The 95072-nt window shown below is 43.3% G+C and carries 92 protein-coding genes, 1 riboswitch and 1 other annotated feature (1 of these 94 running past the window's edge); of the genes, 66 read left to right on the forward strand and 26 right to left on the reverse strand.

Features of this window, described 5'->3' with window-relative positions; all coding sequences use genetic code 11:
• Positions 1–1024, reverse strand: partial view of a flavocytochrome c gene (locus tag A5867_RS06530; protein WP_010747793.1) — the 5' portion only. It extends 491 nt beyond the left edge of the window; 1024 of the gene's 1515 nt are visible here — the first part of the coding sequence; its start codon is at positions 1022–1024; its stop codon lies beyond the left edge, outside the window.
• A gap of 573 nt (positions 1025–1597) precedes the next feature.
• Between A5867_RS06530 and A5867_RS06540 the strand changes: the two genes are divergently transcribed.
• Together A5867_RS06540 and A5867_RS18285 are read left to right on the forward strand one after the other, a co-directional pair.
• Positions 1598–2320 (forward strand): metal ABC transporter ATP-binding protein, encoded by a 723-nt coding sequence (locus tag A5867_RS06540; RefSeq protein WP_081116599.1) that lies wholly within the window; start codon positions 1598–1600, stop codon positions 2318–2320.
• A gap of 1 nt (position 2321) precedes the next feature.
• A complete protein-coding gene (locus tag A5867_RS18285; protein ID WP_087627167.1) occupies positions 2322–4079 on the forward strand; it encodes a metal ABC transporter permease subunit in 1758 nt (585 codons plus the stop codon).
• A 29-nt stretch (positions 4080–4108) separates the two neighbouring features.
• On the opposite strand, the gene A5867_RS17920 is transcribed toward A5867_RS18285, so the two are convergent.
• The 3 genes from A5867_RS17920 to A5867_RS06555 form a co-directional block, all read right to left on the reverse strand.
• Positions 4109–4282: a hypothetical protein gene (locus tag A5867_RS17920; protein ID WP_170927507.1), complete on the reverse strand. Its 174-nt coding sequence runs from the start codon at positions 4280–4282 to the stop codon at positions 4109–4111.
• 134 nt (positions 4283–4416) lie between these two features.
• Positions 4417–5277 carry a metallophosphoesterase gene (locus tag A5867_RS06550; RefSeq protein ID WP_015509322.1) on the reverse strand — a complete coding sequence of 287 codons (861 nt, stop codon included), beginning with the start codon at positions 5275–5277 and terminating at the stop codon, positions 4417–4419.
• Positions 5278–5451: 174 nt separating this feature from the next.
• On the reverse strand, positions 5452–6168 hold the full coding sequence (locus A5867_RS06555; protein WP_087627168.1) for a hypothetical protein: 717 nt from the start codon (positions 6166–6168) through the stop codon (positions 5452–5454).
• Between the two features lie 185 nt (positions 6169–6353).
• On the opposite strand from A5867_RS06555, the gene A5867_RS06560 reads away from it, so the two are divergent.
• The 15 genes from A5867_RS06560 (at position 6354) to A5867_RS06630 (ending at position 20593) form a co-directional block, all read left to right on the forward strand.
• Entirely contained in the window at positions 6354–7124 is a 771-nt protein-coding gene (locus tag A5867_RS06560; RefSeq protein ID WP_005225534.1) for a TatD family hydrolase, read from the forward strand.
• Positions 7117–7689: a ribonuclease M5 gene (gene rnmV, locus A5867_RS06565; protein ID WP_016608225.1), complete on the forward strand. Its 573-nt coding sequence runs from the start codon at positions 7117–7119 to the stop codon at positions 7687–7689. The genes A5867_RS06560 and rnmV overlap by 8 nt, the downstream gene beginning before the upstream one ends.
• On the forward strand, positions 7686–8573 hold the full coding sequence (rsmA, locus tag A5867_RS06570) for a 16S rRNA (adenine(1518)-N(6)/adenine(1519)-N(6))-dimethyltransferase RsmA (protein ID WP_005225536.1): 888 nt from the start codon (positions 7686–7688) through the stop codon (positions 8571–8573). The genes rnmV and rsmA overlap by 4 nt, the downstream gene beginning before the upstream one ends.
• Positions 8574–8690: 117 nt before the next feature.
• Positions 8691–9302, forward strand: a complete 612-nt coding sequence (locus A5867_RS06575; protein ID WP_005225537.1) for a hypothetical protein — start codon at positions 8691–8693, stop codon at positions 9300–9302.
• Positions 9303–9440: 138 nt separating this feature from the next.
• A complete protein-coding gene (locus A5867_RS06580) occupies positions 9441–10211 on the forward strand; it encodes a C39 family peptidase (RefSeq protein ID WP_087627169.1) in 771 nt (256 codons plus the stop codon).
• A gap of 399 nt (positions 10212–10610) precedes the next feature.
• Positions 10611–11579, forward strand: coding sequence for a homoserine O-succinyltransferase (metA, locus tag A5867_RS06585; RefSeq protein ID WP_087627170.1), 969 nt, complete (start codon positions 10611–10613; stop codon positions 11577–11579).
• Positions 11569–12768 (forward strand): PatB family C-S lyase, encoded by a 1200-nt coding sequence (locus A5867_RS06590; protein ID WP_087627171.1) that lies wholly within the window; start codon positions 11569–11571, stop codon positions 12766–12768. The genes metA and A5867_RS06590 overlap by 11 nt, the downstream gene beginning before the upstream one ends.
• Complete coding sequence (locus A5867_RS06595) at positions 12758–13852, forward strand: aminotransferase class I/II-fold pyridoxal phosphate-dependent enzyme (RefSeq protein ID WP_087627172.1); 1095 nt, start codon at positions 12758–12760, stop codon at positions 13850–13852. Before A5867_RS06590 ends, A5867_RS06595 begins: the two co-directional genes overlap by 11 nt.
• Before the next feature lie 256 nt (positions 13853–14108).
• Complete coding sequence (locus A5867_RS06600) at positions 14109–14939, forward strand: MetQ/NlpA family ABC transporter substrate-binding protein (RefSeq protein WP_087627173.1); 831 nt, start codon at positions 14109–14111, stop codon at positions 14937–14939.
• 50 nt (positions 14940–14989) lie between these two features.
• Positions 14990–16570, forward strand: coding sequence for an ABC transporter substrate-binding protein (locus tag A5867_RS06605; RefSeq protein WP_016613557.1), 1581 nt, complete (start codon positions 14990–14992; stop codon positions 16568–16570).
• Positions 16571–16642: 72 nt separating this feature from the next.
• Entirely contained in the window at positions 16643–17602 is a 960-nt protein-coding gene (locus A5867_RS06610; RefSeq protein ID WP_002307597.1) for an ABC transporter permease, read from the forward strand.
• Positions 17602–18432 carry an ABC transporter permease gene (locus A5867_RS06615; protein ID WP_087627174.1) on the forward strand — a complete coding sequence of 277 codons (831 nt, stop codon included), beginning with the start codon at positions 17602–17604 and terminating at the stop codon, positions 18430–18432. Before A5867_RS06610 ends, A5867_RS06615 begins: the two co-directional genes overlap by 1 nt.
• Positions 18433–18435: 3 nt before the next feature.
• On the forward strand, positions 18436–19314 hold the full coding sequence (locus tag A5867_RS06620; RefSeq protein ID WP_087627175.1) for an ABC transporter ATP-binding protein: 879 nt from the start codon (positions 18436–18438) through the stop codon (positions 19312–19314).
• Positions 19314–20204 (forward strand): ATP-binding cassette domain-containing protein, encoded by an 891-nt coding sequence (locus A5867_RS06625; RefSeq protein ID WP_087627176.1) that lies wholly within the window; start codon positions 19314–19316, stop codon positions 20202–20204. The genes A5867_RS06620 and A5867_RS06625 overlap by 1 nt, the downstream gene beginning before the upstream one ends.
• Positions 20201–20593, forward strand: coding sequence for an OsmC family protein (locus A5867_RS06630; protein WP_010747810.1), 393 nt, complete (start codon positions 20201–20203; stop codon positions 20591–20593). Before A5867_RS06625 ends, A5867_RS06630 begins: the two co-directional genes overlap by 4 nt.
• Positions 20594–20647: 54 nt before the next feature.
• Here A5867_RS06630 and A5867_RS06635 read toward each other — a convergent pair whose 3' ends face one another.
• Entirely contained in the window at positions 20648–21304 is a 657-nt protein-coding gene (locus tag A5867_RS06635) for a Crp/Fnr family transcriptional regulator (protein ID WP_015509334.1), read from the reverse strand.
• A 222-nt stretch (positions 21305–21526) separates the two neighbouring features.
• On the opposite strand from A5867_RS06635, the gene A5867_RS06640 reads away from it, so the two are divergent.
• The 4 genes from A5867_RS06640 (at position 21527) to A5867_RS06655 (ending at position 25253) form a co-directional block, all read left to right on the forward strand.
• The gene (locus A5867_RS06640) at positions 21527–22792 is read left to right on the forward strand and encodes an MFS transporter (protein ID WP_087627177.1); all 1266 of its coding nucleotides are present in this window, start codon (positions 21527–21529) and stop codon (positions 22790–22792) included.
• 31 nt (positions 22793–22823) lie between these two features.
• Positions 22824–23006 carry a hypothetical protein gene (locus A5867_RS06645; RefSeq protein ID WP_005225550.1) on the forward strand — a complete coding sequence of 61 codons (183 nt, stop codon included), beginning with the start codon at positions 22824–22826 and terminating at the stop codon, positions 23004–23006.
• Between the two features lie 231 nt (positions 23007–23237).
• Positions 23238–23339: riboswitch (THF riboswitch) on the forward strand.
• Between the two features lie 26 nt (positions 23340–23365).
• Positions 23366–23896 (forward strand): folate family ECF transporter S component, encoded by a 531-nt coding sequence (locus A5867_RS06650; RefSeq protein WP_005225551.1) that lies wholly within the window; start codon positions 23366–23368, stop codon positions 23894–23896.
• 130 nt (positions 23897–24026) lie between these two features.
• Positions 24027–25253: a glycoside hydrolase family 3 N-terminal domain-containing protein gene (locus A5867_RS06655; protein WP_087627178.1), complete on the forward strand. Its 1227-nt coding sequence runs from the start codon at positions 24027–24029 to the stop codon at positions 25251–25253.
• A 72-nt stretch (positions 25254–25325) separates the two neighbouring features.
• Here A5867_RS06655 and A5867_RS06660 read toward each other — a convergent pair whose 3' ends face one another.
• From A5867_RS06660 to A5867_RS06700, 9 genes are all read right to left on the reverse strand, one after another.
• Positions 25326–26177, reverse strand: coding sequence for an Rgg/GadR/MutR family transcriptional regulator (locus A5867_RS06660; protein ID WP_087627179.1), 852 nt, complete (start codon positions 26175–26177; stop codon positions 25326–25328).
• A 404-nt stretch (positions 26178–26581) separates the two neighbouring features.
• On the reverse strand, positions 26582–26770 hold the full coding sequence (locus A5867_RS06665; protein WP_087627180.1) for a hypothetical protein: 189 nt from the start codon (positions 26768–26770) through the stop codon (positions 26582–26584).
• A gap of 124 nt (positions 26771–26894) precedes the next feature.
• Positions 26895–27053, reverse strand: a complete 159-nt coding sequence (locus A5867_RS17925; protein WP_167823014.1) for a hypothetical protein — start codon at positions 27051–27053, stop codon at positions 26895–26897.
• Positions 27054–27266: 213 nt separating this feature from the next.
• A complete protein-coding gene (locus A5867_RS06670; protein ID WP_087627181.1) occupies positions 27267–27689 on the reverse strand; it encodes a glyoxalase in 423 nt (140 codons plus the stop codon).
• Positions 27690–27792: 103 nt separating this feature from the next.
• The gene (locus A5867_RS06675) at positions 27793–28377 is read right to left on the reverse strand and encodes an AAA family ATPase (protein WP_087627182.1); all 585 of its coding nucleotides are present in this window, start codon (positions 28375–28377) and stop codon (positions 27793–27795) included.
• A gap of 117 nt (positions 28378–28494) precedes the next feature.
• Entirely contained in the window at positions 28495–28866 is a 372-nt protein-coding gene (locus A5867_RS06680; RefSeq protein WP_087627183.1) for a hypothetical protein, read from the reverse strand.
• Positions 28867–29092: 226 nt separating this feature from the next.
• Positions 29093–29578: a tetratricopeptide repeat protein gene (locus tag A5867_RS06690; RefSeq protein ID WP_087627184.1), complete on the reverse strand. Its 486-nt coding sequence runs from the start codon at positions 29576–29578 to the stop codon at positions 29093–29095.
• A gap of 57 nt (positions 29579–29635) precedes the next feature.
• Positions 29636–30163: a GNAT family N-acetyltransferase gene (locus A5867_RS06695; RefSeq protein ID WP_087627185.1), complete on the reverse strand. Its 528-nt coding sequence runs from the start codon at positions 30161–30163 to the stop codon at positions 29636–29638.
• Positions 30164–30187: 24 nt separating this feature from the next.
• Positions 30188–30400, reverse strand: a complete 213-nt coding sequence (locus A5867_RS06700) for a hypothetical protein (RefSeq protein WP_086338467.1) — start codon at positions 30398–30400, stop codon at positions 30188–30190.
• A gap of 673 nt (positions 30401–31073) precedes the next feature.
• Positions 31074–31127 (forward strand) — a sequence feature (sodium ion sensor (DUF1646 type); this cis-regulatory element may regulate processes involved in with the transportation of sodium ions).
• A gap of 110 nt (positions 31128–31237) precedes the next feature.
• Between A5867_RS06700 and A5867_RS06705 the strand changes: the two genes are divergently transcribed.
• The 10 genes from A5867_RS06705 to A5867_RS06750 all read left to right on the forward strand — a co-directional run bounded on the left by A5867_RS06705 (position 31238) and on the right by A5867_RS06750 (position 41111).
• Positions 31238–31570, forward strand: coding sequence for a hypothetical protein (locus A5867_RS06705; protein WP_015509344.1), 333 nt, complete (start codon positions 31238–31240; stop codon positions 31568–31570).
• Positions 31548–33509, forward strand: a complete 1962-nt coding sequence (locus tag A5867_RS06710; protein ID WP_087627186.1) for a V-type ATP synthase subunit I — start codon at positions 31548–31550, stop codon at positions 33507–33509. Before A5867_RS06705 ends, A5867_RS06710 begins: the two co-directional genes overlap by 23 nt.
• Entirely contained in the window at positions 33506–33976 is a 471-nt protein-coding gene (locus A5867_RS06715; protein WP_005225567.1) for a V-type ATP synthase subunit K, read from the forward strand. Before A5867_RS06710 ends, A5867_RS06715 begins: the two co-directional genes overlap by 4 nt.
• A 13-nt stretch (positions 33977–33989) precedes the next feature.
• A complete protein-coding gene (locus tag A5867_RS06720; RefSeq protein ID WP_087627187.1) occupies positions 33990–34574 on the forward strand; it encodes a hypothetical protein in 585 nt (194 codons plus the stop codon).
• A gap of 3 nt (positions 34575–34577) precedes the next feature.
• Positions 34578–35564, forward strand: a complete 987-nt coding sequence (locus tag A5867_RS06725; protein WP_087627188.1) for a V-type ATPase subunit — start codon at positions 34578–34580, stop codon at positions 35562–35564.
• On the forward strand, positions 35554–35862 hold the full coding sequence (locus A5867_RS06730) for a V-type ATP synthase subunit F (RefSeq protein ID WP_005225570.1): 309 nt from the start codon (positions 35554–35556) through the stop codon (positions 35860–35862). Before A5867_RS06725 ends, A5867_RS06730 begins: the two co-directional genes overlap by 11 nt.
• Positions 35863–35877: 15 nt before the next feature.
• The gene (locus tag A5867_RS06735; protein WP_087627189.1) at positions 35878–37665 is read left to right on the forward strand and encodes a V-type ATP synthase subunit A; all 1788 of its coding nucleotides are present in this window, start codon (positions 35878–35880) and stop codon (positions 37663–37665) included.
• Positions 37649–39046, forward strand: a complete 1398-nt coding sequence (locus A5867_RS06740) for a V-type ATP synthase subunit B (RefSeq protein WP_087627190.1) — start codon at positions 37649–37651, stop codon at positions 39044–39046. The genes A5867_RS06735 and A5867_RS06740 overlap by 17 nt, the downstream gene beginning before the upstream one ends.
• The gene (locus tag A5867_RS06745; RefSeq protein WP_010747829.1) at positions 39027–39656 is read left to right on the forward strand and encodes a V-type ATP synthase subunit D; all 630 of its coding nucleotides are present in this window, start codon (positions 39027–39029) and stop codon (positions 39654–39656) included. The genes A5867_RS06740 and A5867_RS06745 overlap by 20 nt, the downstream gene beginning before the upstream one ends.
• Before the next feature lie 78 nt (positions 39657–39734).
• Positions 39735–41111, forward strand: coding sequence for a TrkH family potassium uptake protein (locus tag A5867_RS06750; protein WP_034869953.1), 1377 nt, complete (start codon positions 39735–39737; stop codon positions 41109–41111).
• 43 nt (positions 41112–41154) lie between these two features.
• Here A5867_RS06750 and A5867_RS06755 read toward each other — a convergent pair whose 3' ends face one another.
• Entirely contained in the window at positions 41155–41814 is a 660-nt protein-coding gene (locus tag A5867_RS06755; RefSeq protein ID WP_087627191.1) for a hypothetical protein, read from the reverse strand.
• 308 nt (positions 41815–42122) lie between these two features.
• Between A5867_RS06755 and A5867_RS06760 the strand changes: the two genes are divergently transcribed.
• The 6 genes from A5867_RS06760 to A5867_RS06785 all read left to right on the forward strand — a co-directional run bounded on the left by A5867_RS06760 (position 42123) and on the right by A5867_RS06785 (position 49669).
• Positions 42123–42494: a MarR family transcriptional regulator gene (locus A5867_RS06760; protein ID WP_010747832.1), complete on the forward strand. Its 372-nt coding sequence runs from the start codon at positions 42123–42125 to the stop codon at positions 42492–42494.
• A 172-nt stretch (positions 42495–42666) separates the two neighbouring features.
• Positions 42667–43776: an NADH-dependent flavin oxidoreductase gene (locus A5867_RS06765; RefSeq protein ID WP_087627192.1), complete on the forward strand. Its 1110-nt coding sequence runs from the start codon at positions 42667–42669 to the stop codon at positions 43774–43776.
• A 350-nt stretch (positions 43777–44126) separates the two neighbouring features.
• Complete coding sequence (locus A5867_RS06770; RefSeq protein WP_170927508.1) at positions 44127–45173, forward strand: hypothetical protein; 1047 nt, start codon at positions 44127–44129, stop codon at positions 45171–45173.
• A 227-nt stretch (positions 45174–45400) separates the two neighbouring features.
• Positions 45401–46237 (forward strand): BglG family transcription antiterminator LicT, encoded by an 837-nt coding sequence (locus A5867_RS06775; RefSeq protein WP_005234912.1) that lies wholly within the window; start codon positions 45401–45403, stop codon positions 46235–46237.
• A 116-nt stretch (positions 46238–46353) separates the two neighbouring features.
• The gene (locus A5867_RS06780; RefSeq protein ID WP_087627194.1) at positions 46354–48225 is read left to right on the forward strand and encodes a beta-glucoside-specific PTS transporter subunit IIABC; all 1872 of its coding nucleotides are present in this window, start codon (positions 46354–46356) and stop codon (positions 48223–48225) included.
• A 16-nt stretch (positions 48226–48241) separates the two neighbouring features.
• Positions 48242–49669: a 6-phospho-beta-glucosidase gene (locus tag A5867_RS06785; RefSeq protein ID WP_087627195.1), complete on the forward strand. Its 1428-nt coding sequence runs from the start codon at positions 48242–48244 to the stop codon at positions 49667–49669.
• An 80-nt stretch (positions 49670–49749) separates the two neighbouring features.
• Here A5867_RS06785 and A5867_RS06790 read toward each other — a convergent pair whose 3' ends face one another.
• Positions 49750–50697, reverse strand: a complete 948-nt coding sequence (locus A5867_RS06790; RefSeq protein WP_087627196.1) for an AraC family transcriptional regulator — start codon at positions 50695–50697, stop codon at positions 49750–49752.
• Between the two features lie 117 nt (positions 50698–50814).
• On the opposite strand from A5867_RS06790, the gene A5867_RS06795 reads away from it, so the two are divergent.
• From A5867_RS06795 to yicI, 4 genes are all read left to right on the forward strand, one after another.
• Positions 50815–52089, forward strand: a complete 1275-nt coding sequence (locus A5867_RS06795; protein WP_087627197.1) for an ABC transporter substrate-binding protein — start codon at positions 50815–50817, stop codon at positions 52087–52089.
• A 71-nt stretch (positions 52090–52160) separates the two neighbouring features.
• A complete protein-coding gene (locus tag A5867_RS06800) occupies positions 52161–53027 on the forward strand; it encodes a sugar ABC transporter permease (protein ID WP_008378847.1) in 867 nt (288 codons plus the stop codon).
• Positions 53024–53899 carry a carbohydrate ABC transporter permease gene (locus tag A5867_RS06805; RefSeq protein ID WP_087627198.1) on the forward strand — a complete coding sequence of 292 codons (876 nt, stop codon included), beginning with the start codon at positions 53024–53026 and terminating at the stop codon, positions 53897–53899. The genes A5867_RS06800 and A5867_RS06805 overlap by 4 nt, the downstream gene beginning before the upstream one ends.
• 12 nt (positions 53900–53911) lie before the next feature.
• Positions 53912–56194 (forward strand): alpha-xylosidase, encoded by a 2283-nt coding sequence (gene yicI / locus A5867_RS06810; RefSeq protein WP_087627199.1) that lies wholly within the window; start codon positions 53912–53914, stop codon positions 56192–56194.
• Positions 56195–56303: 109 nt separating this feature from the next.
• On the opposite strand, the gene A5867_RS06815 is transcribed toward yicI, so the two are convergent.
• Together A5867_RS06815 and A5867_RS06820 are read right to left on the reverse strand one after the other, a co-directional pair.
• A complete protein-coding gene (locus A5867_RS06815; RefSeq protein ID WP_087627200.1) occupies positions 56304–58007 on the reverse strand; it encodes a histidine kinase in 1704 nt (567 codons plus the stop codon).
• Positions 58004–59527: a response regulator gene (locus A5867_RS06820; RefSeq protein WP_087627201.1), complete on the reverse strand. Its 1524-nt coding sequence runs from the start codon at positions 59525–59527 to the stop codon at positions 58004–58006. Before A5867_RS06820 ends, A5867_RS06815 begins: the two co-directional genes overlap by 4 nt.
• 168 nt (positions 59528–59695) lie before the next feature.
• On the opposite strand from A5867_RS06820, the gene A5867_RS06825 reads away from it, so the two are divergent.
• The 6 genes from A5867_RS06825 to A5867_RS06850 all read left to right on the forward strand — a co-directional run bounded on the left by A5867_RS06825 (position 59696) and on the right by A5867_RS06850 (position 65702).
• Positions 59696–60985 (forward strand): extracellular solute-binding protein, encoded by a 1290-nt coding sequence (locus A5867_RS06825; protein WP_016608159.1) that lies wholly within the window; start codon positions 59696–59698, stop codon positions 60983–60985.
• 61 nt (positions 60986–61046) lie between these two features.
• Positions 61047–61922 carry a sugar ABC transporter permease gene (locus A5867_RS06830; protein WP_010747841.1) on the forward strand — a complete coding sequence of 292 codons (876 nt, stop codon included), beginning with the start codon at positions 61047–61049 and terminating at the stop codon, positions 61920–61922.
• Positions 61919–62740 carry a carbohydrate ABC transporter permease gene (locus A5867_RS06835; RefSeq protein WP_010747842.1) on the forward strand — a complete coding sequence of 274 codons (822 nt, stop codon included), beginning with the start codon at positions 61919–61921 and terminating at the stop codon, positions 62738–62740. The genes A5867_RS06830 and A5867_RS06835 overlap by 4 nt, the downstream gene beginning before the upstream one ends.
• Before the next feature lie 40 nt (positions 62741–62780).
• Positions 62781–64973 carry an alpha-galactosidase gene (locus A5867_RS06840; protein WP_087627202.1) on the forward strand — a complete coding sequence of 731 codons (2193 nt, stop codon included), beginning with the start codon at positions 62781–62783 and terminating at the stop codon, positions 64971–64973.
• A 190-nt stretch (positions 64974–65163) separates the two neighbouring features.
• Positions 65164–65442 (forward strand): (4Fe-4S)-binding protein, encoded by a 279-nt coding sequence (locus A5867_RS06845; protein ID WP_167823029.1) that lies wholly within the window; start codon positions 65164–65166, stop codon positions 65440–65442.
• Positions 65430–65702 (forward strand): GNAT family N-acetyltransferase, encoded by a 273-nt coding sequence (locus A5867_RS06850; RefSeq protein WP_010747845.1) that lies wholly within the window; start codon positions 65430–65432, stop codon positions 65700–65702. Before A5867_RS06845 ends, A5867_RS06850 begins: the two co-directional genes overlap by 13 nt.
• Positions 65703–65768: 66 nt before the next feature.
• Here the strand turns inward: A5867_RS06850 and A5867_RS06855 are convergent, their stop codons facing one another.
• The 5 genes from A5867_RS06855 to A5867_RS06875 form a co-directional block, all read right to left on the reverse strand.
• Positions 65769–67523 carry an ABC transporter ATP-binding protein gene (locus tag A5867_RS06855; RefSeq protein WP_087627204.1) on the reverse strand — a complete coding sequence of 585 codons (1755 nt, stop codon included), beginning with the start codon at positions 67521–67523 and terminating at the stop codon, positions 65769–65771.
• Positions 67520–69250 (reverse strand): ABC transporter ATP-binding protein, encoded by a 1731-nt coding sequence (locus tag A5867_RS06860; RefSeq protein WP_010747847.1) that lies wholly within the window; start codon positions 69248–69250, stop codon positions 67520–67522. Before A5867_RS06860 ends, A5867_RS06855 begins: the two co-directional genes overlap by 4 nt.
• A gap of 15 nt (positions 69251–69265) precedes the next feature.
• Entirely contained in the window at positions 69266–69805 is a 540-nt protein-coding gene (locus A5867_RS06865) for a GNAT family protein (RefSeq protein WP_087627205.1), read from the reverse strand.
• A gap of 150 nt (positions 69806–69955) precedes the next feature.
• Positions 69956–70315 (reverse strand): hypothetical protein, encoded by a 360-nt coding sequence (locus tag A5867_RS06870; protein ID WP_087627206.1) that lies wholly within the window; start codon positions 70313–70315, stop codon positions 69956–69958.
• A 74-nt stretch (positions 70316–70389) separates the two neighbouring features.
• Positions 70390–71322, reverse strand: a complete 933-nt coding sequence (locus tag A5867_RS06875) for a WYL domain-containing protein (protein WP_087627207.1) — start codon at positions 71320–71322, stop codon at positions 70390–70392.
• Positions 71323–71399: 77 nt separating this feature from the next.
• On the opposite strand from A5867_RS06875, the gene A5867_RS06880 reads away from it, so the two are divergent.
• The 13 genes from A5867_RS06880 (at position 71400) to A5867_RS06940 (ending at position 84012) form a co-directional block, all read left to right on the forward strand.
• Positions 71400–71864, forward strand: a complete 465-nt coding sequence (locus tag A5867_RS06880; RefSeq protein ID WP_074535065.1) for a VOC family protein — start codon at positions 71400–71402, stop codon at positions 71862–71864.
• Between the two features lie 193 nt (positions 71865–72057).
• A complete protein-coding gene (locus A5867_RS06885; RefSeq protein ID WP_086292080.1) occupies positions 72058–73197 on the forward strand; it encodes an LCP family protein in 1140 nt (379 codons plus the stop codon).
• 177 nt (positions 73198–73374) lie between these two features.
• Positions 73375–74289, forward strand: a complete 915-nt coding sequence (locus A5867_RS06890; RefSeq protein ID WP_087627208.1) for a cation diffusion facilitator family transporter — start codon at positions 73375–73377, stop codon at positions 74287–74289.
• A 380-nt stretch (positions 74290–74669) separates the two neighbouring features.
• Positions 74670–75611, forward strand: a complete 942-nt coding sequence (locus A5867_RS06895) for an ABC transporter ATP-binding protein (protein WP_249270024.1) — start codon at positions 74670–74672, stop codon at positions 75609–75611.
• Position 75612: 1 nt separating this feature from the next.
• On the forward strand, positions 75613–76365 hold the full coding sequence (locus tag A5867_RS06900) for an ABC transporter permease (protein WP_249270025.1): 753 nt from the start codon (positions 75613–75615) through the stop codon (positions 76363–76365).
• Positions 76365–77051, forward strand: coding sequence for an ABC transporter permease (locus tag A5867_RS06905; RefSeq protein WP_087627210.1), 687 nt, complete (start codon positions 76365–76367; stop codon positions 77049–77051). The genes A5867_RS06900 and A5867_RS06905 overlap by 1 nt, the downstream gene beginning before the upstream one ends.
• A 158-nt stretch (positions 77052–77209) precedes the next feature.
• A complete protein-coding gene (locus tag A5867_RS06910) occupies positions 77210–78166 on the forward strand; it encodes a histidine kinase (RefSeq protein ID WP_249270026.1) in 957 nt (318 codons plus the stop codon).
• Positions 78147–78764, forward strand: coding sequence for a response regulator transcription factor (locus tag A5867_RS06915; RefSeq protein ID WP_016608142.1), 618 nt, complete (start codon positions 78147–78149; stop codon positions 78762–78764). Before A5867_RS06910 ends, A5867_RS06915 begins: the two co-directional genes overlap by 20 nt.
• A 650-nt stretch (positions 78765–79414) precedes the next feature.
• A complete protein-coding gene (locus A5867_RS06920) occupies positions 79415–82081 on the forward strand; it encodes an HAD-IC family P-type ATPase (protein ID WP_086292082.1) in 2667 nt (888 codons plus the stop codon).
• A gap of 209 nt (positions 82082–82290) precedes the next feature.
• Entirely contained in the window at positions 82291–82698 is a 408-nt protein-coding gene (locus A5867_RS06925; RefSeq protein ID WP_087627211.1) for a MarR family winged helix-turn-helix transcriptional regulator, read from the forward strand.
• 14 nt (positions 82699–82712) lie between these two features.
• Positions 82713–83348 carry a nitroreductase family protein gene (locus tag A5867_RS06930; RefSeq protein ID WP_008378805.1) on the forward strand — a complete coding sequence of 212 codons (636 nt, stop codon included), beginning with the start codon at positions 82713–82715 and terminating at the stop codon, positions 83346–83348.
• Between the two features lie 14 nt (positions 83349–83362).
• Entirely contained in the window at positions 83363–83650 is a 288-nt protein-coding gene (locus A5867_RS06935; protein ID WP_016608137.1) for a putative quinol monooxygenase, read from the forward strand.
• 2 nt (positions 83651–83652) lie between these two features.
• Complete coding sequence (locus A5867_RS06940; protein WP_087627212.1) at positions 83653–84012, forward strand: DUF1304 domain-containing protein; 360 nt, start codon at positions 83653–83655, stop codon at positions 84010–84012.
• Positions 84013–84144: 132 nt separating this feature from the next.
• On the opposite strand, the gene A5867_RS06945 is transcribed toward A5867_RS06940, so the two are convergent.
• Positions 84145–84747, reverse strand: a complete 603-nt coding sequence (locus A5867_RS06945) for an ECF transporter S component (protein WP_016613515.1) — start codon at positions 84745–84747, stop codon at positions 84145–84147.
• Between the two features lie 110 nt (positions 84748–84857).
• Between A5867_RS06945 and A5867_RS06950 the strand changes: the two genes are divergently transcribed.
• From A5867_RS06950 to A5867_RS06960, 3 genes are all read left to right on the forward strand, one after another.
• Positions 84858–85478, forward strand: coding sequence for a TetR/AcrR family transcriptional regulator (locus tag A5867_RS06950; RefSeq protein WP_015509375.1), 621 nt, complete (start codon positions 84858–84860; stop codon positions 85476–85478).
• Positions 85479–85846: 368 nt separating this feature from the next.
• Positions 85847–87337: an NlpC/P60 family protein gene (locus A5867_RS06955; protein WP_087627213.1), complete on the forward strand. Its 1491-nt coding sequence runs from the start codon at positions 85847–85849 to the stop codon at positions 87335–87337.
• 33 nt (positions 87338–87370) lie between these two features.
• On the forward strand, positions 87371–89227 hold the full coding sequence (locus A5867_RS06960) for a glucosaminidase domain-containing protein (protein ID WP_087627214.1): 1857 nt from the start codon (positions 87371–87373) through the stop codon (positions 89225–89227).
• 62 nt (positions 89228–89289) lie between these two features.
• Here the strand turns inward: A5867_RS06960 and A5867_RS06965 are convergent, their stop codons facing one another.
• Entirely contained in the window at positions 89290–89913 is a 624-nt protein-coding gene (locus A5867_RS06965; RefSeq protein ID WP_087627215.1) for a hypothetical protein, read from the reverse strand.
• A 488-nt stretch (positions 89914–90401) separates the two neighbouring features.
• Between A5867_RS06965 and A5867_RS06975 the strand changes: the two genes are divergently transcribed.
• From A5867_RS06975 to A5867_RS06985, 3 genes are all read left to right on the forward strand, one after another.
• Positions 90402–90779 (forward strand): hypothetical protein, encoded by a 378-nt coding sequence (locus A5867_RS06975; protein ID WP_005234961.1) that lies wholly within the window; start codon positions 90402–90404, stop codon positions 90777–90779.
• A 138-nt stretch (positions 90780–90917) separates the two neighbouring features.
• Entirely contained in the window at positions 90918–91685 is a 768-nt protein-coding gene (locus A5867_RS06980) for a putative ABC transporter permease (RefSeq protein WP_005234965.1), read from the forward strand.
• A gap of 205 nt (positions 91686–91890) precedes the next feature.
• Complete coding sequence (locus A5867_RS06985; RefSeq protein WP_087627216.1) at positions 91891–93090, forward strand: 3D domain-containing protein; 1200 nt, start codon at positions 91891–91893, stop codon at positions 93088–93090.
• Between the two features lie 223 nt (positions 93091–93313).
• Here the strand turns inward: A5867_RS06985 and A5867_RS06990 are convergent, their stop codons facing one another.
• On the reverse strand, positions 93314–94783 hold the full coding sequence (locus A5867_RS06990; RefSeq protein WP_087627217.1) for a helix-turn-helix domain-containing protein: 1470 nt from the start codon (positions 94781–94783) through the stop codon (positions 93314–93316).
• Positions 94784–95072 lie beyond the last annotated feature (289 nt).

A 95072-nucleotide genomic window follows, 5' to 3' on the forward strand; every position in this document is an offset into this window, starting at 1 on the left:
TGATCGCTTCAGAGACTTTGTCTCGTGTTTCCATTTCATTGAAGAACCGTTCGCCTTCTTGATTGACCAAGATCGCGCCTTCTCCACGGACAGCTTCAGTGATTAACAGTGATTTAGACTGATCCACTGTTGGGTGGATTTGGATTTGCTCTAAATCAACCGTTTGTCCACCTAATGCTTCGATCATTTTGATCCCATCACCAGTCGAACCCTCTTGGTTCGTTGTCACGTAGTCTGCCAATTCTGGTTTGTATTCGGTGATCATGTCGAAATTGGCACCGAAACCGCCTGTTGTAACGACAACTGCTTTGGCATCAATGGTTTGTTCGGTTCCTTCTACTTCAACGGTCACCCCGTTGACTTGACCATCTTCTTCATTGATTTCTTTGACATCGGCATTCACAAAAATTGGGATTTCCAATTCATGGATGTTGCGCATCAAGCCATCAACTAAGTATTCCCCAACAGCAGAACCATCCGATGGACGGTGCGTTCTTTTTTCACTCATCCCGCCAGTCGTTGTTAAGTTGTCTAAAGTGATACCCATGGAATCTAACCAATCGATCGCTTCTGCTGAATGATCCACAAAGTAGCGCAACAATTCTTCATCATTGGTGTTGTGACCGCCAGCTAATGTTTCTTCATAAAATAGATCGTTTGAATCTTCGATGCCTTCTGCTTCTTGGAATTTGGTTTCTGAAGCGTTCATTCCTGCTGAAGATTTCAATGTATTCCCACCAGAAATTGGCATTTTTTCTAAAATAACTGGGTTTGCGCCAGCTTCTTTTGCTTGGATCGCAGCGGCCATTCCAGCGCCACCTGCACCGACGATCACGACATCGTAGCTGTCTGCAAGTTCGCTAGGGTCTGTGTATTCTTGACCAGATGCAGCGGAAGTTGCATCTGTTTCTTCATTAGCAGATGAACCAGTACTTGAGCTGCTGCTTGTTTGTGAATCAGCGCCACAAGCACTCAAAGTTGCTAACGAGGTTAGGACTAATAGTGTTTGGAAAATTTTCTTCATTGTTTTTATTCCTCCTAAAACTTTTTCCAAATCAAAGACTAACATAGTTGTCATGTTATTTTTAGCTTTTGTTCGAAAAATCACATAATAATTAGAAAAGTTTAATTTATAAAGCGTTTTAGTCGAGGTGAAAGGGTTTCTTGGTCATCATAAAAAAGAGTGAATTCGTGAATTTATGGAAATAGAAGAATTATTGATTCTTTGATTTGTTTGGTATTAATCATGAAGGGAGAAAGCAAAGAGGCTTTGATTCGCCTCTCTTCTGTTATTGAAAAAACGTACGTCACTGAGGTGCCGAGGAATGATCTCTTTTATTAAGAATAAATCAAATGCTTTGCGATCAAAAGATAGAAAGAAATTGATGGTATCCGTGTTTGTGGGCACCAATTTTTACTCAATAAATAAAGATAGAACCTTAGTTTTCAAGAGTCATTGCCAAGAAACTGTGGTGTTTCTTAAAAAAATCAAGAGAACTGTCTTGCAAAACAAATCCTTTCTAGTATAATAAAAATAAGTTAGGTCTACCTAAAAAATAAATAAACTATCCTTAACTATGGAAATGGAGTGAAAATAATGATTACTTTTTCAGAAATATCCGCAGCCTATGATGGCGATCATCAAGTGATCTCGGATTTGTCGTTTCAAGTAGAAAAACCGTCGATCGTAGGGATCATTGGTCCAAATGGGGCAGGGAAGTCGACGCTGATCAAAGCGGCGTTGAAATTGATCCCTTCCAGTGGGAACATGAGTGTCGACAAAAAAGCGTTAAAAGACTTTCAAAAGGAAATTGCCTATGTCGAACAAAAGACCGCGGTTGATTACACGTTTCCAATCACAGTCAAAGAAGTCGTATCTTTAGGCTTGTATCCTAAGATGCGCATGTTCCAAAGGATGTCGGCAAACGATTGGCAGAAAGTGACAGCCGCTCTGGCAGCGGTAGAAATGGAATCCTTTGCGGAACGTCAGATTGGGGAATTGTCCGGCGGGCAGTTTCAGCGGGTCTTGATTGCTCGAACGTTGGTGCAAGATGCCAACTATATTTTCCTCGATGAGCCCTTTGTAGGGATCGATGCCACCAGTGAAGCGATCATCGTCGGCCTGTTGCGTAACTTGCGAGATGCTGGCAAGACGATTTTTATCGTTCACCATGATCTGGGGAAAATCACCGAATACTTTGATTTCTTGGTTCTGCTCAATCAAACCCTGATCGCTGCGGGACCAGTCAGTGAAGTCTTTACCGAGAGCAATTTGAAGCAAACATTTGGCGATGCGATCATCGTGAAAGGAGGCGTTTAACATGTTGACAAGCTTTTTTACGAGTTTAAGTAACTATCATTTCTTGCAAAATGCCTTGATCACGGCAGTCGCGATCGGGATCGTGGCAGGGGTGATCGGTTGTTTTATTATCTTACGAGGGATGTCCTTGATGGGGGATGCAATCTCTCATGCGGTCTTACCAGGGGTAGCCTTGTCTTATATCTTCGGCGTTCATTTTTTTGTCGGGGCGATCTTCTTTGGGATCTTGGCTTCCATGATCATTACCTATATCGCCAATAACAGCCTGATCAAAAGCGATACGGCGATCGGTATCACCTTTAGTTCGTTTCTAGCTTTAGGGGTTATCTTGATTGGAGTAGCAAATAGTTCGACTGATTTGTTTCACATTTTGTTTGGGAATGTGCTAGCGGTGCAAGACAGCGACAAATGGCTGACGATCGCTATCGCTATCCTTGTGCTGGCAGTGATCATCCTCTTCTTCCGTCCACTGTTGATCACGTCTTTTGATCCGATGATGGCAAAGGCCTTTGGGATGAAAGTGCAAGCCTATCACTATTTATTGATGTTCTTGTTGACTTTGGTTTCAGTGACAGCGATGCAAAGCGTCGGAACGATCTTGATCGTGGCTCTGTTAGTCACTCCAGCAGCAACGGCTTATCTTTATACAAAACAATTGAAGCATATGATGGTCATCGCAGGGGTTTTAGGTGGTTTCGCCTCATTTATCGGCTTGTTTATCGGGTACAGCTTTAATATTGCCGCAGGATCAAGTATCGTTTTGACCGCAGGAGCCTTTTTCGTGATCGGTTTCTTGTTCTCACCAAAACAAAAGACCAGTCCAGTCAAACGCTGGTCAGCGACGGCGGTTTTAGCAACGGCAGCTGTAGCTGGTGGCTTCTTTTTGGCACAGCAAAACGGACAGATGGCCCAAACAGAAGGGAAACTTTCAGTAGTAGCGACCAATTCGATCATTGCTGATATTACGGAAAACATTGCCGGTGATCGAATCGATCTTCACAGTATCGTACCAGTGGGGCGTGATCCCCATGAATATGAACCTTTAGTGGAAGATGTTCGAAAAGCGACCGATGCCGATCTTATCCTTTACAACGGCTTGAATCTAGAAACTGGCGGCAATGGCTGGTTTACCAAATTGATGAACAATGCCAATAAGGTAGAAAATGAAGATTACTTTGCCGTCAGTGATGGCGTGGATGTGCTTTATCTTTCTGATGATGAAGACCACAGCAAAGCCGATCCTCATGCCTGGTTAAATCTAGAAAACGGTATGATCTATGCCCGTAACATCGCTCAACGCCTGAGCGAAAAGGACCCTGACAATCGCTCTTTCTATGAAGAAAACCTTGAACGCTACTTGGCTTCATTAGAAGAACTGGATCAGCAAGCGAAGGAAAACTTCCAATCGATTCCTAGAGAGAAGAAATTGATCGTCACCAGTGAGGGAGCCTTCAAATACTTCTCCAAAGCCTATGGTGTACCGTCTGCCTATATTTGGGAAATCAATACCGAAGAAGAAGGTACCCCTGCGCAAATCAAAAACTTAGTGGATCAGCTGCAAAACTCAGCCGTCGCTTCCTTGTTTGTTGAAAGCAGCGTCAATACTCGTCCAATGCAAAGTGTTTCTCGTGATGCGGGCATTCCGATTTTCGGAACCGTCTTTACCGATTCGATTGCAGAACCGGGAGAAGAAGGCGACAGCTACTATAACATGATGAAGTGGAATCTCGAGACGATTTATCAAGGCTTGAATCAATAAAGCAAAAAAGCATCCTTAGCTCGTTCTGGCTAAGGATGTTTTTTCGTCGTATTTTTGTGCTGGAGAAAAGCAAAGAGATAAAATCCGCAGCCCATCAAGGCAGCAAGAAATGCGATGACAGGAAAGTACAACCCCTGACCGTAAACATAGGCTGTATAAGCAAAGAAGGCGTTTAAAAACCAGAGTGTTCCTGAGATGACCATTTTTTGGTTCCTCCTAATTGTTTAAAAGTATTTATTTGGTATATTTTAACACGATAGGGGCAAAAAGAAAATCAGCGAATCGAACGTTTGCTGAAACGATTTGCTGATTTTTTCCCAATTACAACGATGAACAGTTAAGAAACGTTCAATTGCTGTTGCGGTTCTAAATGGTAATAAAGGATCTCTGGCGGGACGCCGAGTCGGGCGGGAATCTTGGTCATACCGACCCCACTGGAAACACTCAATAAGGTCTCATTTCCTAAAAGGTAGAGCCCATCGGTATATTTCAACGCGCCCTTTGTTTTCGCATAATAAAAAGGCAAGCGAATCTGCCCGCCATGGCTATGGCCAGAAAGAATCAAGTCGTAGTTTGGCAGATTGGTGATCCGAGAAACATAATCGGGTTCATGGAGCAAAAGCAGCTGCCATTCTGCTAAGGTTGCTTCATAGGTAAAACTGACTTTCGGACTTTCTATATCGATACCGACAATATTCATCGACGTCTTGTCATCAGAACCAAAAACCGACTCATTATCAAGTAAGGTAAACCCTGCATGCTGGTATATTTCCTTAACAAAGTAATGCCCGTCATTCAAATGGTCATGGTTCCCCATAACTGCGATCTTACCCAGAGGCGCTTGCAATTTTTTCAGCTTTTCGATCAGTCGCTTGGTTGAACGATGCGGCCATTTTTTATAATTATCGATCAGATCCCCCGTGATGATGATCAGATCCGGCTTGTTTTGGATCGTTGATCGAATGATGCGATTCATTCGCCGTGGTTTGTACCAACGAGAAAAATGAAGGTCGCTGATATGGGCGATCACGAGATTGCTTTCTGCTTGATAAAGATCGTAAGCCTTTGAAATATCTAAGACGGTGCGCTTGTCTTTTTTTATGAGGTAGTGCCGTTGTTTGAGAAGATGCGGTTCAATAATAAAGGAGTAAACTAGCAAGCCCGTAAGGAGGAATGCAATAAGAATGAGGGTGTACATGGCGTGGCTCCTTTTTTGATTTGCTAGTTTCTAGCATAGTAGATTCTTACAAAAAAAGCAATCATGCGAAAGCAAAAATAACAAAAAATATCCATCGTATTTCGTTTGTTTCTTCCATGAAAAAAAGATACAAAAGGGGCGGCAATAGCCGATCTTTTGTATCCTAGATCGCAATTATTTGATTTTCACCAAACGTTTAAAGCGTGCTTTGTGTTTGACGGGGATCAAAGCCATGACACAATCATAAGGGACGGAGATGATCGCCCATGCGAGACTTTTACTTGAAGCAAAGGCATAGTTTTGCTTTAAGACAAAATGGCCACTGATCAAGGCAAAACCGATACTGCCGACCCACAGCCATTGCGGGTTCCAATTCGTAAAGTGTTGGAGGGCTGTGATGACAAAGGGATAGCCGTAAAAGTACAATGCAGTCAAAACGAAAGTGACATTTTTGGTTAATTGACGCAGGGTCAGTAAGAAAAATAAGCCAGAAAGAACGATACCCAATGGCGGGAACAGACTAACTATGAAGGAATACACGATGCCCCATACGATCATGCCAGGTCCTTTGACGAGAGCGGCTAAGACAAAGATAAAAAGTAGGAATAAGAGCTGTTGCGTAAAGTTTGCTGCTGTCAAAAGTCCGAAGAAACCAACCAATAACCAGTGAGAAAAAGTCGTTGTTTGATTCTTTTGTGGTGTCTGTTGCTGCAATTTTAGCCAGGTAGCAAAATTCGGGAAATCATGCTGGAAATTTCGCTGAAAATCGCTGTTGAATGCTTGATGGGCATTTTGCTGCCGATAGTAATGATATTGATGTTTTAACGTACCTTTCGTTGCTGCTTTTTGGCCAGAAAAAAAGCGGCCGGGATCAATTTTTGATCGTTCCATATTTCCACCTCCATACAATTTCGTTACCCTCAGTATAGAGAAAATCAGCTTCGGCGTCCTCCAACTTTGGGCGGATTTTTTTTGCTTGCTGAAAGTTTTCTTAAACTGATGAAAAAAGCGAAGAGGATTCGTTTCTTAAACCGTCAAAATATGCTAGAGTATAGAAGGAATAAGGAGGAGATTTCATGATTTTTGATTCTCATACACATTTGAATGCAGAACAGTTTAACGAAGACATTCCCGAAACGGTCGCCCGTGCGCAAGAACTAGGAGTAACGGAGATGGCGGTCGTCGGTTTCGATCAGCCAACGATTGAAAAATCGTTAGCATTAAGCAAAGAATATCCTGGCATTTACAGTATTATCGGTTGGCATCCAACCGAAGCTGGTTCTTATACCCCACAAGTGGAAACCTATTTGCAAGAGCGCTTGGAACAACCAAAAGTCGTTGCCCTAGGTGAAATCGGTTTAGACTATCACTGGATGGAAGATCCGAAGGAAGTTCAAGAAAAGGTCTTTCGTCGGCAAATGGCGATCGCCCGTGAACATCAGCTGCCTATCAGTATTCATACCCGTGAAGCCTTAGAAGATACCTATGCGATTTTAAAGGATGAAAAAGTCCAAACGATCGGCGGCATCATGCACAGCTTTAGTGGGGACGGCGAATGGGCGAAAAAGTTCTTGGACCTAGGAATGTATATTTCCTTTAGTGGTGTCGTGACCTTCAAAAAGGCGACGGAGGTACAAGAAGCTGCGCAAGTCGTGCCACAAGATCGGCTACTCGTTGAGACTGACGCGCCTTATTTAGCCCCTGTTCCTTATCGTGGCAAGCGCAATGAACCGGGCTATACTCATTATGTAGTGGATAAAATCGCGGAGCTGCGGCAAGAAGCGGTGGCTGATGTTGCGGCCTACACGACAAAAAATGCCCATCGCTTGTTTAGGATCAATGACTAATAAACCGAAAATCGAAGAAATCATTGTTGTCGAAGGCAAAGACGACACCCGCCGATTGCAAGAAGTGTTCGATGTAGATACCATCGAGACGATCGGTTCGGCGATCGATGACACGATCCTTGATCAAATCGAGCACGCCCAAGAGACACGAGGGGTTATCGTGTTTACCGATCCCGATTTTTCGGGAGAAAAGATTCGCAAAATCATTATGGAAGTCGTTCCTGATGCCAAGCATGCCTTTTTACCGCGCAGTCAGGCAGCACCGAAAAGCAAGGGCAGTTTAGGCGTGGAACACGCCAGCCATGAAGCGTTGAAAGAAGCCTTGCGAAAAGTCGTAACCCCGATTGCTTCAAATGAAGTCAGTGAGGGGACCATTGATCGGCAACAGTTGTTAGCGTATGGCTTGATCGCAGGGGCTGGAGCGAAAGAGAAACGAGAGCGGTTGGGGGATCTTTTACGCATCGGCTATACGAACGGCAAACAATTAGAGAAGCGGCTGACAATGTTTCGTATCACCGATGCAGAGTTGGCAGAAGCAATGAAAATAGTGGAGGAAGAATTGTGAAGGAAGAACGGGATATAGCAACCCCCTCAAGAACCAAAGAGATTTTAGCGAAACATGGCTTTACCTTTAAAAAAAGTTTAGGGCAAAACTTCTTAACAGAACCGAATATTTTACGGAAAATCGTAGAAACTGCAGGCATCGACGAGACGACAAACGTCATTGAGGTTGGTCCTGGAATCGGTGCGCTGACCGAACAGTTGGCAAAACATGCCAAGCAAGTGTTGGCGTTTGAAATTGATGATCGGTTGATCCCAGTGTTAGCCGACACAATGCAGCCATATCAAAATGTGAAAATCATTCATCAAGATGTCTTGCAAGCAGATCTGGCAACGACCATTCAGTCAGCATTCAGCGATACGGCTGCTTCATTAAAAGTTGTCGCAAATTTGCCTTACTACATCACTACGCCAATTATGATGCACTTTTTAGAGTCTCAGGTAAAAGTAGATGAAATGGTCGTGATGATGCAAAAAGAAGTGGCAGATCGAATCTCAGCAGTTCCCGGGACTAAAGCCTATGGCTCGTTGTCGATCGCTGTGCAATACTACATGGAAGCAAAACTGGCATTCATCGTCCCGAAAACCGTTTTTGTGCCCCAACCGAATGTTGATTCGGCTATTTTGAAATTGACGCGTCGATCACAACCAGCAGTCGCAGTCACCGATGAAAAAGAGTTTTTCAAATTAACGAAAGCAGCCTTTCAGCTGCGTCGTAAAACCCTTTGGAACAATTTGCAAAATAGCTATGGAAAAGATGAAACAACCAAACAGTGGTTGGCAGACAGCTTAGAAGCAAGTGGGATCGATCCGAAACGACGTGGAGAAACGCTGTCGTTAGCGGAATTTGCCAAATTAAGCAATGAAATGCAAGCGCGTAAAGGATAACTTCAATATAAACGGATGTTGAATAAACATTCGTTTTTTGTGTCTTGACACCTCGTGGAAATACCAGTAGAATAAGCAAGACAGAACTGTCATGACACATTGAAGGAGAGAGTATAAATGAAAAATCATTCCATCCGCCATTTAACGATCGCTGCATTGTTGATCGGCATGGGGATCGTCATTCCCATGGTAATGCCCAAAATCGTCATCGGACCAGCATCTTTTACCTTAGCTAGCCATGTGCCCGTCTTTGTGGCGATGTTCTTTTCACCTGCGATGGCGATCGCGGTAGCTTTAGGAACGACCTTTGGCTTTTTCTTAACACTGCCACCAATCATTGCTTTACGGGCATTGTCCCATGTTGTTTTTGCCGTCATCGGTGCCTTTTATTTACAGAAGCACCCAGATATTTTACTGAAGAATGGCAAACCCTCTTTATTGAATATCAAATTTCAGAGCTTTAACTTGATTATCGGACTGATCCATTCTGCCGTAGAAATGGCAGTCGTTGCCGCCTTTTACTTCACAGGAAATGTACCAGGGACCGCATTCGATGGTAATTTCTACTATTTCTTGTTCGTTTTGATGGGGATCGGCGGTTTGATCCATAGCTTGATCGATTTCAATTTGGCTTATTTTGTTGCAGGTGCCTTAAGCAAACAATTTGATATTCGTTCGTTTTCGAAAGCAAAAGGACGCTTTATTCAGAAACAGAAGAAAGCAGCATAAGCGCCAGTTTGAATAGACCCGCTGCCTAAACGGGTCTATTTTTTTGTGTTTAGATTAAGAAAATACTCCTTCCTAAAAAGTTTATTATAGTGAAATAATAAACAGAAATAAGTTATAATATACAAGAGGAGGAAGTAGATGAAGAAGAAAAAGTTAAAACGGTTACTTTTAGGTATGTTCGTCTTGATGCTCTTCTTTCTGCTGATTTTTTATGACAGTAAGAACGGGCAGTCCCCCTTTGAAAAGATAGAGGATGAATTGACACTAGCACTTTCGGATGAAGAACAAACACCAGAGCCTGAATACAGTGAGGTTATTCAATTGGATGTTCCGTTAGAAAATCAATTCGATGAAGTGGCGTTAGGGAACGGCTGTGAGGTAACGGCTTTATCGATGCTCTTGAATTTTTACGGATTTGATACCAATAAAAATCAATTGGCGGAAGAATTAGCGTATGTCCCGCTTTATGAGGATTATTATCACCATGGAGATCCACGAGAAGGCTTTGTTGGAAACATCTATGGCGGCGATAGCGCGATGGGGGTTGACGTAGAACCGATCACCGATGTCGCCGAAAGGATTGTAAAAGAGCAATACGAAGTCATTAGTGGACGAGACAAAAGCTTTGATGAGATCGTCAAAGTACTACAATCTGGGAAACCAGTTTGGATGATTGCGACGTTAGAATTACAAGTACCGACCGATGCTGATTTCTTTCAATGGAATACCCAAAATGGTGAAATTCTTGTGACGGCATTGATCCATTCGGTGGTGATCACAGGCATCGATGGTGAGACGATGTATGTCAACGACCCTTATGGGCATAAGGATCGTGAAGTCAGCAAAGAAGACTTAGCAACGATCTATGAAAAAATGGGTCAGCAATACTTATATTTAGAAGAAATCTAAGAAAAACCCCTAACTTTCCGTTGACAGTAAATGAAAAAACAATTATAATTTTTTAAAATTAAACAAAGAAATCGATAACGTTGAAGAGAAGAGTAGCAGATCAACAAAGGTACAGAGACTCCGGTTGGTGAAAAAGGAGACATGCGGTGATCAGTGAAGATGAACTCTGAGTTTTTTTGTTGGTTCACGCCAGCAAAACGGCATGCGCCCGTTACAGCGCCAAGTATCATAGTGTACTGTTGAGGTGTTATTTGTGAGAATAGCACGAATTAGGGTGGTAACGCGCATCAAGTCGTCCCTTTTATCCGTAAGGATAAAAGGGCGGCTTTTTTTGTTTTTCACAGCGGAAACTATTCGCCTTCTCTTCAACAAGAAATTTAACTGTAAGGAGTTGAAGCAATGCCGATCATTATTCCCAAAGAACTACCCGCTGCAGCGGTCCTGCAAAAAGAAAATGTCTTTGCCTTACTGCAGCATAAAGCGGCGAAACAAGAGATTCGTCCCTTGAAGATCGCAATCGTCAATTTAATGCCGAAAAAGATCGCCACAGAAAATCAATTGCTGCGCCTGCTTTCCCAAAGTCCGCTGCAAATTGAAGTAACTTTACTGAAAATGAAGTACCACGAAAGTAAAAACACGTCTGTCGATCACATGGAAAAGTTCTATCAAGAATTCTCAGTGATCCAGTCCCAACGATTCGACGGCTTGATCATCACTGGTGCCCCTGTTGAAAAAATGGCCTTTGAAGCCATTGATTATTGGCAAGAACTGCAAGAGATCATGGATTGGAGCCAGACGAATTGCACTTCAGTCCTGCATATTTGTTGGGGGGCACAAGCTGGTCTTTATTACCATTATGGTATCGACAAAGTGTTGTACCCAAGCAAATTGTTCGGTGTCTTCGAACAAGCAGTCACGCATTTTCATCCGCTCGTTCGCGGTTTTGACGACGTCTTTTATACGCCCCATTCGCGCTATACTGGCATCGATGAAGGCCAGCTCGCCCAGGCGCCTTTAGAAATCTTGGCAGCGGGTGTTGAAACAGGGCCTTCCATCTTCGTATCAGAAGATCATAAAAATGCCTTCTTGCTAGGGCATTTTGAATACCACACAACGACCTTGAATGAAGAGTACTTGCGAGACATGGAACGGGGCTTAGCTACCGCATTGCCCAAAAATTACTTTGCCTATGACCGTTTAGGCGGTAAAATTACCAACCATTGGCGGGGACATGCCTCTTTGTTTTTCAGCAATTGGATCAATGAAACCTATTTGCGAACGCCGTATGACCTGTCCGTCACGCCGACGAAAGAAGGTTACCGAATTGGCAGTGAGCCAGAAGGTCGGGTGAGTATCAATGACGATTGAGCATTTTCTCTCCCACTATGCTAGACAGCGAAAAGGCACTGATTCTTTAAAATGGGATCTTGTGGATCAACGGTTCCAAGGAGAAAAGCTTTTGCCTTTATGGGTAGCTGATATGGATTTTGCTGCGCCAAAGGCAGTGGAAGAAGCCTTGCAGCAACTGGTTGCTCAAGGAACCTTTGGCTATGCGATTCCCCCCTCAGGCTATTTTTTAGCCTATCAAGCTTGGCAAGATCGCCACTGGGGGACGAAATTCGAAGAAAAATGGCTCTCGTTTTCCACAGGGGTCGTCCAATCTTTGGTTGATTTGCTTCATTGTTTCACAGAACCAGACGATGGCATCTTGATCCAGCCGCCCGTCTATTATCCCTTTTTTGACAGCATCAAAGAGACGAAAAGGCGCTTGATAGAAGCACCCTTGCAAAAGGTGGGGAATTCTTATCAAATCGATTTTGCTGCTTTTGAAGCCAAAATCATTGAAGAAAAAGTGAAACTATTTATTCTCTGCTCCCCTCACAATCCAGTAGGGCGGGTCTGGCAAGAGAAAGAACTGCATCAGTTATTGGCCATTTGCCAAAAACATGAGGTTGTCGTGATCGCCGACGAGATCCATCGTGAGCTGATACTCGGTGAGCAGCAATTTGTTTCAGCCGTGACAGTGGCACAGGGGGTCGGCTTTGAGAAGCTGATCGTTCTGGATTCGCCCTCAAAAACCTTCAACTTAGCAGGATTATTGCTCTCTCATGTTTGGATTCCTGTTTTAGAGATGCGTAGAGCCTATGAGGAGTGGTGCCGACAATACAAGCAGACGGAAGTCAATCGTTTGGGATTGGTGGCTGCGAAAGCCGCGTATGAATCGGGGGATCAATGGCTAGCGGACCTGCTTTTGGTGATTGCTGCCAATGAACAAATGGTCCGCCAGCAACTGCAAGCAGCATTTCCCAAAATTGAGCTCCTGCCATTAGAAGGAACCTATCTTCTCTGGGTGGATCTGCGGCAAGTCATTGCCAAAGAACGAACCAAGCACGTGATCCAAGATACTGCCGGTCTGGCAGTCGACTATGGGGAATGGTTTTCACAAGGCGGTCAGGGCTTGATTCGTCTGAATCTTGCGACAACACCGACGATCATTCAAGAAGCCCTTGATCGCATGATCGAGGCAATCAAAAAGGAGGAACGACATGACGATTGATACAGCAACTTTTCTGGCACAATTAGGCAATCATTCGGATCAGCAAACTGGGGCGATCAGCCCACCGATCTATCTTTCCACGACCTTTGCTCATCCTGAGTTAGGGCAAAGTACAGGCTATGATTATACCCGTACCAAAAACCCGACCCGTGATATCTTAGAAGCAGGTCTTGCTGAATTAGAAAAAGGAGCTCGGGCAGTAGTGACCAGCTCTGGCATGAGTGCGATCGCTTTGATTTTTGACTTATTTACCAGCGGGAGTCGCTTTTTGGTTTCTCGTGATTTGTATGGCGGCAGCTTTCGCTATTTTGCGGAATTGGAAAAAAGCCAACGGGCATTCTTTGATACCTTCAGCACTGTAACAGAATTAAGTGAAAAACTAACTGACGAGGTAACGGCTGTCTTTTTAGAGACCCCAACGAATCCTTTGATGACCGTGACGGATATTGCTGAAACCGCCAAGCTTGCTCACGACCATGGGTCGCTACTGATCGTAGATAATACCTTTTTGACGCCGTTACGGCAGTTGCCCTTAGAAGAAGGCGCGGATCTGGTGATCCATTCAGGCACCAAGTTCTTATCAGGTCACAATGATATTTTGGCTGGCGTCGTCATCGCCAAAGATGCGCAAGTAGGGGAGCGCTTGAATTATTTAGCTAATACTTCAGGCCCGACCTTGAGCAGCTTTGATACGTGGTTATTTATCCGAAGTTTAAAGACGCTGCCGTTGCGCTTTGAACGGCAAGAAGCCAACGCCAAGGAAGTTGGCCGCTTTTTACGAGCCCATCCGGCGATCAAAGAGGTGTTGTACCCAAATGCAGGGGCGATGATCAGTATTCGGGTGCTTGATGAAACCAAAATCAGCGGCTTTTTAGCGGCATTAAAGGTCTTTACCTTTGCGGAAAGCCTGGGTGGTGTGGAAAGTCTCATCACGTATCCAACGACACAGACCCACGCAGATATTCCTCAAGAGGTACGAGAATCTTATGGATTGACGCCGGATCTTTTACGGATCTCCATTGGGATCGAAAGTAGTAAAGATTTGATCGATGACTTAGAAAATGCACTGAAGATATTCAAATAACCCAACCACAGATCAGCTAGTGAAAAACTTACTTTTGTAGAGTAATTTTATTGACAGTTTTAGTTGTATAGGATAAAGTTACACTACATATGAATAGTGAGTCCGATGTTTTCGGTTGACGGCAACAGGGATTAACCATTTCTCCTTTGAAAAAGTAGGTTGTTTTGAGAAACAGAGGGGAAATTGGTCTAGTTGGGCCATTCGACAAGGAAATAGGACGATTGATCTGAGGAGGGAACAAAAGGGGAAAAAAGGGATGAAAAGAAATGTAGTAAATGTGTTGACGACAGGAGTGATTGGGCTGCTTGCCTTGTTTAGCTTGGCTGCCTGTGGCACCAACCAAGCGGATGAAGAAACGACCGTCGTCAAATTAGGTGTCGTTGGCGAACAAAATGAAGCCTGGGAACATGTGCAGGAAGAATTGAAGGAAAACGAAAATATCGACTTGCAACTGGTGAAGTTCACCGATTATCGCCAACCAATCGTCGCACTAGAGGATGGGTCAATCGATCTTCACGCAGCATTGACGGAAATTTTTATGGATAATGTCAACGAAGAAAGTGGTTATTCCAACACGACGATTGCGTATACGACATTAAACCCACTTGGTATTTATTCCGATAAAATCACTGATGTCAGCGAATTGGCAGATGGTGCTACGGTGGCTTTACCCAATGATGTGTCAAATGAAAGCCGCGCACTATTACTCTTACAAACGGCTGGTTTGATCACTTTGGATGAATCAAAAGGGTTACTGCCAACAACCAGTGATGTCACTGAGAATCCCAAAGCCTTGAAATTTGAGCTGCTTGATTCCAATCAAACGGCTCGGGCAATGACCGATGTCGACATCTCTTTGATCAACAACGGCATGGCAGTCGATGCTGGCTTGGTTCCTACAGAAGATGCGATTTTCTTAGAACCTGTGGCTGATTCCTCCAAGCCTTATTATAATGTGATCGCTGCGCGAGCAGACGAAGCAGACAATGACGTTTACCAAACGGTCGTTCGATATTATCAGACCGATGAAGTAAAAGCAATCATCGAGGAAGTAACAAAGAAATCTAGTATACCTGTATGGGAATAGAAAGTTAAAAACGACTATTACTATATAGGAACAGGAAGTAGGATGGAAAAATGATCAATTGGAAAAAAGGTTTAGCAAGTGTTGCCGTCGTTGGACTAGGATTTGTTCTAGCAGCCTGCGGTGGATCAAATACAGAAGAAACGTCAACCAGTAGTGCAGCTGGAGCTGGGGATGATTCAACATTCACTTATGCGATCAGCGGGGACCCATCGTCCACTAACCCGATCAACACCAGTGATCGTTGGGGATTGACAGTGACAAACATGATCTATTCTCCACTAGTTACAGTGGAAGCAGACGGAACAACACAAAATGCGTTGGCAGAATCAGTGGAACCAGCTGAAGACGGCCTTTCATTGACAGTACATTTGAAACAAGATGTGAAATGGTCAGATGGCGAAGACTTTACCGCCGATGACGTTGTTTTCACATATGAACAAAAAGTCAAAAAAGAAAATGGCAATGCCGATTCCCTTTGGGTCGACGACCAACCAATCGCGATCGAAAAAGTGGATGAATACACCGTCAAATTCGTGTTGCCGACACCGAGTGCGGCAGCGATCAGCAATATTGCAACCGAAACATACATCATTCCCGAGCATATCTTTAAAGATGTTACCGACTTCTCTGTCAGTGAACTGCCTGAAAAACCAGTCGGCACTGGTCCGTATCAACTGAAAGAATACAAACGTGGTGAGTACTTTACTTTTGAAGCCAATGAAAACTATTATGGCGGCAAGCCTTCGATTCAAAATGTGACGTTGCGCATCATCGAAAGTACCGATACTGCGAAAGTCGCTTTGCAAAAAGGGGAAGTGGATGCAGCCGTTGTCTTGCCTTCAGATATTGAAGATTTAGATGATGAGCAGATCTCTGTTTATCCTTATACTGAAAACCGTGTCGGTTATCTAGGCTTGAACACTCACTCAGATGCTTTGCAAGATGTGAAAGTTCGACAAGCAGTTCTCTATGCGTTGAACAAAGATGAATTAAATCAAGCGGCGTATTTAGATGAAGAGTATTACGCAACACCATATTCATTCTTGCCACCAAACAATCCATACGTTACTGATGATGTTGAAAAATATGAGACGAATGCTGAAAAAGCAAAAGAACTTTTACAAGAAGCTGGGGTGACTGATTTGTCATTGAATTTGGCTTTCAACTCAACCGATCCAGCCCAAACGATCCAAGCTACGTTGATCCAACAACAATTGCAACAAGCAGGCATAACGGTTACACTTGAAGGTGGCGATGGTACAGCGATCTTTACCGAGTTGAAGAAACCTGATTCAACGAAGTACAACTTATTCCTTGGTGGGTATATCATGGGAAATGACCCTGACTTATACGGCAGTCTATTTGAAACTGGCGGTAGTGCCAACTACTTCCAAAGCAATAGCGAAACCATTGACAATTTGTTTGCCCAAGCAGCAGTTGAATTAGACACGGACAAACGTGAAGCATTGTATGATGATTTGCAAAAGGCCATTGCTGACGAAGCGATCATTTACCCAATCGTTGACAACAAGAAAATCCTAGCGGTCAATAACCGAATTGGTAATGTAGAAGATGCAGGTTTGATCCCAATCTATACATTCGAAGATATGTCTAAATTGACAATCAAGTAAATCCATTGGCTGTGATAAAGAGGAATCTTTTTTATCACAGCTTTTTTCTATGAAAAAGAAAGTAGGTCAGTTATGTTTCGATATATTGCAAAACGAGTATTGCAAGCAATCCCTTTGCTATTTGTGATCTCTTTTATCGTATTTTCACTAATACATATCGCCCCGTATGATGTGATCGATTCCATCACGACACCGAATATGTCACAAGAGCAAATCGATCTGTTGCGGCAGCGATATGGCTTGGATCAACCCTTTTTGGTTCAATATTTTCTTTGGATCAGAAATGTTCTTACTGGTAATCTTGGCTTTTCGTTGGTTTCTCAAAGCAGCATTTCACAAGAACTTGCGACTCGGATCCCGAATACGATGCGGCTAGTGATCCCTGCATATTTGACGGCTTTATTGCTGGCGATCATTTTAGGTCTGTTAGCCGCTGCCAACAAAGGAAAGATTTGGGATCGGATCATTGACGCTGTAGCATCTCTAGGGATCGCCGTGCCGACCTTCTGGTTTGCGATGATCTTGATTTATGTATTTGGTTACTTATTGAATATGTTCCCGATCATTGGCATGTATACAGTCGGCAAAGAAGGGGATTTTGGCGATTTTCTGCAGCACTTTATTTTGCCTTATATCACATTGACTGTCGCCTTCTTCCCAGATTTGACAAGGTATATTCGGGCATCAGCGACTCAGCAAGTATCAGAAGACTACGTGATGGTGCAACGGGCATTCCACGCCAGCAAATGGCAGATCTTCAGTCGTCACATTAGTCGCAATATTTTGATTCCCGTTGTCACCCAAATCGGCTTGGCGTTACCGATGTTAGTTACCGGTGCGATCATTACAGAAACGATCTACGGCTGGCCGGGCGTCGGACCTTACTTGATGAGTGCAACGAAAAGCCTCGATTATCCTGTGATCATGGCGATCATGCTGCTGTCAGCAACACTGGTCATCTTAGGGAATTTGTTAGCGGATGTATTATATTCCGTGGTTGATCCACGTATCCGTAAAGGAGGGAGCAAGTAATGAAACGTTTCAAAAAAATCAGTGAAGTCATGCTTGCTTCGCCCATCTATACTTTTTCTGTCGTTTTCTTGACGTTATTGGTCGTGTTATCGCTCGTTGCGCCTTTGATCCCGATCGATCCCAATGCAACGGATGTCAGCAACATGTCACAGCCACCGAGCTGGGCTCATTTGTTTGGGACCGATGAAGTGGGCCGGGATTACTTTATTCGGGTCGTCTACGGCGGTCGGGTGTCCTTGTTTGTAGGTGTGTTGGCAATGATCACTGCGACGTTTATCGGGACCCTTGTCGGTCTTGTTTCTGGCTACTTTGGCGGATGGATCGATAACTTGCTGATGCGGCTCGTCGATGTGTTGTCATCAATTCCTTGGCTGGTGTTAGTGATCGTTTTGAGCGTCTTTTTACGTCCTGGACTAACCACGATCATTATTGTGATCGGCGGGTTTTCATGGATGAACATCGCTCGTTTGATTCGGGGTGAAACGTTAGCAGCGAAAGAACGGGAGTATGTTGCTTACGGGAAATTTATCGGTCGTTCTTCATTCAGTATTATCGTGAAGCATGTTTTCCCAGCAGTACTGCCAACCTTGATCGTTGCGGCATCCGCAAGTATTTCTGGGGCGATCATGACCGAATCAGCATTGAGCTTCCTCGGATTAGGCATTCAGCAGCCGATGGCTTCGTGGGGCAGTCTGTTGCAAAATGCGCAAAACAGCTTGCAGCGGGCACCATACATGGCGATCCTTCCAGGGCTCTTTGTTATTTTCACCATCTATTCCTTCAACAACATCGGCGACATGATCAAACATGTCTTGCAAAGGGAGGTGTGACCGATGAAGACAGAATTGTTAGCGATCGAAGCGTTGAATGTGACGTTTCACAGCAAAACCGGTCCGAAACCGTTAGTCAAAAAGCTGGATCTAGTGATTCCAAAAGGCAAAGTGGTTGGGATCGTCGGCGAATCTGGTAGTGGCAAAAGTATGACCATGAAAAGTGTCATGGGTCTTTTGCCTGATAAGGTGACCGATCACTATGCCAGTTATACATTTGAAGGAGCAGCAGTGACCGATCGTCGAACATTACCGATCGCCATGATTTTTCAAGACCCGATGACTTCGTTGAATCCTTTGCGTACGATTGGCTATCATTTGATCGAAGTGATTCGCCGCTCACAAAACGTATCGAAAAAAGCAGCTCAAGAAATCGCCGTCAAAGAGTTAGAAAAAGTCGGCATACCTTTTCCAGCACAACGTATGAAACAATATCCCCACGAGCTATCAGGAGGGATGCGTCAGCGGGTGATGATCGCCATGGCTTTATTGGCGCAACCGAAATTACTGATCGCAGATGAACCGACGACGGCTTTAGATGTGACGATCCAAGCACAGATTTTGGCATTGATCAAAAACCTGCAAAGAGAGAACCAGCTTTCCGTCGTCCTTGTGACCCATGACTTTGGGGTCGTTGCAGGAATGTGCGACTTTATTAAAGTGATGTATCAAGGTCGAGTCGTGGAAGAAGGCACCACAGAAGAAATCTTTTATCAACCTGCGCATCCTTATACGAAACAATTATTGCAAGCGGCCCATTTAGGCGACAAGCATGCCGAATTAAAAGTCTTTGACTATCATGAGACATTGGCAGATGAGTTGCAAGAAACGCAGTTATCTAAGACCCATCGCGTTTGGCGCAATCAGGAGGTGACAGAATAATGGAAGAACTGATTCGCGTAGAACATGCGACGAAAACCTTTCGCAGCAAAAACTGGCGCGGCACTGTCAGTGAAGTCCGAGCGGTCGAAGATGTCAGCCTAACGATCCATCGGGGCGAGACATTGGGGCTAGTAGGGGAATCTGGGAGTGGGAAAACCACTTTAGGACGCAGTATTTTAAATTTAGAGACCTTAACAAGCGGGGAGATTTTCTTCGAAGGCAAAGAGCTAACAGCATTGACGGCAGAAGATCGCAAAGCAGCGTATCAGCAAATGCAGATCATTTTCCAAGATCCGTATTCATCATTGAATCCCCGCATGACGGCACTTGAACTGGTGATGGAGCCGTTGTATCATGAAACGAAAGATGCTGCCCGAGTGAAAGCCAAAGAAATCTTAGCGATCGTCGGGATCACGGGTGATGATGTCCATAAACTGCCCCGCAGTTTCAGCGGCGGACAAAGGCAACGGATCGGCATCGCTCGTGCGGTGGTCAATCGCCCGGCGTTCGTCTTGTGTGATGAACCGACCTCGGCATTAGATGTCTCCATTCAGGCTCAGATCATCCAATTGCTGCTGCGTCTGCAAAAAGAGTTTTCGTTGTCTTATTTGTTCATTTCCCATGACTTGTCCGTGATTCGTCATATCAGTGACCGAACAGCCGTCATGTATCAAGGGAAATTAGTTGAATTGGCACCCACCGACCGTTTGTTTGACAATCCGCTGCATCCTTACACGAAGAAATTATTAGCAGCAGCGCCGATCGCTGATCCTGTTTTAGCAAGAGGTGCGATGGAACAAACGGAGATTCAAAGCACGATTACTTTGACACCATTGTATGAATGGGTCGAAGTTGAACCAGATCATTTTGTGAGGAGAGAAAAACGATGACAGTAGAAACATTGACGATCCATCAAGGAAGCGACAAATTTGAAATGACGACCCCAACTGGCAATTGGGTATTAGCACGGGAAAAAGGCTATTCGCCAGTCCAAATGCTGGTGAGTGCGGTCGCTGCTTGCGGCGGCTATGTATACGCATCCGTCCTAGAGAATTCAAAAATCACAGCAGAAATCGAAAAGATCGAAGTCAGCTATGACCGGGACGACAACAAAAAAGCCCAACCAGTCAGTGCCATCCACATTCAGTTTTATGCGAAAATCGCTGAAGCCGACCATGACAAAGCGACCCGTTGCCTAAAACTCGTTTCACCAAATTGCCCCGTGATCCAATCATTAGATCCAGCGATCGAAGTGACGGAAACGGTGACGTTTATTTAATCGAAAAAGACTTTGTGTGCCTGAAATCAATAGGCGTACAAAGTCTTTTTTTGATCAATAAATAATATTCTCCCGAATAAAGTCGATATCTGTCACTAATAGTTTGCGATCGACACTTTTTAGGGCGCCAGATTCTCGTAATTTTTGCATCATTCGATTGACACTGCTGGCAGAGGTAATGCCGCAAAAGCGAGCGATCTCCTCATTGGTGACTTCAAAGTCAATCAAGACACCATCTGTTGTCTTGATTCCGAACGTTTCATACAGCTCATTGATTTGGGTACAGACAGCACCAAATTTGCCGTTCATCAGCATTTGCTGCATCTTTTTCATCGTATCCATCAAGTTTCTTCGATAATACTCTTTGACATAATCCTGCAGCAGGCGATCACGATTGACATCTGCCCAAAATTGATCCCGCACGATTTTGTATAATTCGGCTTCTTCTGATTCAACCCGCACATTAAAAGGGGCTTCGACTTCTTGAGAGGATTCGTCTTTAAACAAAGAGACGATCTCAAAATCCGTCAAATAGCGCAAGTTGAATTCGCGCCCTTCATGGGTCACTACGCTAGTTTTGATGATGCCTTTTTTTAAAATATAGACGTACCGATCCGGGATGCCTTCATATGTCAAGTAACTCTTTTTCTTACGGATAACGACCGGTATTGCTTGTTTTTCTAAATAATCACGTAATATCTGTTTCTCCACCCACGTTACTCCTTCACTTCATGCCAACCCAACATTTTCTGAAAAAAATCTGAAATTTCCTCTATTCATGCTTCATTAAAAGACATTTCTGGTGAAAAAGCAATAACAAATGTTAATGTTTCTTGTTAATGCTCTTTTTTAACAGCAAAAGCGCATTTCAAGCAGAGGAAGTTTCGGTATAGTAAAACGCATCACAGCACAAACAGGAGGAATGGAAGAAACATGTCAGATAGGGAAACCAATCAAGAAGGAGTCGTCAGCTCGTTGCCGTCAACTAAAAATGAAAAACTATGGAACAAAGGGTTTATCACGATTACCTTGATCAATTTTATCGTCTTTCTCGTGTATTATTGTTTTGTCGTCATCACCGCGAAATTTGCCACGCAGGAGTTAGGGGCATCCACTGCACAAGCTGGCTTGGCAGCGGGGATCTACATTATCGGGACCTTGATCGCTCGCTTGTATGTTGGGAAAATTTTAGAATTAGTTGGTCGTAAAGCCGTTTTGCGCTGGGGGATAGTGTTTTATGTCATTACCACCGCTGCTTATTTGGTCTCAGTCAACATTTATATTTTAGATGCAGTGCGCTTTTTCAATGGCTTTGCTTATGGTGCCGTCTCGACTGCGGCTAATGCGATCGTCACCGCTTATATCCCAGCTTCCAAACATGGCGAAGGGATCAATTACTATGGATTAAGTACTAGTTTAGCAGCGGCGGTCGGACCTTTTATTGGTATGCTATTACTACCGACGGTCGGCTTTGATTTCATTATTTGGTTAGCAACTATTTTATCGATCGCAACAGCCATCGCTTGTTTCTGGTTCCCAGTCAAAAACATCCCATTGACGGAAGAACACAAAGCACAGCTGCAAAAATGGTCCGTCAAAAGTTTTGTCGAACCAAAAGTTTTTTTCATTTCTGGGATTGCCTTTTTGATCGGGTTGGCTTATTCCAGCGTTCTCGGCTTCTTATCGATCTACGCCAGTGACCTTGGGTTGGAAACGGCCGGTGCCTTTTTCTTCATCGTCTATGCACTTTCTGTGACCTTCACACGGCCAATGACGGGCAAACTGTTTGACCGTCATGGCGCAGATGCGGTCATGTATCCTAGCTTTCTATTCTTGACCCTGGGTCTTTTCTTATTGAGTATTACTGGCAACAGCTGGATGTTGTTGCTTGCGGGTTGCTTTGTCGGCTTGGGCTATGGCACCTTCATGTCCAATGGCCAAGCTGTCTGTCTGAAAGAAGTCGATCCTCACCGTGTCGGCGTAGCGCTCTCCACTTATTTCATCGGGCTGGATCTCGGCTTAGGCGTAGGTCCCTATGCACTAGGAAGCTTACACGGTCTGTTTGATTATTCGCAAATCTACATCTTATGCGGACTGATCCCAGTCGTCGTTCTTGTTTTATACAAATTGTTTTATAAAACGAAACGCGCAGTTGCCGCCGTTGGTACGATGAAGCAGCCAATCAACGAAGAAGACTAACCTCAACCATTACAAAAAGGAGTGTTTCACCATGGATAACAATCAATTGATTATTGAAGCATTGAACAAATTAGTAACGAATATCAACGAATTGAATGAAGAAATGCATGCCATGAAAGAGGTTACCGCAACAATGACCCATGAGCAGCTTGCTATCGATCATCAATTACGCGACATCAAATCGGTATTGATCAATGACAATCTGATTGGGTAAATTGTCATAAGGCTTGAAAGGAAACAAGAAACAGGAATGAACGCTTTTTTTTGAGAATGTTTCCTGCTCACCTACTGGTGGTAGAAAGATTCACATGAGAAAAGCGTTTTTTTGATGCACAAAAAAAGAAAAGCGAACATTGGCAGATTTTGTACAAGAAAATAAGCAAGAAAAATTGTAGCAGTCCGCGCTTGTATGCTATAGTGTGTCTGGGTAGCAATACCTAAAAAAATCAGAGTAGGAAATAAAGCGTTAAGTGCTGAAAGGATGGGATGTTGCCTTTCGGACGAAGAACGATCATTCGTTCGCGGTTTTATTTTCGCATTCGCTGCATGAATTTGTAGCAACTCTAAAAGGAGATGCTCGCTATGAAAAGAAAAGTCGATGCACACATGATTGCGGTCATGGGACTTTTGATTGCCTTAATGGTGGTCTTGTCGCAAATCTTGGGGTTTGAAACCTCCTATATCAAAATCACATTTTCCTTTGTACCACAGCTGATCATGGGTATGCTGTTTGGTCCGTTTTGGACAGCAGTTGGCTCCTCATTAGCCGATATCGCAGGAATGGTGATTTTTCCAAAATCAGCCTACTTTTTCGGCTTTACCATCAATGCCTTCGTTGGTGGACTGATTTATGGCTACTTCTTTTATCGGAAAGAAGTCACATTAAAACGAGCGGCGATGGTCGTCTTGTTAAATACACTTTTAATAACCTTGATCTTAACACCGATCTGGTTAGCTATGATGCTGAATATTCCTTTGACAAGCTGGGCGATCTGGTCGGTCCGCTTGCTAAAAGCAGTCATCATGTTCCCGATACAAACTGCGTTGATTTACATCGTAGGGCGTGCGGTACCATACAAACGGCTGATCCGACGGTTCGTTTAACGAGTAAAAAAGAACGATAACATCCATTGAAGTGAATCATCTGCGAATATTTCGTCAGTGGTTCACTTTTTTCTTTCTAAGGATTGGCTTAATCATTCTCAATAACTTGTTTAGAGGGGAAGGGGAACCTATGAATAAAAAAGGACTCGCTATGGGACTGTTTCTTTTCTTGGTCTTAGCAGCAATGGGAGGGATGAAGTGGATGATAGAACAGCAAAAACAGCAAACCGAAGAGCCAGCCATGATCCAGCAAAGCAGCTTGAGGGACGAAACACAGGAAGAAAGCAGGGAAAGTCAGGAAACCACCTCAGTTTCCACGTCAACTTCTGTTTCAACTTCCACGCAAGAACAGCCAGAAGAGGCAATAGCAGAAAAAATCGCCACGATGAGTTTGGAGGAAAAGGTCGGGCAATTGTTTTTTGTGCGTGTGCCAGAAAGCAATCAAATCGAAGAGCTTCAAAAGTATCACTTTGGTGGCTATCTGTTATTCGGCCGTGATACCGAAAATGAGACGGCGGAGAGCTTGAAACAGAAAATTTCAGATTACCAAGCAGCCAGCGCCATTCCGCTGTTGATCGGTATGGATGAAGAAGGGGGCACAGTGACTCGCATCAGCCGCAATCCGAACCTTACGGATCAGCGTTTTCTCTCACCACAACAGCTGTATGCCCAAGGTGGATGGTCAGCGATCGAAGAAGATACAGCAACGAAAGCGGAAATTTTAAAAGCTTATGGCATCAATGCTGGGCTGTTTCCCGTTGCCGATGTTTCCACTGATCCGCAGTCCTTTATCTACGACCGAACCATTGGCATGGATGCGCAGGGCACGAGTGCGTTTGTAGAACGTGTGGTTCATGTTTTACAGAAACACCACGTTGGGTCTACCTTGAAGCATTTTCCTGGCTATGGCAACAATCGTGACTCGCATGTCGAAATCGTCACCGATGACCGCCCGCTATCTGCACTGCGGGAAACGGATTTTCTGCCTTTTGCCGCAGGGATCAAAGCTGGTGCCAATAGTATTTTGGTCGCCCATACGATCGTCAATAGTATCGATAAGACCGTACCCGCCTCTATTTCAAAACCCGTGCATGAGCTGCTGCGAAATGAATTGCATTTTAAAGGGGTCATCATGACGGATGACTTGGATATGGCAGGACTTTCTGAGTTCATTCCGCAAAAAGAAGCCGCATTACAGGCGTTGCAGGCGGGAAATGATCTAGTGATCTCCTCTACCTATCAAGAACAGATTCCTTTTGTGGTACAAGCGGTTGAAGATGGCCGCTATTTAGAAGCTGATTTGAATGCTTCCGTCAAACGGGTCTTGCTCTGGAAAGAAGCATTGCATGTACTTTAAGAAAAAAATAAACCTGCTGTTTCCTCCGTGTAAGAGAGTCGTTCTCTTACTGAGAGGAAGCAGCAGGTTTTTTTAGATACTCTGAGCCAGTGCCTCTAATTCTTTGGCAAAGGCTTCTTGCCCAATAAAACGCAGATAATCCAGTGCTTTTTCAATCGTGGCCATTCCCAGCATACGATCTCCTTGAAACAAGGCGTAGATGCCTTCGAAATAACGAATCATCAAGCGGATACGATCATTGTCCAGCGGCAGGTGATCGGCTAGATACGTCAGCACATGCGCCAACTCGGCAGGTTTTTTGCGATCGATAAACAAGAAAGCCGCATTCGTCAGCAATTTTGTGTAGATTTGATAATTAATACTTAACGCATTGCTGTAAAAAATTTTTTTATTCAGGTGTTTCATTTGATACAAGATGTACTCGTCAGAAAAGAGGAAGAGCAGATTGGTAAATAAGGAGATTTCAAATTTTCCCCACGTGTCGATGCGTTCCAAATATTTCTTGATGGTCGCTTCGATGATGCACCGTTCTTCCTCGTCGGTAACCACGCCTTTTTTCTCTAAAATCAAAAAGAATTGACTATACAGGACATAATAGAAGAAATCCTTCGTGGTTTTATACAGCGCTTGGGCTTTGTTAATCAAAGAGAGGACTTCAGAATACTTGCTTTCATAGTAAGCGGTGGTCAACTGTTTGGATAGCTGCTTTTTCTCGCTGACTTGATTGTCATCCAAGCGATACTCAAATTCCTCCAAAGTGACATTTAAGCGGTCCAAATACTGGTGCAAAATATCAAAGGCGATACGGTGCCCTTTTTGTTCAAAGGTTGCCAGTGTACTGCGTTCTGAAATGTTCTCAACCAATTTTCGCTGTGAGATATTTCGTTCCGTTCGTAACTCTTTTAACAAGTCATTGGCCTTCAAAAAATCCCTCCTAAAAAAAGTGGACGGAAAAATAGTCCAAATATGTTACAGCTTTATTTTGCGGGTAAACTTGAAGAAAGTCAATTAAAGGAGGAGAAATGGATGTTTGATTTTTTTAGTTTTCCCTGGGAAGTTGTAGAACTAATGGCTAACGTTTTTTCTTTCTTCAAATAATCGATCCTTTGTGATTGGTTAGCAATTGATTTTTTAACAGGAAAAAAGTATAAGTGGTTTCACGTAATAAGTTACTGTTCATTCGCGCATTCAAACGCCCTCTCCCCAAACAGCTTACCCTGTCAAGGTGCGTAGGTCTGCCGAATCCCATTTAAAAAAGGAGCAAACACAACAGCGAGTGATTGCTCTTTTTTTGTTGGTCAAAAAACCTGCATACGGCATCCCAACAGTCAGTTTTGTTTTTTCTTGAACATTGGTTCATTCGGATCAGAATAGTAATCAGAATTGAATTCATCATCGATCGATACCCCGAAAAGAGAGACGAGACTGGGAAGAACCCCAATCACGCCGAGGACGACGGCAACTGGAAGGTAGAACTTTTTACGCTTGTACCACGGAAGCTGCGATTTCTTTTCCATAGGAAATCCTCCTTTTCGCTTAGTGTAACATGTTCTCAAGTCGGTGTGAATAAATATGGTGTTGATAAAATTTCGTTTGGGGGATGTGTATCATTCGTTACACTGATTTAGGAATTGTATAGGATCAGTTGTAGATGATCATGGCAGAATAGCCGTAAAAACTTGGGCGATACTGAATCTCAACAATTTTTAAACCATTATCCTGAATAAAGTCTAAATACTGGTTGACTTTATTCTCAAAGGATTTTTCAGAAAAACCACTTGAAATTATTTTTACGTTCATTACGTCACTCCTTTTATTAAGATAAAACCATTATATATTTGAACAGAATTAAAAACAATGAAAGTATTCAAAATAAATAAACCGTGTTCTTTTTATTTGTTTTATATGAGTAATAATTCTCTTTGTGTTATAAGGATATATGTATTAGATAGCTGGTAATACAAAGAGAAAAAGAACCGAGTAAGAAAGCCATCCTTCTTACTCGGTTCCTTTTTATTGTAAGTAATCCTTGGTTTGGTCCATCAAGGTTTGAAAGTCTGATTCGTTTTTTCTTATCGCCTCTGTTAGGGTAAACAAATAACCGTGGGGGTCTTTGATGGTCATTTCAAAGGCATTCCAAGGCTTTTCCATCAAAGGTTCCACGATCCACTTTTCGGGAATTTTCTGAGCGATATTCTGAAGATCAATCATCGCTACATTCAAAATTGCCCCATCGCCAACAGTGAACGAGTCTGCGGCAATCAGCATCAAATCTTGGTAGTCAGCAAGACGCAGATGGTCCATCGTCACTTGATTTTCTTGATTGCGAAACTGATATAATGACTGGAACCCCAAGATTTCTGCAAACCATTTTGATGATTGTTCAATATATTTTGTCTTCAATTGGTAAAACATTGGCATAACATATACTTTCATTTTGACACCTCCTCTTAATTAGAGGATACCGCTTGACGCAGCGTCAAAGTCAATAGACATTTTCGTATTGAAGCAAAGCTTGAAAATGGCGTTTCTTTGGCACTTAAGTCAAGGAAAAATGGGCAATAATTGTTTGACTTACTTCATCAGGTGATAAGTGGGTATTGTTGATTTTCAGCGAAGGAATCGTTGGAAAAAGGGTAGCTAATTCCTGTGGCAGACTTTCTAAGCGATAGTTTTCAAACGAAGACAAAAGCTCGTTTCTAGAAAAATCCAGCGCTCTTTTTGAAGGCTTTGCGGCTAAACGGTCCTCATGGCAATTGCGCTTTAAGCGTTCCTCAATATCAGCCACTAATTCGATAAAATAGACCTTTTGCTGGGCATCGGTAAATAGTTGGGCGATCTCTTGTAAAAAAGCTAAATCTCCCGCTTGATCGAAATCAATCAAGACCGTAAAAATGATTGATTTTGTCGTATTATTGGCTTCATTTTGAACAAAGGCTTTGAAGAGTTCGATCCGTGTTTGATTAGACAAAGCGAATGCTGCGGGACTATAGCCAAGAAAGTTCGCAAAAAGATCAATGGTCTGGTGATTGAATAAAAGCTTTGCATCCAATCGTTTTTCCAGTTCTTTGCCCACAGTCATTTTCCCTGCGGCTTGTGCGCCAATCAAGACGATCAATGACATCACAACACATCCTTTTTATCAATCGTAACAAAGGTGGGCTAGCGTGTAAATCAGTTCTTAGAAAGAAACGATTGAGAAGCTGGATTTTTTTATGTGGAAACCAAGGATGCTCTTTTTTTAGGTAAAAAGGAATGAGCAAAATTTCTCCGAGAAAGGAAAAAAGATCATACAGCACAAAAGCACAGTCTGGAACAACAAAATGACTAGTAGATTGATCGTTTCAAATCGTGAATAAAGATAGAAGTGGATCAGCCATTCGAAGACATTGACAAAGACTAAATAAAGGTAATGCGCTTTTTTGACCTTGCAGTTTTTTAACCAATAATAGCTTAAGTAATAATCTAGCAAGATCATCAATAATAGAAAAAGTTTACTGAAAGCCGTCAGATTGTCATGCTGCGAGGCGAGTTTTTGAAAAAACAGCAAAAGGGTTGGTGTCGGAATATAAATGATCAATAAGGATAGGAAAAAATAGACAATAAAGGGCATAGTCATGCCTCCAATCTGTTATTAAAAAAACATAGATAAACTAACAGATTTATTGAGAGCCGTCAACTGGTTTTTTATCGAAAGATTCGATAATGATGAGTAGCGTTGCTTGGAGGAAAAGGTTCAAAGGACAGTCGGTGGTAGCAAAGGATGATCGCGAGATATTCAAAAGAAAGACTCCCTTTTACGAGAAAAGGGAGCAGAGGAGCTGCTTCATGGGGTATATTTATGCCCATGTCTCATTGAGTTTATCCGCGTAAAACAAAAGTGCCTGTCGGTAAGACTGGATGTCTGGATCGCTAGAGGTTTCGGCAAGCAGGGTCAATAATCGTTTAGTGGCTTGCTCATACTCGGCGAGATTAAACAGTGTCATGGCATAGAAGGTTTGCAAAGCATGATTTTTTGGAAATAGCTTCATCGCTTGTAAAAACACGTCTTCGGCTTTTTGATAATTGCCGAGGGCACGATAGGTGCTGCCTAGACCTAGGTAGGCATCTGGCAAGTCGTTTTCTGATAACCCTAACGCGATTGCTTGTTCATAATAAGGAATTGCCTGTTGTTCTTCCCCTAAAAGATCATAACTCCAAGCCGTTTGGTAGTGGAGGAAGGCATCTTGGGGATTTTCGGCAGCTAATTGAATCAATTGTTCATTTGATTGTTGCAGTTTTTTTTCAGTCCGCAGTTGGATCGCAGCAGCTAGTCGTTCATTCATTGGTTCGAAGCTCCTTTTCGAATAGTAGAAAATGACTTAGATAACTTGCAAGCTTAGCTAAGGGGAAAGATCTGCCCAGCTTTCACCCGTAAAAGAAAAACCGCATGCTTCATACAGCTTGTAGGCTGGCTGGTTTTCAACCGTTACTACCAGGTAAAGGTGAGTGAGTCCCATGCCTTTTGCTCGTTGGATCACTTCCTTCATCAGCAACTTGGATAAGCCGTTGCCTTTAAAGGCTGCGCCCATAACGACAAATAATAGCAGGGGAAGCTCTTGAAACGTGCTGGTTACTACGGCACCGATAGGATGATCATCCTTTTGTAACTGAAAAGAAAGCCCTGGAATCAAGGGACCGTATTTTCCGTCAGCGGTCTCTCTCAGCTCTCTTTGCCAGTCAGCAAGCGATTCCCCTTCGTCATCTGTCGTTTCATGATAGGCGGAATAAAAAAGCTCTGCGACATTTCGAGAATTCGGGAGAAAAGGCTCAAAAGAAAGGGCGGATTCTTGTGAAGTTTTGGGGGCATGTTGTAAGTCACAAGCCATAATGATTCGTTTCATAGAAGCACTCCTCTCAGCTCGTTTCATTTATTATAGCAGAGCCAAGCTTTTTCACGCTCGTTTTTTTCTAATGAAAGCCCAGATCCAACGACTTCCTTCGTAGATTGCAGTGAAGACAGCTACCAGAAACAAAAACGACATGTAGTGGATCAAAAAAGCGAGCTGAAACCATAAGCCATAGACCATCGGCAGGACGACAAGCAGACAAAGAACCAATTCGATGTTTCGCTTTCTTCTAATTTGAAACCAACGTTCATCTGACATCCTTTTTTCCTCCTGTTCATTCTTTACACACACTTCGTTAAATCTCCATCTTTATATAAAATAATCGATAGAGTTGCGATATTTTGATTAAAAAACTAGAAAATTGATTTATTTTTTGGTAATCTTGAAGATAAGATTAGAAATAGCTGTTGTTTTTTATTTTGACTGATTTTCCCACGAAAGACAAGGTGAGCACAATGGAAAGAAAACCGATGTATTTAAAAAATGGGCTTCCTTTAACAATGGAACCAGGTAAAATTTACACATGCCTTTATCGAGGCGGTTATTTCATTTGTGAAGAAAAGGGCCAACCGCTGCCACCGATAAAAAGAGAAGCGAAATAAGCGAACTTCTCACTTAAGATTTGTCAGGGATCGAATGGGTTGTTGGAACTGTTATCTCCTTTTGGGTACCAATCAAATGATGTCTAGCATTTTCAAAAAATCTCAACGTTCTTCATTCATACCATTCTAAGTCTTAAATTGATTTTGACCGATTTCAATTTAGTAAGAACAATCCGATCCCTGGCAAATGTTAGGTGGAAAGTTGGGCAGGTAGCAAGTGGATCAGTAATAGGTGAAAAACACTTTTTTCTCACAAAAGATGATTTCACTTGAATATAACGCCGTTTTTTGCTATAATAGTCCAGGAATTGAAAAATAAAATAGACAAAGGTTGAGCATTTTTTATGCTTCAAGGATCAGGTTTGCCAAGGGGTGAGGCAAACATTCTTGGAGGAATGCTGGCCTTTTTTCATATCAGCATACTTCTTCGTGAGGTATGCTTTTTTTGTTTATTTTTCAGTTGAGAATACAAATCATTATAGGAGGGGAATCGATGAGAGAAGCTTTGACTCGTTTACGAGAAGCAGAAGAAGCCAATGAACAGCAATTGCGCGCTTTGAAAAAAGAATTGCAGTCGGAAGAAGCGCAGCAGCAACAAGCATTGCAAGAGCGATCAGCCGCTTTGGAAGAGGCGCTTGCTCAAGAACAAGCAACAATCGAAGAGCAGTTGCAACAGTCACTAGCAGCACAAAAGCAGCAGCTGGCAAAAGAGAACCAGCAAGTGTTAGATCGTTACCAAAAAAATATGCAAAGCTTCCAAGAACAAGCGGTTCAACAGATCGTTGAAGGAGTGATCGGGACTTATGGCAGTAACCAAACTAAATAAACTAACGTTGATCACCCCGAAGCACTACCAAGAAAGGTTATTGACGAAGCTGCAAACGATGCAGTTTGTTGAAATCGAGAACGTATTTGAGCAGGAAGCCAACGAAACTTGGCTGCGGGAATTTTTTGCAGGAGCCACCCCAGAAGGTGCTTCTCATCAACCAATGATTCGTCGACTGCAAGAAGCGATCCGCTTTATTCGTCAAAATGGTGATGCGAAAAAAGGCACGGAATGGCAACGAGATGCCTTACGGCTGTCGGACTTTGAAACAAGCTTCGATGAAGCAGCAGCATTAACGGAGCTGGTTGAAGTCGAGAATTTGCAGGAGCGCTGGGTAGAGACGATCGAAGCGATCGAAGCAGCGACGCAGTCGGAAGAATGGGCGACACAATGGCAAAATCTTGACGTACCCTTGGAGATCGAAGCGCCTGCACATACAAGTTTTTTTGCTGGGAGTGTCGAAGGTCCACGCTGGGAAGATCTAGCTGAAGCCTTGCGTCAATTGGAAGAGGTTCATATCGAAGTGATCTATTCTGAACCCAAAAAAGTCAATTTCAGCTGCCTGTTTTTAACAGTGATCGAAGAGCAAGTGTTCCAATTGTTTCACCGATATGGGGTGAAGAAAGAAACTGGCCTGACATCCGAATCACCAAAAGTGGTTTTGCAAAATACGAAACAAGCCTTGACTTCCTTGACGCAGCAGCGCAAAGAACTGATTACAGAAATCAGTCAGCACAAACAACGGCTGATCCTGCTGCAGCAAGCGGAAGAACTGTTTTTGACTCGTGAGAATCGGGCAATGATGCAACAGCGCTTAGCAGCTGGTCAGACCTTTGCCCTCTTGCGCGGCTGGATCGCAGAAAAGGATCAGCCGTTAGTGGCGGAAATGGTCCAAGAATCCTTTGCCAACGAGATTTACTATTCATTTGAAGAACCCACTGCAGAGGAGATCGCTGCCAATCAAGTGCCAACGAAACTAAAAAACGCCTCGTTTATTCAACCCTTTGAAATGTTGACGGAAATGTACAGCTTGCCAAAATACGATGAGATCGATCCAACCCCATGGATGACGCCTTTTTACTATGTTTTCTTTGGTATGATGGTGGCTGACTTAGGTTATGGTGCATTAATGGCTGTCGCGACCACGATTGGGCTACACGCCTTGCGTTTGCCCAAAGGGACCAAACGTTTTCTGAAATTGTTCCAGATTTTGTCTGTGCCAACTATGATTTGGGGCGCAATCTACGGCTCCTTCTTTGGTGCTACATTGCCCTTCCAACTTTTATCGCCCTCCGAAGATTTTATGGCGATCTTTGGTCTATCCATGATTTTTGGTGGGATCCAACTGTTTACAGGCCTTTATTTAGCAGCCAAAGAAAATATCCGCAAAAAGGATCTTTTAGGTGCAGTCAACGAAGGCTTTGCGTGGCTAGGACTTTTGAGTGGTCTTTTAGTGGCAGCCGCAGGCAATCTTTTGATCGATGTCCCAGCACTAACAACCGTCGGCTTGATTTTAGCAGGCTTTAGTGCCTTATTGATCATCGTGGTACCGATTCTGAAAAGGAAAACCAAAGTGGGCGGCTTCTTTTTAGGCTTGTATGACTTGTACGGTGTGACCAGTTACATCGGCGACTTTGTCAGCTATAGTCGCTTGATGGCATTAGGGATCTCTGGTGGGAGTATCGCAGCAGCCTTCAACTTATTGGTGGGCTATTTGCCGCCAGCCGCTCGTTTTTCTGTGGGCATTCTCTTATTGGTTGTCCTACAAGCTTTAAACATCTTTTTATCGTTACTGAGTGCGTATGTGCATGCCGCTCGTTTACAATATGTAGAGTTTTTCGGAAAATTTTTCACTGGTGGGGGGCGCCAATTTGAAACCTTTAAGCCAAGTGAGAAATACGTTGATTTTGATAAAGAAAATGGAGGAGACAATAAATGATTGATTACTTAATTAATAATAATGGTGGTATGGTGTTTGCAATTATCGGAATGGGGATCGCTACGATCTTTTCTGGGATCGGTTCAGCCAAAGGGGTGGGCCAAACTGGTGAAGCAGCGGCAGCCTTAACGACGAATCAGCCGGAGAAGTTTGGACAAGCCTTGATTTTACAATTGCTTCCCGGAACGCAAGGACTTTACGGATTCGTTATTGCGTTTATGATCTATGGTAGCTTAAGTGGTGAAATGTCGACAGTGACTGGTATGGCGTACTTGATGGCCTCACTGCCTGTTGCCTTTACTGGCTTATTCTCAGGAATGGCCCAAGGGAAGGTCGCTGCAGCTGGGATTCAAATTTTAGCGAAGAAACCAGAGCATTTCTTTAAAGGAGTCATGTTCTCAGTAATGGTTGAGATGTATGCCATCTTAGGCTTTGTTATTTCTTTCTTACTTTTAGGAACGATTTAAAGGGGGCGAAGGTATGGATGCAATCGACAAAATGATTGCTGAACTAGACCAAGAAGCGCAGACAAAACGGGAACGTTTGGCTGCCGCTGAACGTGCTAGGATCAGTGAAACGATGGCACGTGACTGGGCGAAAAAAGAGTCGGACTTGCAGCTTCGTGCCCAGCAAGCAAAAAAGCAAGCCGAAAAAAATTATCAGCAAGCGCTGAATCGCCAAGCAAGTGCCGCTAAGCAGCAGCAAATGGTGAAACAAAACGAATACCTGACACAACTTTTTGAGCAAGCGTATCAACAAATGGTTGCCTGGACGCCAGAAGAGCTGCAGTCATTTGCTGAAAATGTGCTGCAACAGCTGCCGATCAGCGGGACGGTGACCTTCCACGCTGGTCCTGAGCAAGCAGCCCATCTAGATGCCGCTTGGCTTACGTCTTGTCAATCAAAACTACCGTATCAAATCAAAGCAGGCGCACCATTGTCAGAAGCAGGCTTTTTGGTGGATGACAACGGCATTCAATACAATTTTACCTATCAGGTTTTGCTTGATGAATACAAGAAAGAAACCCGGGAACGGTGGTTGCAGATCATACAACAAGGAGGTTGATCCATGAGGAACTATCATCAATTGAATCCAATCATTCGGCTGAAAGAGATGACGTTGCTAAAGCCGCAAGAAGTCGAGCAAATGATTGCGGCACAAGGGTTTGCTGAAGTCGAAGCTGTCTTGCAGCAGACCCATTATCAACGCTATTTGAAGCCAGATTTTCATGAACGATTCGAAACCTATCTCGATGAAGAATTGTTAAAGACGATCAAAGAATTGGCCGAGCTGGTTCCTGATCAAGAGATCCTCCGACTGTATATGATGCCTTTTACTTTCCATAATCTAAAAGTCTTGACCAAAGAGTCAGTCACTGGAAAAGATTATGATCATCTACTGATCGAAGATGGTTTTTACACGATCGATGAGTGTCGGACCGCCATCAAAACGGGAACCTCAGAGGTATTGCCTGAGAAAATCGTGACTACGATCCAAGAAGTGCGGGAGTACTTAGAAGGCGGCGCCGTGCTGCAAGGCATCGATATCATTTACGATCGCCGGTATTTACATGAACAACGGCGACTGGCAGATGAAATCAAGATCCCTGAGCTACAAGAAGCTGTCATCAAGATGATCGATCTGACCAATATAACGATTGCCGCTCGTTGCGTACTTCAAAAACGATCGCGTAGTTTTATGGAGGCAGTCTTAGTGAGTGTCGGCAGTATCCCGAAAGAAGAATTTTTAGCGTTTGCGGATGCGTCCTATAGTGACTTTTTAGCCTTCTTATTAGAAAGTGATTATCAGGAAGTGTTGCGGCCTTTGATTCATGAACAGGTGATCGACTTTGCTGGCTTGGCACTTTTACAAGACAATTTGATCACAGAAAGCTATGGTCAAGCTCAAACGGATGCTTTAGGACCACTGCCTTTACTCGCATTTTTGAATGCTAAGGTTTTGGAACTGCAAAATCTGCGTATCTTGCTGGTAGGCAAACGCAGCGGCTTTACGGAAGAACAACTCAGAGAAAGGATGCGGCACTATGACTCATAAAATCGGCGTGATCGGCGAGAAAGAATCCGTCATTCCTTTTCAACTATTTGGCTTTCAGGTCTGCTATGCCTCGGAAGAAAAAGAAGTGAAGCAGGCGCTGGCAAAATTAATGAAGAACAGTACGATCATCTACCTGACTGAAAAATGTGCAGAGCTGATTCCCGATGAATTAGCAAAAGTCCAACAAAAAATGACACCTGCAGTCATCTTGATCCCTGATTACGATGGTTCCCGAGGAATCGGCAAACGAATGATTCAAGAAAATGTCGAAAAAGCAGTTGGACAAAACATACTATAGAGAGGAGCCGATGTTGTGGAAAAAGGAACAATTATTAAAGTATCCGGTCCATTGGTGTTAGCCAAAAATATGGGCCATGCAAGTTTAGAAGATATCTGTTATGTAGGAGATTTAGGCGTGGTCGGTGAGATCATCGAAATGCGCGGCGACGTCGCTTCGATCCAAGTCTATGAAGAAACGTCCGGGATCGGACCTGGTGAACCAGTCGAAACCACCGGTGAACCGCTATCCGTCGAATTGGCGCCTGGGATCATGTCACAAATGTTTGATGGCATCCAACGTCCCTTAGAAACCTTCATGTCTGTCACCCAAAGTAACTTCTTGACGCGTGGCGTGCAATTGCCTGCGTTGGATCATGAGAAAAAGTGGCCTTTTGTACCGACTGTGGAAGTCGGCGCGGCAGTCAGTACCGGGATGGTCATCGGCACCGTGCAAGAAACACCATTGATCAATCACAAGATCATGGTTCCTCATGGCGTTTCAGGAACAGTCAAGGCTGTTTATGCGGGGGAATTTACGATCGATGAAACGATTTATATTTTAGATACACCCAAAGGAGAACGGTCTTTCACGATGCTGCAAAAATGGCCCGTTCGTCATAGTCGTCCTGTAAAGCAAAAACTGAATCCAGTCGAACCAATGATTACTGGCCAGCGAGTGATCGACACCTTCTTTCCAATCGCTAAAGGCGGGGCGTCAGCCGTTCCAGGACCTTTTGGTGCAGGGAAGACTGTCGTTCAGCACCAAATCGCCAAATGGGCGGATGTCGACCTAGTCGTCTATGTCGGCTGCGGCGAACGCGGCAATGAAATGACCGATGTAATGAACGAGTTCCCAGAGTTGATCGACCCTCGCAGTGGTGAATCTTTAATGGCGAGAACCGTGTTGATCGCTAACACCTCCAATATGCCGGTAGCCGCTCGGGAAGCGTCGATTTATACTGGGATCACGATTGCGGAATACTTCCGAGACATGGGGTATTCCGTGGCGATCATGGCGGATTCCACCTCACGTTGGGCAGAAGCACTGCGGGAAATGTCTGGTCGTCTGGAAGAAATGCCTGGGGATGAAGGGTATCCAGCTTACTTAGGCAGCCGCTTGGCGGAGTATTATGAGCGTTCTGGAAAAGCGATTTGCTTAGGTTCTGATCAAGAAGGCAGTATCACTGCCATCAGCGCTGTTTCACCATCAGGCGGCGATATTTCAGAACCAGTTACCCAAAATACGTTGCGGGTCGTAAAAGTCTTTTGGGGCTTAGATGCCACCTTAGCGCAAAAGCGTCATTTTCCATCGATCGATTGGTTGAAGAGCTATTCATTATACGAAAACGAATTGGGTGCCTTTTTGGACCAACAAATGCAAGTAGATTGGTCCAAACAAGTAACAGAAGCCATGCGGATGCTGCAAAAAGAATCTGAGTTGTCAGAGATCGTTCGACTTGTCGGCATCGACGCTTTGTCCGAAAAAGATCAGTTATTGCTGGAAACCACCAAATCATTGCGAGAAGATTTCTTGCAGCAAAACGCTTTTGACGACGTCGATACGTTTACCTCTCGTGAAAAGCAGTTCAAAATGCTGGAAACGATCTTGCTGCTCCACAAAGAAGCGGAAGATGCGTTGACACTAGGTGCGTATCTTTCAGAAATCTATGCAGGAACCGAAGAATTGCGAGACAAAGTGGCACGTATGAAGTACTTGCCTGAAACGGAATTAGCAAAAATTCCTGCTTTACATCAAGAGATCAAAGCAACGATGAAAGAAATTTTACAGAAAGGAGACCGCACCGATGATCAAGGAATATAAAACGATTGGAGAAGTCGTCGGACCATTGATGGCCGTCGATCGCGTCTCCGGTGTCAAATACGAAGAGTTGATCGAAGTCCGCATGCAAAACGGCGAAACGCGGCAAGGACAAGTACTGGAGATCCAAGAAGACAAAGCGTTGGTCCAAATTTTTGAAGGAACCGGCGGGATCAATTTGCGGGAATCTGCGGTGCGTTTCTTAGGACATCCTTTGGAATTAGGCGTTTCCGAGCAAATGATCGGGCGAGTCTTTGACGGTTTAGGTCGGGTTAAAGATAACGGAGTAGAGATCGTCCCAGAAAAATTTATGGACATCAACGGCGAAGTGATCAATCCAGCAGCGCGGGATTATCCTGATGAGTTTATTCAAACGGGGATCTCATCGATCGACCACTTGAATACGCTCGTTCGGGGACAAAAGCTACCGATTTTTTCTGGATCTGGTCTGCCTCATAAAGAATTGGCTTCGCAAATTGCGCGTCAAGCACAAGTGTTGAATTCAGAAGATGATTTCGCTGTTGTGTTTGCTGGCATCGGGATCACCTTTGAAGAAGCTGAATATTTCATGGAAGATTTTCGTCAAACTGGCGCCATCGACCATTCTGTCGTCTTTATGAATCTAGCCAATGACCCAGCGATCGAGCGGATCGCTACTCCCCGAATGGCACTGACGGCAGCCGAATACTTGGCTTATGAAAAGGGCATGCATGTCTTGGTGATCATGACGGATATGACCAACTACTGTGAAGCTTTGCGGGAGATCTCCTCTGCTCGTCGTGAAGTGCCAGGACGTCGGGGTTATCCTGGGTATCTTTATACCAATCTATCCACGTTATATGAACGTGCGGGACGGATTCGCGGCTTGAAAGGTTCAGTGACCCAGCTGCCGATTTTGACCATGCCAGAAGATGACAAAACCCATCCGATTCCCGATTTGACAGGCTATATCACCGAAGGACAAATCATCTTGTCTCGTGATTTGTATAAAAACGGCATCCAGCCGCCCATCGATGTCTTGCCGTCATTGTCACGGTTAAAAGATAAAGGGACCGGTGAAGGAAAAACCCGTAAAGACCATGCCGCAACAATGAACCAGTTGTTTTCTGCCTATGCTCAAGGAAAGCAAGCCAAGGAATTGGCAGTCGTTTTAGGAGAATCGGCATTGTCGGAAGTAGATAAAACCTATGCCAAATTTGCGGAACGCTTCGAAAATGAATACTTGAACCAAGGGTATCGCACCAACCGTTCGATTATCGAAACCTTGGAATTAGGCTGGGAATTATTGGCGATGCTGCCAAAAGTCGAGCTGAAGCGGATCAGCGATGCCCTACTGGCGGAATACTTACCGGGAGAGGAGAACAATGGCGCAAAAAACCGTTAATCCAACCCGCATGGAGCTGTCGCGCCTCAGCAAACAATTGGCGACAGCCAAACGCGGACACAAATTATTAAAAGACAAACAAGACGAACTCATGCGTCAATTTATTGAATTGATCAAAAAGAATGACCGCTTGCGTAAAGAAGTCGAAGAACAATTGCAGCGTGCCATGAAGGCATTTCGCTTAGCCAATGCCACGATCAATGAAAAATACATTGAAGAAATGTTTATTTTACCAGCAACTGAGGTCTCCCTTGAATTATCCACGAAAAACATCATGAGTGTGGAAGTGCCAGTGATGCATTTTGATTATGACGATACGGTGATGCAAGCGCCGATCGAGTACGGCTTTTTGAATTCCAATGTTCCGTTAGATAATGCGGTCGCCCGTTTTACCGACGTCATGCCAAAGCTGCTGGAGCTAACGGAAATCGAAAAGACCTGTCAATTGATGGCAGGGGAAATCGAACGGACGCGCCGACGCGTCAATGCCCTAGAATATTTGACGATTCCCGAGCTGGAAGAAGCCATTTATGGAATCAAAATGCGGCTGGAAGAAAATGAACGAGCAAACGTAACAAGAATGATCAAAGTGAAGAATAAATCAAAATAAAATGGTATGATAAGAGAAAAAACCAATGCATTAAACTTGGATTACTAAGACATTGGTTTTTGCAAAAGGTCAAAGGAAATGAAAATGAAAAAAAGAAATCGTTTGAAAAAAAAGCTGGCATCGCAACGCTTTTTGATTCCGCAGATCGTCACTCTGGTCTTCGTTTTGCTGATATTGGCAGGAACTGGCTTGCTAATGCTGCCGGCTGTCACCCAAAGTGGTGAAGGCACCAACTTTTTAGATGCGCTGTTTACTGCCACATCGGCTGTTTGCGTGACGGGTCTTTCGACCTTGACCGTAGCCGATCATTACAACCTTTGGGGCCAAGGGATCTTGCTGATGCTGATTGAGATCGGTGGGATCGGCTTCATGTCGATTCCCGTCTTCTTTTACATCTTGGCGAGAAAAAGAGTCCATCTTAGTACTCGGATGATTTTGCGGGAATCATTGAATCTGGACCGAATGTCTGGAGAGATCCATTTGGCATGGTACCTGATTCGGATCGCCTTTTTGATCCAAGTCAGTGGGATCATCTTGCTGGCTTTTGCATTCGTGCCCCGTTTTGGTTGGGAGCAAGGCCTTTGGTACAGTGTTTTTCATGCGATCTCGGCCTTTTGTAATGCTGGGTTTGATTTGTTCGGCAACAGCATGGTAGGGTTTCAAAACGACCCATTTGTGCTGGGGGTCATCAGTTTCTTGATCATCGCAGGCGGTCTGGGATTTCTCGTTTGGTTCGATCTCCTGCATACGGCGTCCAAAAAACGGTCCCTGCATAGCCGCTTGGCATGGATCGCTATGATCGTTTTGGTAGTTTTTGGAACGGCAGGGTTCTTTTTGACCGAAGCCAATTCACAGTTGATCACGGGTGATTCGGTCATCGAACGTTTTTTCCAATACCTCTTCTTAGCGGTCACCCCAAGAACCGCTGGGTTTTTCAGTATTGATTACGGACAAATGAGTCAAGCAGGCTTGATGCTGACGATGATTTTAATGTATATCGGCGGCACCTCTGGATCAACTGCTGGGGGATTGAAGACAACGACATTTGCGGTCTTGATCATCAAGATCCGCAGCTTATTGAAAGGGCGCAGTCGAGCGGAAGTTTTTGGTCGCACGATCAAAGAATCTGCTGTATCGCGTGCCTTTACGTTGTTCTTCCTTACCTTGACGTTATGCTTCGTAGCCATTTTCTTATTGTCGATCACTGAGAGTATGCCGCAAACCCCAAACTTTGGGTTGCCAACCATTGCCTTTGAAGTTTTTTCCGCTTTTGGAACGGTGGGGTTGACCATGGGGTTGACGCCTTACTTGTCAGTTTTTGGCAAACTTTTGATCATTTTTTTGATGTTCATTGGTCGAGTCGGCATCATGACCGTTGCTTTTTCATTGATGAAAAAAGCCAACAAACAAGAAGCTGGCTACAAATATCCAGATGAAACCGTGATGATCGGGTAACGAAACAGGGAAACGAAGTACGCTTCGTTTCCCTGTTTTTCGTTTATTGAAGTACTTCTAACATCACATCTGGTTGGTCATCGCTGACATTTCCCGCATAGTTCGGTGTGATCAAAGATAGACCACCCTCCTTATTTGTAAATAGGTACAGGTTGTGGCTAAAATCAGGATTTTCATTGGAAGTGATCCCTTTTGCAAAGGTCAACTGAGTGTTCACTTTTACGGTGCGAATCCCATTGTCATTTGCTGAAAAGATGCGAATCTCCTTTGTTGCGATCGTATCGACTTGTGCTTCATAGCTTGCGCTGTCGTCGATCGAAATGATCAATGGGCTCGTATTTTGAATCGTGACAGCATCTGGTACATTGACGCCATGGAAATAAAACGTTAGTGAAGGGCCATATTGGGAAAGATCAACGGCATATGGAAACTCGTTGGTGGATACTGAGCTTGCTGTCGTTTGCGTTGCGTCAGAGTGGTCCGTCGATTGCTGGCTTGAGGTTGAAGTTTCTGAAGTAGAGGTTGACGCTAAGGAGCTGCTTTCAGTCGTTTGCATCGTCGTGCTTTGCTTGCTTTCAGTAGATACAAGACTCTGACTTAGCTCGCTGGTTGATTGCGCGGTATCTTTTTCGTTGTTACAGCCTGTCAAAAGCCCCAAACTGACCAGCGTCAGTGACCCAATCAAAGAAATTGTTTGTTTCATCGTTTGTTTCATCCTTTCCTACGAATACTAAAACATCTAAAAAAAACAAATTATTGTGTGAAAATGCACAATTATGTTGATATAGTGTTTAAATATTCTTTGGTGTTAAAGATATTGTAGTCCAGAACACTGAAAAAGAATAGGAAGATTTTGCTGAATTTTTCGTCAATTCTATCATAAAACATTCATGAACGCCCGCAGTAGCTGGCAAATTTTGTATAATAAAGTGTTAGCCTTTTCTGGCGACTTGCGTAACGCAGGGATCTAGATTAAAATACCTTGGTATAGAAGAATGGGTGGTGAAGAGGATGGAAAAAGAACGGATGGGGCAATGGTTAGCCTTTACGAATCAGCATCAAGCGATCGAAGCTCGTTTGGAGCAAGCCCTCAAAGCAGAAAGCAATCTGTCTTTGAATGAGTATTACGTGCTTTATTACTTAGAAAAGACCCCCAATCATAGCATGCGCCTCAATGATTTGATCGCCCATTTTGATCTGAGTCAAAGTGCGATGTCACGTATGATCATGCGCATGGAAGACAAGCTGTGCGGTGTGATCGAACGGCATTCTTGTCAAGATGATAAGCGGGGGATCTATATTGATTTGACCCAATCAGGTGAAAAGAAACTGCAGCGTTCAAAAGTCGTTTTTGAAAAAGTCTTGGAGGAAATGCTAGACTAATGATGTTTTTCACTTGTTTTCTCCTTGATTCTTTTGTAATATAGATGCATGTGCATGTATATTTTGGCAAAAGAGAAAAAAATGCACCGATTTGCTTTAAGGATCTCCTTAGGTAACCAAGCCAGTCAGATTTACAAAGCGAAATGAATCCAATGGAAAAGGTGGGAAACCCATGCGAAATGTAACAGACAAAGCAACATTTAAGCGCGGATTACAGTTGAAAAATCGAATCATTATGGCACCAATGACGACCAAGATGTCCTTCTTTGATGGGGTGATTACGAAAGATGAGTTGGCTTACTATGGCTTACGCTCTGGGGAAGTCGGAGCAGTCATCACAGCGGCAGCCAATGTCCAAGAAGATGGCAAGGGCTGGGAAGGGGAATTAGGCGCTTATGACGATGCCTTTTTACCTGGATTAAGCAAATTAGCCAGCACCATCAAAAAAAATGGGACCAAAGCCATTTTACAGATTTTTCATGCCGGTCGGATGACGGATGACTCAGTTCTACGAGGCACACAACCCATATCCGCCAGCGCGGTTGCAGCTGAACGACCAAATGCCCAAGTTCCCCGAGAAGTTACGGTGGATGAGATATTAGCGATTATTGAAAACTTTAAAAAAGCTACCGAACGGGCGATCAAGGCGGGGTTTGATGGCGTAGAACTCCACGGAGCCAATACGTATTTGATTCAACAATTCTTTTCTCCTCACTCAAATCATCGATCCGATGAATGGGGTGGCTCACTAGAGAACCGTTATCGTTTTATTGAGAAGCTCGTCGATGAAGTATTGGAAACAGTAGACCAATCAGGTGTGAAGGAGTTTATCGTCGGTTATCGGTTTTCACCGGAAGAATTCGAAGAACCAGGGATTCGCTTTGAAGATACGTTGTTCTTAGTGGACCAACTGGCAGAAAAAGGATTAGACTATCTGCACATTTCTCTTGCGGATTATACTCGTAAATCGATTTCAAAAGCGTATCAAGAAAAATCGATGTTGGCGTATGTCTATGAAAAAATCGCTCAGCGGGTTCCTTTGATTGGTGTAGGGGATGTCCGAACGTCGAAAGATGCCGCGGGCTTGCTAGAACATGCAGATTTTGTTGCAGTGGGGCGGGCATTGTTGATCGATCCACATTGGGGACAAAAAGTCTTAGACGGTCAAGATGAGTTGATCCGCACCACGGTTTCTACTTACGAACGTGAGGAACTTGTATTACAAAACGGCGTTTGGGGTTTTATGGAAAACATGATGCCAGATCGACTAAATGAAGAATAATAAGCAGACAACCACCTTTGCCTTGGGCAAAGGTGGTTTTTCGCGATTGCCACTCATTTGGGTCACGTTGAGAAAAGCTGTTTTTTTCTCTAATGAAACCTTGTTAGCTTCAAAATAGCGAATCAAGAGAAGAATTTGAGAAACAAGCCTGTAATCGGAAGAAAGAGCGTGGAAAGATTTTTTTAGTTAAAATACACGAATGAATTTTTGTTTTATTTTAATAAATAGTCAAACAATTCAGAATCATTCATTTTTCTTACAAAAAGATAGCGCAAGTCGAGTTGATTGATAAAAAAACAATCAGTTGTTAGACTGAATACAGGTTAAAAAAACAAAAAGGGGATGTAATGATGAAAAAAGGATTCAGAAATTATTTAGGTTCAGATGAGCGGGAGGCAGGCTATAATTTGTCTTGGGGTTCTATCTTTGCAGGGGTCGTAACATTTATCGCATTGTTCATGACACTGTCAATGATCGGCTCAGCAATCGGTTTTGGTTTGGTGGAACCAACATCAAATAATCCATTAGATGGTGTGGGTACAGGATTATTGATTTGGACAGTCATTACCTTTGTCTTGGCATTATTCGGTGCTGGTTTTGTTTCAGGTGTGGCGGCTCGACGTGTTGGATTGGTTCATGGTTTCTTAACATGGGCAACTAGTATGATCGTGATGATGGTTATGCTCTCTTACTTAACGATCGGTGCATTTTCTGTAGTCGGTTCACTTTTAGGAAACGTTGCTTCTGCTGTTGGCAGTGGCGTTGAAACAGTTGCCTCAGGTGCTGGCGATGTCGCTTCAAAAGCCTTCGATGAAATAACAGGAAACATGGAAGACGTCAATACAGATGAATTACAAGCGAATGTCAATGATGTTTTACAAGATACCGATGTTCCTGAATTGCAACCAGACTACTTGCAAAATCAATTGTCTGATGCGACGAACGACATCAAAGATGCCGGCAAAGACATTGCAACCAATCCAAATGATGCTGATAAAATCATTGATGATTTAGCAAGCAAATTACAAGATCGTGCTACAACGATCGGTGATTCAGTCGATAAAGAAGCAATCTCAAATGCAGTGGCTCAAAACACAGATCTAAGCCAACAAGAAGCGGAAGAAGCAACGAACAATATCGTGAACGGCTTACAAGATGCTTCTGATGAAGCACAAAAACAAATCGAAAATGCACAACAAAATCTTGAACAAGCCAAACAAGACATTGACCAAGCAGTGGAAGACGCTCGTCAAAAAGCGGAAGAAGCAAGTGATGCAACAGCCAAAGCATCCATTTGGGGCTTTGTGGCAATGGTCTTAGGACTCGTTCTTACGTCAATCGGTGGGTTGGTGGGAGCAAACTTAGTCAAAACTGCTGACCACGAAAATCGTATCTAATTCATCTCTCACAAAGAGAGTTAGTGAGCCATAAACCAGTTAACAGCGTTCTGCCAAAGACTCAAATGGCAGCAGCGCTGTTTTCTGCTTTTAAACAAGCGGTTGAAAATCCCCATTGACGAGTGATTTTTCTCATGCTACACTGGCTCTGAGGATTGTTACCGCTTTAGGCGGGCTATACCTATTTTTTTGTGTGAAGAAATCTAAAGAAGAATAGGGTCGTTAAAATGAACGTAACAAAAGTGATCAATAACAACATTGTGATTTCTGAGAATGAGGAAAAACAAGAATTGGTCGTCATGGGCAAAGGCTTAGGCTTTAAGAAAAAGCCGGGCGATGCGATCGACGATACCAAGATTGAAAAAGTCTATCTCAGTACACAAGAGTGGAATGTCACAAAACTAACCCAATTACTTTCTTCTATCCCTATCGAACATATTCAAGCAGCGAATGAGATCATCAGTTTTGCAAAAGTTTCCCTTGGGAAAAAGTTGAGCGAAAAATTGTTTCTGACGCTGACCGATCATATCAATTATGCTATCGAGCGCTATCAAAACGGCATGGAAATCAAAAATGCCTTGCTATGGGAGATCAAGCGGTTTTATAACCATGAATACCTCATTGGCAAAGAAGCGTTATCGATCATTAAAAATCGCTTGGCGATCGAGCTGCCGGAAGATGAAGCCGGCTTCATTGCTCTGCACATTGTCAATGCTGAGTTGGATATGGCGCAGGTCAGTCAAGTATCGGAAATGGCGAAGATCATTCAGCATATCCTAAACATCGTCAAATATCATTTTTCAATGGAGCTTGATGAGTATTCATTGAACTACGAACGCTTTGTGACCCATTTGAAATTTTTTGTCCAGCGCTTATTCAGCGGTACAAAGCTCGATGATGCAGGAACCGGCAGTTTTATTTTTATGTTGAAAGACCGATACATGAAGGAATATGCGTGTGCGCTGAAAATCAGCGACTACATCAACAAAGAGTTCGGTAGACCGTTAGAAGAAGACGAATTGATCTATTTAACTATACACATCAAACGAATAACAAGTGCTTAGGATTGTTACTGGATTGGCAGGCTATACCTAAATGAACTCCCAAGGGGTTCGTTTAGGTATTTTTTTATGTTTTGACACACGAAAAGCAAACGAAGGACCAAAATAGGAGGAACGACATGAATTACAAAGAGTTAGCAAAAACGATCATCACCAATGTTGGTGGGGAAGAAAATATCCAAAGCTTGACCCATTGTGCGACCCGCTTGCGCTTCAACTTGAAAGATGACAGCAAACCACAAGAAAGTACCTTAAAACATACACCAGGCATCATGGGTGTGGTCAACAAAGGCGGACAGTACCAAGTGATCATCGGCAGTGATGTTGGCAATGTCTACAACGAAATCACTGCCCAAACCAATTTGACTAGTGATCAAGAAACAGAAGAAGACGATCGGGGACGTGTAGCGAAAATTATCGATACGATCACTGGGATCTTCACCCCGATCTTACCAGCCATCACGGCAGCTGGGATGTTAAAAGCGGTCCTTTCGTTGCTGGTGGTCTTCAATGTCTTGACGGCAGAAAGTCAAAGTTACCAAATTCTAAACTTTATGGCAGATGCTGCGTTCTACTTCTTACCGATTCTACTGGCTGCTTCTTCTGCGCAAAAGTTCAAAGCCAACATGTATCTGGCGATGATGGTGGGTGGAATTTTACTGCATCCCAACTTCATCGGTATGGTGACAGCAGCCAATGAGTCAGGTGGCGGCATCCATTTGTTCGGTTTGCCGATTTCACCAGTGACCTATTCATCATCGGTGATCCCCATCATCTTAAGTGTTTGGTTCATGTCTTACGTTGAACCGATTGCTGATAAGGTCTCACCAAAAGCAATCAAATTCTTTAGCAAACCGTTGCTGACGATCTTCGTCGTAGGGACGGTAGCATTAGTTGCTTTAGGTCCTCTAGGCTATATGATCAGTGAAGCGATTTCCGCAGGGATCCAAGCCTTAGAAACGGTCAGCCCATGGATCGTTCCGTTATTGATCGGTGCCTTCACCCCATTGTTCGTGGCAACGGGTACCCACTATGGATTGGTTCCTATCGGTATCAACAACCGAATGACCACAGGTTATGATACAGTGATCTATCCTGGCATGCTGGCTTCAAACGTCAGTCAGGGAGCTGCAGCTATCGGCGTTGGTTTCAAATCCAAAGATTCTACTATCAAACAATTGGCATTTTCTGCAGGTCTGACAGGTCTATTCGGCATCACTGAACCAGCGTTGTATGGGGTCAACTTACGGTTTAAAACACCTTTGTATGCAGCAATGATCGGTGGCGGATTTGGGGGTCTGTTTATGGGAATCATGCGTGTCCGCAATTTCTCAGGCGGTTCACCGGGCCTATTGACTTTGCCAAGCTATATCGGCGATGACACCTTACGTCATTTGACCAATGCCTGCATTGGTGCGGCAATCAGTATCGTGGTCACATTTATTGCGACATTATTCTTATACAAAGACCCTGTCACAGAAGAAGCACCTGAAGCAACACCAGCTGACAAAGAACAAGAACCAACCCATCAAATCAGCGGCGCGGAGATCAAAGCACCTTTAAAAGGGGAACTAAAAAGCCTGCAAGCAGTCAATGACGGCATGTTTTCAGAAGAAATTCTTGGACAAGGGGTAGCGATCGAGCCAACCGTTGGAGAAGTGCTAGCACCAGTCAACGGGACTGTCACAGCAGTCTTTGATTCCAAACATGCCATTGGATTGACCAGTGAGGAAGGCATTGAGCTGCTGATTCACGTGGGGATCGATACAGTGCAATTGAATGGCGAAGGCTATGCCTATCAAGTAGAAAAAGGACAAAAAGTGACAGTTGGCGATCCTTTGATTACGTTTGATATCGAGTTTATCAAAGAAAAAGGTTATCCAGTGATCACGCCGATCGTTATCACCAACAGTGCAGAAGTTGGCGACATTTTGACGGCAAACAGTGGTCCGATTACGTTTGGCGATCAAATCATCAAAGTGATCGGCTAAAAAAGGAGAATAAGACATGGGATTTCCAGAAAACTTTTTATGGGGCGGCGCAACAGCCGCCAATCAATGTGAAGGCGGGTTTGATCAAGGGGGGCGTGGACTTGCCAATGTCGATGTGATTCCGACTGGCAAGGAGCGACGAGCAGTCATTACCGGCAAGCGTGAGATGCTTGCCTTTGAAGAAGGGTATTTCTATCCAGCAAAAGAAGCGATTGATATGTACCATCATTTCAAAGAAGATATCGCCTTATTTGCGGAGATGGGCTTTAAAACCTATCGTTTATCGATTGCTTGGTCAAGAATTTTTCCGAAGGGCGACGAAGAAACCCCTAATGAAGAAGGCTTGCGCTTTTATGAAGAACTGTTTTTAGAATGTCGCAAATACCAAATCGAACCTTTGGTGACGATCACGCATTTTGACTGTCCGATCCATCTGATCAAAGAATATGGCGGTTGGCGCAACCGTAAGATGATTGCCTTTTACGAAAACCTTTGTCGGGCGATCTTCACTCGCTACAAAGGATTGGTGAAGTACTGGCTGACCTTTAATGAAATCAATATGATCTTGCATGCCCCGTTTCTCGGTGCAGGGCTGACCTTTGCTGAGGGCGAAAATGAAGAACAAATCAAATACCAAGCTGCTCATCATGAGTTAGTCGCTAGTGCGTTGGCAACAAAAATCGCCCACGAGATCGATCCAGAAAACAAAGTAGGCTGTATGCTGGCAGCGGCTAGTTATTATCCTTACAGCTGCAATCCGAAAGATGTCTGGGAAAGCAAAAAAAGCGATCGCGGCAACTATTTCTTTATCGATGTGCAATCGCGAGGAGAATATCCAAATTATGGTTTGAAGATGCTAGCGGAAAAAGGAATCACTTTGGAGCAAACCGCCGAAGATACGGCTTTATTAAAAGCCCATACCGTCGATTTTATTTCCTTTTCTTACTATGCCTCTCGGGTCGCTGCTTCAGAAGATTCTGGTGTTGAGAAAACGGAAGGCAACTTGTTCCCGACCATTAAAAACCCGTATTTAGAAGCGTCGGAATGGGGCTGGCAGATTGATCCGCTTGGTTTGCGGATCACGATGAATGATCTTTATGATCGTTACCAAAAACCACTTTTCATCGTCGAAAATGGTCTAGGAGCGGTGGATACACCAAACGAAGATGGAAAAATCAATGATGTGTATCGCATCGACTATTTACGTGCGCATATCGCTGCGATGAAAGAAGCCATTGACCAAGACGGTGTGGAACTGTTGGGCTATACTTCATGGGGCTGTATCGATTTGGTTTCTGCAGGAACCGGAGAAATGAAGAAACGCTATGGCTATATCTATGTCGATCGCGACAATGAAGGCAATGGCACATTAGCCCGCAGCAAAAAGCAATCCTTTTATTGGTACAAAAAAGTGATTGCCTCAAATGGGGAAGATTTGGCTTAAGCCAGTTCATTTATAAAAAGTAAACAAGGGTGTTCCGCTTTTTCAACTAGCGGATACCCTTGTTTTATTGATTTTCAGAATTATAAACTCGTGGTGTTGCTCGGTCGTTTGCGATAGTTGGAAGGGGTCAAAGCGGTCTCCCTTTTGAAAAGTGTCGTAAAGTAATTCGGATCATCAAACCCAGTTTCCAATGCGATTTCGATGATTTTTAAATCCGTATGGAGTAAGAGATACTCCGCTTTTTTGATGCGGAACTTATTTAGATAGGTAAAAAAGCTCATCTGGAAATTTCTTTTAAAAAAACGGCAGAAATGTTCTTTGCTATAGCCAATATATTGACTGATTTCCTCAAGTGTCACTGGGCGTTGATAATTTTCTTCAATAAAAAGTAGGATTTTCTTGCATTTGTACGTATTGAGTTTGCTTTTACTGTCGATAGGTTTCTTATTGCGATTAATGTATTGGCTATTTTGACAAAGATATTTAATAAATAAAAAGAGTTCCGCTTTGATCGCCAGCTCATACAATGGTTCCTTTAATGCAAATAAATCTATAATATGAGTCAATGCCTGTTGAATGTTCATATGAGAAACGAAATCACTTGTGATGTGAATCGCTTGCTGATCCGCGGAATGGAGCAACGGGTCCAGATAGGACTGCTGGATCAAATCAGAGACGCGGCTCTCAATAAAGGTCGCGTCAAAGACGATAGCAAAGAAGGTACAAGCTGTTTGTTGATAATTTAATGCCTCATGTAGCTGATTGGCAGGGATAAATATAAGCTCGCCTTCTTTAGCGATATAAGAAACACCTTCGACCTTTATTTCCATCTTTCCTCGAAAAATATACAGGATCTCGAGCTCGCGATGCCAATGGGTGTGGATCATATTTGCTTGATCAGCAGGATGATTTGTCAAATAAACACTGACTGGAAACAAGCTGTCACCATGTTCCGTGATCTCTTTTAAAGAAGTATCAATATCATATTCACTAGGGTTGGGCGTAAAAATATAGGGTTGGGTTACCATCTGTCTCCTCCATTTTCATCAATATTACAAGGTATTTCGGTTAAGATAACGATTACAGAAGGGCCGAAATATCAATATAATCAATTTGTGATCGAATTGATTGAGGAGGGAACAATGATGAAAAAGAGAATTTTGTTGACGGCTGCTACTATGTTAAGTGTGATCGGAATTGCTGGTTGCGGAAATTCTGGAAGCGGTACCTCAGATGATGGTAGTGTAACACTAGAAGTTTTTAACATCAAGACAGAGACTGCAGAACAGATGGATCGATTGGTTGCGGCTTTTGAAGAAAGCCATGAGGACATAAAAATCAATATGACTACTGTAGGTGGAGGAACGGACGCCACAGCGGCTCTCCAATCAAAATTTTCATCTGGTGATGAACCGGACATTTTTATGCTGGGGGGACTAGCAGATACGCAAACATGGGAACACAAGTTATATGACCTTGGGGATACAGAATTAGCTCAAAAAGCAATTGAGGGAACGTTGGAAGGGGCAACACTGAATGAGACAGTTTACGGCTTGCCGATGAATATCGAAGGCTACGGTTGGCTGATCAATAAAGAGCTGTTTCAGCAAGCGGGAATCGATAGTGAAGCGATTGAAACATTTGCCGATTTTAAGGAGGCAGTAGAAACGTTAGATAGTAAGAAAGAAGAGTTAGGATTAGACGGTGTATTCGGCTTCAGCGGCGGTGAAACATGGGTTTCCAGTCAATTCAGTTCGAACTTTTTTGCACCTGAATTTAATGATAGCTTGAAAGAAACACTGGAAGCCAAAGAGCTTCATTTAACTTATGAGGCACAACTGAAAGACTACGCTGATCTGGCGATCCAATACAATGCTCAACCGTTGGAATCAATGGATTACAGCACGTCAGTCGAAGAATTATTTGCCAGTGAGAAGGTTGCCATCATTCATCAAGGCAATTGGATCGTTCCTACATTAAACAGTTTGGATGATACATTTGCAAAAGAAAAATTAGCGATCGTCCCAATGCAAGTGGGAGACGGCAGCAAAATCGTAGCCGGACCAGCTTGGTATTGGGGTGTCAACAAAGATAAGGAACAAGAAGTGATCGATGCCTCCATACAATTTTTGACATGGATGTATACCGATGAAGAGGCGATGACCGCGATCATCGATGATTTTGAGTTTATTCCAGCTTATACGAACTTCTCCAGTGACGATATTTCTGATCCGTTGTCCAATGACATTTATACGTATTTAACGAATGGACAAACGGTTCCTTGGGTCCATAACTCTTATCCAGATGGATACGGACAAAATATTTTTGGGGTTCAGTTCCAGGCTTATGCAGCCGATCAAATCTCATGGACTGAGTTCACTGATCAGCTGAAAAGCAGTTGGGCGCAAGAACGTCAATAACCAAAGTGATGCCTATCCTGCAGTGATGCGCGCAGGATAGGCAAAATCAAGGAAATCATAGGAGGAGCTGTATGTTAACAAATCGTTCAAAATCATTTTGGCTGCTGCTAGCACCGGCATTCGTCGCATTATTGGTCGTTCTGTTTATTCCTTTATTTACAGGGGGATATTACTCACTGACCAACTGGAACGGCAATACGATCAGCGACTTTATCGGATTGGAAAACTACTTGCGCGCTTTTAAAGATCAGGCGTTCATTAACAGCTTGTTGTTCACGGCGAAATTTTCTGTTTACAGTGTGATCTTGATCAATGTCATCGCGCTGTTGTTAGCGACTTTAGTCACGCAAAAACTGGGACGCTGGACCACTCTATTTCGGACTGTCTTTTTCATGCCGAACTTGATTGGTGGGATCATACTAGGATTTATATGGCAATTTATTTTTAACAAAGCATTCGAGAGTATCGCCGATTTGACTGGGATCAATTTTTTTAATGGCTGGTTGAATACACCAGAAACAGGTTTTTGGGGTTTGGTTATCTTGTTCGTCTGGCAGATGAGTGGGTATATGATGTTGATCTATATTTCGTTTCTAAATAATATTCCAGAAGAAATTTTAGAAGCAGCAGATATGGACGGCGCCAATCCGCTACAAGTCTTTTTCCGAATCAAACTCCCCATGCTGATGCCCGCGTTTACCGTGACATTGTTTTTGACGCTGTCAAATGCCTTTAAAATCTATGATCAAAACTTAGCGTTGACACAGGGCGGACCGTTCAATTCGACTCAGATGGCAGCCATGAATATTTACAATGAAGCTTTTTCAATGAGAAAAATGGGCTTTGCTCAGTCGAAAGCAATGATATTTTTGGTGATCATTGTCATTATTTCCATTATTCAAATCTCAATTACTCGCAGAAAGGAGATCAGCGCATGATAGAGACTCGTCACTCTTCTACTAAAAAGGAAAAAACAAAAAGTAGACGGCAGAAGAAAAAAAAGCTGCAGCACAGTCTACTGATCGTATGTGGTCTTTTACTTGTGTGTTTATGGTTTTATCCGTTTTTCTTGATCGTTATCAATTCATTTAAAACAAAGGCAGAGATCTTTCAGAGTACATTGTCGTTGCCTGGTGGATTGTCTTTTGAAAATTATCTAGAGGCGTTAGAGAAACTGGATTTCATCAGAAGTTTAATGAATTCATTGTTGATTACTGTCGGTTCTTTGATCTTGGTGGTTTTTGTTTCTTCAATGGCAGCATACGCTTTATCGAGAAATACCAGTCGCTTAAGTTCCGTCCTCTATTTTGTTGTTGCCATCGGCTTGCTGATCCCTTTTCAAGGGATCATGATTCCGCTGATTTCTCTTTTTGGACGGATGAATTTGTTAAATCAGCCGGGTCTAATGATAATGTACTTGGGATTGGCTGTCAGTATGTCGACTTTTTTGTATTATGGTGCATTAAGAGGCATTCCACGTTCGCTGGATGAAGCAGCGATCATTGATGGGGCGAACACCTTTCAGATTTATTGGAAAGTGATATTGCCTTTGTTGAAACCAACGACGGTAACAGTGATTGTTTTGAATACATTGTGGTTTTGGAATGACTATTTATTGCCTTCATTAAGTATTAATAAAGCCGGAATGTATACGATTCCCTTGCGGATGTTTTATTTCTTCGGCGAATTTAACAAGCAATGGCATTTAGCGCTAGCAGCTCTGGTGATCGTTGTTCTGCCAATCATTCTCTTGTTTATTGTCTTGCAAAAACATGTAGTGAAAGGCATCTCAGATGGTGCAGTAAAGTAGGAGGAAAAGAAGATGAAATTTACAAATGGCTATTGGCTGGCAAAAGAAGGCGTTCAACTTGAGCATCCCCGAATTGCTTATGATCATAAGGTAGAAAAGGAGCAATTGACCCTTTATCTGCCCTATCAAGAGATTCAGCGGCGTGGTGATACCTTAAACCTTGGTTTAACCACACTCACGTTCTCGACTCCGCAAAACGATGTGATCAAAGTCAGCTTGGTGCATCATGACAAGACAATGCACGCCCCGTCGTTTACAGTGGATACCCAACCAGCAGACGTGAAGATCGATACCGATAACGAAGACATGTATATCTTCAAATCTGGATCACTGGAAGCAAAAGTCCCTAAACAAGCGGCTTTTAAAATCGACTTTTTCGGAGAAGACAGCTTGTTGACTTCTTCCATGCCTAAAGCACAGGCAAAAATTTCGGGAAATGACGGCAAACAGTATATGCGAGAACAGCTTTCGCTTGATCCTTATGAACTTGTTTACGGATTAGGGGAACGGTTCACCCCTTTTATCAAGAACGGTCAAACCGTTGATATTTGGAATCAAGACGGTGGTACGGGTAGCGAGCAGGCGTACAAAAATATTCCGTTTTATCTGACGAATAAAGGCTACGGTATTTTTGTTGATCATCCTGAAGCGGTTTCCTTTGAAGTAGCTTCTGAGAACGTTTCCCGCACGCAATTCAGTGTCGAAGGGCAGCGTCTGGACTATTACATCATCTATGGACCAGATATGAAAGCTATTCTAGAAAAATACACCGACTTGACAGGAAAACCCGCCTTACCGCCAGCATGGTCTTTTGGCTTATGGCTATCCACTTCATTTACGACTGATTATAGTGAAGAAACAGTGATGCACTTTATCGATGAAATGCAAGCTCGTGATATTCCTTTTGATGTCTTTCATTTTGATTGTTTCTGGATGAAGGAATTTGAATGGTGTGGGTTTGAATGGAATGATGAGTTGTTTCCTGATCCGAAAGGATTACTAAAGAAAATCCATGATAAAGGATTAAAAGTCAGTCTATGGATCAATCCTTACATTGGGCAAAAAGCCTCTGTATATCAAGAATGCAAAGAGAAAGGGTACTTTATTAAGAACCAAGCAGGTGAAGTCTGGCAGTGGGATCTTTGGCAAGCTGGACAAGGGATCATTGATTTTACCAACCCAGAGGCTCGTCAATGGTATAAAGATCGCTTAAAGGAATTGATTGAATTAGGTGTTGATTCCTTTAAGACGGATTTCGGTGAGCGGATCCCTGAAGATGCCGTCTATTATGACGGATCAGATCCGAAAAAAATGCACAATTATTACGCCTATCTATACAATGAAACCGTCTTTGAACTGCTGGCGGAAATGCGGGAAAATCAAGCCGTTCTTTTTGCCCGTTCTGCTTCTGTCGGTTCCCAAAAATTTCCTGTCCATTGGGGAGGCGACAATTTATCTGAATATTCTTCGATGGCAGAGTCTCTCCGTGGTGGCTTATCCTTTGTCTTATCTGGTTTTGGATTTTGGAGCCATGATATCGGCGGGTTTGAAGAACAAGCGACCCCCGACTTGTATAAACGTTGGACGCAATTTGGTTTATTGTCGACCCACAGTCGTTACCATGGCAATGTTGAATATCGGGTACCATGGAATTTTGGAGAAGAAGCAGCAAATGTCAGTCAATCTTTTTCAAAATTGAAAAACCGCCTAATGCCTTATATTTATCGTCAAGCAGCAGCCACTGCAAAAACGGGCATTCCCCTGATGCGTCCATTGATGCTAGAGTTCCCAGAGGATCAGACGGTTTATGCCATTGATAAGCAGTATATGCTGGGGGATCGCTTACTAGTTGCGCCGATTTTTAATGAGCAAGGAAAGGTTCCGTTCTATCTGCCAGCTGGAACTTGGACAAATTATTTAGACAACAAACGCTATGAAGGCCAAAAATGGTGGGAAGAACGCTATGACTATTTCCATCTACCGTTGATGGTACGACCGAATTCACTGATCATTGAAGGAAGCGTTGAACAGACCGCCGCCTATGACTACACCAAAAACCTGATCGTTCATGCCTTTGAAATAACGGAAGCAGTTTCTGCTGAAGTCTATGATCAGCAGGGCGTGCCAGTTGGAACAATTTCTGTTGAGCCAGAGGCGAGCGGTTATCGAATTTGTATGGAAGGGTTGGGAAAGGTTCAGGTGCTGTTTCGCAATCGAAGCTTTGCAAATGCCCAACGACATCCTTTTGGCAGCTTGATCACTATGGACGGACAAGAAATGACCGTCTTTGAATAGGGAAACAAAACCTACCGTTCTTGATGGGTATCTATCAAGGACGGTAGGTTTTTTGTAGTGAACAAAGCATTAAAGAACTAACGGCAAAGTGCAGACCTAGTTCTTTGGCTCAGTTTTGTTCCTCCCGCTGGATCGGCAGCAGCAAGCGAACGGTGGTTCCTTCGTTGAGGCGTGATTCTACAGTCAATCCATATTTCTCCCCATAGAGCAGCTTGATACGCTGATCAATATTGTCCAAGCCAATACCCGAATAGTGTTCAAAATGGTTGGCGGTGCTGGTTGGGTGCTCTTCATTGAACCCGATGCCCGTATCGATGATCTCAATTTTCAGGCCTTCCTTACTGACGCGAGAAAAAATCTGGATCAAACCTGAATCCTCTTCGGGAAAGGCATGCAGGTAGGCATTTTCGATAATCGGTTGCAAAATCATCTTCGGTACGAGAATATCTTCGCAGCCATCTTCTGAAAAAATCGTTGATTGGATGCGATTGCCGTAACGTACGTTCATTAACACGAGGTATTCTTCCACGATCGCTAGCTCATCCTTTAAGGGGACGATCTCTTTGCGGTTAAAGGTGTGCCGCAACAATTGGACAAAGCTTTCAATCGCTTGGGTGGCGGCTTCTTGTTCGTTTTGCCAGATCAAAAACTTGATGGCCGTCAATGTGTTGTAGACAAAATGCGGTTGGATCTGCATTTGCAACGAGCGGATCTCGAACTTGCGTTTTTCGGCTTCTGTAACCATTAAATGATCGACATAAGATTCCAAGTCCTCTAGCATCAAGTTATACGCACGCCCCAATTCTCGCGTTTCGTACGTCCCATTGATGGTAACTTTGTCGCTGAAATCGCCTTGTGTGACCGCAGGCAGCTTGGCAATTAGCTGATAAATCGGTTGGGTGATATTGCGGATGATCCAAAATGCCAGCAGACTAAAGAGTAAAATACTGACGACAGAAATTAAAAGAGCTGGCTTGATCAGATTCATATTGCGTACTAGATGCGATTCATCCAAAACATCGTAAAAAGTAAAATGATACGAATAAAGGGGCAGCTGATTGATGCTAGTATCTCTTTTGACCGTGACGAGACGATCTTCAAATGGCTTGCCTAAAAGGCTCGGATCAGAAGTGGAGAGAATTTGATTTTGCTCATTGACGATATAGATCGAGTGAAGACTGGTATCTAAGAGTTGACGATAGATCGAAGAAAAATCGGATTCTTTTAAGAAAATCAGGGCATAGCCGAAAATCGTTTCTTCTTTCATTAATTTGCGCACGTACATCAAGCCAGGGGAGTCGCTGGTGGAGGTGCTCAAGCCTTGATCTAAGAAATAATACTGACTGATGGCGTCATTGTCATTGATCTGCTGGATAAAGGCACTGGCGAGAAAATCATCTACTGATTGATTGCGAACCGCATCGTTTTGAAAGAAAGTGCCCCCGTTGACCCCAATCAACACTAAATTCGAGGGGATGTCTTGAAACAAAGAGCGGGTGTCTTTTAATTGCTCGTTTAATTCTAAAATCGTACGGCCTTGATTCATGTCGCCTTCTAAGTATGTTTCAACGGCTTTGCTTTCATCGACGATGTCAAAAATCCGATGGATATTCTCGTTCAGACGCTCATAATCTTCTTGGATTTTTTCCAGTAGCAGCTGATTGGAACTCTGGTACGAAGCAACATAGGCATCTTTTGAGCGACCATAGATCACGACGACGGTTAGCAGACAAACACTAATGACCCCGACGACAACAAAGAGGAAGATCCGACTGAATAATTCATTTTTCTGAATCCATTGGTTGATTTTCATAATTGATTCAACCGCCGATACTTCGATGGGGTGACTTGGCATTCTTTCTTAAAGATGCGAGAAAAATAGCTGATATCCGAATACCCGACCGCTTCACTGATTTCAGATAGATTCAGATCAGATTGTGTCAGTAGTTCTTTGGCTTTATCCAAGCGGGTTTTCTTTACGTACTCAGAAAAGCTCATTTTCAGTTTCGCAGAAAGAAAAGCCGAAAGATAGGTGTAACTAAAATGAAAGGTTTCAGCTAGTTCAGACAATGACAGGCTTTTGGTGTAGTTGTCTTGAATAAAGCGCTGGATCGCAACGAGTAGATCATCTTCATCCAGCGGTGATAAGGTCGTCAGCTGTTGACGAATATCATCAATGGTCGCCAACAACAAATCAGAAAAATCTTCCAAATACTGCACGTGACCGATAGCATGCAAAAATTCAGCTTTTAAGCGGCTAAAGCGTGGGGCAGTGGGAAATTCTTCTTCCAAGCGGGACAGCAACGTGTAAAAAATACTGCTGGCCTGCTGTTTTAAGAATGTCGGATCGACATTGGATAAGATCATGTCATTAAAATATTCCTCGATTCTGGTGATTCCTAACAAAAAGTTGTTATCTAACAAAGCCCGTAAGAACTTCTTCGTATCAAATCGATCACTTTCAATGTACAAAAAGAGTTCTTGTTCTGGCACCAACCGTTGTCGTTTATAAAAAAACGATTGTCCTTGGCTTTTGGCTTTGAGGGTCACAAAATGGTCCCGCAACTGTTCAATCTTTTGAAAGGGCACACTGAGAGTAAAGAAGGCGTCTGGCTCGGTAAAACGCAATTGTTCCAACGTTTCTTTCAAAGAGGAATAAACATCCATTCCTTCTGGATAACTGATCACTAAGCCGGCATCTTTGTTACTGGTTTGAAAAAAGAGCGTCTTTACCTGCGGTTGTGATTGAGTAAATTCCGTTAATGCATGCAGCAGCTGATCATTGGCACGAAAGCCGCTAAAATTGGTGGTCAAAATTTGGGCTTGCTGTTGCGACTGATCTAATGCAAGGTAGTCCGCCAAAGGAGCCAACGGTTCTTCATACCCTGCTAAATAGCGATTCAACGATTCTTGCAGCTGCGTCTCCTCAGTCACGGAGCCTTTTGTATGTGACAGCTTTTGTGAGATGTTGTGCAGCGTCTTCAACAAGAGTGTCGGTGTCAGTGTCGGTTTTAAAAGATAATCTACGGCACCATTTCTAAAAGACTGACTGACGTATTGGAAATCATCGTAGCTGCTCAAGACCAAAAAATGGACTTCTGGATATTGTTGTTGAATGATCGTTGTGAGTTGAAGACCGTCCATTTGTGGCATTTTCAAATCCGTGATCACGATGTCGGGATTCAGTTCATGGATCAGCGCCAAAGCTTCTTGCCCGTTCGCTGCATCGCCTAAGAGACGAAACCCTTCTTGCTCCCAACGTATCATATGTTTCAATCCATCTCGGATCGTTGCCTCATCATCAACGACTAAGACCGTGCGTAAAATAGTCATGGTATCCCCCCTATATCTCTTCTTTATTATAAACGCTTTCAAAAAAGAAAGGTATTGTAACTTTTTTCTATTTTTGGACAAATTTAGTAAGCTCTTTCATAATCATTGAATACGGTTACAAAATCAGTGTATAGTTAGCCATGTAAATAAAAGGAAAGAGGGATAAAAATGAAAAAACTACTTGCATCGATGGTAACGGCGGCTGCAGTGCTGACTTTGGCGGCTTGCGGAAACAGCAACACAAGCTCTGGGGATTCTGGCGAGTCCTCAAACAAAGTCACGGTCTGGGCATGGGATGAGACCTTCAACATCAAGGCAGTCAATGAAGCCAAAAAAGTATATGAAAATCAAGATGTCGATGTGGAAGTCGTGACAATGTCACAAGATGATATCGTTCAAAAATTAAATACGAGTCTGGCATCTGGAAATACGGACGGACTACCAAATATCGTTTTGATCGAAGACTACCGCATCCAAGGATACCTTTCTTCTTATCCAGATGCGTTTAGTGATCTAACGGATATCGTGAATGAGGAGGATTTCTCCAGCTATAAATTTGCGGTCAATAAAGTCGACGATGTCATTTATGGGGTGCCATTTGACAGTGGCGTCGCAGGACTATTTTACCGCACAGATTATTTGACCGATGCAGGCTATGAGCAGGCTGATCTCCAAGATATTACTTGGGATGATTTTATCAGCATCGCCAAAGACGTCAAAGAAAAAACGGGTCACGCTATGATGTCGTTAGACCCAAGCGATCTTGGCTTGGCACGAATCATTATGCAATCGGCAGGCGAATGGTATACCGGTGAAGATGGCTCCACCGTAACCATCAAAGACAATGAATCCTTCAAAGCTGGTCTAACTGTCTTAGCAACATTGTTGAATGAAGGCTTAGTTGAACAAGTTTCTGATTGGGATGGCGGGGTCAATGCCGTTCAATCGGGGAATGTCGCTTCTGCGCCAACTGGTGCGTGGTATTCCAGCACGATTCAAGGCGCGGAAGACCAAAGCGGCAAATGGGCGATCGCTCCAATCCCATCTATCGCTGGCAACAGCAATTCAGTCAATGCTTCTAGCATCGGCGGAGCAGGCTGGTACGTGATCAAAGGGGTTGACGGCGAAGAAAATGCCAAAGACTTTTTAGCCAATACCTTTGCTTCAAACAAAGAATTGATGGGTACATTAGCTACCGAGATCGGTTTGGTTTCAACCATGAATGCTGCAGAAGAAACGGAAGAATATACGTCGGGGCTTGATTTCTATGGCGGTCAAAAAGTCTTCCAAGATTTCTCTCAATGGTCACAAGAAATTCCAGCCGTGAACTACGGCAATCACACCTATGCCATTGAATCTGTCTTGACTGAAAGCTTGCAACGAGTGATCAACGGCGAAGACATCGATAAAGTATTAGAAGAAGCACAATCACAAGTGGAAGCACAAATTGCAAACTAATCGAACAACTTTGCAGAAACTCGTGAGCGATCGCGAGTTTCTGTGTTAAGGGGGAATTACAATGAAAAACAAAACAAAAAATTGGTTTGCAAACGGCAATGCCTTTATTACCTTACCCGTCATTTTGATCACGATGCTGGTCTTTATTCCGATGGTCTCGGCATTGTTCACGTCATTCCAATCAGGACCACCGACAGCGATGACCTTTAACGGTCTTGGCAACTATCAGCGGATGTTGAGCGACTCAACATTTAAAAAAGCCTTTGGCAATACGTTTTTATACTTATTAGTCCAAGTTCCGATCATGCTCTTTTTGGCGCTGATCGTATCGAACATATTGAATGACAAAAAATTGAAATTTAAAGGGCTGTTCCGCACCGCCTTATTTTTACCCTGTATCACATCCTTGGTTTCTTATTCCTTGATCATGAAAAGTCTCTTTTCGGCAAATGGGTTAGTCAATAACTTTTTGACGCAACTACACCTGATTGATGCACCGATCCAATGGTTGACGGATCCCTTCTGGGCAAAAGTACTGATCATTTTTGCCATCACGTGGCGTTGGACTGGCTACAATATGATCTTTTTCATCTCAGGCATGCAAAATATCGATCCAAGTATTTACGAAGCGGCAGAGATCGATGGTGCCACGAAATGGGATCAATTCTTCAAAATCACGATTCCCAACTTGCGTCCAATCATCTTATTTACCACGATCACCTCAACGATCGGTACGCTGCAATTATTCGATGAAGTTCAAAATATCACTGGCGGTGGACCAGCTAATGCCACGACGACCTTGTCGCAATATATCTACAATTTGAGTTACAAATTCACGCCAAACTTTGGGTACGCCGCTGCAGTCTCCTTTGTTATCGTGATTGCGATCGTGATCTTATCGATCATCCAAACGAAAATAGGAGGAAAAGAAAATTGAAAACAATCTCACTCACTTTAAAATACGTCTTTCTGGCGATTTTGGCTTTCATCTCTATTTTTCCATTTGTTTGGATGATTCTAGGGATGACCAATCAAACCTTTGATATCGTTGCTGGAAAAATCATGATTGGCGATCAATTGGTGATCAACTTCCAAAATCTCTTTTCTTCCGACTTGAATTTTACTCGGGCATTAGGCAATTCCGCAGTGATTGCCGTGATTACGACCGTCTTTGCGCTGTTGTTCTCCTCCATGGCAGGGTATGGCTTTGAGATCTATCGGACGAAAACCAAAGACCGCATCTTTAATATTCTCCTGCTGTCGATGATGGTGCCTTTTGCCGCGCTAATGATCCCGCTCTATCGGATGTTCAGCAAGCTTAGCGGCACACCGATCGGGATCAATACCTTCGCTGTCGTGATTTTGCCCTCAGTCTGTACCGCCTTTTTGATTTTCTTTTTCCGCCAAAACATCAAGGCATTCCCTAGAGAATTAGTCGAAGCTGCTCGGATCGATGGCTTGAATGAACTGAGTATTTTCTTTAGAGTCTACATGCCGACGGCTAAAAATACCTACGCAGCTGCCGCGATCATTACGTTTATGGGCAGCTGGAACAATTATTTATGGCCATTAGTTGCCCTGCAATCACCAGACAAACGGACCGTTCCACTGGTTCTTTCAGCAATGGGTGCTTCTTATACACCTGATTATGGCATGATGATGTGCGGCATCGTGATCGCCACACTGCCGACGGCCATCATTTTCTTCGTTTTACAAAAACAATTTGTCCAAGGGATGCTGGGCTCCGTGAAATAAGCGGGACATCAGCAAACAAATACAAAGTAGAGGGTACGATATGATTCTTTTTGACAAACAATTAAACGTCTTTCATTTAAGCAACGATCAAATCAGCTATCTCTTACAGATAGAGGAAGGGGGCAATGTGGCGCACCTTTATTTTGGGAAGAAAATCGCCCATTATTCTGGTGGCTATCGCTACCCACGCCTTGATCGGTCCTTTTCACCTAATCCCCCAGACAGTAGCGATCGGCTTTTCTCATTAGACACCTTGATGCTGGAGTTTCCTGGTAATGGCTTCGGGGACTTTCGAGAAGCTGCCTATACGATTCGCCAGTCTGACGGCAGCCGAGTCAGCCATTTTGTCTTTAGTGATTACCAGATTCAACAAGGAAAACCAGCCTTAGCAGGATTGCCTCAGACCCATGGGGCCGACGACGGGATCGAAACACTGATTCTGTCCTTAAAAGATGATGTGGCGGGACTCGAACTGCAGCTGTTTTACACGATTTTTGAGGAGGCGGCAGTGATCGTCCGCTCAAGCAAAGTGATCAACCACGGAAACCAGCCTGTTACCATCGAACAGCTGGCGAGTCAAGCGCTGGATTTTCCTAACCGGCCCTTTGATTTGATCCACTTGCCAGGGGCGTGGGCGAAGGAACGTCAAGTCACCCGAGAACCCATCCATCGCGGCATCAAGCGTTTAGACAGCAAGCGGGGTTCCAGCAGCCATCAGCAAAATCCCTTTGCCGTCTTGCTGGAACCTAATGCTACGGAGTTTGCTGGGGAGTGTTTTGGTTTTAGCTTGCTGTATAGCGGCAATCATGAAACCATCATCGAAAAAGATCCTTACCAACAAACCCGTGTGATCATGGGGATCAACAGCCATCAATTTGCCTGGCAATTGCCGCCAACTGAAAGCTTTCAAGCCCCAGAAGCCGTGATTGCTTATAGTGAGGCTGGCTTGAATCAGCTGTCAGCCACCTATCATGATTTTTATGACGAGCATTTGATTCGGGGCAAATACAAAAAGCAAGAACGGCCGATCCTGATCAATAACTGGGAAGCAACGTACTTTGATTTCAATGAAGAAAAGCTAGATGCCCTCGTTGATGAAGCCAAGGAGCTGGGAATCGAACTGTTTGTTTTGGATGACGGCTGGTTTGGTCAGCGAGAAGATGACCAAACCTCATTAGGCGATTGGTTTGAAAACGAAGGCAAGCTGGCTTCTGGCTTGGCAGGATTTGCCCAAAAAGTCCATGACAAAGGGCTGCAATTCGGGCTTTGGCTGGAACCAGAAATGATTTCTGGTGACAGTGAACTAAACCGACAGCACCCTGATTGGCTGTTACAAGTACCCAATCGCAAGCCAGCGCTTAGCCGCAGTCAGTATGTGTTGGACTTTTCTCGGCAAGATGTCAGAGACCATCTCTATCACCAGTTAACCCAACTGTTTGATACGGTTGCCATCGACTATATCAAATGGGACATGAACCGCAGTCTGTCGGATGTCTATTCCTTGCTCCTCGATCCTGCCCAGCAAGGGGAGGTTACACATCGCTATCTGCTGGGCTTGTATGAATTTCTAGAAAAACTGACCACTGCCTATCCAACGATCCTGTTTGAAGGCTGTTCTGGTGGCGGTGGGCGTTTTGATGCTGGCTTCTTGTATTATATGCCGCAGATTTGGACCAGCGACAACACCGATGCCATCGCCCGCCTGAAGATCCAATACGGAACCAGTCTGGTCTATCCGCCATCCACCATGGGTGCCCATGTTTCGGCGATCCCGAACCATCAGACCCAACGGGCAACGGATCTAGCGATTCGCGGCAATGCTGCGATGTCCGGCTTGCTGGGCTATGAGCTTGATTTAACACAGCTGACAAAAGAAGAAAAAACGCAAATCAAAGAACAAATCACTTTTTATAAAAAACATCGGCGCCTGCTGCAGTTGGGCCGCTTTGTTCGACTGCTCAGCCCTTATGAAGGCAATGACGCCGCCTGGCTGTATGTTTCTCCAGATAAAAAAGAAGCGATCGTCTTTTACTTCCGAGTCTTAGCTGAAGCCTCTGCACCATTGGTTACTTTAAAGCTGGCTGGTCTTGATCCTGACCTCACCTATCAAAGTGGGGGAGAGAGCTTCGGTGGCGATGAATTGATGCAACTCGGGTTGTATATCGATCCTCATTTAGCCGGGGATTACGCCACGCAGCGGTTTCATTTTGTTGCAAAAGTGCCCCACGAATGAAAAAAGCGTCCCGTCAAAGCAGCATGTTTTGACGGGACGCTTTATTGTGCTGCCGCAAGCTTTTGGCTAATGATCGGCAACTGAGAGGCTATTTTAGAACAAATGATTTATTTTTTTCTCGAGAAGTCGTATGATGAAGGAGGAGGCAGGCAGTTTGCTTCTGACAATCAGTAAGAGGAGGGTGTTCAACATGGACGAACAGCCACTAGCGAATGAAACAGAAGAAGGGTTGATTGCTGCAGGATATCGGAAGTATCGTGGTGAAGCGATCGATATTTATTACAACAAAGAGATCTGCACCCACAGCGGTAATTGTGTGCGGGGCAATCCCGCCATTTTTGAAGTTGGACGGCGTCCCTGGGTGATTCCTGATAACGGGGAAGCAGCGCAAGCTGCACAAGTGATCCACACTTGCCCCAGCGGTGCATTAAAGTACATATTGAAGGAGGAAGAACCATGGAAATCTTAGAAGAAAACACTCGATTTGTGTTAAAAGACGGCGACAAAGAAATTGGTGAAATGACCTGGTCGGAAGCGGGCGAAACGCGGTTGATCATTGACCATACCTTTGTCGATCCCGCTTATCGGGGCCAAGGTCTGGCCGAAAAATTAGTGGCAAAAGGGGTGGAAAAAGCCCGCAAAGAACAAAAGAAAATCATTCCTTTGTGTCCCTTTGCCAAAAAAGAATTTGAACGCAAACCAGAATATGCCGATGTTTGGAACCAATAAATAAAAAAGACCCCCATCAGCTCAAGCAGGTATCTTTGAGCTGATGGGGGTTTGTGGTATGGCTGATCAATGTTGGAATTGTGCATGGTACAGGCGATAGTAATAGCCTTGTTCTGCTAGTAGTTCTTCATGGGTTCCTTGCTCCACGATTTGACCGGCATCCATCACCAGGATCTTGTCTGCTGCTCGAATCGTTGATAAGCGATGGGCGATCACAAAGCTGGTTTTGCCTTCCATCATTTTCAAGAAAGCATCTTGGATTTTTTTCTCAGTCAGAGTATCAACCGAACTGGTTGCCTCATCCAAAATCAGCATGGGTGGGTTGCTGATCATCGTGCGGGCGATCGTCAAGAGCTGCCGTTGCCCGTCAGAGATCTTGATCCCTTGATGACCGATCGGTGTATCTAGTGTTTCTGGTAGGCGCATCACATACTCATACATATAGGCATGCTTTAAGGCATCGTAGATTTCTTCATCTGTGGCAGTGTCATTGCCGTATTGCAGATTTTCTCGTAAAGAGGCATCAAAGAGCCACGTATCCTGCAAGACCATTCCGAAGCTTTGCCGTAATTCTTCTCGTTTCAACTGACGAATATCGGTGTCATCGATCTTGATTGCCCCTTTATCGACATCATAGAAACGCATCAATAAATTGACCAACGTCGATTTACCAGCACCAGTTTTTCCGACGATCGCGATGGTTTCTCCAGGTTTTGCGGTAAAAGTGAAATCTTCAATCAATTTTTGACCAGGATCATAAGCAAAAGAAACCTCCTCAAAGGCAATCTCGCCTTTGATCTCACCCAGTGATTGAGATTCTTGGTCATCGGCTGTTTCTGGCTCTTGATCCAATAGCTCAAAGGTTCTTGAAAGTCCAGCTAATGCCGTTTGGATCTGGGTGGTAATTCCCGACAATTCAATGAATGGTTTCGAAAACTGACTGGAGTAGATCGTAAAGCTGGAGATCACCCCAACCGTGACAGCACCTGAACCAGAAAAGTAAAGCAGACCGCCGACAAAGCCGACTGACAGATACGCCAAGTGATCGACGAATCGTGAAAGTGGATTGGTCAAAGAAGAAGAAAACTGTGCTTTTTGCCCCCGGACATTCAATTCTTGGTTGATCGTTTCAAAACGGTTCTGGTTGATGGTTTCTCGATCAAAGGCTTTGACGATTTTTTGATTGCCGATCATTTCCGTAACAAAGCCAGAAATTTCGCCGACGATTTCTTGTTGGCGAGCAAAATGCGATTGAGACGTTCGTGCCACGATCCAGTTGACCAAAAAGATGATCGGGGTCGAAACCAATACGACCAACGTTAAGGGCACACTCATTTGCAGCATGACGACTAAAGCGATCAAGACGACCGAAATACCAGAGAACAACTGGTTAAAGACTGCAGCGACGGCAATGGAAATATTGTCCATGTCGTTGGTAAAGCGACTGACGATGTTGCCGTGGGAGTTTTGGTCATAATAGCGCAACGGCAATGTATTGAGATGGGCAAAGCCTTTTTTACGTAAGTCGGCGACGGATAAATACGCCACGCGGTTGCCTAGTCGCTGGATCAACCATTGACTGACCACAGTCACTAAAACCACTCCGGCAAACAAAAGCAAAATGCGATAGAGGGCGCTGAACTGCACTTGATCGGCACCTATCAGCTGATCGACGGCTTGACCGATCTGATACGTCATATAAACCGAGGAAACACCAGCAGCGATCCCGAGGACAACTGCCGCCCAAGTTTCCTTCGCGTAGGCAGTCAAATAAGGGAGGTAGCGACGAAAGGCCGACCAATCGAATGATTTCTTTTTCATGCTTCTTCCTCCTCTGCCTGTGATGCCACGATTTCTTGGTATTCTTTTGACGTTGCCAGTAGCTCTTCATGGGTCCCTTTGCCTACCAAATTCCCTTGGTCTAAGACTAAGATCTGCTGCGCATCTTGAATGGAGCGAACCCGTTGGGAGATGATGATGACCGTACCACGAATGCTTTCTTTTAAAGCCATCCGCAAATCAAGATCGGTTTGATAGTCAAGGGCACTTAAAGAATCATCCAAAATCAAGATATCTGGTTTAGCGATCAATGCTCTGGCAATCGTTAACCGTTGTTTTTGTCCTCCAGAAAAGTTCTTGCCCCCTTCAAAAATCGGGGTATCCAATTGCTGCGGCAAGGCTTCAACGAAGTCGCGGCTTTGAGCGATTTCTAGTGCACGCCAGCACTCTTCATCGGTGGCATCTTTTTTGCCCCATTGCAAGTTTTCTCGAATCGTTCCCGTAAACAGCACGGCGGTTTGAGGCACCATGGCGATTTTTTGGCGTAATTGCTGTAAAGGCCATTTCCGCACATCGTGTCCGTCAACGATCACTTTGCCATCTGCCACATCGTAGAAGCGGGGGATCAATTGGGTCAAGGCAGATTTCCCACTACCGGTTGGTCCAGTGATACCTAAAATAGACCCCGGTGCGACTTGGAAATCAATGTTTTTCAAGGCTAATCCGTATTCTTTTGAAAAGCGGAAATCAACGTGCTCAAAGCGAATCGCTCCGACGTTGTTTTTCGGCTGATCCATAAAGACTTCTGAAAGTTCGTCGCCGATCGACGGCTCAGTTGCTAGCACTTCGTTGATCCGTGAACCAGATGCTGCGGCACGGGTAAAGATGATCACTAAGTTGGAAACCACGATCAACGCTAAGAGCATTTGATTCATGTAATTGACCAGTGCCAATACTTGTCCTTGCTGCAAATTGCCAATATTGACCTTGAATCCACCGATATAAAACAACGCGATAATGCCGACATTCATGATCAAGGTGGTGGCAGGCGTCAATAAAGCAGAGAGATTTGTGACCCTTAAATAGACATCACTTAAATCATCAGTTGCTTTATCAAAGCGTTTTGTTTCCGTTTTTGTGCGGGCAAAAGCACGAATCACCCGAATCCCGCTTAAATTTTGACTCACTAGTTCGTTTAATTCGTCGAGATGAATTTGAACTTTCTTATATAATGGCACGGTCTTGGCGATGATCCAGAATAAGACGATACAAAAGAGCGGTAAGACGAGTAGGAAAATCAAGCCAGCTTGCCAATCAATGACAAAGGCCATAATCACCGAACCGATACTTAAAAAGGGCGCACGGACCACCAGCCGAATCAGCATCGCCAAAGCAATCTGCATCTGGTTGATATCGTTGGTCATTCGGGTGATCAAGGTATCCGTCCCGAATAAGTTTAGTTCGCTATGGGAAAGGGTGTTGATTTTTTTCATCAAGCGATTGCGTAATTCCGTCCCGAAGCCTTGAGAAGCGACGGAAGCATAATACTGACAGATGACGGCACAGATCATGCCTACCACGGACATCACGATCATCCAGATCGTCATTTCAACGACTTTCGACCAATTGTTTTGCCGTAGCCCCTCATCGACTAAAGCGGCCATCTGCAAAGGCAGCACCAATTCAAACACCGCTTCTAAAAATTTGAAAAACGGACCAAGAATAATCTGTTTGCGATAATCCTTGGCGTAGCGTAACAAGCTTATCATAAAAAACCTCCTAAATTATTTCGGATGAGCAGGATATTCACTGGCTAAACAGGCAAAAACCAAACTATCGGTCCATTCCCCCTTGTTCCACCAGTCTTGGATAAAATGTGCTTCTTGGCGCAATCCAATCCGTTGGCAAAGCTTGGCTGAGGCCTGATTGCGAGCATCTAGCGTCGCTTGGACCCGATGGATCTTCTGACTGGCAAACAACCAGCCCAACAATTCATTCAATGCTTCTTGAGCAAACCCATGTCCGCCAAATGACGGATGGAAGGCATAGCCGATTTCAACGGAAGACGGCTGACCAGTAGACCACACCGACAAATCGCCGATGACCGTTTGGTCGTGTAGTACTGCCAAAGAAAGACCTGCTTGGTCCGTCAAGACTTGCTGTTGACACTTTTTGGCAAAAGCCGCAGCTGCCGTTTCTTTCTGCCAAGGCTCATGAAGTAAGAAACGGCAGACTTCCGCTTGCCGATAAATAGCAAAGGTATCGGCAAAATCACTTTCTTGAAACGGACGAAGCAGTAAACGTTCACTTGCAATAAAACCCATAACAGCCTCCAATTCTTTAGGGACATCTTACCATAGAACGAAATAGCCGAAAACATCCCTTGAAAAATCTGTTTATTTTCTTGCAAAAAAAGTGTAAATCACTTGAAAAGTCTTTTTCTAGGAAAACGAACCTTGCCAGTTGCTGCTCATTTACCACGACTGCCAGCGGGCAAGAAAGGTTTTTTGCCAATCTCCCAAGGGCAAGATCACTCGCTGCATTTGAAAACGGTAGGTTTCCCCTTTATAAGTAAAGCGAATCGGGACGAGCATCCCTACAACAGGATCTTTGTGCTGTTTTTTCAGCTCAGCAAGTGGCACGCTTTTGTGCTGCACGACTTTTGTCGAGAAAAGATTCAACGCCAAAATCGTCAATTGCTGATCATCTAGAACGAGCAGGCTACGGCTGGTGATGGCGTTGAAGGACTGCCATTTTGCATAGCCGATCGCAGCCCCTTCTGTCCTATAGGGGGCAGCCAATGCTTGGAAGGTTTTTTTATTTAAAAGAAACATAGGTAGAAAACTCCTTATCAATTAGAATCAGTTTCGCCGCAAGCAAGCAATCAATAATCAATGCAGGAAAGCGGTCAGTCCGTTGCAAATGGCTGCAGCATTTGCCGAACTTTTTCAGTATACGCTTGTTTGAGGACTAACGGGTGGATTTCTTTGATGGTTGGACCAAATTGCAAGAGAAAATCAGCCAGAAAACCCAGCTCATTGTCGGCAATGTGCCCCTCTAAGCAAAGCTCGCTAGAGCGTTCCACCACTGCCATGTCAGGGTATTTTTCTTGCCACAAGCGTTCCTTTGCCGATAGATCAAAGCGGATGTGATAGCCCAGTGATTGTGTCAACACTTGTTGCTGCAGCTGTTTTTCAGCTAACTGCTGCAAGGTATAGCCTGTTTTTTCAGTCGGAGCAAGTCCCTGCATTGCATCACAGCGATAGCGGCGAAAAGCCTGCTTTTGACAGTCATAGGCCAAACAGTACCAGTAGCCAGCACGAAAATCCAGTTGATAGGGTTGTACGGTCTTGTTCGTTTTTTGATAACGCTGATAGGTAAATTGGATGACCTGTTCTTGTACGATCGCTGAAAAAAGCGCTGAGAGGATCGGCGCACTCGTCAATTGAGGCACCCCTTGAAACGAAACCGCCGTCTCCATTTTTTCTAACCACTCGGTGTCTCCTTGATAAAAAGACTGCAACAGTTTTCGCCGTAGCCCTTGATAGCTCCGATCAAAAGGAGAATCGGTTAATTTTTGTAAGAGCTGCAAAGCAAAGAAAAGGGTATACCGTTCATTTTTGTCAAAGTACAAGGGGGTCAGTTGATTTTTCAAAATCTGATAGCCGCCATAACGACCGGTTTCTACCACGAGAGGCAAGCCCAGCTCTTCCAATGATTGGACATCACGGACGGCTGTACGTTTTGAGATTGCGAAGGTTTCCATCAAATCGGCTAGATGAAAAGTGGTTTTTCCTTGTAAATACAATAGTTCCTGTGTTAAGCGTTCTGATTTTTTCATTTCTTTCTCCAATGGTGCCAAGTTTTGGCAATATTCACAGTTACACTTATGGTAACAAGAAAAGGAGGAACCAACAAATGATCGAACCAAAAATCGCTTTGTTTTTAACTTTAGACGGCAAAGCCCAAGAAGCCATTCAATTTTATCAAGAAACACTAGACGCAACCCTCTTATTTGCCATCACCAACCAGGAGTATCGTGAGAGACTTGATCCAACGCTGGAGATTCTTGCGGGACAAGAACAGTATCTTTCTCACTCCATCCTACAGATCGGAGATTTCCAGTTGCAGCTGGCAGACAATCCACTAGTTGAAGGAGAGACGATTCAGCGAGGCAATCACTTGTCACTGAGTTTGACGCTAGCGGAGAGCCAAATAGCTCAGAAGCTTTATCAACGATTGATGCAAAAAGGCAGTCAGACGATCCAAGCACCAAGTGAGAATGCTTTTGCGTTTTTTTATGCAAGTGTTCGCGATCCATTTGGTGTAATTATTCAGCTGACTGTCGAAAAAGAAGTTGATCCATCCAAAAAGGGTGAATGAAAAAACTCGTTTTTTAATAAAATATCCATAGAAGTTGACTATTTATCCAAGTTTCTTTCAATCCCAGAATTATTTTTAAGGAATGTTTAAAGGACTTCACAGAAAAAGAATAAAACTTCTTAAAAAAATAGGCGGATCGTAAAAATTCTGGTACAATCGGGGAGAGCAATTCAGGAGAAATGAAGGAGGCACTATGGATAGAAAGACGAGATATAAACAGCAAAGAGCCCACAAAGCGCGCAACAAACGCGTGATTATTGGAGGAATCTTTCTTTTCGCCATTGCAGGCATCGTTTTATTTGCCGGCTATACGTATTATGCAGCAAAAAATTCAGTGGATAAAATGTTTAAAGAATCCGCTGTGATCAGCTCTAATAAAAGTAAACAGGACAACTCATTAAAAGCTTCTGACGTGAATTCAAAGTTTGGGATCTTGTTAATGGGTGTTGATAATGATGCGGAACGTGAAAAGACAGAACATTTGGACAGTGCCCGTACCGACAGTTTGATTTACATGGTGTACGATGGCGAAAACAAGAAAATCGATATGGTCAGTCTCCCTCGAGACATTTGGACCAACATTTATGATGGAACAGGAACCGGGACGATTGCTGCTACCGCCAAGATCAATAGTGCATTCACGATTGGTGAGGAAGACGCAACGATTGAAACAGTCCAAAACTACCTGCAATTGCCAATTGACTATTACGTAAACATCAATTTTACCAGTTTTGAGAAAATCATCGATGCCATCGGAGGGATCACTGTTGATGTGCCTTACGACATCAACAAGAAATATACTTCAGACAACACGGGAGAAACATTGATTCCAGAAGGTCGTCAATTGTTGAACGGTGAACAAGCCTTGATTTTTGCCCGTATCCGGAAAATGGATACTGATGTGGATCGAGGAAATCGTCAGCAAGAAGTTATTGAAGCAGCGATCCACCAAGCTTTGAAAATCAATAATGTCACCAAGTACCAAGAAATTTTAGATTCTGTCAGCGAAGATGTGAATACAAACTTTAAGTTTGAAGACTTAGTATCTTTAGCGGGCAATATGTTGTCTGGGTTCGATATTCAAAAACATACCTTTGAATGGTACGATGGGGAATCTTATGATGGACAATCGATCGTATATATTCAAGACTATTCTTACAATGAAATTCGTAACGATATGTTGAAAGCATTAGGTCAAGCACCAGCAGATACACAAGCAGATGCGAATACAGAAGCCCAAACCGGCGTAGGTACCGATACAGGAACCGAAACCGGTGCAGGAACTGGCGACGGATACGGCTCGGAAGTCGTTGATGACGGAACCGGCTACTAATCAAGAGAAAAAAGTCAGGAGCGATCCTGACTTTTTTTGTGCCCTCAGTCCTTTTTAAACCCCAGTGAAGACAAGGTCAGACCCGCAAGCCACTTTCGTTTTCATCTAGGAAGTGCAGTGCTATGCTTAAGAAAAGAGACAGCTTGTTGCAGCGAGTCCGACACCGAAGGAGGAAGTATGATGGAAAAACAGCAAGAGCAAAAAGCCCGTAGAATCGTTTTGCTGACCCATGTCTTAGGGTTGATCATGAAAGCCATCGGCTACTTCTTTAGCGGCAGTGCAGTCTTGATGAATGAAAGTATCCATAGTCTGATCGATTGCATCAATCAAGGACTTCTAGCCATCGGTGAAAACCGAGCACAGCGAGGACGCAGTGAACTGCATCAGTTTGGTGAAGGACGAGCGACCTATTTTTTTAGTACTGTAGTTGCAATGACAGTTTTTTTAGGTGGTGGGATTTTAGCGGTTGTTGAAGCCAGCCGTGATCTGCTAGACCCCACCCACGAAGTGGAACAGCTCCAGCTGGCGGCAGCGATCTTATTTGTCAGTTTGTTCATTGAAGTGACCGCTGTTCAAGAGGGGTGGCAAGAAGTCAAAGAACAAAACAAGCAAAACCAGCCCCTCGTTCGTTTCTTAAAAGAAAGCCGCGATTCCGATCTGCTTTTAGGCTTCACGGAAAATTTATTTGCCTTAGGTAGCGTGACGATCGCCATCGCAGGGATCTTATTGACCGCATTGACGGACAATCCAGTATTTGATTCCCTCGGCGGCATTTTAGGTGGATTGTTGCTAATTGCTGCTGCTGTCTTTTTAGCCAAAGAATTTTATAGCCTCTTGATTGGAGAAGGCGCCTCTGCTTCTGATTTAATGGCGATCAAACAAATTTTAGCCGACCCTGCCATCATTCAAATCAAAGATTTGCGAACCCTCCATCTAAGCCCAGAAGAACTTTTGATCGTCGCCGACCTTACCTTGAAGCTAGGACCCGAAGAACCAAGCGTATTTATCGATACCATCGAACAGCGGATCAAACACGCTCTGCCTGATCTGCGGGTCTATTGCTATATCGAGAGTGAGGAAGTTTCCTCATAAAGTAGAATAATTACGAAGCATTCTTCGGTTGGTGATTCATCATTCAACTGTGGAATGCTTTTTTGTGTCGCCGATTTTGAGAATAAAACGATTTATATGAGAAGGGAATAAGATGGGAACCTGGATCTCGAGACTATTTTGATCAAAATTAGCAGACGTATCTTTTTCATAGGTTACTGAATAAAATGTTTTTAAATTCTAACTAGATAATGGTAAACTCTTTTTGTTTTATTTCACTTGAATTACGTAACCTTGCTTATTTTCTTAAGAACGGTAATTCTCTTTTTTTCAAAGAAGTGACAAATGGTACCTACTACCTTACGATGAATTCTTCTATACTAGGCGTATCAAATGAATTGAGAAAAAAAGGAGAGAAATTGATGCTTGCAAAGATGAATGATGTGATTAAACGCTATGGTGATCAAATGATTTTGGAAAATTTAAGTTTCACGATTCGCAAAGGTGAAATACTTGGCTTGTTAGGACCTAATGGTGCTGGAAAAACGACCACGATCCACTCTTTATGCGGTCTATTATCGATTGATAGCGGAGAAATAAGTATTTTTGGGCAAAAGCAATCGATACATAATCGCAACATTAGACGAGCGATTGGGTTGGTCACTCAGGAGATCACTGTCTGCAATGACTTAACGGTGGTCGAAAATTTGCGCTATTTCGGCAGTCTGTACGGGTTAAAAAAAGAGAGGTTGCATAAAAGTGTTGCAGAAGTGTTGGCGTTTGTTGGCTTAGAAGAGCATGCCAAAAAGAAACCCAAAGCATTATCTGGCGGAATGCAGCGACGGTTGAACATCGGTTGTGCGCTTGTCCATAAGCCCAAATTGTTGATCATGGATGAACCAACAGTAGGAATCGATCCGCAATCACGTAATCATATTTTAGAAGCAGTCAAAAAAATTGCGGCAGCTGGGACAACCGTTGTTTACACCACTCACTATATGGAAGAAGTACAAACAATTTGTGATCGCATTATCATTATGGACTCTGGCAAAGTGATTGCGGAAGGAACGATGCAGGAACTAGTGAAACGATTGCAGCATGAAGAACGCGTTCGCTTTGTCAGCAGCGACCCTTCACCGATGCTTCAAGAAAAAATTGCCTCTATTGCGGGTGTAAAATCCGTTGTTCTGCAAGGGAACGATTATCTAGTAACTTCAAGTTCTGGATCTGGAAACATTCATCGTATTATGGAAATTGCTCAACAACATGGAGCGGTGTCATCTTTCACAGAAGAACGCGCGACATTGGAAGATGTTTTCTTAACCTTGACAGGAAAAAGCTTAAGAGATGGGGGCGGTATTTAATATGATTACATTTGATCGCTTATTTATTCATTATTTTAATCGATTTTTTAAAGATCCAATGAATTTATTGTTCGTCTTTTTGCCATTGGTTTTTGTACTAATCAATGGTTTAGTTAATCAGCAGACGGAAGAAATTGCGGGCTATGATGTTGTATTGACTGCTTCCTCAATTGTGCTGATGCTTTCTTTTCAATTCTTTTTTATGGAAAGTTTTGTGATGGTTTATACAAAGGATCAAAAAACCAGTATGCGGTTTCGTTTAGGGGTTTCACCTGTACCTAAAGGTCATTTTTTTACTGCGATGGCCAGCGGCAGTTATCTGTATGCTTTGTTGCAAGCTACCACAATCATCGTTATTACATCTTTAGTGTTTCCAACCGACTGGGGGAATCTTGCGATTACAGGATTGACCGTGCTTATGATGTCATGCTTTACACATTTATTGGCTCTTTTTGTTTGTCTCGTGACAAAGACCAATGAAACAGCTAGGAGCACCGTACTGGTATTGCCATGGATATTTATGACCATAGGCGGTGGTGTTGGTTTAGAAATTTCAGGTTTTACATTACCAAAGCCAATTCAACTCTTATTTGACTATAGCCCCATTACGCTAGCAACGAATGCTATTCAAGAGACGACCGTTTTGGCAAATGGGATTCGATCTTCGGGGTTCTATCTGGCATGCCTCAGCGGTTATCTAGTTGTAACTGTCTTATTGATTATGATTGTAAAAGGAAAGGAGCGGAATCGATAGTGCCGATTTTTATCTATTCGTTGAAGCGAAGTATGCGTAACAAAGCGGCAATAGTAACACAGTTCGTCCTCCCTATGTTACTGATTTTCTTTCGTCCGCTTTGGCAAAATGAGCAAGCGAATGGCTTAGGCTTGCTTGCTTTGATTATGATGTCCTCCTCTGTCTTTATGACGCAGTCAATCCTCAATGATCGAGAAGATGGGGTCATCGTTCGAATCTTGACCTCCCCAATCACTATGCTTCATTACCTTAGCCAAAATCTCTTATCTGCGGTGTTGCCCCTCATTGTTCAAACGACAATTATTTTAGCTATCGGTAAAGGGTTATATAGTTGGTCTTGGGAATTGACAGCAGGTCTTTTGATCATTTATACCATTTTTGGTTTTGTTTCGGTTGCTTTTGCCTTTGCCTGGTATACCGTTTTCAAATCGAAGGAATCGACGAACTCGATTTTCATGATTTTCTATTCGATTATTGCCATTATAGGAGGTCTCGTCTTTCCGTTAGAGTTGCTTCCTGAGTTGATCCAACGTTTCAGCATGCTTTTTCCAGCGTTTTGGGTATCGAAAAGTTTCACTGAATTAGTTGGCTATGGAATTAATCAACAGTTTTTGTTCTTTCAACTGATTCTATTGCTCTTTGCAGGGACGTTCTTGTTATTCGGAGGTAAAAGGAGTCTGGTATGATGATTGTACCCTCTTTATATTTTCGGATAGTCCATCTAGTATCTTTTTCAATGCTGATTTTTTTTGCTGGGGATAATCCTCAAGGGTTCTTTTTCACCTTAAGTCTAGTGGTATTTTTTCTTTTTAGACAAAGGGTAAAAAATAGCGATTGGAGTTTGTTGTTAGATAGTACACTGTTAATCATCCTCGGCAATAGTATGCCATTTGTCTTATTCATTATCGGTAGCTGCCTGATTTTGTTTCAAGCGATTTTTGCCGGTTACTATTTTTCTTTGCTTTTTGTTTTTTATCCTTTGCTAATCCAAGAGCATTCCTTTTTTATCTATGTTCTTTTTGCTGCGGGATGTGGACAATTATTAAGGCTATGGCAATGCGAACGAAATCAGCGCTTTGTCGCTGCAAATGAAGCAGCCAAATCTTTTCAAGAACATTTGAAATTGCAGCAAGAGCTTCAGTTTGCTCTAAAAGAGGTGGAACAAATGACGGCAGTCATGGAGCGAGCAAGGATCGCTCGCGATCTTCATGACAACGCGGGACATGCGATTATTGGGGCATATATTTCTTTTCAGACGATCCAACCACTGCTTCGATTTGAAGATCCAGAAATCGGAGAACTATATGATACGGCTTTGAGTCATCTTTCTGATGGCGTTGAAAAGCTAAGAGAAGGAGTCCACAACATTAGCACAGTCAATAGGTTAGGTATCGATAGATTAACAGAAATTTGTGATGATTTTTCTTTTTGTCCGATCACATTTATTGCATCTGGTGATAGTACAAAAGTTTCTAGCAATGCTTGGCAGACTCTTGAGTCTTGTTTAAATGAAGGGCTGACAAATATCGTAAAGCATTCAGCTGCGAAAAAAATTACTGTTGAGTTAGACATTACGCCTTATATTGTGCGTTTGAGTATTGAGAATGATGGTATTGTCAGTAAAGATCCTTCTCCTGGGATCGGGTTGAGAAATTTGCGGTATCGATTGAACGCAATTGGTGGTCATTTCGCTGTAGACTCGCAAGAGACATTTAAGGTGATTGCTATTATTCCCATTTTGCAAGTTGCCGATGGTAAAATCAGAAAGGAGGAATCGCACAATGAAACTACTGATTGTTGATGACGATATACTGATCCGCAAGAGCTTGTCATTTGCATTAGCCAGCGAATCGGATATAGAAGTAGTAGGGACAGCTCCAGATGGAAGTACGGCAATAGAGCAATGCAGAGTTCATCAGCCAGATATCGTTCTGATGGATATTCGAATGCCAGGAATTGATGGGATTAGCGCAACCCGTTTGATCAAGAAAAGTCATCCGCTTACCAAGGTCATGGTCTTGACGACTTTTGCCGATAAAAAAAATAGTCTGCAGGCATTAAGTGCTGGGGCTGACGGCTATCTAGTCAAAACAGATAAAATCGCGTCAATTGCGCAAAAGTTGCGTTTGTTGTATGAAGGAACGAGCATCATTGATGGGCCAGTACTACCTCACTTAACACGTCCTGAAACCTCATTGCTGGAAAAATTATCGCCTCGAGAATGTGATATTGCCCGCTTAGTTGCACAAGGGCTGACCAATAAAGAAATCGCTAACCAGCTATTTTTAAGTGAAGGAACGATCCGTAATAAAACGATCACCATTATGGAAAAGCTGGCAGTCTCGAACCGAACACAGCTGGGGATTGCCTATTATGAGGAAAAGAATCAAAAGATATGAGTAATACACTATTTCGTAAAATGATTCCGTAACCAGTTGTTATAAGAGGTCAGAAACGAATAATTTATGTCAAAAAACAACAAGGATGTTTTCTTTCTTGTTGTTTTTTGTTAAAATAAAGTAAAGACAGCAAGCGTTCTCTTTTTAAAGTTATTTTTTTGCTAGAGTTGTAACATTGTAAATCACAACATAGCAGAAGCTTAGTTTATTAAGAAAACACCGAAACGAGTACCTGTTTGGCATTACTGACATGCTGCCCAATCGTCACCAAAAGCGGTGGTGCTAATTTTGTTACGACTGTTTTTTTACACCACTTGTGAAGCAAAATCCTTTGCGAACATCTTCATCCATGATAGGTTAGAAGTAGGCCGGATGGTTTTTTCACAAAGTACGTACATAGAAAGATCACTTGCGACGATTAAAAGAAGCGACTTCATTGCTCGCAAAATGATCGATGCTCAACACACATACCTTTTCCCTCAGCCAGTCAACCTGCGCTTGCTTTTCTTATTGGTTATATTCCCTTCACTCAGCAATTGCCTGAACCGATTCAAATCAAAAAATGACTGTGCAAGGTATCTGTACCGATTTATCCCTTCAGAAACGTGGAAACCCTCGGCAAGAAGTTTATAATTTAAAGGAGGAATTTGATGGAAAAATTTTACCAGCAAAAGACTGAAGAGACCTTGAAACATTTTGAAAGTGACCGCAAGCAAGGCCTAAGCGGGAAAGAAGCCGACAAACGCTTAGAAAAATACGGAGAAAACACGATCCAGCAACAAGAATCCCTTTCTGTATGGGAATTGCTGTGGCATAACTTGAACAACTTGATTGTTTATTTATTGCTAGCAGCTGCGTTACTCTCTTTTGCGATGGGGGAAACGATTGAAGGAATTGCAGTATTGATTGCCGTGGTGATTGCTGTAATGACAGGTTTTATCACAGAATTACGAGCACAAAAATCAATTGATTCTCTTCAAAGCATGATTTACACTACCGCAAAAGTGATTCGTGATGGAGAAGTAATGGAGATCGAGTCGGCAAAAATCGTTCCAGGCGATATTCTCGTTCTGGAAGAAGGGGATGCCATTGCGGCAGATGCCCGCTTACTTGAAACGAGCAACTTTGCCTGCATCGAATCAGCGCTGACTGGTGAGTCAGAAGCTGTTGAAAAAGATGCACGAGAAACCTATGAAGAAGATGTTCCACTAGGCGATCGCCGCAATGTCGTTTTCGCAGGAACTGCGGCAACTCGGGGAAATGCCTATGCTGTAGTGACAGAAACCGGTATGAAGACTGAGGTCGGAAAAATCAGTGACATGCTGACGGGTGACAAAAAGCGTCAAACGCCGTTAGATATCGAATTGGACAAGCTAGGAAAAGCAATCATTATTGCCGCGCTTTTTGCTGCGGTGGCAGTTTTGATCGCTGGGGTCTTGACGAATCAACCATTTGTCGAAATGATCCATATCTCGATTATTTTGGCGGTCGCAGCGATACCTGAGGCAATGCCAGCCGTTTCGACGATCACATTGTCCCGAGGCATGCGGACGATGGCCGAGCACAAAGCACTGGTCAAATCGTTATCAGCTGTTGAGACCCTGGGCGCCACCAGTATCATTGCCAGTGACAAAACAGGGACGCTGACAGAAAACCAAATGACGGTTGCTGAGATCATTTTAGGTTCAGGAGAAATGTTCAAAGTGACAGGAAATGGATATGAACCCAACGGAAAATTTTACAAGGCAGACTCGGAGGATGAAACCGAGATCGATGCAGCCAATCATGATGCGCTGCAAGGGATGATCGAAAATGGTGCTTTATGTACCACCGCCACTTTACGTGAAAACGAAGGGCAATACGAGATCCTCGGTGATCCAACAGATGGGGCGTTCGTCGTTTTAGGTCAAAAAATCGGCATCGATCGCCAAAAAGAGCAGGACAGCGGGCTGAAGAAAATCGCAGAAATGCCCTTTGATTCCGACAACAAATACATGGTGACCGTGTATGAAGGAAAGCACAGGACATTGATCATCAAAGGGGCACCAGACGTCTTGATTGATTTAGCCGATGCTGATGCTAAAGAAAAAGAACAGCTTCATGAATACAATGACACGTTAGCCAGTCATGGGCAGCGGGTGATCGCTGTCGGTTGCATCAAGGATTATCAAGGTGGAACGGACGAAGCAGAGCTGAAAGCAGCACTACAGGAAATCAAGATCCAAGGCTTTGCGGGCATCGTCGACCCGCCGCGAACAGATGTCAAAGAAGCAGTGAAGGTCGCACAAGAAGCGGGGATCCGAGTGAAAATGATCACGGGGGACCATCCGAAGACGGCATCCATGATCGCCAAAGAAATTGGCTTAAAAGACCATGAAAAAACCATGACGGGTCGTGAGATCGATGAATTGGCAGGGCAAGAAGGCTTTAACGAAAAAATCGAAGAAGTCGCTGTCTTTGCTCGAGTTTCACCAAAAAATAAATTACAGCTTGTGGAAGCGTTGCGTGAAGAAGGCGATATCGTTTCAATGACTGGCGATGGGGTCAACGATGCGCCAGCACTCAACGGCGCCGATATCGGGATCGCCATGGGGATTCGGGGGACAGAAGTAGCCAAAGAATCTTCCGATATGATTTTGACGGATGACCGTTTTGGAACGATCGTCGATGCTATCAAAGAAGGACGCATCATTTTTGACAACATCAAAAAATATGTTTCCTTCCTGTTCTCTTGTAATATGGTTGAGATCGTGACGATCTTTCTAAGTGTCATTTTCTTGATGCCCATGCCGATCCAACCGCTGCATATCCTTTTCTTGAATCTAGTCATCGATATTGCTCCAGCCATGGCATTAGCCTTTGAACCAGCTGAAGACGACATTATGAAGCGCCAGCCCCGCACAAAAGCGGATGGCCTCGTTAACAAGCGTTTCTTAGGACGCATCATTTTAAGTGGGGTTGTGATTGGTTTGGTGGCGTTTGGCTTCTTCAACTTCCTGATGCTGACGGATCACGAGTTGCTTTATGCACAAACAGCAACCTTTACCTTTATGGCAGTGGCGCAATTGATGCATATTTTCAACGTTCGTAAGAGCAGCGGCTTTGGTTTAGACAAAACCCTCTTGAAAAACAAACCATTGATGGGGGCATTGCTCCTTTCCGTCGGCTTACAGCTTTCAGCGGTCTATGTACCGTTTATGAATGAGCTATTGGATACGATGCCGATTCAAGCTGGCACGTGGGGCATTATCTTCGCTGCTGCAGCGATCTCTACACTGATCGTGATGGGCTTGAAGAAACTCTTCCAATTAAAATAAAATATATTCTACCGTATTTTCTCAAAACTGGAGTCACGAAGACCCGCAGCCTGATGGTGTACCTTTATCAAAGAATTTCTGATTCGATTCTTGATGAGGTTCCCCTAGCTGCGGGTCTTTTTTGCTTACTCTTTACAAGCAAAAGAAAATGATTTATACTTGATTAGTCAACAGTTGACAAGTCAACGGTGAAAGGAGCGGTTTATGCAATGAATTTACGTGAGCTTAGCGGATTGCTGTATCGGATGAAAATCGTGAATCAAGAATTAACGGCGATCTTTGAAAAAGAGACTGGCTTTAGTCTGACCCGTTATCAGTTGCTGCAGTTTTTGAATGAGCAAGGACGCTGTACCCAAAATCAAGTACAGAATGAATTGAAGATCGATAGTGCAGCGGTCACTCGGCATTTGAAGATTCTCGAAGAAAAACAATTTGTGACACGGGAACGAAACAAAGACAATAACCGCGAGATTTTTGTTTCTTTGACACCGAAAGCACAAGCCGATTTGGCTAGTTGTGCTTCAAAGTATGCCAGCTCTGAGGAGTCGTTAGGCATCAATTTGACCGAAAAAGAAGAAGCACAGCTTTTAACATTACTTATGAAATTAGTTCCATGAAAGAAGGCAAACCCATGACAGAATATAGCAATAACAATTTTTCAGAGATCACCTTTGGCCGAAAATCGGTTCGTGTCTATGATGAAACCTACAAAATCCCCCATGAAGAAATGTTGACCATGATCCAAGAGTCAACGACAGCACCTTCCTCAGTCAATATGCAGCCTTGGCGCTTTGTCGTTGTGGAAAGCGATGAGCAAAAAGCAAAATTGAAACCGTTGATTCGTTTCAACGTCCGTCAAAATGATACCTCTTCTGCAATGGTCTTGATTTTTGGTGATATGCTTTGTCATGAACTAGGAGAAGAAATCTATAACAAAGCAGTAGCAGAAGGCAAAATGCCAGCGGAAGTACGTGACCAACAATTAGCAGCGATCATTCCGCATTACGAAAATCTTACAAAAGAACAAATGAATGATGTGGTGAAGATCGACGCTAGTTTAGCAGCGATGCAATTTATGTTAGTTGCGCGGGCGCATGGCTATGAAACCAACCCAATCGGCGGCTTTGAAGCAGATCAATTAGCAGAAGCTTTTGGCTTAGACAAAGAACGTTATGTTCCTGTCATGATCCTTTCAGTCGGAAAAGCCAAAGAATTAGGCTATGAATCCGTTCGGTTAGACGCAGAACAAATTACGACATTTCTATAAGAGGAGGGAAAACGATGGAAATCATCAATGCAACGTTTTACATCAAAGAAGAAAAGCGGGCAGATTTTTTAGCCGCTGTTACGCCATTATTAGCATCGGCGAGAGCTGAGGAAGGCTGCCACGGCTATCATCTTTATGAATCATTGGAAGAGAACAATCGGTTTGTCATGGTCGAAAAATGGGCGAATCAAGAAGCAATCACCGCTCACAATCAAAACCCGCTGCTGCAACAATTATTCCAACAAATGCCTGACTTTGCAGCCAAACCGAGCGAGATCGTTGTCGCTCATCAAGGAGAATAAAGATGACGATTTTATCGACGATTTTGATTGTACTGGTTGCCTTAGAATTTTTCTATATTCTCTATTTAGAAACATTTGCCACTACGTCCAAAGCAACAGTGCGGATCTTCAACGTGACGAAACCAGAACTTGAGCGACCGATCGTCGTGACCTTGTTCAAAAACCAAGGGGTTTACAATGGGCTGATCGGTTTGGGGTTACTGTATAGTATTACCTTTGCTTCAGCGCCATTGGAAATCAGTCGCTTGCTGTTGATCTACATTATCTTAGTAGCTGCATATGGCAGTGTGACTAGCGACAAGAAAATTATTTTGACCCAAGGCGGTCTAGCGATCCTTGCCTTGCTATCCACCTTTTTTTAACCAATAAAAGAAGAAGCCCCCTAATCTAAGAAAGCCTTTCTATACAATAGAAGCTTTCTTAAATCGGGGGCTTTTAATGTTTGGGCAAAGAGTACTCAGAACGTGAAAAAAATGATAGGATAAGAGAAGGGACTAACGATTTTCTGGACGTAAACTGGTTGCCGCAAATAAGGCTTTTACTAGAATAGGTGTTAAGATCGCAGCTGTGATCACCTCAGAGATTCCATTCGTTATAGCAATTCCACCGAGGGTCACGAATAAAGCCGAAGCATCGACACCATAGGTATTGGCAACTAAGCCAGTATATAAGGTTCCCATTAGGGTTAAGACCAAAACTGTATTGGTGATGGTCCCAAAGATTGCTGCAACAATCGAAGCAGCGACGACTTTTTTGGTCTTTTTGTAAATGATCGTAAACAAGAGACCAGCCACTAAGCCAACCAACACACGGGGAACCACCGAGATGATTGGGTTGGTGAAAACGGCAATGTCCAAGGGCGTTGTCGGAGAAGTAAACGCACGGATCATGGTAAAAACACCCCAGACTAAGCCGATGAACATCCCGTCTTTTGTCCCTAAAACGATGGCAGCGACGATCACCGTGATATGGATGATCGTTAAACTAGTGATACCGATCGGAATAAATCCAAGGAAAGGTACCATCGTCTGTAAAATAATAATAGCAGTCAAAATGGCACGAATGACAAGGCGATAGGTTTTGCTTTTTGTATTCATTGTAAAAACTCCTTTTTTTATAATGACACTCGTGTCATTTTTAAGTTAGGTTGATTATACAACAAAATGACACGAGTGTCATTAATAATGTGATGAAAGGAGCCAAAAAAATGGCGAAGAAGCAGCAGAGCGAATTGACTACAGCGGAAAAGAAAAAACAACAAAAGCGTGATTTGATTCTTGAAAGTGCCAAAGTCGTCTTTAGTAAGAAAGGTTTGATTGATGCGACAATGAAGGACATTATCGAAGAGTGCGGCATTAGTCGCGGCGGCATTTATTTGTACTTTCGTTCGGTGGATGAGATTTTTTTGGCAGTGTTAGAGCAGCGTTCCAAACGAAAATTTGATGATGTACGAGAGATGATCATGGAGCAAGTACCCTTTGAAACGATTTTAAACAAATATTTTTCCGACCATCGCAAGCGTCTACTCCACAGCATTTCTGACGGTATGCTGCGAGCCGTCTACGAGTATTACTATACGCATAAAACCGAAGCCTCCAGTTCCCTGCAGCAAGCACAACTTTCTGAGACGAAACGGACGATCCATGAGATTTTTCAAGTGGGCGTTCAGCAAGGTGTATTAAAAGATGAAAACTTGGCAGTGATTGCAGAAAACTATATGTTCGTGATTGAAGGATTAGGGATTTTGGCTCTGACCGGTCACATCACAGAACAGACCATTGATGACCAAATCGCCGTAATGAGACAACTACTCCCTTATCGTGAATAACACAGACAAAAAAAACTCGCTCTTTTCTAGAAAACACTAGGAAGGAGCTTTTTTCGTCTGTTTATAACTTTGTGAATCAAGCATATTTTGCAGAAAATTAATGTAATAAAAGTGAAATCTACAACATTATTTATTTTTTCTTAAGAAAAAGGACTTTTTCTATGAAGTTTTCTTGAACAGTTGATACATAGGGATTCACTCGGCGTGTCGGTGGGATAGGAGTGGGGAACATGTAATAAAAAAACAGAGCTTATTTATGTAACTAAAATGTAAATCGCTTACGGATTGGGTTTGTTGCTGAACTATGGTAAAATGAAAATGGTCAAATAAATGAAAAAAAAGTTTTAAAATTGAATTTGGAGGATCAGATGAAGAAGAAAATCTTTGCAACAGTGTGTATGTGCGGCATTGTATTGTCATCATTCGGCGGACCTGTGACCGTTTTTGCTACGAATCACGATCAATTGATCGAACAAAAAAATAACGAAATTGATCAGTTGAGACAGCAACGTCAAAGCGTACAAGGAGAAATTGACGGATTGTCTGCAGAAATTGATTCGTTAAATCAAGAAGCAGCAATCATTTTAGCGCAGCAAAGTGATTTGTTGCAAGCGATCGAAGGATTGGATCAGGAAATCAGTCAGTTAGAAGAGCGGATTGCCAAACGCTCAGAAAACATTGAAAAGCAAGCCAGAGAAACACAAGTTAATGGAAAAGGTGACCATTTTCTAACAGCGGTACTAGAGGCGGACTCTGTCAGTGATCTAGTGGGTCGTGTACATGCCATGACGACGATCATTCGAGCGAATAATGAAGTGATCGAACAGCAAAAATCCGACCAACAAGCTGTTGAACAAAAGCGTGCGGAATCACAAGAAAAAGTGGCAGAATTGCAAGCAGCACAGAGCCATCTGGAAGCACAAAAAGGTGTTTTGGAAGCAAGCCAAGCAGAATTAAATGTCTTAGTTAGTAATTTAGCCTACGAAGAAGCAACGAAAGAAGAAGAAAAAGAACAGCTGCGTGCTGAAAAAGAAGCCTATGAAGCGGAGCAAGCGAGAATTCGTGAAGAAGCTGCCCGAGTAGCTGCTTTACAAGCCCAAGCGGAACAAGCGGCGCAACAGCAGGCAGAACAAGCTGCAGCGGAAGAAGCAGCCTTGAATGAAGCAGCTGTTCAAGCAGAGGGCACAGAACCTGACGCAGAAACAGAGAGCCCAGCGCCAGTGGAAGAGCCAGAAGCACCAGCAGAAACGCAACCAGAGGAAACGCAAGAATCTGAACCGGTTGAAACACCAGAGGTTCCAGAGGAAACACCAGTAGATACACCAGAAATTCATGAGCCAGAAACACCAGTGACACCTGCAGCACCGGAGACGCCAGCGGACAGTGCACCTGCAGTTCCTGCACCAACGCCAGCACCGACGCCAGTTACACCAACACCGGCGCCAACGCCTGCTCCGTCACCTGCACCGATCGTGACGCCGCCAGCACCTTCTGCACCAGGATCAACAAATGGTGCTGCAATCGTGGCAGAAGCCTATAAGCATATCGGAAAACCCTATGTGTGGGGTGCCAAAGGACCGGACAGCTTTGACTGTTCTGGGTTTACTCGCTATGTCTTTTTACAAGTAACAGGGAGAGATATTGGTGGATGGACGGTGCCACAAGAAACAGCCGGTACAGTGATTTCCGTTAGCCAAGCACAACCAGGAGATCTTTTATTCTGGGGTTCATCAGGTAGCACCTATCATGTAGCCATTGCTTTAGGTGGCGGACAATACATTCATGCACCACGCCCAGGTCAAAATGTTTCTGTTGGCAGCACCGCTCATTTTACACCTAGCTTTGCAGTAAGAATGTAAGAAGTAGCTAGCTGTAGTTTTAAGGAGAGACAAATGGAAGAAAGAAAACAACTTCGTTATCGTGCGAAGAAACAAAAAAGAGGGCTTCTTTACCGTAAAAGTGCGGCGGCAACCGCTGCACTTGTTAGTACGGTGAATATTTTGCCGATGAATGTTTTAGCAGATACACTCGAGTCAGCAGAAGCCCAAAATGGTGTTCAAGTAGTTGAAACAGCAGAGTCAACCCAAGACACATCGACGCATGATTCAGTGAGCATTGTAGAAGATCAAGAAGTGAACGAGGGATCACCAGCAACGCAAGATAGTACCGATCCATCAGAAGCTGAAAGTGCGGATGGAGTAGACATCCAAGAGGTACCCGAAAATGCACCAGCAGATGATGCTTCTGAACAGAATGAAGCAGAAACCGATCGTGACATTCCTGTTCTGTCAGAAGAAGAGCGGATCGCCATTGAAACGAAGGTCATGCCCAACTACAATAATCCAATGGCACGTTCCAACAATCAGCAAGCATTTATTCAGCAAGTAGGACCAATGGCACAAGAAGTTGCCGGGGCAAATGACCTCTACGCTTCGGTCATGATTGCCCAAGCGATCTTAGAATCGGGTTGGGGGCAATCCACGCTGACCACTCTTGCAAATAATATGTTTGGTATCAAGGGATCTTACAATGGACAATTTGTAGAGATGCAAACCATGGAAGATGACGGGAATGGCAATCTCTATCCGATTATTGCTAGGTTTCGTAAATACCCCTCATTAAAAGAATCTTTTCAAGACAATGCGCACGTTTTGAGAACTACCTCATTTTCGCCGGGTGTTTTCTTCTACCATGGGGCATGGAAGTCTAATACAAATTCTTATCGTGACGCGACTCAATGGCTGCAAGGACGTTATGCCACCGATACTTCTTATGCAAGTAAGCTAAACAACTTGATTGAAACGCACAATTTGACCCAGTACGATACATCAAGTGGTGGCGGTTCAAATGATAACAACAATAACAATTCTGAGCAGGCGATCAATAAGCAATTCAGAACAAATGCAGCACTCAATATCCGTTCGGATGCTTCCACTAGCGCCTCGATCGTTGGTTCATTGGCTGCCAATGCAACATTTGAAGCAGTAGCGCAAAAAACTGGTACCATTGTGAACGGCAATACGACGTGGTATCGAATTCAAGGACGTGGCTGGGTAAGTGCTGCTCACGTGACGGAGATCTCATCGAATACGGGTGGGAATGATAACAACAATAATAATGGTAACAACAACAATAACAACAATGCCGAACAAAGCATCAACAAAGAGTTCCGCACAACTGCTGCCTTGAACATCCGTTCAGATGCATCGACTAGCGCTTCTGTTGTTGGCTCCTTGGCAAGTAATGCGACATTTCGAGCAGTCGCTCAAAAGACAGGAACGAGTGTCAACGGAAACAATGTGTGGTATCGAATTCAAGGACGCGGCTGGGTGAGTGCTACGTACGTGACAGAAGTGAACGCTGGAAGTAATAGCTCTGAGCAAAGCATCAACAAAGAGTTTCGTACAACCGCAACATTGAATATTCGCTCTGATGCGTCTACCAGTGCCAGAATTGTTGGTTCTTTGTTAAACAACTCCTCTTTTCGCGCGGTTGCGCAAAAGACCGGAACCAGTGTGAATGGCAACAACGTCTGGTATCGAATTGAAGGACGTGGCTGGGTAAGTGCAGCGTATGTTCAAGAAACGAACACTTCCTCATCAAACAGCACCACCTATACCGTACGTTCGGGAGACACTCTATGGGGCATTTCGCAACGCTACAGTGTGACTGTGAATCAGTTGATGCAGTGGAATAATCTTTCTGGCTCATTGATTCTTGTAGGACAGCGTCTTGTAGTCCGTAGATAAAATGAAAAAACATCTGGAACCATTTTTGCGGCTATTTGCCAAAATGGTTCCAGATGTTTTGTTTATTCTTCTTTGAAGCTGTTCATGATCGCTGTTAGCTCGTCTTTTGAAGAGTCGTATAAGCTTTCTAACGTCCAACCATACAACTGAACATAATTATTGTCGGTTTCAAGTACATAATAAATATAGTGGATATTTAGCCCTTCAACTGTCGCTGGGAAATCAACGAAATAGGCCTTCGTGTCAGGAATTGGTAAAAAGGTGGCGGTCGTATCGAAGCTTGTTGCCAAATTTTCTTGAACCAATCCGAGATAAGTTTCTAAATCGGCAAAATCTTGTTTCGATTCAACGATTGCAGCTAAGTATTTCGTTTCTAACGCATCTGACAACATGAAATCATTGTCAGGATTCAATGAAGTGAAATCGGGTACCTCTTGCCAATTACTAGGCAAATCGATGGTATAGTTTGTTCCACTCACGCCTGTGATGGTTTGTTCCGAACTCGGTAAAGCCGCTTCGCTGGAAGAGCCCGTCGACTCTTGCGCGACTTCTGTTGACGAAGTCATAGATAAGCTTGTAGCGCTTGCATTTTCTGTGCTTTCTGAAGCTGGTTTCTCCTCTTTTGGCGTACAGCCAGCAAAAAGAAGTGTGAACCCCAATAAACTAAAAACAACACTTTTTCTCATTATTCTCACGTTCCCCTTTGTTTTCTATTTTCAAATAACCAACATTATTTAGTTAATCGTATAATAGGAAAGGAAATAACGCAATAAAATATTCTCAGTTACTGCATGAAAAGAAAAAAATAAAGGATTGTTAAATAATAAATTTAAAAAATGAAGCCGAAATAACTGACTGTTACCGCTTATTTTCACTTTTTTCTTAGATTGATGCAAAAGTTGATTATAAATACGGGGCGACTTTTGCTATGCTTTAGAAAAGAAAGGAAGCATTAAAAGAATAGTGAAGTTAAAAATTGTGTCGGTTATATCTATAAAATAATAGTGTGTTTTTTATTTATCTATTTGTTTTGAATAATTGTCAGAATTTTGTTGCGAAATGCTATGGCTTCTTTCGATACAAAAAGTAGGGCGACATCAGCGACAGCCGGATAGAGAAAGATAGCTCAAAGCGGCGAGGAATAGAAGAAACATAAGATCTACGTTTAAAAATAATGGAACTAGGGGGAAGGAAATTGTTTTATCAATCAGTAAATGAGTATCTAGTAAAAATGAGAGAAGGATTATCTGCTGAAACCATTAAAGGTGAAATGCCATCAGTCTATGCGTACTGGTTAGCACAGGAAGCAGAATTGAAAAAAATATTGAAAAATAAAGACATGGCTTTTTGGATGGATATCCAAAGAGTTCTCTTGATCGATGCAAAATTAGTATTACTTCGCAGTTACATCAATGACTACGATTTTCACGGATTTTCCGAAGATGAGATCATTGCAAATGTGGAACAAGATCATTTTACCTTCAACAAAGAACTATGTGGCTATAGTTTGAAAGAACAAGTGCACCCATCAATTATTTTTGGTGATCAATAAGCAACGAAAAAAGAACGTTCAAACAGGGAATAAGCTACTGCACTGATTCAAAATAAGACTGATTGATTTGTGGTATGATTGTGATGACAAGTACGATTGCACAGATCATTGTGACAGTTTGAAAAGGAGCGGATAGGTATGGTTCAATTTGAACGGATCATTTTATTATTTTTCTTGTACTCATTTATCGGTTGGCTTTGGGAAACCATTTATTGCTCACTAAAAGCCAAGCACTTTGTGTATCGGGGCTTCCTTGTTGGTCCCATCACACCCATCTACGGCTTTGGGATTCTTGGCGTTGTCTATTTATTGCGGCCATTGCATGAGCAAGTGATTCCACTGTTCTTTGCGGCAGCGTTGTTGGTTACCGTGCTTGAATATGTGACAAGTTATTTACTTGAGCGTTTTTTTCATGCCTCATGGTGGGATTATAAAGAAGTCCCATTAAATATCAATGGACGGGTAGCATTGCCGATTTCTCTTTTTTGGGGCGTGTGCTGTGTGCTCATTGTTCGATTTGTTCATCCGCAAATGCTGGAGATTGTTCAAACATTGAGTGCTCGCGTAGGATTCTTATTGCCAGTTTTCTTATTGATGGTTCTCTCTTTTGATATGGGCTATACCTTAGCTAACTTGGTTGCCTTTCAGAAAGCGGTGCAACAGGTCAATCAAGCCTTTGAACAGCACAAAAAAGAATTGGCTGAAAATATTGAGCAATATAAAAACGATTGGCAAGGGCGCTTCGCAGCGTTTCCAGAAGAATGGCGCGTATTAAAACAGAATCTACCGAGATTGAATTTCCATCAAAGAAGACTCTTAAAAAACTTTCAAAAGTTAGAAATCAATCAGATAAAAAGCAGTCAGGAATTGTCTCGATTTATTGAAGCCATTCGTAAGAAAAAATAGGTTTGTTACGATTAGATTACAAAAAATAAACCCTTATCAATGCTGATTCTTCCCACTTCTGACTAATTTCAGTCGAAAAAGACGATGAAAACACCCACTTTTACGATAATTTGTAACAAATTGTAAAGGTCCTGCAATAAAATTCTTCTTAAGAATTTGTATAATAGGATATGTTGGAAACCATAGTGAGAAGTGAGGGAATTTTTTGAAGGCAAAGAAACTACGAACAATCGTTGTCGCTGTCTTTGCGGCAGGAATCGTTTCTCCAATCTTTGCGCAGGCTGAGTCACTTGAATCATTGCAAGAGCAAGAAAGTGCCGTCATGCAGCAAAGTCAGGAAATCAGTACGGAAGTACAGATTGCATTGACTGATGTGAATGCGAAATACAGTGAGGTAGAAGAGCTAAAAGCTCAAATCGCTGAAAATGAAGAATCATTAGCAACAACCAAAGCAGAAATCAAAACTGCACAAGAAACAATTGAAAAGCGTGAAGCAGTCGTTGCGGAACGTATGAAAGACATCCAAGTCAATGGCGGGGCTACCAGAGACTGGACGGTACTATTAGAATCATCCAACATCCAAGATTTTATCAATCGTGCCTATGCGATGACGATGCTACAAAACTTGGAAAAAGAAAAGATCGATTCACTGACAGCAGAAAAAGAAAAGCTGGAAGCTTTAGAAGAAAAAGCACAGTCAACACAGCAATCATTGAAAGAAAATCAAACAGCATTAGAATCAGAAGCCAAAACACTGGATTCAAAAATTGCGAATCTACAAGCCCAATTAAAAGAAAACGAAGCAACTTTGGCACAAATCGCTTCCAGCAAAGAAGCTGAAACAGCTCGCTTAGCTGCTGAAAAAGCAGCTGAAGAACGGGCAGCCAAAGAAGCGGCGGAACAAGCAGCGAAAGAAAAAGCTGAAAAAGAAGCAGCCCAAGCTGCGGAACGTTCAAGCGCTTCTGAATCCCAAGCGTCTGCTTCATCGAACAGCAATACGACTGAAAGCAGCAGCTCATCATCGAGCAGCTCTTCAAGCAACAACAATAGCTCGAACAGCAGCTCAAGCAATACAACTAACAACAGTAATAACAATAGCAACAACAGCAATACTAGTAGTGGTCGAACATTGATGATGGAATCAACTGCTTACTCGTATAAAGAAGCTGGCTCTAGTTTCTTTACAGCTAGTGGTACAGACTTACGTAAAAATCCAATGGCAGTTGCCGTTGATCCAAGCGTGATTCCGTTAGGCACCTTAGTCAATGTTGAAGGCTATGGCGTAGCACTAGCGCTTGATACGGGTGGTGCAATCAAAGGAAACATCATTGATGTTCACTTTGATAACGTCGCACAATGTAGACAATGGGGACGTCGTCAAGTAAAAGTAACGATTCTCGATTAATCAATCAACTAGCAAGAAGCAGCTCACAGAATGAAGTGGCTGCTTCTTTTTTTTGCTTTTAATAGAATAAGGCATAAGTAGAGAGCGTATCGCTGTGTCAGTGCCGACATAAGCGATAGGCTCTGGATTTATTGTTAAACTGCTCACAAGCTCTTACACTCATTCTCAGGAGCATTTTTTGAATAGCTTGGTCAGATCGAGGGAAACGGCGGGTGTTCGCTAATCAAGGATTGAAATTAGCGTTTAGCGTTTCCTCTAAAGCTTCCCAGTCGTGCTCATCGGGAAAGGTTTTGAATAGCAAATAATCAATGTCTTGGGCATATTCGGTAATGTATTCCGTATAGTTGGTAACGATCAAATCAATCTGATTTTTTTCCAAATAGCCTGCCGACAATTCATTGGAGTCCGGAAAATAAAAGGTCCGAGAACTGCGCAAATAACGAACAGATTTGCATTTTAATAATTGGCATAAATAAAAGGGGCCTTCGAACAAAAAAGCGATATTCTTCTTGGCTTGCCAGTACAAAGATTTAATAGAAGTAACGTACATCGTAAGACTCGTTCCTAAGTGCTCCAGTGTGTTACTGTCCCAAATTTCTCTAGCTAATGGTTGCGTCAACAGATAGTTTTTAAATAGATGGTAATCATCCATATACGCCTCTTCGACAAAATGAACGGTATCCGAAATCATATGGTTTAATAAGGGGGATAATAATTGCTTGATTTTTGCTACCGTAAAAAAGGATTCTACTAAGAGCCGGTCACGAGCGCTATCTTGAGTATCTGGCAAACAATCCTTGACAAAGGCTGCCGCAAGCTGCTTGATTTCAGGCCAATGATTATACTCTTTACAAAAGGTTTGTTCGATCGCCAAGTTGCTGATCGAACGACGGGTTTTCACCAATAAGAACAAATAAAGGACTTCCTCATAGGGAAGTTCTTTTTGGTATTGTTCACTCATTGCCTCGTTGATTTCAGAAAATAGCCGAAAATCATTATATTGCTCAAATAGTTTTTTAATTTGCTTAGGCAACTCGATACGTTGACCTGCAAAATGGCGCTCAAAGGTGATATACAAGTAATAATTGAACTCACCAAATGAACAAGCATGCTGGTCGAGTTGATAACATCTTGAAAAAGCACTAGCAGTGATATTTTGGATGGCGATCGGTGGAAAGATCGTATGGGCAGTAATTTCCGATTCATAATAGAAATCATGGAAAAACTTGCGAATATTGATCTCCTCACCAAGAAAGCAAATAGGATTGGTTTGGATCTCCAAACGATAGAAAGAAAAAATAGGTTGCACCTTCCGCAAATAGCGAAGAACGGTGCTTTCTGATATATGGTATTTCTCTGCCCATTCCGATGAGCTATAAAGATCATTGTGGAAAATACTTTCGATGATATGGAACAAAATCTCATCGGCAATCAGCGCACGTTTTTTCGTTAAATACACAGCGGACTGCTTGATTGAAAAAATATACCCCTTATGAGAAGAGTCGATCGATAAACAGTCGCCAAAATACTCTTTGAGATCCGTTATGTCAGTTACGATCGTTCGCGTGGTACTTCCTGAAATCTTTGCCAAACCTTGAGTCGAACATTGATAATTTTTCTCGAATGCCATCAAAATTTTCAGCCATCGAATCGTTGCTGTGTTGGTAATAAAATTAATTTGAAAATTTCTCAAGACGTGGCTCCTTTCATGAATAAAATCGCAAATCTTACTTATTCATCTTAAAGAAGATAGGGAAGAAAAAACAAATCACGTATTTCATCGGTTGGTGAAATCTATACCTGAGCCTGTGCAAGATTTTTTGCATTTTCTATAAATCAACTGATGATCGGCATATATATAGGTAGAAACACGTTTTTTCAGTGCAAAGAAGGAAATTGACTGGCATTGAATAGTAAGAGAGGGGGGATAGTTTTATTACGATAAAATAAAAAATGAATGATTAACTATATTTAAAATAAAA

The organism is Enterococcus sp. 6D12_DIV0197, assembly GCF_002174385.1.
In the GTDB taxonomy this organism is placed as follows: Bacteria; Bacillota; Bacilli; order Lactobacillales; family Enterococcaceae; genus Enterococcus_D; species Enterococcus_D casseliflavus.

What these genes read in the sequence shown, in the direction of transcription:
- A5867_RS06540 (WP_081116599.1), top strand. Translation starts at nt 1,598, where the DNA reads ATGATTACTTTTTCAGAAATATCCGCAGCCTATGATGGCGATCATCAA.
- A5867_RS18285 (WP_087627167.1), top strand. Translation starts at nt 2,322, where the DNA reads ATGTTGACAAGCTTTTTTACGAGTTTAAGTAACTATCATTTCTTGCAA.
- A5867_RS17920 (WP_170927507.1), bottom strand. Translation starts at nt 4,282, where the DNA reads ATGGTCATCTCAGGAACACTCTGGTTTTTAAACGCCTTCTTTGCTTAT.
- A5867_RS06550 (WP_015509322.1), bottom strand. Translation starts at nt 5,277, where the DNA reads ATGTACACCCTCATTCTTATTGCATTCCTCCTTACGGGCTTGCTAGTT.
- A5867_RS06555 (WP_087627168.1), bottom strand. Translation starts at nt 6,168, where the DNA reads ATGGAACGATCAAAAATTGATCCCGGCCGCTTTTTTTCTGGCCAAAAA.
- A5867_RS06560 (WP_005225534.1), top strand. Translation starts at nt 6,354, where the DNA reads ATGATTTTTGATTCTCATACACATTTGAATGCAGAACAGTTTAACGAA.
- rnmV (WP_016608225.1), top strand. Translation starts at nt 7,117, where the DNA reads ATGACTAATAAACCGAAAATCGAAGAAATCATTGTTGTCGAAGGCAAA.
- A5867_RS06575 (WP_005225537.1), top strand. Translation starts at nt 8,691, where the DNA reads ATGAAAAATCATTCCATCCGCCATTTAACGATCGCTGCATTGTTGATC.
- A5867_RS06580 (WP_087627169.1), top strand. Translation starts at nt 9,441, where the DNA reads ATGAAGAAGAAAAAGTTAAAACGGTTACTTTTAGGTATGTTCGTCTTG.
- metA (WP_087627170.1), top strand. Translation starts at nt 10,611, where the DNA reads ATGCCGATCATTATTCCCAAAGAACTACCCGCTGCAGCGGTCCTGCAA.
- A5867_RS06590 (WP_087627171.1), top strand. Translation starts at nt 11,569, where the DNA reads ATGACGATTGAGCATTTTCTCTCCCACTATGCTAGACAGCGAAAAGGC.
- A5867_RS06595 (WP_087627172.1), top strand. Translation starts at nt 12,758, where the DNA reads ATGACGATTGATACAGCAACTTTTCTGGCACAATTAGGCAATCATTCG.
- A5867_RS06600 (WP_087627173.1), top strand. Translation starts at nt 14,109, where the DNA reads ATGAAAAGAAATGTAGTAAATGTGTTGACGACAGGAGTGATTGGGCTG.
- A5867_RS06605 (WP_016613557.1), top strand. Translation starts at nt 14,990, where the DNA reads ATGATCAATTGGAAAAAAGGTTTAGCAAGTGTTGCCGTCGTTGGACTA.
- A5867_RS06610 (WP_002307597.1), top strand. Translation starts at nt 16,643, where the DNA reads ATGTTTCGATATATTGCAAAACGAGTATTGCAAGCAATCCCTTTGCTA.
- A5867_RS06615 (WP_087627174.1), top strand. Translation starts at nt 17,602, where the DNA reads ATGAAACGTTTCAAAAAAATCAGTGAAGTCATGCTTGCTTCGCCCATC.
- A5867_RS06620 (WP_087627175.1), top strand. Translation starts at nt 18,436, where the DNA reads ATGAAGACAGAATTGTTAGCGATCGAAGCGTTGAATGTGACGTTTCAC.
- A5867_RS06625 (WP_087627176.1), top strand. Translation starts at nt 19,314, where the DNA reads ATGGAAGAACTGATTCGCGTAGAACATGCGACGAAAACCTTTCGCAGC.
- A5867_RS06630 (WP_010747810.1), top strand. Translation starts at nt 20,201, where the DNA reads ATGACAGTAGAAACATTGACGATCCATCAAGGAAGCGACAAATTTGAA.
- A5867_RS06640 (WP_087627177.1), top strand. Translation starts at nt 21,527, where the DNA reads ATGTCAGATAGGGAAACCAATCAAGAAGGAGTCGTCAGCTCGTTGCCG.
- A5867_RS06645 (WP_005225550.1), top strand. Translation starts at nt 22,824, where the DNA reads ATGGATAACAATCAATTGATTATTGAAGCATTGAACAAATTAGTAACG.
- A5867_RS06650 (WP_005225551.1), top strand. Translation starts at nt 23,366, where the DNA reads ATGCTCGCTATGAAAAGAAAAGTCGATGCACACATGATTGCGGTCATG.
- A5867_RS06655 (WP_087627178.1), top strand. Translation starts at nt 24,027, where the DNA reads ATGAATAAAAAAGGACTCGCTATGGGACTGTTTCTTTTCTTGGTCTTA.
- A5867_RS06665 (WP_087627180.1), bottom strand. Translation starts at nt 26,770, where the DNA reads ATGGAAAAGAAATCGCAGCTTCCGTGGTACAAGCGTAAAAAGTTCTAC.
- A5867_RS17925 (WP_167823014.1), bottom strand. Translation starts at nt 27,053, where the DNA reads ATGAACGTAAAAATAATTTCAAGTGGTTTTTCTGAAAAATCCTTTGAG.
- A5867_RS06670 (WP_087627181.1), bottom strand. Translation starts at nt 27,689, where the DNA reads ATGAAAGTATATGTTATGCCAATGTTTTACCAATTGAAGACAAAATAT.
- A5867_RS06675 (WP_087627182.1), bottom strand. Translation starts at nt 28,377, where the DNA reads ATGTCATTGATCGTCTTGATTGGCGCACAAGCCGCAGGGAAAATGACT.
- A5867_RS06680 (WP_087627183.1), bottom strand. Translation starts at nt 28,866, where the DNA reads ATGCCCTTTATTGTCTATTTTTTCCTATCCTTATTGATCATTTATATT.
- A5867_RS06690 (WP_087627184.1), bottom strand. Translation starts at nt 29,578, where the DNA reads ATGAATGAACGACTAGCTGCTGCGATCCAACTGCGGACTGAAAAAAAA.
- A5867_RS06695 (WP_087627185.1), bottom strand. Translation starts at nt 30,163, where the DNA reads ATGAAACGAGCTGAGAGGAGTGCTTCTATGAAACGAATCATTATGGCT.
- A5867_RS06700 (WP_086338467.1), bottom strand. Translation starts at nt 30,400, where the DNA reads ATGTCAGATGAACGTTGGTTTCAAATTAGAAGAAAGCGAAACATCGAA.
- A5867_RS06705 (WP_015509344.1), top strand. Translation starts at nt 31,238, where the DNA reads ATGAGAGAAGCTTTGACTCGTTTACGAGAAGCAGAAGAAGCCAATGAA.
- A5867_RS06710 (WP_087627186.1), top strand. Translation starts at nt 31,548, where the DNA reads ATGGCAGTAACCAAACTAAATAAACTAACGTTGATCACCCCGAAGCAC.
- A5867_RS06715 (WP_005225567.1), top strand. Translation starts at nt 33,506, where the DNA reads ATGATTGATTACTTAATTAATAATAATGGTGGTATGGTGTTTGCAATT.
- A5867_RS06720 (WP_087627187.1), top strand. Translation starts at nt 33,990, where the DNA reads ATGGATGCAATCGACAAAATGATTGCTGAACTAGACCAAGAAGCGCAG.
- A5867_RS06725 (WP_087627188.1), top strand. Translation starts at nt 34,578, where the DNA reads ATGAGGAACTATCATCAATTGAATCCAATCATTCGGCTGAAAGAGATG.
- A5867_RS06730 (WP_005225570.1), top strand. Translation starts at nt 35,554, where the DNA reads ATGACTCATAAAATCGGCGTGATCGGCGAGAAAGAATCCGTCATTCCT.
- A5867_RS06740 (WP_087627190.1), top strand. Translation starts at nt 37,649, where the DNA reads ATGATCAAGGAATATAAAACGATTGGAGAAGTCGTCGGACCATTGATG.
- A5867_RS06745 (WP_010747829.1), top strand. Translation starts at nt 39,027, where the DNA reads ATGGCGCAAAAAACCGTTAATCCAACCCGCATGGAGCTGTCGCGCCTC.
- A5867_RS06750 (WP_034869953.1), top strand. Translation starts at nt 39,735, where the DNA reads ATGAAAATGAAAAAAAGAAATCGTTTGAAAAAAAAGCTGGCATCGCAA.
- A5867_RS06755 (WP_087627191.1), bottom strand. Translation starts at nt 41,814, where the DNA reads ATGAAACAAACAATTTCTTTGATTGGGTCACTGACGCTGGTCAGTTTG.
- A5867_RS06760 (WP_010747832.1), top strand. Translation starts at nt 42,123, where the DNA reads ATGGAAAAAGAACGGATGGGGCAATGGTTAGCCTTTACGAATCAGCAT.
- A5867_RS06765 (WP_087627192.1), top strand. Translation starts at nt 42,667, where the DNA reads ATGCGAAATGTAACAGACAAAGCAACATTTAAGCGCGGATTACAGTTG.
- A5867_RS06770 (WP_170927508.1), top strand. Translation starts at nt 44,127, where the DNA reads ATGAAAAAAGGATTCAGAAATTATTTAGGTTCAGATGAGCGGGAGGCA.
- A5867_RS06775 (WP_005234912.1), top strand. Translation starts at nt 45,401, where the DNA reads ATGAACGTAACAAAAGTGATCAATAACAACATTGTGATTTCTGAGAAT.
- A5867_RS06780 (WP_087627194.1), top strand. Translation starts at nt 46,354, where the DNA reads ATGAATTACAAAGAGTTAGCAAAAACGATCATCACCAATGTTGGTGGG.
- A5867_RS06785 (WP_087627195.1), top strand. Translation starts at nt 48,242, where the DNA reads ATGGGATTTCCAGAAAACTTTTTATGGGGCGGCGCAACAGCCGCCAAT.
- A5867_RS06790 (WP_087627196.1), bottom strand. Translation starts at nt 50,697, where the DNA reads ATGGTAACCCAACCCTATATTTTTACGCCCAACCCTAGTGAATATGAT.
- A5867_RS06795 (WP_087627197.1), top strand. Translation starts at nt 50,815, where the DNA reads ATGAAAAAGAGAATTTTGTTGACGGCTGCTACTATGTTAAGTGTGATC.
- A5867_RS06800 (WP_008378847.1), top strand. Translation starts at nt 52,161, where the DNA reads ATGTTAACAAATCGTTCAAAATCATTTTGGCTGCTGCTAGCACCGGCA.
- A5867_RS06805 (WP_087627198.1), top strand. Translation starts at nt 53,024, where the DNA reads ATGATAGAGACTCGTCACTCTTCTACTAAAAAGGAAAAAACAAAAAGT.
- yicI (WP_087627199.1), top strand. Translation starts at nt 53,912, where the DNA reads ATGAAATTTACAAATGGCTATTGGCTGGCAAAAGAAGGCGTTCAACTT.
- A5867_RS06815 (WP_087627200.1), bottom strand. Translation starts at nt 58,007, where the DNA reads ATGAAAATCAACCAATGGATTCAGAAAAATGAATTATTCAGTCGGATC.
- A5867_RS06820 (WP_087627201.1), bottom strand. Translation starts at nt 59,527, where the DNA reads ATGACTATTTTACGCACGGTCTTAGTCGTTGATGATGAGGCAACGATC.
- A5867_RS06825 (WP_016608159.1), top strand. Translation starts at nt 59,696, where the DNA reads ATGAAAAAACTACTTGCATCGATGGTAACGGCGGCTGCAGTGCTGACT.
- A5867_RS06830 (WP_010747841.1), top strand. Translation starts at nt 61,047, where the DNA reads ATGAAAAACAAAACAAAAAATTGGTTTGCAAACGGCAATGCCTTTATT.
- A5867_RS06840 (WP_087627202.1), top strand. Translation starts at nt 62,781, where the DNA reads ATGATTCTTTTTGACAAACAATTAAACGTCTTTCATTTAAGCAACGAT.
- A5867_RS06845 (WP_167823029.1), top strand. Translation starts at nt 65,164, where the DNA reads ATGGACGAACAGCCACTAGCGAATGAAACAGAAGAAGGGTTGATTGCT.
- A5867_RS06850 (WP_010747845.1), top strand. Translation starts at nt 65,430, where the DNA reads ATGGAAATCTTAGAAGAAAACACTCGATTTGTGTTAAAAGACGGCGAC.
- A5867_RS06855 (WP_087627204.1), bottom strand. Translation starts at nt 67,523, where the DNA reads ATGAAAAAGAAATCATTCGATTGGTCGGCCTTTCGTCGCTACCTCCCT.
- A5867_RS06860 (WP_010747847.1), bottom strand. Translation starts at nt 69,250, where the DNA reads ATGATAAGCTTGTTACGCTACGCCAAGGATTATCGCAAACAGATTATT.
- A5867_RS06865 (WP_087627205.1), bottom strand. Translation starts at nt 69,805, where the DNA reads ATGGGTTTTATTGCAAGTGAACGTTTACTGCTTCGTCCGTTTCAAGAA.
- A5867_RS06870 (WP_087627206.1), bottom strand. Translation starts at nt 70,315, where the DNA reads ATGTTTCTTTTAAATAAAAAAACCTTCCAAGCATTGGCTGCCCCCTAT.
- A5867_RS06875 (WP_087627207.1), bottom strand. Translation starts at nt 71,322, where the DNA reads ATGAAAAAATCAGAACGCTTAACACAGGAACTATTGTATTTACAAGGA.
- A5867_RS06880 (WP_074535065.1), top strand. Translation starts at nt 71,400, where the DNA reads ATGATCGAACCAAAAATCGCTTTGTTTTTAACTTTAGACGGCAAAGCC.
- A5867_RS06885 (WP_086292080.1), top strand. Translation starts at nt 72,058, where the DNA reads ATGGATAGAAAGACGAGATATAAACAGCAAAGAGCCCACAAAGCGCGC.
- A5867_RS06890 (WP_087627208.1), top strand. Translation starts at nt 73,375, where the DNA reads ATGATGGAAAAACAGCAAGAGCAAAAAGCCCGTAGAATCGTTTTGCTG.
- A5867_RS06895 (WP_249270024.1), top strand. Translation starts at nt 74,670, where the DNA reads ATGCTTGCAAAGATGAATGATGTGATTAAACGCTATGGTGATCAAATG.
- A5867_RS06900 (WP_249270025.1), top strand. Translation starts at nt 75,613, where the DNA reads ATGATTACATTTGATCGCTTATTTATTCATTATTTTAATCGATTTTTT.
- A5867_RS06915 (WP_016608142.1), top strand. Translation starts at nt 78,147, where the DNA reads ATGAAACTACTGATTGTTGATGACGATATACTGATCCGCAAGAGCTTG.
- A5867_RS06920 (WP_086292082.1), top strand. Translation starts at nt 79,415, where the DNA reads ATGGAAAAATTTTACCAGCAAAAGACTGAAGAGACCTTGAAACATTTT.
- A5867_RS06925 (WP_087627211.1), top strand. Translation starts at nt 82,291, where the DNA reads ATGAATTTACGTGAGCTTAGCGGATTGCTGTATCGGATGAAAATCGTG.
- A5867_RS06930 (WP_008378805.1), top strand. Translation starts at nt 82,713, where the DNA reads ATGACAGAATATAGCAATAACAATTTTTCAGAGATCACCTTTGGCCGA.
- A5867_RS06935 (WP_016608137.1), top strand. Translation starts at nt 83,363, where the DNA reads ATGGAAATCATCAATGCAACGTTTTACATCAAAGAAGAAAAGCGGGCA.
- A5867_RS06940 (WP_087627212.1), top strand. Translation starts at nt 83,653, where the DNA reads ATGACGATTTTATCGACGATTTTGATTGTACTGGTTGCCTTAGAATTT.
- A5867_RS06945 (WP_016613515.1), bottom strand. Translation starts at nt 84,747, where the DNA reads ATGAATACAAAAAGCAAAACCTATCGCCTTGTCATTCGTGCCATTTTG.
- A5867_RS06950 (WP_015509375.1), top strand. Translation starts at nt 84,858, where the DNA reads ATGGCGAAGAAGCAGCAGAGCGAATTGACTACAGCGGAAAAGAAAAAA.
- A5867_RS06955 (WP_087627213.1), top strand. Translation starts at nt 85,847, where the DNA reads ATGAAGAAGAAAATCTTTGCAACAGTGTGTATGTGCGGCATTGTATTG.
- A5867_RS06960 (WP_087627214.1), top strand. Translation starts at nt 87,371, where the DNA reads ATGGAAGAAAGAAAACAACTTCGTTATCGTGCGAAGAAACAAAAAAGA.
- A5867_RS06965 (WP_087627215.1), bottom strand. Translation starts at nt 89,913, where the DNA reads ATGAGAAAAAGTGTTGTTTTTAGTTTATTGGGGTTCACACTTCTTTTT.
- A5867_RS06975 (WP_005234961.1), top strand. Translation starts at nt 90,402, where the DNA reads ATGGAACTAGGGGGAAGGAAATTGTTTTATCAATCAGTAAATGAGTAT.
- A5867_RS06980 (WP_005234965.1), top strand. Translation starts at nt 90,918, where the DNA reads ATGGTTCAATTTGAACGGATCATTTTATTATTTTTCTTGTACTCATTT.